Raw genomic sequence first — 112,023 nt, forward strand, 5'->3', positions numbered from 1 at the left:
ATGACGCAAGAGGCCTGGGGCAAGGTACGCGAGACGCTGGCAAAGCGGATCGGCAAGAACAATTTCACCAGTTGGATCGAGCCCTTGCGCTGGGCTGGTCTGACCAATGGCGTCGCACGTTTCGAAGTGCCGACAACGTTTTTCGGCGACTGGGTGTCGCGCAACTATTCCGACCATATCCTTGGCCTGTTGAACGCCGAAGGCCATGCGGCGGGCCGCACCGAGTTTTTCGTGCCGATGACGCAGGCCGCCAACGCGCCGGTGGCCCCGCTCGCCGCCGACAAGCCCGCACGCGCAGCCAAGCCCAGCCGTCACCGCGCCGATGATGAACTGCCGGGGGCGACCTTGGACGCCCGCTTTACCTTCGACAGCTTCGTTGTCGGCAAACCCAACGAACTCGCCCACGCCGCTGCCCGCCGCGTTGCCGAAGGTGGCCCGGTCACCTTCAACCCGTTGTTCCTCTATGGTGGCGTCGGCTTGGGCAAAACCCACCTGATGCATGCCATTGCCCACGAACTTCAGGCCCGCCAGCCGCAGCTGCGCGTGCTGTATCTCTCGGCTGAGCAATTCATGTACCGCTTCGTGCAAGCCCTGCGCGACAAACAGATCATGGATTTCAAGGAACTGTTCCGCTCGGTTGACGTGCTGATGGTCGATGATGTGCAATTCATCGCGGGCAAAGACTCCACCCAAGAAGAATTCTTCCACACCTTCAACGCTTTGATTGATCAGAACAAACAGATCGTGATTTCTGCCGACCGCGCGCCGGGTGAGATCAAAGATCTGGAAGACCGCATCAAATCCCGCCTGCAATGCGGCTTGGTCGTCGATCTTCACCCCACCGACTACGAACTCCGCCTCGGCATCCTGCAACAAAAGGCCGAGTATTACCGCCAGCAATACAAAGGCTTGGCGATCTCGACCGGGGTTCTGGAATTCCTCGCGCATCGCATAACCACCAATGTCCGCGTGCTGGAAGGCGCCTTGACGCGCCTGTTCGCTTTTGCCTCGCTGGTTGGCCGCGAAATCACGCTGGAACTGGTGCAAGATTGCCTGGCCGACATCCTGCGCGCATCCGATCGCAAGCTGACCATCGAAGAGATTCAGCGCAAAGTCGCCGAGCATTACAACATCCGCCTGTCGGATATGATCGGCCCGAAACGCCTGCGCAACATCGCGCGGCCGCGTCAGGTGGCGATGTATTTCGCCAAGCAGTTGACCTCGCGCAGCCTGCCCGAGATTGGCCGTCGCTTTGGCGGGCGTGATCACACCACGATCATGCACGGCGTGCGCAAAATCGAAGAGTTGATGAGCACCGATTCGCAGCTTTCCGACGATCTGCAACTGTTGCGGCGCCAGTTGCAGGCTTAAGGCGGTCCCGGCGGGCTTGACCTGCCCCAGAATCGCCCTCAAAGTCCCGAAAATGCTTGTGAACCGGCCAAAACCGGATAGTTTCGACGTCCCTGCATGGGGGCGCCACCAAGGGGAACGACATGAAGATCAGCATCGAACGCGCAACTCTGCTTAAGGCGCTGGCGCAGGCGCAATCGGTGGTGGAACGCCGCAACACCATTCCGATCCTCGCCAATGTGCTGATCGAGGCCGAGGGTGATACGGTGTCGTTCCGCGCCACCGATCTGGATATCGAAGTGGTCGACCGCGCCCCTGCCATGGTAGAACGCGCCGGGGCCACCACGGTATCGGCGGTGATGCTGCACGAAATCATCCGCAAACTGCCCGATGGCGCGCTGGTGGCTTTGACCGAAGACGCCGCTACAGGCCGTCTGACCATTGCCGCAGGCCGCTCCACCTTCAGCCTCGCCACCCTGCCGCGCGAGGATTTCCCAGTGATGGCGACCTCGGAATATTCCTCGAACTTCGCAGCCCCCGCCCCGGTGCTGCGCCGCCTGTTCGACAAAGCCAAATTCGCGATCTCGACCGAGGAAACCCGCTATTACCTGAACGGCGTCTACATGCACGTCTCAACCGGCGATGTCGGTGCCGTGCTGCGCTGCGTGGCCACCGACGGCCACCGTCTGGCCCGCATCGACGCCCCGCTGCCGGAAGGCGCGCAGGGCATGCCCGGCGTGATCGTGCCGCGCAAGACCGTGAATGAATTGAAGAAACTGCTCGATGATGATTCCGCGATCATCGCCGTTTCGGTGTCGGAAACCAAAGTCCGCTTTGCGACACCCTTGATCACCCTGACCTCGAAAGTCATCGACGGCACCTTCCCCGACTACACCCGCGTCATCCCCACTGGCAACACCCGGCGGCTGGAAGTGGACGCGAGCGAATTCGCCAAAGCCGTCGATCGTGTCGCTACGGTGTCGTCGGAACGTTCGCGCGCCGTGAAACTGTCGCTTGATGAAGACCGCCTGATCCTCTCGGTGAACGCGCCCGATTCCGGGGCCGCCGAAGAAGAACTTGCCGTAGCTTATTCCGATGAACGGCTGGAAATCGGCTTCAACGCCAAATACCTGCTGGAAATCGCCAGCCAAGTGGATCGCGAAAACGCCGTGTTCCTGTTCAACTCCTCCGGTGATCCGACCCTGATGCGCGAAGGCAATGACATGTCGGCGGTCTATGTCGTCATGCCGATGCGCGTGTAAAAGGCGCTTGGGGGCTAGCCCCCAAACCCCCAGGATATTTGAGCACAGAGGATGATCAAAGCGTGAGTGGTCTGGCTATTACCGCGCTGACCCTGTCGCATTTCCGCAGCCATAAAACCGTGCGGCTGGTGTTTGATGGCCGTCCGGTGGCGATTGTCGGCCCCAATGGCGCGGGCAAAACCAATATCCTAGAGGCGGTGTCACTGCTGTCGCCCGGTCGCGGCTTGCGGCGGGCAACGGCCGATGAAATCGCCCGTAAGCCCGAAGCCTTGGGCTGGAAAGTCACCGCCGATCTGCATGGTTTTGGCGCCGATCATCAGGTCGAAACTTGGGCCGAAGGTGGCGACACGCGATCTGTCCGCATCGACGGCAAGGCCGCCACCCAAACCGCCTTAGGCCGCATCGCCCGTGTGCTTTGGCTGGTGCCCGCAATGGATCGCTTGTGGATAGAGGCCGCCGAGGGACGCCGCCGCTTCCTTGACCGCATGACGCTGTCTTTCGCCCCCGATCATGCCGAGGCGGTGCTCGCCTATGAAAAAGCCATGCGCGACCGCAATCGCTTGCTGAAGGATCAGATCACCGACCCGCATTGGTACGGCGCGCTGGAATCCCAGATGGCAACCGCAGGCGCGCAGATCACCGCCAACCGCCAAGCCGCCCTGACCCGCCTGAGGCAAGCCCAACGAAACGCCGAAACCGCCTTCCCCCGCGCCGATCTGACCCTGACGGGCGAAGATGCCGACGATCTGGCCGCAGCCCTGTCGGAAAACCGCCGCCGCGATATGGCCGCGGGCCGCAGCCTGATCGGGCCCCACCGCGCCGATATGTCAGCGATCTTCGCCGCCAAATCTGTGCCCGCCGAACAATGCTCGACCGGAGAGCAAAAGGCGCTGCTGATCAGCCTGATCCTCGCCAATGCCCGCGCGCTGGCGGCCGACCTTGGCGCAGCCCCCATCCTGCTACTGGACGAAGTCGCCGCGCATCTCGACACCGCCCGCCGCGCCGCCCTCTATGACGAACTCTGCGCCTTGGGCGCGCAAGCCTTGATGACCGGCACCGAAGCCGCGCTGTTCGACAGCCTCGGCCCCCGCGCGCAGTGCTTTACCGTGACCGAGACGGGTGGCATATCGCAGGTCCTAAGCGCGCCACCCGCCGCCCCGCATTAACCACCAGAAAGCCAGCGCCATGACCGTGACATTCTACGAACTCCTCCTTTACGCGGGCGGCATGGCGCTGCTTTGGGTGATCCCAGGCCCGGTATGGGTGGCGCTGACCGCCCGCGCGTTGTCGGGCGGCTTTGCCAGCGCCTGGCCGCTCGCCATCGGCGTCGCCTTGGGTGATCTGATCTGGCCAATGGCCGCGATCTTCGGCCTGACATGGATCGTCTCGGTCTATGCCGATTCCCTGCACGCCCTGCGCTGGGTCGCCGCTGTGGTGTTCGTCGTCATGGGCATCCTGCTGATCCGCAAACCCGCCGTCGCCCCCACAACTGACGGGCGCATGACCAAACCCGGCATGTGGGCGGGCTTTGCGGTGGGGGTGGCGGCGGTGATCGGCAACCCGAAAGCCATCCTGTTCTACATGGGCGTGCTGCCGGGGTTCTTCGATCTCTCGCGCGTCAAAGCCCCCGACATCGCCGCCATTCTGCTGATTTCCGCAGCCGTCCCAATGCTCGGCAACCTCGGCCTTGCACTGTTTCTCGACCGCGCCCGCAAGCTGCTCTCCAGCCCTGAAAGCATCCGCAAACTCAACCTGATCTCGGGCATTTTGCTGATCGGCGTCGGCGTCGTGATTGCGGCGTCAAACCGCTAAATCTTGTGCCCAAGGCGTGACATCCCCCCCCCAAGCCGCTATAAGTCGGGCACAATTCAAGGGGTGAAAACCACATGGCCATTGAGCCCAAGAAGCCTGAATCCTATGGCGCAGATTCTATCAAAGTTCTCAAAGGCTTAGAGGCTGTTCGCAAGCGTCCGGGCATGTATATTGGCGACACCGACGATGGCTCGGGCCTGCACCATATGGTCTATGAAGTCGTCGACAATGGCATTGACGAAGCCTTGGCCGGACATGCCACGGCAGTGACGGTAAAAATCCACGCCGACAGCTCGGTTTCGGTGCGCGACAATGGCCGTGGCATCCCGGTCGATATCCACAAGGAAGAGGGCGTTTCGGCAGCCGAGGTCATCATGACCCAGTTGCACGCCGGTGGCAAATTCAACAACACCGACGATAGCGGCAATGCCTATAAGGTTTCCGGCGGCTTGCACGGCGTTGGCGTCTCTGTGGTCAATGCGCTGTCGGAATGGCTGGAACTGACCGTCTGGCGCAACGACATCGAATACCGTGCCCGCTTTGAACACGGCGAATGTGTGGTGCATGTCTACGAGGTCGGTCCCGCGCCGGGGATGCGCGGCACCGAGGTCCGCTTTTTGGCCGCTGCCAAAACCAACATCCCGGACGGCACGTTTTCCAATCTGGAATACAGCTTCAAAACGCTGGAACACCGCCTGCGCGAACTGGCCTTCCTGAACTCGGGCGTGCGCATCATCATCGAAGATGACCGCCCCGCCGAGCCTTTGCACACCGAGCTTTACTATGACGGCGGCGTCAAAGAATTCGTCAAATACCTCGACCGCTCCAAAACCTCGATCATGGCCGAGCCGATCTATATGATTGGCGAACGCAACGGCATCGTCATTGAAGTCGCGATGTGGTGGAACGACAGCTACAATGAAATGGTGCTGCCGTTCACCAACAACATCCCGCAGCGCGATGGCGGCACCCATATGGCGGGCTTCCGGGGCGCTCTGACCCGCACCATCAACGCCTATGCGCAATCGTCTGGCATCGCCAAGCGCGAGAAGATCGACTTCACCGGCGATGATGCGCGCGAAGGTCTGACCTGCGTGCTGTCGGTCAAGGTGCCCGATCCGAAATTCTCCAGCCAAACCAAAGACAAACTGGTCTCAAGCGAAGTGCGTCCAGCGGTCGAAAACATGGTCAACGAAAAGCTGTCCGAGTGGTTTGAAGAAAACCCACAGAACGCCAAGATCATCGTCGGCAAGATCATCGAAGCCGCAATGGCCCGCGAAGCCGCCCGCAAGGCCCGCGAACTCACCCGCCGCAAATCCGCGCTGGATATTTCCAACCTGCCCGGCAAACTCGCCGATTGTCAGGAAAAAGACGCCTCTAAGGCTGAGATTTTTCTGGTCGAAGGTGACTCCGCAGGTGGTTCCGCCAAGCAGGGACGCTCCCGTGCCAATCAGGCCGTCCTGCCGCTGAAAGGCAAAATCCTGAACGTCGAGCGCGCCCGCTTTGACCGGATGCTCGCCAGCCAAGAAATCGGCACGCTGATCACAGCACTCGGCACCGGCATTGGCCGGGATGAGTTTGATATCAAGAAGTTACGCTACCACAAGGTCGTGATCATGACCGACGCCGATGTCGATGGCGCACATATCCGCACCCTGATCCTGACCTTCTTCTTCCGGCAAATGCCGCAGCTGATCGAGGGTGGTTTCCTCTACATCGCCCAACCGCCGCTCTATAAAGTCGCGCGTGGCAAGTCCGAAGTTTACATCAAAGACCAAGCCGCCCTTGAAGATTACCTGATCGACATGGGCGTCGAAGGGGCGGTTCTGGCCCTGCCGACGGGTGAAGAAATCGCTGGCGCCGACCTGCGCCGCGTTATCGACGGCGCGCGCCAGTTCCGCCGCGTGCTCGACAGCTTCCCCACCAACTACCCGCGCGGTATTCTCGAACAAGCCGCCCTCGCAGGCGCGTTCGACCAAGGCCAGGCCGACGCCGATCTGCAAGCCGTCGCCACCACCGTCGCCAACCGTCTGAACCTGATCGCGCCGGAATATGAAAAAGGCTGGAGCGGTCGGATCACCCAAGACCACGGCATCCGCCTGTCCCGTGTGCTGCGCGGCGTCGAAGAACTGCGCACTCTGGACGGGGCCGTGCTGCGCTCCGGCGAAGCCCGCCGCCTCGCCGCAATCTCGCGCGAAACTCGCGACCACTACCGCGACCCGGCCCGCCTGACCCGCAAAGATCGCGAGCAACTGGTGCATGGCCCGATTGACCTGCTGAAGTCGATCTTGGCGGAAGGTGAAAAAGGCCTGACCCTGCAACGCTATAAGGGTCTGGGAGAGATGAACCCAGAACAACTCTGGGAAACCACGCTGGACCCCGAAGCCCGCACCCTGCTGCAAGTCAAGATCGATGATCTCGCCGAAGCCGACGACATTTTCACCAAACTGATGGGCGATGTGGTCGAACCCCGGCGTGAGTTCATCCAAGCCAACGCGCTGAACGTGGAACACCTCGACGCCTAGAATCAGGGGCCCGCGCCGCAGCGGGCCCTCACCAACGCCAGGTCAGATCGGTAAAAACCACAGTGCCAGAAACGGCACCTGCCCCGCCCGCATCGCGTGCAAAATCCCTGGCGGGTTATAGATAAACCCCTGCGGCCCCGGATCGGTCCACGCCATCCCAGCGTTCCACCACTCCCCCGCGCTCAGCGGCAGATACACCTCGGCGGGCGGATGGCTATGGTCGGGATAAAGCGTGCCCGGTGCCATCACCGTCACCCCCAGCCAGACATCATCGCGCTCTTCCATCCCCCCCGGCCCAAGGATCAGCGCATTGGCGTGCCCGTTCCAGAACGCCGTATCACTTGGATCAGCCGACGCCCGCCGCTGCCAGCGCAACTCGGGCGCAAGGTTGGCAAAACTCTGCCCCAAAGCCCCCGGATTATCCGCCACAGCCGGGGCGATCCAATCGCAAACCGGCAGCCGCTCTGCCCCAACACGCGGCACCCCGCACGACCCACGCCAGCGCGTCACCACCACGGCAGCAAGCTCTGCAGCAGCCCCCGTGGTCACGGCAAGCCCCGCCTCGGCAGCCTGCAGAAAATCGCTGAGAACCCTGTCGCGCATCGCCACGCCCCTGTGCTGATTAGGAATGGTGACCCCGGCGTGATTCGAACACGCGGCCTACGGTTTAGGAAACCGTCGCTCTATCCGGCTGAGCTACGGAGTCACGCGACCCTACATGCGAAAAATCCTGCGCAGATGCAACAGGCTTGGCGCAGCACAGGAAGGGGAAATTAAGGGGGAGTGACTTTTGGCCCACCACTCCCCCTCGGGTCCGTCGCGTCTGGGTTGAGAGCTTGCAGGACGCGCCGAATATCGCCAGCACGAATGCTGTTACCGCTAACATATCGCAGCCCCGCCCACAGAACAAGCATTATCTTGGGAGATCTGCCGCGCAGTCCCGCCCATCGGCGGAGAGTTCTGCCAATGATTTGGACGGGGGCTTGGACATATGCGGAATAGACGATAACAAGGAAGAAACCATTTCACAGGCCATTCCCCTTGAGCAAACCCCCGATCCCCGAGCCGCGCCGCACTCTGACCCTTCGCGATGTGTCCGAGGCGTCAGGCGTCAGCGAAATGACCGTCAGCCGCGTGCTGCGCAATCGTGGGGATGTCTCGGACAGCACCCGTGAGCGGGTACAGGAAGCCGCCCGCCGCTTGGGCTATGTGCCGAACAAAATCGCCGGGGCTTTGGCCAGCCAGCGCGTCAATCTGGTGGCGGTGATCATCCCTTCGCTGTCCAACATGGTCTTCCCCGAAGTGATGACGGGCATCTCCGACACGCTGGAAGACACTGGCCTGCAACCCGTTGTTGGCGTTACCAATTATTCGCCAGACCGCGAAGAATCCGTGCTGTATGAAATGCTGTCGTGGCGGCCCTCAGGCGTGATCATCGCTGGGTTAGAGCATACCGATGCCGCCCAAGCCATGCTAGCGCAAGCCGGGATTCCGATTGTCGAGATCATGGATATCGACGGCACTCCAGTCGATTCTGCCGTCGGCATCTCGCACCGCCGCGCCGGACGACAAATGGCCGAAGCGATCATCGCCGCTGGCTATCGCAACATCGCCTTCCTTGGCACGATGATGCCGCACGATCACCGTGCCCGCAAACGGCTGGAAGGCTTTGAAGAAGCCCTTGCGAAGGCGGGCCTAAGCCTCGTGGACCGTGAGTTTTACTCCGGCGGATCGGCCCTGCTCAAGGGCCGCGAGATGACCGAGGCCGTTCTAACCCGTAGCCCGCAGGTCGATTTCCTATATTATTCCAATGACATGATCGGCGCGGGCGGCTTGCTCTATTGCCTGCACAAGGGCCTCGACGTGCCGGGGCAGATCGGTTTGGCGGGCTTCAATGGTGTCGAACTGCTCGATGGTCTGCCGCGCAAACTGGCAACAATGGACGCCTGCCGTCTGGAAATCGGCCGCGTTGCCGCCGAAATCATCGCGGGCAAACACTCCTCCGGCACCATCGGCGGCGAGGTGATCGAGTTGTTCCCGACCCTGCAAAAAGGCGACACGATTCGCGGCTAAGGCGTCTTCGGGTCAGACTTTTCACACTTAAGTTTGTGGGATAACGCCCCCTGCCTTAGTTTGTGATGCGGCAGCTAATCCAGTTGTTGGATGCGAAACGGGACTCTTGCCATTTCAGAATAGCGCCAGTTTTGAATGTTACCAAAGGATCGGATGTCGGAATTTGCTGCCAGTAAGTCTAATGCCGAGTTAACGATGCCGCAGGCGGCGGAGTTGTCTAGGTTTTCTAGATCAGGAAGATCGCGTGTTGCTAGACTGACGATCATCGCGATCTTTCTTCGCGAGCCCACCGGCAGGCTCTGCAACATCCTTTTGGCGAGTTCCGTATCGGATATCATAACCATGAAATCCTCTCAATCGGTCATGCTTTTACAGAGTGCGACATAGCGTGAGAGTCTGCAATGGGATCGGCTCAATGTTCCTAATCCGCTGCCTTGGAGCATGGTGTGCCACGGCTCAAGTCAGTTCCCTTGAACCCATCCCGCCAGCAATTGATCCAAACCGCCGCCCAATGCGTATCCAGCTAAACCCGCACCGGAGGCCCGCATGATCCAGCAACGCCCACTTGCATTCGGCACGCTCTTGGCAGCATTCTTGCTGGTGATCCAACCTGGAGCGACTCCCATGGCCGAAGCCGCCGATCCCGCCCCCAGTTTCCAGTTCACCGCGATTGATGGCGGCACATACGACACCGCGAAATGGCGCGGCAAGCCGGTGCTGGTGGTCAACACTGCCTCGCTCTGCGGCTACACTCCGCAATTTGCCGATCTGCAAGCCTTGTCAGACCACTACGGCGACAAGGCCGTGGTGCTGGCGGTGCCCTCGGATGATTTCAACCAAGAACTTGCCTCCGAGGCCGAGGTGAAAGACTTCTGCGAGTTGAACTACAGCCTGACCCTGCCGATGACCACCATCGCCCATGTCGCGGCGGGCGAGGTGCATCCGTTCTACGCTTGGATCAGCGACACAATCGGCTTTGTTCCCGGCTGGAATTTCAACAAAGTGCTGATCGGCCCGGATGGCAATTTCGTGCAGGCTTGGGGGTCCAACGCGCAGCCGATGGAGGCTGTGAAAGACGCAATCGACGCTATTCTGCCGGCGGGAAAGTCTTAACAAGCCGTTAACAGCCCCCCGCTAAGCCATTGAAATCATATGACACCTGTAGGTGTCCACGCGTGGACACCTACAGCCGCGCCGCCAACCGCGCGCCCTGATCAATCGCCCGCTTGGCATCCAATTCCGCCGCCACATCCGCCCCCCCGATCACATGGGCGGCAATGCCGACCTCTGCGAGCCGATCCGCCAGCCCCCGCTCGGGCACCTGCCCGGCACAAAGAACCACCTGATCCACCGCCAAGATTTCCTCCACGCCATCCCTCGAAATCCGCAAGCCCCCCGCCTCGATCCCCAAATAACTCACCCCACCCCACATCTTCACCCCCTTCATCTGCAAAGCGGCGCGATGAATCCAGCCGGTGGTCTTCCCCAACCCCCGCCCCGGCTTCTCCGCCTTCCTCTGCAACAACCAAACTTCCCGAGCGGGTGACTCCGGCTGCGGCTCCGCCAGCCCGCCCGCAGTCACCCCCGGATCCCCCACCCCCCACTCGCGCCGCCATTCCTCGGGATGCTCCGTCACTGAATACCCCCCCGCCACCAGAAATTCCGCGACATCAAAGCCAATCCCCCCCGCCCCGATCACCGCAACCCGGCGCCCAACCGGGGCACCCCGCAGCACCTCACTATAACTCAACCCCCGCCCCTGCCCCGCAATCCCCGGATCACGCGGGCTAACCCCCGTGGCCACCACCACCTCATCAAAGCCGCGCAGATCATCAACCCCAACAGTCTGCCCCAACCTCACCTCAATCCCGGCCTCAGCCACGCTCGCCGCGAACCAGTCCACCAATCCGTTGAACTCCTCTTTCCCCGGCACCAAGCGCGCGAGGTTCAACTGCCCGCCCAACCGATCAGCCCGGTCAAACAACGTTACCCGATGCCCCCGCTTGGCCGCGACCAGTGCCGTCATCAGCCCCGCAGGCCCCGCCCCGACCACCGCGACCCGCTTCGAAATATCGGCGAGATCATAGCTCAGCACGGTTTCATGGCAGGCACGCGGGTTGACCAGACAAGAGGTCAGCTTGCCCGAAAAGGTATGATCTAGACACGCCTGATTACAGGCAATACAGGGCGCGATCTGATCCGCCCGCCCCGCCGCCGCTTTGGCAACGAAATCCGGGTCGGCCAGAAACGGCCGCGCCATCGAAACCATATCTGCCGCCCCCGAAGCCAGCAAAGCCTCGGCCACTTCCGGCGTGTTGATCCGGTTTGAGGTGATCACCGGGATCGACACCTCTGGTCGTAACCGGGCGGTCAGGGGCGCGAAAGCGGCGCGGGGGACCGAGGTGGCGATGGTCGGCACGCGAGCCTCATGCCAGCCGATGCCGGTGTTCAGGATACTGGCCCCGGCCGACTCAATCGCGCGGGCGAGAGTGACGACTTCGTCCCAAGTGGAACCATTGGGGATCAGGTCGATCAGGCTGATGCGGTAGATCAGGATGAAATCTGGCCCCACAGCTTCGCGGACCCTACGAACCACCTCGACAGGCAGCCGCATCCGATTCTCAAAGCTGCCGCCCCAGCGATCCTCGCGGTGGTTGGTATGGGTGACGAGGAACTGATTGAGGAAATAGCCTTCCGACCCCATCACCTCGACCCCGTCATAGCCCGCCTCACGGGCGCGGTTGGCGGCGGTAACGATGTCGACGATTTGTTTTTCGATGCCTGCTTCATCAAGCTCTCGCGGCGGGAAGGGAGAGATCGGGGATTTGATGGACGAGGCGGAGACGCAGTCTTTCGAATAGGCATACCTTCCCGCGTGCAGGATTTGCATGGCGATCAGTCCGCCGGATTGGTGAACTCGGTCCGTCACGATGCGGTGGTTCTGAATATCTTGCAGGGTGAACAGGCCCGCCGCCCCAGGGAAAACGCCGCCTTCGCGGTTGGGGGCCATGCCGCCCGTCACCATCAATCCGACCCCGCCCCGCGCCCGCGTCGCATAAAATTCCGCGACGCGGTTCCAGTCGCCGGTCTCTTCCAGCCCGGTGTGCATCGAGCCCATCAGCACCCGATTTTTTAGGGTGATATGGCCCAGATCAAGCGGGGCGAGCAGGTGGGGATAGGGCATCTTGGTCCTCCGAGTTCGGCGCAGGATGGCGGTGATTTGGCGGTTTGTCATTGAAAACGCGGCGTCACGCTTGGCACTGTCCACGCGTGGACAGATTTTCCGCTAAGCAAAATCAACACGTTAGCGAGGGCGCATTTACACTTTCTTCACGTCTGGCCACTACGCCGCACAATCACATTGCAACCTCGCATCCTCGGCTGCAATCCTTAGGCATGCAACCCGGAGGATATGATGACCCAGATCGCGCGCATCACCAATCTTGTCGATGCCATGACGCTGGCCGAGCAGGTCAGCCTGCTGTCGGGCGCGGATTTCTGGAGCCTTCCCGCCATCGAACGGCTGAACGTCCCGAAACTGCGCGTCACTGATGGGCCGAATGGCGCGCGGGGGGGCGGCAGCCTGATTGGCGGGGTGAAATCGGCGGCGTTTCCGGTTGGGATCGCGCTGGGGGCGACGTGGAACCCGGATTTGCTGCGTGAAATCGGCGGCGCTTTGGCCGAGGAGGTAAAGTCGAAAGGCGCACATGTGCTGCTGGCGCCAACGGTGAACATCCAGCGCAGCCAGACCAATGGCCGGAATTTTGAGTGTTATTCGGAAGACCCGATCCTGACGGCAGAGCTTGCGATCAGCTATATCACCGGGCTGCAAGCGCAGGGCGTGGCGGCAACGATCAAGCATTTTGTCGGCAATGAATCTGAGATTGAGCGCACCTCGATCTCATCTGAAATTGACGAACGCAGCTTACGCGAGGTCTATCTGGTGCCGTTTGAGGCAGCGGTGAAGCGGGCGAACACTTGGGCGGCGATGAGCAGCTACAACCGCTTGGGCGGGATTTTCACCAGCGAACATGCGTGGCTGCTCAACACCGTGCTGCGCGGCGATTGGGGCTTTGACGGGGTGGTGATGTCGGATTGGTTTGGCAGCCATTCCACAATTGAAACCGTCAATGCGGGTTTGGATTTGGAGATGCCGGGGCCGTCGCGCGACCGGGGGGCAAAGCTGATTGCAGCGGTTGAGGCGGGCGAGGTTTCGGCAGAGCTGGTGCGCGAACGTGCTTTGAACGTGCTGCGGTTAATGGCGCGGACGGGTGCGCTAGAGGATCATTCCGAATGGGCGGAGCGCGCCGATGATCGCCCCGAACACCGGGCATTGATCCGGCGTGCCGGGGCGGAAGCGGCGGTTTTGTTGAAGAATGACGGTGTGTTACCGCTTGATGGTGGCAAGCTGGCGGTGATTGGGCCGAATGCCAAGGTGGCGCAGATTATGGGCGGCGGATCGGCGCAGTTGAACGCGCATTACCGGGTCACGCCCTATGATGGCTTGGTCGCGGCAGGGGTGGACGTGGACTATGCCTATGGCTGCGACAATGGCAAATTCCAACCTGTCTTGCCGGGCCCATTGAAAATGGAAATGTTTTTCAATCGTGAACTTGCGGGTCAGCCTGCGGCGGTCGATGAACTGCCCGAGGCGACTGGATTCTGGTTTGGTCAGTTGAAGGGCGGCGTCGATGCGGCGCATTTCTCGGCACGGATTTCGACGCGATTTGAGGCGACGGCGACAGGGGTGTGGCGGCTGGGCCTGCGCGCAGCGGGGCTGGCGCGGGTGTTTGTTGATGGGGTTGAAGTGGTAGAGGCTTGGCAAAGCTGGACCCGTGGCACGACATTTTTCGAGAAAGGCTGCGACGAGGTTTTGGCTTATCTGCCGATGCTGACGGGGCAAAGCTATGACATCGTGATCGAATTTGCCTCGAAAGCCTCGGACACTCTGGCATTTTCGGCCTTGGCGGTGGGTCTGGGTCTGCCCTCTGGCGATGCCGAGATTGCCGAGGCGGTGGCGGTGGCGGCGCGTGCAGATGTGGCGGTGCTGTTCGTCGGGCGCGATGCGTCATGGGATACCGAGGGCGCCGATCTGCCGGGGATCGCTTTGCCGGGGCGGCAGGCGGAACTTATCGCGGCGGTGGCGGCGGTGAACCCGAACACCGTGGTGGTGTTGCAGACCGGAGGGCCAGTCGAGATGCCTTGGCTGGGCGAAGTCGCCGCCGTTTTGCAGGCGTGGTATCCCGGACAAGAGGCGGGCAATGCGATTGCCGATGTGCTGTTGGGCGCGGAACCCGGCGGGCGGTTGCCGCAGACATTCCCCGCCCGTTGGTCGGATGGCGTGACGCAGACACAGGACCCCGAGATCTATCCGGGGCTGGAGGGCCGGGTGCGCTATGAGGAGGGCGTGTTTATTGGCTATCGCCATGCCGACTTGATCGGGGTGCCGCCGCTGTTCCCGTTTGGCTTCGGGCTGTCCTACACGCGGTTTGATCTGGCGGATTTGACGGTGGACGGGACAGAGGTTTCAGTGACCCTGCGCAATGTCGGGGCGCAGCCAGGCAGTACGGTGGTGCAGCTTTATGTGACCCCGGTGGCCAGTGCTGTGGCGCGGCCTGCGCGCGAGTTGAAAGCATTTGTCAAGGTTGCACTGGCGGCTGGCGCCGAACGGCGGCTGGTGCTGGGATTGACGGCGCGCGACTTTGCGTGGTTCTGCGTCGAGCGGAGGGCTTGGGTGGTCGAGGCCGGGCGCTATGGCGTCGAGGTTGGACAATCGGCGTTGGATTTGCCGTTGAAAGGTGCTGTGACGGTTGCGGCGGCGGTGCTGGCGGTGTGATTTGCTGCGCAGCGAAGCGGTGAAAATGCTGCGGTTTCGCTGCGCAGCAATCTTTCACAATCAGATGGTTAGCTTACATCGTGGTTTCAAGGCAGTGACGGCGAAACGCCCGTTTCAACATGTCCAGCTCAGCGCGCAGCAGGTCTAACTCGGCGCGCACATCGTCTTCCATCGCCACCCCGGTGATGATGGTGAAATGTGCAAGGGTTTGCCCGGTGCCGCGATTGCGGATCAGGAAGGTTTGCACGCCTTCGCTGAGCAGTTCCGCCGGGATCGGCACCTGCACGGCGAATTCGCCGGGACGGTCGGGGATTGCGGCAACGGTGACACCCGCGATGGGTTGCTCAAGGTGCAACACCTCCAACGCCGGGATGCCAGCAGTGCCCGTCAGCACGCCTTCCCAGATGCCAGCGCGGATGCGGGTTTTGGTGAGTGTGGTGTCGGGCATCAAAACCTCAGAGTTCGGCGCGCGGGCGGCGCGAGAAGGTCACATCGCGCAGAATGATCTGGTTCATTTCCGGACCTTCAAAGATCAGATCGACCCAGAGTTTTTCCACTCGCTTTTCGTTGATCTTGGAATAGGCGAGGTCAAATTCGACCATCACCTCCTCCTCGTTCAGCGGCAATTCGCGGACGATCTGTTCGATGTTCGGACCGTGTTTGATGTTCAGCCGGGCGAAGATTTCCAGCGGCTTTTCCATCTCAACGATCACATCCATGCGGATGACGTGGTTTTGCTTCAGGCCCCGCGCGGCATCTTCGGGCAGATCAACCACCAGCGACAGGAACGAGCCATCAAAGCGGAACACGTCCATGCGAAAGCCGAACGGCGCAATGTCGGCCTCACGCGTGTTGCGGATCTGGCGCACGGTCAGTTCCGAGCGGCGGCAATCGTGGAAAATCGTAGCACCATCGTAGATCGGGGCTTTGCCGGGCACGCTCGCAAACCCCGGCACCGGGATCGAGCCTTTCCACAATTGCGGCCGCCATGCCCAATCGGTACCCAGCGGCTTGCGGATGATGTTAGAGCCGATCACCGGCAAAGCAAGGCGATGATCAGCCTCGTGGATCACCCGATCCAGATTGCGGCGCAAAGCGCGGGCGCGGCTGCGCAAGGAACGCAAGCCGTCAAGATCAGTAGCGGGCGCCCCATCCGCGGCATCGCCCCAGCGGCGCAACGCCCGTTTGTGCAACACCCGATCGACAAAACCTGACATTCGCCCCGCCATGAAACCTTCCCGCATTTTCCCTTGAGGGTGCATTGTTGAATATATGGAAACTATGCTGTTATCGCTGCAAAAATCTTAATACTCCACCCAAAAGCACGGTGCGCTACCAAGAACTGTCACGATCTGCGGCGGTCGCAGCTTTACACGGGCGCTTTGTTGGCTGCGCGCAGGGCGTCTAGGGCTTTTTCCAGGATTTTGCGGCCCTCAGCCGGGTCCAGCCGCACTTCATCGGTGCCCGTCGCTGACAGCGTGACAAGACGCGCCTTCACCCCGATCACCGCGCGCCAATATTCGCCGACATTGCGATCTTGCAGATGCAACAGAAACGCATCGCCCGAGCCCAAAGCCGCAATAACTTTGACATCCCCCGCGCGGCCCGACCGCGACAAGGTGGCGCGGCCCTGTTTTGAGGCGAAGAACGAAGCCAGCGCCGGACCACCCGCCGTCATCACCCCCGCCGAGCCGCCCTGCCCGATCGACACCGTGATCAGCGCCGGGATAGCCTTCATCGCATCCGAGCAGCGCCCCATCAGAATAACGGCGGTATCGCGGCTTTCCCGGCTGGCTTTACCGTCGATGCAATAGCCGGGCGGCACACCGATTTGCAGCGCGCCTCCCAGCACCGGGGCGGCGCGCGATGAGGTAAAGCCAGAGCCGACCTGACAGCTCGCCAGCGTCAAGGCGATGGCCAGCAGAGCGGAAAGACGGGTCAGGGTCTGCATCGGGTCAGGCTCCGGTCTGGTAGCAGGGGGATTCTGGCAGGAATGAGAGGGCGTTGCGCAAAGCGATAGAGCCGCGATAGCTTTGACACAAGCCGGATATGTGGCTAGCACAGATCGACATATTCGACAGCGGGGCACCCACGGCCTATGACCAGTATTCGCGACATCGCCAAACTGGCCGGGGCCTCGGTGACCACGGTGTCGCGGGTGATCAACAACAGCGGCTATGTCAGTGCAGCAACGCGGGCGCGGGTCGAGCAGGCGATTGCGGCGTTGGCCTTCACCCCCAACGCCAACGCCCGGCGGATGCGCAGCGGCAACAGCCTGATGGTGGGGGTGGTTTTGCCCGCGCTGGATGTGCCGTTCTTTGGCATCCTAGCGCATGTGATCGAGCAGGAATTGTTCCGGCGCGGGCTGCAAGCGCTAATCTGCTGCACCAATGAAAGCCCGGATCAAGAAGCGCGCTACATCTCGATGCTGCTGTCGCAGCAGGTCGATGGCGTGCTGGCCGCCAGTGTGCTGGAAGACAGCACGCAGTATCAGCGCTTGGTCGATGCCGGGATTCCGATTGTGGCAATTGACCGGGCTTTGCCGGGGCTGGCTGCGGTCAGTGTGGCCGCAGATCATCTCACCGGGGGCCGGATGATGGCCGAGCATTTGCTGGGTCTGGGGCATCGCCGCTTTGCGGTGATCGGCGCGCCGCAGCACAGCCCGCCGGTGCAAGCGCGGGTGCAGGGCGCGACAGAGCGGCTGGCCGAGGCTGGCTTGGCGGCGCAGGTGGTGTTGGGGTCCGCGCATGATTTCGATGCCTGCCGGGAATTGGCGCTGGGAATCTTGGGCAGCAGCGTGGATCATCGGCCGACAGCAGTGATTGGCACCACCGATATTGCGGCGATTGGCGCGATTCATGCGGCGATTGGCTTGGGGCTGGTGGTGCCGGATGATGTCTCGGTAATCGGGTTCGATGACCTGCCAGAAGCGCGCTATGTCCTGCCGGCTTTGACCACGGAGGCGCAACCGTTTCGGCAGATTGGCGTGCAGGCGGTGGCGCAGTTGGCGGCGCGGATCGCGGGGGATGCGGTCGCGCTGGCGACTTTGCCGCTGCGGTTGGTGGTGCGCGACACGACGGCACCGCCGCGGTAGGGCGGCCTTGCATGGGGCAGAAGGCCTTGGCAAACCGCCCAGTATTTGCGCTTCATGGTTATATTTTAGGCAATCCGGGGTGTAGATGCGCGGCGTTGCCGCACATCTACGGCCAGCACATTTTCGCGGCCCTGACGCGGTGCTGTAGTCGGGATCGAGGAGACTCCGATGCTCGCGACCCCGGCCACCCCAATGCAGCGCAGCCATGGCTCGGCTTTCGCCAGCTTTCGCTGTCTGGATGGCCGCGCGCGGCTGCTGGATCTGGCGCAAAGCGGCTCGGCCAAGGCGATGCTGCCGCGGGTGTCGGGCGTGCCGGAGGTGGTGTTTCTGAACACTTCGGGCGGGCTGACCGATGGCGATGTGTTGTCGTATCGGCTGGATTTGGCGGCGGGCTGTCGGGTGACAGGCACGACGCAGACCGCCGAGCGGGTCTATGCCAGCCGGGGCGCTGCGGCGCGGGCTGTGGTGAGTGCGACGGTGGGCACGGGCGGGCATCTCGACTGGCTGCCGCAAGAGACGATCTTGTTTGAGGCCAGTCACTTGGCGCGGGATACGCAGGTCGATCTGGCGGCGGACGCCAGTTGTTTGCTGAGCGAAACCGTGATCCTCGGGCGTCATGCGATGGGGGAAACCTTGGCAGATGCGCGGCTGACGGATGCGAGGATGGTGCGGCGGATGGGCCGTCCGGTTTGGGCCGAGACGGTGCGGATTGAGCCTGCGGTTTTGGCTGACGCCAGTGCGGCCCTATTGGGCCAAGCGCGCGGTTTTGCGGTGATCGCGCTGATCGCGCAGGGGGCCGAGGATGCGTTGCCGCGTCTGCGCGCCGCTTTGACCCATCCGGGCTGTGAGGCTGCGGCTTCGGCTTGGGATGGCAAATGTATCGCCCGAATTGTGGCCCGCGATGGCTGGCCTCTGAGACAACAAATAGCCCAAGCGCTGGCGGCTTTGCGGATCGGTCCGCTGCCGCGTGTTTGGCAGATCTAGGAGTATGCGATGAACCTGACCCCGCGAGAGCGTGAGAAACTGCTGATCTCGGTCGCCGCCATGGTGGCTAGGGGCCGTCTGGCGCGCGGTGTGAAGCTGAACCACCCCGAGGCGGTGGCGCTGATCACCGATTTCGTCGTCGAAGGCGCGCGCGATGGCCGCACGGTGGCCGATCTGATGCAGGCCGGTGCGCATGTGATTTCCGCCGATCAGTGCATGGATGGCATCCCGACGATGATCCATTCCGTGCAGGTCGAAGCAACCTTTCCCGATGGCACCAAGCTGGTGACCGTCCACCACCCCATTCGATAAGAGGCTGATATGAAACGTATTCTGACCGCTCTTCCGCTATTGCTTGCCCCCTCTGTCGCCCTCGCGCATCCCGGCCATGGCTTTGGGCTTCACGCCGGTTTCCTGCACCCGTTCACCGGAACCGATCACCTGCTGGCGATGGTGGGCGTTGGCCTTTGGGCAGCGATCCTGGGCGGTCGGGCGCGTTGGGCGCTGCCTGCGGGGTTTCTTGGCATGATGACGCTAGGCGGCGCTTTGGCGATGAACCTTGGGCTCGGGCCAGCTGCGGCGGCGGTGGAGCCTGCAATTCTCGCCTCGGTGATCCTGCTCGGCGCAGTCGTCGCACTGGCGTTGCGCGCGCCGTTGGCCTTGGCTTTGCCGCTGGTCGGCCTGTTCGGTCTGGCGCATGGCGCGGCGCATGGGGCTGAGATGGTCGGCAACGGGCTGGCCTTTAGTGCAGCCATGCTGACGGCAACCGCGCTTTTGCACGGCGCAGGTCTAGGCCTTGGATTGGCGCTGAACGGGCGGATTGCCCGCGCTTTGGGTGCCGCAACTGCACTGGCGGGCCTCGCGCTCGCCTTCGCGTAAGGGGGTCGCGATGATCCCCGGAGAAATCTTCCCCGCCGCAGGCACGATTGAACTCAACGCAGGCCAGCCCAGCATCACCCTGATGGTCGCCAACACCGGGGATCGTCCGGTGCAGGTAGGCTCCCACTACCACTTCGCCGAAACCAACCCCGGCCTGAGTTTCGACCGCACCGCCGCACGCGGCATGCGCCTCGACATCGCCGCAGGCACCGCTGTGCGGTTTGAACCGGGGCAATCGCGCGAAGTCCGCCTGACCCCCTACGGCGGCCTGCGCCGCGTCTATGGCTTTAACTCCGCCGTGATGGGAGACCTCTAATGGCCACACGCATCGCCCGCGCCGATTATGCCGCCATGTATGGCCCGACCACCGGAGACCGTATCCGGCTGGGTGACACCGATCTGATCATCGAGGTGGAGCGTGATCTGACCACCTATGGTGAGGAGGTCAAGTTCGGCGGCGGCAAGGTGATCCGCGATGGCATGGGGCAATCGCAAATTCCAAGGGCGGGCGGCGCGGTGGATACCGTGATCACCAACGCGCTGATCCTGGATCACTCCGGCATCTACAAAGCCGACGTTGGCCTGCGCGATGGGTTGATCCACAAGATCGGCAAGGCAGGCAACCCGGATACCCAATCGGGCGTCGATATCATCATCGGCCCGTCGACCGAGATCATCGCCGGAGAGGGCCGTATCCTGACACCCGGCGGCATGGATGCGCATATCCATTTCATCTGCCCGCAGCAGGCCGAGGATGCGCTACATTCCGGCGTCACCACCCTGTTCGGCGGCGGCACTGGCCCCGCGCATGGCACTTTGGCCACCACCTGCACCCCCGGCCCGTGGCATATCGGGCGGATGCTGATGGCGCTGGACTCTATCCCGATGAACTTTGGGATTTCCGGCAAGGGCAATGCGAGCCAGCCTGCAGGTCTGGTGGAAATGGTCAAGGCCGGGGCAAGCGCGCTGAAGCTGCATGAAGATTGGGGCACCACCCCCGCCGCCATCGACTGCTGCCTGTCGGTGGCCGACGATATGGACGTGCAGGTGATGATCCACACCGACACGCTGAACGAATCCGGCTTTGTTGAGAACACTTTAGCGGCGATCAAAGGTCGCACCATTCACGCCTTTCATACCGAGGGAGCGGGCGGCGGCCATGCCCCCGATATCCTGCGGGTGGTGGGCCATGCCAACATCATCCCGTCCTCGACCAACCCAACGATGCCCTACACCCGCAACACGGTGGAGGAGCATCTGGATATGCTGATGGTCTGCCATCACCTTGATAAATCCATCCCCGAGGATGTCGCCTTCGCCGAATCCCGCATCCGGCGCGAAACGATTGCCGCCGAGGATATCCTGCACGACATGGGGGCGCTGTCGATCCTGTCGTCGGACAGCCAAGCAATGGGCCGGATTGGCGAGGTGATCATCCGCACCTGGCAGACCGCGCATAAGATGAAGCTGCAACGCGGTCGGCTCTCGGATGAAACCGGAGCCAACGACAACCTCCGCGCCCGCCGCTATGTCGCGAAATACACCATCAACCCGGCGATTGCGCACGGGATTTCCGCCCATATCGGCAGCATTTCCGAGGGCAAACGCGCCGATCTGGTGCTGTGGAACCCGGCGTTTTTCGGGGCCAAGCCCGAGATGGTGCTGATGGGCGGCATGATCGCGGTGGCGCAGATGGGCGACCCGAACGGCTCGATCCCGGTGCAGCCGATGTATTCGCGACCGATGTTCGGCGCTTTGGGCCGTGCGATGCAGGCCAGCACCGCGACATTCGTCAGCCAAGCCGCCTTGGCCGATGATGTCGGCGGCAAACTTGGCCTCGGCAAGACCATCCTTGCGGTGAAAAACACCCGCACGATTGGCAAAGCCGACATGATCCTGAACCACGCCCGCCCCGAAATCACCGTCAACCCCGAAACCTACGAAGTCCGCGCCGATGGCGAGTTGCTGATCTGTGAACCCGCTAGCGAACTGCCGCTGGCGCAGCGCTATTTCCTGTTTTAACGGTTTTGGGATGAGGCATCTTCGCCCAACGCAGTATAACAGCCTCAGATCAATAGTGAGGTTGCCATGCTGACCCTGACCCGCGCGCTTGCGCTTTGCCTTTGCCTGTCCAGCCCCGCGCTGGCCGAATGTGTGACGCCCGCCAGCCTTGCCAATGGCGTCAGCTTCACGCGTCAGGATGGCCGCCAAGGCCTTATCCACACCGAAGGCAAACGCTTTGCCATTGATTATGCGGTGAATTCCAACACCGCTTGGCAGGATAAGCGCGAGTCGTGGCTGGGGATTTACGATGCCGAATGGACATGGGTGCCGACTGACACCTATCAAGCCGAGGGCGGGCCCGGCGGGACGTTCAGCTATAGGTTTGCCACCCAACCGCCAATGCCGCAGGCTGGCACGACATGGGACACCACCGTAACCGAGCGTGGCGCGCAGGCAGTGCGCTTCAAACTTGGTCCCGTCGCGATTTCGCAACGCGACCGCATCAGCTACACCGTCAACTATCGCTTCATGGCGGAAACCACCGCCAAGCTGTCGGGTTGCACCTACCGCGTGCAAACCGTCGAGGCGGTGTTTCTCAACAAGACCACAGACCTCACCCGCCGTTGGGTTTACTTTCCCGACCTCGGTTTTGGGCTTGAGACTCAGGTGGTTGATCGTATCGGCGATGCCAGCCGCGACCTTGGCCTGACCTCCCTGACCCCGAAAGGCTAACCCATGCTCCCCGCCCGATCTTTGCTGCGAAATGCCTCTGCGGACGCGATTGATCGGGTGATCCTGTCCTATGATGAACGCTTCCTGCGCCGCAAACGGCTGACTTGCGAAAGTGGTGCCAGTTTCATGGTAGATCTGGCCGAGACGATTTCGGTAGAAGATGGCGATGCCTTCCTGCTCGACGATGGCCGCAAGGTCGCGGTGGTGGCGGCAGAGGAACCCGTGGTGCAGGTGACAGGTAATCTGGCGCGGCTGGCTTGGCATATCGGCAACCGCCACACGCCTTGCCAAGTGGCGAGCGATCATCTGGTGATCCGCCGCGACCCGGTAATTGAGGCGATGTTGAAGGGCCTTGGCGCGACGCTCACCCTGCACATCGCCGCCTTCCGCCCCGAAGGCGGCGCTTATGGCCATGGCCGCACCATGGGCCATGATCACGGCCCCGCAGGCCATTTCGCACTGAACTTTGGTGGTGCACATGGCTGACGCAACCGACCACCTCCGCCTTGTGCAATGGCTCTCGCCCGCCTTCCCGATCGGCGCTTTCGCCTATTCGCAAGGGCTTGAGGTGGCGATCAGCGACGGCGACATCACAACCGCCGCCGATCTGGAATCATGGATCGCCGCCATCCTGCGCCACGGATCCGGTCGCATTGACGCGATCTTATTGGCCCATGCCCGCAAACCCGGTGCCGATCTGGCGAGCCTGACCGATCTGATCCTCGCCCTCGCCCCCAGTGCGGAACGCGTCACCGAATTGCGCGAGCAAGGCCAAGCCTTTGCCCTTGCCATCAGCGCCATCACCGGAGCCGATCACCCCGCCCGCCCCTATCCGATTGCCGTGGGGGCCGCCACCGCCGACCTAAACGTCACCACCACAGAAACCCTCACCCTCTGGCTGCAGGGCTTGGCCGCCCAACTGACCTCTGCCGCCGTGCGCTTCGTGCCTCTGGGCCAGACCGATGGGCAAAAGGTGCTGGCAAAACTCGCCCCCCGCATCACGGCGCTGGCCGCCGAATACGCCGAAGCGCCGCTCTCGGCGCTGCACTCCAGCGCGATCCGCGCCGACATCGCAGCCATGCGCCACGAAACCCTTCCGGTGCGGATTTTCCGCACATGACCCTAATATCTCTGGATTTTCCGCAGATGAGCAACCCAAACGGCCCTCTCCGCGTCGGCATCGGCGGCCCCGTCGGTGCGGGCAAGACCACCCTCACCGAACATCTCTGCCGCGCCCTCGCCAAGCGCTGCTCGATGGCCGCGATCACCAATGACATCTACACCCGCGAGGATGCCGATTACCTGACCCGCGCCCAAGTCCTCCCCGCCAGCCGCATAAGGGGCGTCGAAACCGGCGGCTGCCCGCACACCGCGATCCGTGAGGATGCCAGCATCAACCTTGCCGCCATTGCCGACTTGCGCCAGAATTTCCCCGACCTCGATCTGATCCTGATCGAATCGGGCGGGGACAACCTCGCCGCCACCTTCAGCCCAGAACTCGCCGATATCACCATTTACGTCATCGACACCGCCGCTGGGCAGGATATTCCCCGCAAACGTGGCCCCGGCGTGACAAGGTCCGATCTGCTGGTAGTCAACAAAACCGACCTCGCCCCCTATGTCGGCGTAGACCTTGCCCTGCTGGAATCCGACACAAAAACCGCCCGCGCCCACCGCCCCTATGTCCTCGCACAACTGCGCAACGGCAAAGGCATCACAGACGTGGTGGCCTTTTTAGAACGCGAAGGTGGCCTCATCCTAACCTAACGTGCCCCGCGTTGCTCTTTTTCAAATACGCATCTTTCGGCGCTTCACCCTAACCCCGACCCGGCACCATCCGCGAAAGCACACCGTCCATCGCCTCATCCCAAGCCGCAAAAGCCCCGCGCGCCTCTAGCACGCCCACCAACTGTTCGGTAATTCCCCCCGGAGTCGTCACCCCCACCGCAATCTCATCCAAGTCCGCCTCGGCCTGCAACAACACCTCGGCATTGCCGCGGAACGTCTCGGCCACCAGCCGCCGCGCGGTCACGGCGTCCAACCCCTGCCGTTCATACCAACGCACCAGATGGCGCAGCAAGAAGATCGACGCGCCCGACATCGCGCCAAACACTGCCGCTGTTTCAAATGCTTGCGGGTCGGCAAAGCGGTGCACCGGACCAAGCAGCGCCAGAAATGCCTCCCAGTCATCATCACCCGGATGGATCAACGATAGCCCAGCCGAAAACGCATTGGCAAACCCCGGCATCATCGCACAAAACGCACTCGCCGGGGCCACCGCTGCCTGCAAAGCCGAAATCGACGCCCCCGCCATCGCCGAGCATACCGACTGCCCGTCACGAAACTGTAAGCCCTCCAGCACCGACAGCCCCGTCGCCGCAGGCAGGCAGACCAGTACCATATCGCACTGATCGACCACCGCCTGATTGCTTTCCGCCACGCCACAGCGATAGGTTTCCGCCAGCCGCGCCGCCTTGTCTCCGGATCGGGGGCTGAGCACAAACTCCACTCCCCCAGACTCCGCCCTCCTTGCCCCCTGCACCAGATATTCCGCCAGATGCCCGACGCCAAGAATACCGATCTTCATGGCATTTCTTCCAACACCTGCGCGATCGCCGCACTGGTCGCGGAAATATCCGCCTCGGTATGCACCACCGAGGACAGCGAGTGCAAAGTGGCCGAGGGGTTCATATAGATGCCCTTATCCATCAGCCGCAGCGCGAAATCCCGGAACTTCGCCCGGTCGACATGGCCGCAGAAGTCGCGGTAATCGGTGACCTCCTCCAGATCAGTGAAAAAGATCTGGAACATCGAATTCACCCCCTGCACCACGATCTTGTGGCGGTTCGAGTGCTTAGCGACCTTGCGCACCTCATCCGCCATCGCCTTGCCAAGGTTCTTGATGCGCCGAAAGCCCGACTGATCATCGGCCAGCATGGTCTGCAACATCACCTTGGTCACATGCAGCGCCAAACGCCCGGCGTTATGGGTGCCAAAGTGCAAGACCTTGCCCCATTCCAGCCCCGCCATCACATCGGCCCGCCCGCCGATCATCGCCATCGGCAAACCGCCCCCCAAAGCCTTGCCGTAGGTGACAATATCCGGCGTCAGGCCATACAACTCCGCACAGCCGCCCGCCGCCAGACGAAACCCCGTCACCGTCTCATCGAGATAAAACAGCGCGCCATGCTGCTGGCACAGCTCTTGCATCCGCATCAGATAGCCGGGCTTCGGTGGGATCACCCCCATGTTCGACATCACCCCTTCGGTGACAACACAAGCCGTCTGCGCCCCATGCAACGCCATCACCCGCTCCAGCGCCTCAATATCATTCCAGCGGCAGACAATCGTATCTGCCTGCGCCTCGGGCGGTATTCCCGAGCTGTCACAAATCCGGATCGGATCATTCGGATGCCCCAAAGCCGCCAGTGGCATCGGGTTGGTGTTCAGCAGAATATTATCCGCCCAGCCGTGATAATGCCCTTCAAACTTGATGATCTTGCGCCGCCCGGTATGGCCGCGCGCCAACCGAAACGCCGCCATACAGGCTTCCGTCCCGGTATTGGCAAAGCGCACCTTATCGACATGCGGCAACAGGCCGACAAGGATCTCGGCCACCTCAACCTCGACCTCCAAAGCGGTGGCAAAATGACTGCCGCGCGCGATCTCGCGGGAAACAACCTCAACAATCGCCGGATGCGCATGGCCCAAGGGCAACGCCCCAAACGCCATCATCCAATCAATATATTCCCGCCCATCCACATCATACAGCCGCGCCCCCGCGCCGTGGCTCATATAGCGCGGTGCCCCGCCAAAGGTCGCAGGCCCGCGTGAGGCCGAAGACACCCCCTCGACCAGCACCTTCATGCCGCGTTCAAACAGTGTTTGCGATGTATTGGTCATCTGAAATCCCTCCCAAGTTGCCAAACTATCGCGCGCAGCTTTGATGCAAAGCAACACCTAGACCGACATGCAGAGGCGTATTCCAGCCATTGCTCTTTTTGAAATACTCCCGCCGGAGGCTCCGGCCCTTGCACAATCTCGACGCCACAGCTTCAAGCCCCTAAAAAGCCCGGCGGTGGAAAAACTGCAAAATCATTAAAAATCCGTTAAAACGTCCACCCCAAGCGTCTGTAATTCCACAACAATAAAAGGTCCCGAGTTGGGACCTCTCACGGCATCACCTCAAACCGATCCACATCGACCATGCCATGATCGGTGATCTTCAGGTGCGGGATCACCGGCAGGCACAGGAAAGCCAGCTGCAAGAATGGCTCCTCCAGCGTCACCCCCAACGAGGCCGCCGCCGCCCTGAGGGCCACCAGATCCGCCCGCACCTCTTCAAACGAATTCAAACTCATCAACCCCGCCACAGGCAGCGCCAGTTCGGCCAGCACGCGACCCGCCTCGACCACCACAATCCCGCCCTCAATCTCGCCCAGCCGTTGCACCGCCAGCGCCATATCATCATAATCCGCCCCCACCACCGCGATGTTGTGGTGGTCGTGGCAGACCGTCGAGCCAATCGCCCCGCGTGCCAGCCCGAACCCCTTCACAAACCCGGTCGCCCTGTTCCCATTCACCCCATGCCTCTCGATCACCGCGATCTTCACCAGATCCCGGGCAATGTCGGGCCGCTTGTCGCCATCCTCGGGGGCGATATCAAAGGTCAGATGCTCGGTGATGATTTTGCCCGGCAGGATGCCAATCACCGGCGTTTCGACCCGGTTGCCGCCAGTGCGGAAGTGATGCGCCTCGATCTTGGGGGCTTTGACGGAATGGCGTGCAACCTCGGGGATCAACTGCCGCGCCGCAAAAGCCGCGTCGGTAATCTCAACCCCGCCGGTAAACACCCGCGCCACCTGACAGCTTTCCAGACTGTCGATCACCGCAATATCCGCCCGCTTGCCCGGTGCGATCAGACCACGATCTTTCAAGCCGAACGCCTCTGCCGCCGACAACGAAGCCGCGCGATAGACCGCCAAAGGTGGCGCACCCAAAGCAATCGCAGTGCGGATCAGGTAATCGAGATGGCCGTACTCACCAATGTCGAGGGGGTTGCGATCATCGGTGCAGAAACACAAATACGACGCGTGGCGCTCGGTCAAAAGGCCCACCAGCGCGTGCAAATCCTTCGACACCGAACCTTCGCGGATCAGCACCCGCATCCCCTTGCGCAGTTTCTCCAAACCCTCGTCATACGAAGTTGCCTCGTGCTCCGTCCTGATCCCCGCCGCGATATAGCCGTTCAGATCGTTTCCCCGCAGCAGGGGGGCGTGGCCGTCGATATGCCGCCCTTTGAACGCCTCCAGCTTCGCCATACAGCCGGGGTCTTTGAACAGCACACCTGGATAGTTCATAAGTTCCGCCAACCCGATCACCCGGGGATGGTGCATCAGCGGCACCAGATCGGCCGCCTCCAGCCGCGCGCCTGTCGTCTCCATATGGGTCGAGGGCACGCAGGACGACAGGTTGACGCGGATGTCCATCAGGGTGCGGGTGGAGGCTTCGAGGAAATAGTTGATCCCGGTCAGACCGCAGACATTGGCGATTTCGTGCGGGTCACAGATGGCAGTGGTGACGCCATGCGGCGATACGCAACGGTCGAATTCAAACGGCGTCACCAATGAGGATTCGATGTGCAGATGGGTGTCGATGAACCCCGGCACCAATACCTTGCCCGACACGTCAATCTCGACCTTGCCTGTGTAGTCGCCAAACACCCCGACGATGCAATCGCCGCAGATCGCCACGTCGGATGGCACCAACTCGCCACTGATCAGATCATAGACGAGGCCGCCTTTCAGCACGATGTCGGCGGGCACAATCCCGCGGCCCTGATCAATTCGCGCAGATAGAGGTGCTTTCGGCATGGTAATCTCCTTTTGAATAGGGAAGCTTATGCCACAGGCTTCGTCCAGTGCGGAATTGCTGGAAAGTCCTTCATGCCGAGGTTGTCATGCAAGAGCCCACCCATGCCACAGGTCATCCGCCTGCCCGCCCTCTGCGCGGTATTTCCCTGAAGCTGGCCTCGGTCGTGGTGTTCATCCTGATGTCGTCGCTGATCAAGGTGACAGCGCAGCATGTGCCGCCGGGGCAGACGGTGTTCTTCCGGTCATTCTTTGCGATTCCGGTGATCGTGGGCTGGCTGGCGATGCGCGGCGAGTTGGCGACCGGGTTTCGCGCGCATAATCTGTTTGGCCATTTCTGGCGCGGGTTGATGGGGACGATGGCGATGGGGTTGGGGTTTGCGGGCCTTGCCTATCTGCCGCTGCCAGAAGTGACGGCGATTGGCTATGCCTCGCCGTTGCTGGTGGTGGTGTTCGCCGCGATGTTTCTGGGCGAGGATGTGCGGTTGTTCCGCATTGCCTCGGTCGCCTTGGGGCTGGCCGGGGTGATGGTGGTTTTGTCGCCGCGCTTGACGATCGTGTCGGGTGATGCGGCGTCCACGCGCGAGGCGTTTGGGGCGATGCTGGTGCTGTGCGGCGCGTTTTGCGCGGCTTTGGCGCAGGTGTTTGTGCGCAAGCTGGTGCATAATGAGAAGACCGCCGTGATTGTGTTTTACTTTTCGCTGACGTCAACCTTGCTGTCGCTGACCACGCTGCCGTTTGGCTGGGTGGTGCCGACGCCGTTGGAGACCGCGCTGCTGGTGTCTTGCGGGCTGTTGGGCGGGGTCGGGCAGATTTTGCTGACCTCAAGCTACCGCGAGGCCGATGCGTCTTTGGTCGCACCCTTCGATTATGCCTCAATGCTGTTCGCGCTGCTGATCGGCTATTTTGCCTTTGACGAGGTGCCGACGCGGACCATGCTGATCGGGGCGGGGCTGGTGATCACCGCCGGAATCCTGATCATCTGGCGCGAGCGGAAATTGGGGCTGGAACGCGCCAAGGGCCGTAAAGCGATGACGCCGCAGGGGTGAGGCCCTCGCTTCGAACCGAAAGAAAACTCTGAGGGGCAGAGTTTTCCGGTTCGTTGCATGTAAGGCTGAAAGCCGTCGCGCAAGGGAATTGATCCAGCAAACCGTCGCTTGGTAATCTGGCCTTAAACTCCGTTGATCACCAAATCCGCAGCCCGGCTGTTCTGCGTCACGCGGCGGATGTTGGGCAGATCGTTGCTGTCGATCCATGCGCGGGCTTCCGCAGGAGTTTTGCCATAATGCGCCCAGCGGGCTTGCAGGCGGCGGTCGAGTTCAGCCTCGGGCACGTCGATCCACACCGTCAGATCGAACAGCGGGGCGGCCTCGGGCCAAGGGGTCTCGTTCAGCAAAAGGTAGTTGCCTTCGACCACCAGCAGGCGATCTGTGGCGGTGACAATGTCGGCCCCAGCGCGGGAGATTTCGAGGTCACGGTCAAAGAGCGGGATCGCCACTTCCTCCTCGACCCGCAGGCGTTTCAGCAGATGGAAGAAGCCCTGCGCATCGAATGTATCGGGCGCGCCTTTGCGATCTCGCGCACCTCGGGCCAGCAACACAGCGTCATCGTAGTGAAAGCCATCCATCGGTACGGCTTTTGCACCCTGCCCCAAGGCGGCCACCAATTCCGCCGCCAAGGTGGATTTGCCCGCGCCCGGCGGGCCAGCAAGGGCGGTCAGAAACCGCCCTTTGCCTTGGGCCTTAGCCCGGATGATTTCGGCAAGCTCAACCGGAGTCATGCCTGTTCCGTCACGCCTTCGGGCAATTTCGCGCCGGTCATGAAAGCCACCGCGTCGGACATCGAATAATCCTTCGGGTTGATCTCGCACAGCCGCCGCCCAAGGCGATGGATGTGGATGCGGTCGGCGACCTCGAACACATGCGGCATGTTGTGGCTGATCAGGATGATCGGAATGCCGCGCGCACGCACGTCGCGGATCAGTTCCAACACCCGGCGGCTTTCCTTGACGCCCAAGGCTGCCGTGGGTTCGTCCAAGATCACCACTTTCGAGCCAAACGCCGCAGCCCGCGCCACCGCCACGCCCTGACGCTGACCACCGGACAGCGTTTCCACCGCTTGATGGATGTTCTGAATGGTCATCAGGCCAAGTTCAGACAGCTTGTCGCGGGCGAATTGCTCCATCCGCGGACGGTCCATCTGGCGCAAAACGCTGCCCATGAAACCGGGCTTGCGCCATTCGCGGCCCAGAAACATGTTGTCGGCAATCGACAGTGCTGGGGACATCGCAAGGTTCTGATACACCGTCTCGATGCCCTCGGCCCGCGCATCCTCGGGGCCACGGAAGTTCACCGGGCGGCCATCAAGCTCGATCGTGCCGTGGTCAGGGGTCACAGCCCCCGACAACGCCTTGATCAAGGTCGATTTGCCCGCACCGTTGTCGCCGATCACCGCGACGATTTCGCCCGCGTTCAGGTCGAAATCCGCGCCGTTCATGGCGACAACCGTGCCATAGCGTTTCATCAACCCGCGTGCGCGCAGGATAGGAGTACCCGTGGTCATTGCGAAGCCCTCCGCAGCCATTGATCCAAAGCAACGGCGATGATCACAAGGCAACCTGCCGCGAACATCTGCCAGTAATCGTCCACCCCGGCCAACGAGAGGCCAGTGTTGAACACGCCCACAATGAACGCCCCCAGCACCGATCCGATGATCGAGCCGCGCCCGCCGAACAGCGAGGTGCCACCGATCACCACAGCGGTGATGGAGCCAAGGTTCACCGTGTCAAACGCGATAGGCGATACCGAGCCCACCCGGCCAATCGCGATCCACGCCGCGAAGCCGCAAATCAGACCCGCCACCGCATAAACCGAAATCAGCGTGTTGCTGACCTTGATCCCCGACAGCATCGCTGCATCCGGGTCGTCGCCAATCGCATGAACGTGACGGCCCCAAGAGGTCTGGTTCAGCACATACCACAGCACTGCCGCCAGCAAAATCAAGGTGATACCACCGTAAGAGATCGAGGCCCCGCCCATGTTAAAGCCCTTGCCGAACCACAGCAAAGCCGGGGCTTTGGCATCAATATCGACGTTACGGATCGATTCCGACTGCGAATACCACAGCTTCAACGCGTTGAAGATCGACAACGTGCCCAAGGTGACGATGAACGGCGGCAGTTTGACCTTGGCCACCAGCACGCCATTGATAAAGCCCATCAGACCGCCAAAGAACAACCCGATCAGGATCGCCAGCCCCACCGGCAAGCCGGTGACCACCGCGAGGTTGCCCATGATCAGCGAGCAGACCACAAGGATCGCGCCGACCGACAGATCAATCCCCGCCGTCAGGATCACCAGCGTCTGCGCCAATGCGACAAAGCCCGTGACCGTGACCTGTTTCAACACGGTCGACAAAGCGCCGATGCCCAAGAAGCGCGGCGCGATGATGCCAAAGCAGATCACCGAGATCAGCAGCACAAGCGCCGGGATCATCGTCGGGTAGTTGCGCAGATAGCCGCGCAACACGGGTATGAAAGATTTATCGTCCCGCTCAAAGGCCGCGACCGCCATATCGGCTTTGGTCAGCGTCGCCTCAAAGTCGGAAATGGTTTTGGTTGGTGCTGCATCTGTGCTCATCGCTTCGGCTTCCCCTCCGGTGATGATCCTCGAAACCTTAGACACAGGTTTCGCTTATGAAGAAGGGCGACTGTAAAGCCGCCCTTCTGTTAATCAAGCCACTTGATCAAGCGGCCTTGGGCTTAGCCCCAGCAGAGCTCGGTGCCTTTGGTGCTGTCGATCGACTCGACACCAGCGGCGGGCTTGTCAGTGACAAGGTTCACCCCGGTGTTGAAGAAGGTCAGCCCCTCGGTTGCCGTCGGCTTGGTGCCGTCTTTGGAGAAAGCCGCGATGGCTTCCACACCCTTGGCCGCCATCAGCAGCGGGTATTGCTGCGAGGTTGCACCGATGGTGCCGCCTTTGACGCTTGCGATGCCGGGGCAACCGCCGTCAACCGAAACGATGATCGCTTGGGCTTCTTTGCCTGCGTTTTTCAGGGCTTGGTAAGCGCCTTCAGCGGCAGGCTCGTTGATGGTGTAAACCACGTTGATATCCGGGTCTTTCGCCAGCAGAGTTTCCATCGCGCGCAGACCGCCTTCTGGGTTCGCGTCCGAGTTTTCATGGCCGATGACGCGCGGATCGGTTTCCGAACCCATCACGGCCAGATCCGGCACTTCAATACCGAAGCCTTTCAGGAAACCGGTGTCGCGCTGCACGTCAACCGAGATGTTGTCTTTGTTGATGTCCAGCATCGCGATCTTGGCGGTGGCAGCACCGTCGCCCATCGTGGCTTTTGCCCATTGACCGATCAGCAGACCGGCTTGGAAGTTGTCGGTGGCGAAGGTCATGTCCTGCGCGTCTTTGTCTGCCAAGGGCGTGTCGAGCGCGATCACCAGAATGCCAGCGGCGCGGGCATCTTTCAGGGCCGGACCAACCGAGTCGTTCGACGGCGTGATCAGGATACCCTTGGCACCAGCGGCGACACAGTTTTCAATCGCGGTGATCTGCGGGGCCGCGTCGCCGTCTTTCTCGCCAGCATAGGCTTGGAAATCCATGCCCGCATCAGCGGCGGCTTTCTCAGCGCCCTTTTTCATCATCACAAAGAAGGGGTTGGTGTTGTTTTTGGTGATCAGGCAAGCCAGATCGGCCGCCGAAGCAGAGCCTGCCATCAGCGCAATAGCAGCAGCACCCAGCAGGGCTTTGGTGGTGAATTTCATTGGTCGTCCTCCCAAGGATTTCGGGGTTTATTCCCCTGTCGAAAGCGTTTCGCCACAGCCTCTCCTGCCCGGCGATGGCGTTACATCGCCTGATTCCACCCCCTGCGTCAAGATAAATAAATCAGAGTGATTTATTATTGACAGTACCGCCGCCAAGCCGCAGTCTGCGATCAAATGCGGGCGAAAATGCCCGTGGAATCGTCGATTTTCCTCGGGGGGAGGCTGTCATTCATGCTGATCGGAATCTCTCCTTTGCTGGGGCCAGAGTTGCTGCACACGCTACGGGCAATGGGCCATGGCGATGAAATCGCCTTGGTCGATGGGAATTATCCCGCCGCAGAACACGCCCGCCGCCTGATCCGCGCCGATGGCATCTTGCTGATGCCAATGCTGCGCGCGGTGCTGAAAATCCTGCCGGTAGAAGCCGCGTTTCGCTCCAGCCTGCACAATGATCCCGCCCAGCGCGGGGTGATCCATCATGGTTTAGATGATCTCTGCCACACCTGCGGTCAGCACTTCACCCTAACCTCACTCAGCGGCGATCAGCTTTACCCGCGCATCAAAGCGGCTTATGCCATTGTTGCCACGTCTGAATCCGAACTTTTCGCCAATGTCATCTTGCGCAAGGCAGCCCTGCCTGCCTCTGCCACAGTATAGGTCCAAATATGCCCTCGGGCGCTGATATCCTTCCAGATCGACCAAGCGACGACCTCGGGTTGCGCGGCTCGAACCAATCGGGGATGCGCGACCATAACGAGCGGCTGGTGCTGTCCTTGGTGCGCCAGCAGGGCGGGCTTGCGAAATCCGATATCGCACGCAAAACCGGGCTTTCGGCGCAGACCGTTTCAGTGATCATGCGGGCCCTAGAGCAAGACGGGCTGCTCTTGCGCGGGGCGCCGGTGCGGGGGCGGATCGGCCAACCTTCGGTGCCAATGTTCCTCAACCCCGAGGGCGCGTTCTTTCTGGGGCTGAAGATCGGGCGGCGCTCGGTCGATCTGACGCTGGTGGATTTCATGGGCCGGGTGCGCGCCACCAAACGGCAGATTTACCGCTACCCTTCGCCCAGCGCCGTGGTGGCCTTTGTCGCCCGCAGCTTGCCCGAGGTGGTCGCCACCCTGACAGCACCTGAGCGTGCGCGGGTCAGCGGTATGGGCGTGGCAATGCCGTTTCAACTGTGGTCATGGGTCGAACTGATCGGCGCCCCGAAAGCGGATATGGAAGCATGGCGCCACGCTGACATTCAGGCCGAACTCGCCGCCGTGACGCAGTTGCCGGTTTATGTGCAAAATGATGCGACTTCGGCATGTGGTGCGGAATTGGTGTTCGGCACGGGCGAGCGGCCAAAGGATTTCCTGTATTTCTACTTCGGCTATTTTGTAGGCGGCGGTCTGGTGCTGAACGGCCAGCTGTTCTTAGGCCGCTCTGGCAATGCCGCAGGCGTCGGGCCGATGCCGGTGCCGGGGCGCGATGGCAAGATGGACCGTTTGATTTCCGCCGCCTCTATGTCAACCCTCGCCGCCGCGATGGAAGCCGCCGGGGAGCCCTCGGATCATCTGTTTGAACAGCACGAGCATTGGAATGTCTCGCCGCAGATTCTGTCCGATTGGATGGACCAAGCCGCCTATGGTCTGGCTTGGGCAGCGCTGACCGCTGCCTCGCTGCTGGAGATCGAGGCGGTGATGATTGACGGCTGGATGCCGACCGAGATTCGCGCCGAAATCACCCGCCGCACCCATGCAGCCCTCCACGCGCTGGACCTTGACGGCATCGACCCGCCAGTGATCCGCGAAGGCAGCCTCGGCGCACAGGCGCGTGCCTTGGGGGCCGCCGCGATCCCGCTGTCGCAGCGCTATCTGATCGACCAGAACGCGGCAGGGCGTGAGGGCTAGAGCGTGTTGCGTTCGATCCGCTGAACTCACGCCATTATCTAAAACTTGTCTAAAATTGTCATCCTCTGCGCACAAATATCCCACGGGGGAAGGCCGGATTTGCCACTTTGCAAATCAGGCCGTGGGGGTGTGAAACCCCCATTGCGCCGCCAATCTGCGGCGATCCGTCGGCAAAGCCTACTGCTTTCATCTTGATCCCTTGGCCAAAGTCCTTATCTTTGAACCAGATAGGCGGGCTCAAAGGTCATCCTCTCTGCTCAAATATCCCACGGGGGGAAGGTCGGATGTGCCCTGAGCACATCAGGCCGTGGGGGTGTGAACCCCCATCGCCCGCAGTCCAGCAAACCTCGGTTTGCAATCCAGCGCCAGAAGGGCAAACCGATGTCTCTTGCCTTGATTGCCGCCCTGCCCTTCCTCGGAGCCCTCACCCCAGCCCTCACCCAACGGTTCGGCCGCAGTATCGCCACCCTCACCGTCGCGCTATTCACCGCCGCAGCGCTGGCGCTGATCCTGTACCACCTGCCCGCGATCATGGTGGGCGATACGGTCACGACCCAGATCAACTGGCTGCCCGCGCTTGGTCTGAACGCCAATTTCCGACTGGATGGCCTTGCCCTGCTGTTCGCCCTGCTGATCCTCGGCATCGGATTGTTGATCCAGGCCTATGCCTGTTTCTACCTCGACAAAACCGAGCCCTACGCCCGCTTCCTGACCTATCTGATGCTGTTCCAAGGCGCGATGCTGGGGATTGTTCTGTCCGACAACATCCTGCTTTTGCTGGTGTTCTGGGAACTCACCTCGCTGTCCTCGTTCCTGCTGATCGGGTTCTGGAGCCACCTGCCGCAAGCCCGCCAAGGTGCCCGCATGGCGCTTGCCACCACAGGCGCAGGCGGGTTAGCGATGATCGCAGGCCTGATGATCTTGGGGCATATCGTCGGTAGCTATGACCTTTCGACGATCCTAACCCAGAAAACCGCGATCCAAACCAGCCCACTTTACCTGCCCGCGCTGATCCTGATCCTGCTCGGAGCCTTCACCAAATCCGCGCAATTCCCGTTCCATTTCTGGCTGCCGCATGCGATGGCAGCCCCCACCCCAGTGTCAGCCTACCTCCACTCGGCGACCATGGTGAAAGCCGGGCTGTTTCTGCTCGCCCGCCTGTGGCCGGTGCTATCGGGCACGCCGGAATGGTTCTGGATCGTCACCTCTGCGGGCCTGATCACCATGGCCTTTGCCGCCAAAGTGGCGCTGTTCAAGGATGATCTGAAGGCCATCCTCGCCTATTCCACCGTCAGCCATCTCGGCCTGATCACCTTCCTACTTGGCCTTGGCACCAAAGCCGCCGCAACGGCCGCGATCTTTCACATCCTCTGCCACGCCACCTTCAAAGCCGCTTTGTTCATGCTGGCGGGCATCGTCGATCACGCCACCCACACCCGCGACATTCGCGCTTTGGGCGGCCTGCGCCGTGCCATGCCGATCACCTTCGGCCTTGCGACCATCGCAACGCTCTCAATGGCAGGTATCCCGCCACTGAACGGCTTCCTGTCGAAGGAGATGATGCTGGAGGAAGCCGCTCACACCGCCCCATGGGTCATCCCGGTGCTGGCCACCCTCGCCGCTCTGCTCTCGGTGGCGTATTCCCTACGCTTTCTCACCTACACCTTCCTCGGTCCCATCCCCGCCTACAGCCACAGCCCGCACGATCCCACCCCAGGCCTCTGGCTCCCCCCCACGATTCTTGCTGCCCTTGTCGTAGCCATCGGCGCGGCCCCGATGCCACTTGCCGGATGGCTGGTTGATGCGGCCACCTCTGCCACCACGGGCGAGCCGATCCACGCCCATATCGCGCTCTGGCATGGGCTTGAAACCCCAGCTCTCTGGATGTCGCTTGCGGCGATCGGCGGAGCGCTCGTCACCCTCGGCCTCTACCCCGCCCTACGTCGTGTCTGGGATGCCACCCCCAAGCCGCAAGCCAAAGTGATCTTCGACGCGAGCCTCACCGCCCTGACCCAAGCCGCCCATACCCTCACCGCGAAATTGCACAACGGCAGCCTGTCGCGTGCCTTCGCCGCAGCCGTGCTGACCATCCTCACCCTCGGCCTCTACGCCTACCAATCCGCCGAAAGCCTGCCCGGCAGCCGCGCGCTCGCCGCCATCGCCGCAGCCCCCGCCGTGGGCTTTGCCCTGATGATCACCGCCGCCCTCGCCGCCACCGCCCTGCACCGCAAACGCCTGCTGGCGCTGTTGCTGGTTGGCATCGTAGGGCTGATCCTGTCGGCGAGTTTCGCTTATCTTTCCGCCCCTGACCTTGCCCTGACGCAGATCACGGTCGAGGTTGTCACCGTAGCCCTGATGCTGCTGGCGCTGAACTTCCTGCCCAAAACCACCCCACACGAGACGCCGCGCCTGCGCAAATTGCGCGACGCATCCCTCGCCATCGGGACAGGCATAGCCACCGCCGCCCTCGCCTATGCCCTGATGATGCGCGAAGCGATCTTCCCGCCCATATCAGCCTTCCACCTCGCGCAATCGCTGCCGGGGGCCGGAGGCCACAACGCCGTCAACACCATCATCGTCGACTTCCGCGGCTACGACACCTATGGCGAGATCATCGTCCTCGGCATCGCCGCCTTGTTGATCTTCGCGTTGACAGAAAGCTTGCTTGGCACGAAATGGACCACCCGCCCCGATCAAAGCGCTGGCGATGCGGGCGACCCACACCCGATCATGCTGCAAACCGCCACAAGGCTGATCTTGCCGATGGCGATGCTGGTCGGTTGCTATCTGTTCCTGCGCGGCCATAACCAACCCGGCGGCGGCTTTGTCGCAGGGCTGGTCTTCGCCATCGGATTTGTCCTGCAATATATCGCGAGCGGCCAAGACTGGGCCGCCGCCCGCCGCCGCATCCCCTATCACGCGATGATCGGCGCAGGCGTGCTGGTGGCCAGCTTCACCGGAGTCGGCTCGTTCCTTGCCGGTCGCCCGTTCCTGACCTCAAACTACACCCACATCCACCTGCCACCCTTGCAGGATTTCGAACTCGCCACCGCCGCCCTGTTCGACCTTGGCGTCTTCCTCTGCGTTCTCGGAGCCGTGATGCTGGCGCTGGATGCGCTCGCCCGTCTGGCAAAGCCCCAAACGGCAAAGGATGCATGCTGATGGAGATCCTGATCGCCATCGCTATCGGCACTCTGACCGCCTGCGGCCTCTACCTGATGCTGCGCGCCCGCACGTTCCCGGTGATCCTTGGCCTGTCGCTGCTGTCCTATGCCGTCAACCTGTTCATCTTCATCTCAGGCCGGATCAAACTGAACGCAGCCCCGATCATCGGCGAGGGCAGCCAATACACCGACCCCCTCCCGCAAGCCTTAGTGCTGACCGCCATCGTGATTTCCTTCGGCATGACCGCGGTGCTGGTGATCATGGCACTGGGGGCTTACCTGACCGCAGGCCACGACCGCGTTGATACCGATGCAGACCCAGAGGATCAGGCATGAGCCAGTTGCTGATCCTGCCCGTGATTCTGCCCGCCATCTTGGCCGGTGCGATCATCCTAATTGCCCGCAACACCCTGAACGCCCAACGCGCAATCTCGATCCTTGGCACAATCGCCCTGTTGGCGCTGGCCATCACGCTCATCCAAGCCCCAACCCAAAGCTACTTCCTCGGCAACTGGCCCGCCCCTTTCGGTATCGCTCTGGTGCTGGACCGGCTTTCGGCCCTGATGCTGCTGTTGACCGCAACGCTTGCGCTGATCGTCCTGATCCACACGATCAGAACCGGATGGGACACAAAGGGCCGCCACTTCCATGCGCTTTATCTGTTCCAACTGATGGGCCTGAACGGCGCTTTCCTGACCGGCGACGCCTTCAACCTGTTCGTGTTCTTCGAGGTGCTGCTGATCGCCTCGTATGGCCTGATGGTGCATGGCGGCGGTGAGGCCCGCATCCGCGCGGGCGTGCAATATGTCGCGTTCAACCTGCTCGGCTCGACGCTGTTTTTGTTCGCGCTGGCGACGATCTACAGCACGACAGGCACGCTCAACATGGCCGATCTCGCGCAGAAACTGCCGCAAATCCCCGCCAATGATACCGCCCTGATCCGCGTGGCCGCCGTGTTGCTGATGCTGGTCTTCGCGGTCAAAGCCGCATTGGTCCCGCTGCAATTCTGGCTGCCCGGCACCTATGCCAACGCCCCCGGCCCCATCGCTGCCCTGTTCGCGGTGATGACCAAAGTCGGGGCCTATGCGCTGATCCGCTTTGGCACCTTGGTGTTCCCCACCGACCTGCCCGCCACCAACACCCTGCTGGCGAGCCTGCTTTACGCCGCAGCTCTCGCCACCATCGCCGTCGGAGCCTTGGGCACCTTCGGCACCCGCAGCTTACCGCGTCAGATCGCCTTCGCCGCCATTGGTTCCATGGGCACCCTCCTGTTGGCAGTGTCAGCCTTCACCCCGCAAGCCACCGCCGCCGCGCTTTACTACACACTCCACTCCACCCTCGCGACTGCCGCGCTGTTCCTGATCGCCGACCTCACCCGCTGCCGCCGCGACGGGATGACCGCAGCACTCTACATGGCCGCCGCCGTCGCCATGGCCGGGATGCCGCCGCTGTCCGGCTTTGTCGGGAAACTGCTGATCCTCGACGCCCTGCGCGGCGACGCAATCGCATGGGCCGCCATCCTCATCGCCTCCCTCCTGACCATGATCGGCCTCGCCCGCACCGGCTCCGACCTATTCTGGAAATCCCCCAGCACCGAAGCCCCCGCCGAAAGCAAAACCGCCATACTGCTTTGCCTCGCAGCGCTCGCCACCCTGACAATCGCCGCGGGTCCGATCACCAGTTGGCTGACCCTGACCGCCGAAGCCCTCCATGCCCCCACCGCTTATATCGCCGCCAACCACCTCGGGGGGACCAAATGAACCGCCTGTTCCCCCACCCGATGCTCTCCGCCACCCTGTTCCTCGCATGGCTTCTCCTTGCCGGCAGCACCGCAATAAACTCCCTGCTGATGGCCGCCCTCCTTGCCACACTCATCCCGCTTGCCACCCAAGCCTACTGGCCCAGCCGCCCGAAAATCCGCCACCCTTTGCGGTTGATCAGCTACATCGCCCTCGTACTTTACGACGTGATCATCGCCAATATCCAAGTCGCCCGCATCATCCTGTTCATGCCCGCCGACCAGATCAAATCGGCATGGATCACCGTGCCCGTCGATCTGCCCTGCCCCGAGGCCATCGCCTTGCTGGCAGGCACCATCACCCTGACCCCCGGCACGCTGACCGCTGAATTTTCCGCCGATAACAAGGCGCTGCTGATCCATGCCCTGCACGCGCCCGACCCCGACGCCACCCGCGCCGAGATCAAATCCCGCTATGAGACCCGGTTGCAAAGGATTTTCCGCTGATGCTGACCTATGCCCTCACCTTCGCCATCGCCTGCTTTGCGCTCGCGCTGATCCTGAACCTGTGGCGGCTTGCCACCGCGCCGACGATGCCCGACCGCATCCTGACCGTCGATACCATGGTGATCAACGTCATCGCCCTGATCGTGCTTTACGGCGTGCAAACCCATTCCACCGTTGTCTTCGACGCCGCCCTGCTGCTGGCGATGACCGGCTTCATCTCGACCATCGCCTTTTGCAAATTCCTGCTGCGCGGAGGCATCATCGAATGAACCTGACCGCCGAATTCCTGATCTCGGCGCTGCTGATCATCGGCGGCAGCTTCGGCCTGATCGGCAGCTTTGGCCTGCTGAAACTGCGCGAGCCGATGCAACGCCTGCACGCCCCCACCAAGGCCACAACGGTCGGCGTCGGAGCCTCGCTGATCGCCGCCGCCCTCACCCTGCTGTGGCAAACCGGCACCGCCAGTTGGCAAGGCGTGATGGTCGCGGCTTTCCTGTTTCTCACCGCCCCGCTGTCGGGCCTGATGTTGGCCAAGGCGCACCGCCACCTCAGCCGCCCTGACCTGCCCCCCACCGGCACCAAAGCCCCATGGGCGGGCGAGACCCCGCCCAAGCCCTGAACCGCCACGAATTTAACCCCTCGGTCAAATCCCGCCGAAACCGTGCAACAGCCCCCTTGCCACCCCGGCCTTCCCCGCGCACTCTGCCGTCAACCCTTTAGGTGAGGCCCCGATGCAAACCCTGACCGAGAATAAAAGCCAACTGCCGACGCTGACCCACACCCGCAACCCCGGCATGGCCCTGGATCTGGATTGGGTGGCATCGGTGCAAGCCAACACCTCGGCCATTGAGCGGCGCGCCAATACCTTGGGCGGCAGACGTTCTGTTAAAAAAGAGTTTCAAGCGGCGTGGCTGCTTAAAGCCATCAGCCTGATCGACCTCACCACCCTGTCGGGCGACGACACCGAAGGCCGCGTCAAACGCCTCTGCGCCAAGGCGCGCCAGCCCGTCGCCCCCTGGATGCTCGACAAACTCGGGCTGCAAGGCCTGACCACCGGGGCGGTCTGCGTCTATCACGAGATGGTGGAAACCGCCGTCCGCGCGCTGGAAGGCACCAACATTCCCGTCGCCGCTGTCTCGACTGGCTTCCCGGCTGGCCTCTCGCCCTACCGCCTGCGCATCGCCGAAATTGGAGAGTCCGTCCGCGCCGGGGCGAAAGAAATCGACATCGTGATCTCGCGCCGCCATGTCCTCACCGGAAACTGGCCGGCGCTGTATGACGAAATGCGCGAGATGCGCGCCGAATGTGGCGAAGCCCATGTCAAAGCCATCCTCGCCACCGGAGAACTCTCCACCCTGCGCAACGTCGCCCGCGCGAGCCTCGTCTGCATGATGGCCGGGGCCGATTTCATCAAAACCTCGACCGGGAAAGAACCCGTCAACGCCACCCTGCCTGTCACCTTGACGATGATCCGCTGCATCCGCGATTATCAGGATCGCACCGGCATCAAAGTCGGCTACAAACCCGCAGGCGGCATCGCCAAGGCCAAAGACGCGCTGCTGTATCTGGCGCTGATGAAAGACGAACTCGGCCACCCTTGGCTGCAGCCCGATCTGTTCCGCTTCGGCGCCTCGTCCTTGCTGGGAGACATCGAACGCCAGTTGGAACACCACCTGACAGGCCAATACTCGGCGTCCAACCGCCACGCGATGGGATAAGCCCATGCCGATTTCATCTTGGCAAATATATCCCCGCCGGTGGCGCACGCCCGCCCCAACCGCTCCCGCCCAAAGCCTGCCGCCCCGCCAAAGGACAAAGCCATGACCCAACCCACCGTCCGCGAGATCTTCGACAGCATGGCATATGGCCCCGCCCCTGAAAGCAATGCCGAGGTCATGGCTTGGCTGCATAAACACCAAAGCTTCGGCCACTGGATCGACGGCGCCTTCACCAAACCCGGCGAGACGTTTGAGACGAAAAACCCTGCCACCGCCAAGCCGCTCGCCCTGATCACCCAAGGCAGCGCGTCTGATGTCGATGCTGCGGTGAAAGCCGCCCGCCGTGCCCAGCCCAAATGGGCGAAACTCCCCGGCTATGCCCGCGCCAAATATCTATACGCCCTCGCCCGGCTGGTGCAGAAACATTCCCGCCTGCTCGCCGTGCTGGAAACCATGGACAACGGCAAGCCGATCCGCGAATCGCGCGACATCGACATCCCCCTCGTCGCCCGCCACTTCTATTACCACGCCGGCCTTGCGCAACTGATCGACTCCGAACTCCCCGGCCAAGCCCCGCTTGGCGTCTGCGGCGCGGTGATCCCGTGGAACTTCCCGCTGCTGATGCTGGCATGGAAAGTTGCCCCCGCCCTCGCCGCAGGCAATACGGTGGTGCTGAAACCCGCCGAATACACCCCGCTCACCGCTTTGCTGTTCGCCGAACTGACCCGTGAAGCGGGCCTGCCGAAAGGTGTGCTGAACATAGTCACCGGCGACGGCGACACCGGGGCGGCCCTCGTCAACCATCCCGATGTGAACAAAATCGCCTTCACTGGCTCCACCGCCGTGGGCCGCAAAATTCGCGAGGCCACCGCAGGCTCCGGCAAAGCCCTGACGCTCGAATTGGGCGGAAAATCCCCCTACATCGTCTTCGACGACGCCGATATTGACAGCGCCATTGAAGGCCTCGTCGATGCGATCTGGTTCAACCAAGGCCAGGTCTGCTGCGCAGGTTCACGCCTGCTGATTCAAGAAGGCATCGCCGACCGCTTCTACCAAAAACTAAAACGCCGGATGGACGGCCTCCGTCTTGGTGACCCCTTGGACAAATGCATCGACGTCGGCGCCATCGTCGACCCGGTGCAACTCGCCACGATCAAAGGCCTCGTGGAAACCAACAAAGACGGCGAAACCTACCATGCCGCTTGCGCCGTGCCCGAAGGCTGCTTTTACCCGCCGACCCTGATCACCGGGCTCTCCGCCGCCTCCACCCTGATGCAGGAAGAAATCTTCGGCCCGGTGCTGGTCGCCATGACCTTCCGCACCCCCTCTGAGGCCGTCGATCTTGCCAACAACACCAAATACGGCCTCGCCGCGACGATCTGGTCGGAAAACATCAACCTCGCCCTCGACGTCGCCCCCAAAATCAAAGCCGGCGTGGTCTGGGTCAACGCCACCAACCTGTTCGACGCCGCCGCTGGTTTCGGCGGCGTGCGCGAAAGCGGTTTTGGCCGTGAGGGCGGCTGGGAGGGGCTGATGGCCTATCTCAAACCCACCCGCGCAACCAAACCGCTGAGCCCGATCAAAGCCATCGACGCCCCCGCCATCATCGAAGCCTCCAGCATCGACCGCACCGCCAAGCTCTACATCGCAGGCAAGCAAGCCCGCCCCGACGGCGGCTATTCGCAACCGATCTGGTCGCCGAAAGGCAAGCTGCTCGGCCACGCGGGCCTTGGCAACCGCAAAGACATCCGCAACGCAGTGGAAGCCGCCCATGCCGCCAAAGCGTGGGCCAAAACCACCGCCCACGCCCGCGCGCAAATTCTATATTACATCGCCGAAAACCTCTCCGCCCGCGCCACTGAATTCGCGGGCCGCTTGCGCGATCTCACCGGTCGCTCCGGCGAGGCCGAGGTCGAAGCCTCCATCGCCCGCCTGTTCACCTATGCGGCTTGGGCCGATAAATTCGACGGCGCGGTGAAATCCGTCCCCCTGCGCGGCGTGGCGCTGGCGATGAATGAACCCTGTGGCGTGATCGGCGCGCTCTGCCCCGACGATGCCCCGCTGCTCGGTCTGATTTCCCTGATGGCCCCCGCCATCGCGATGGGCAACACCTGCATCCTCGTCCCGTCCGAGCCGTTCCCCCTCGCCGCGACCGATTTCTACCAAGTGCTCGACACCTCAGATTTGCCCGCAGGCGTCGTCAACATCGTCACCGGGCCACATGCCGAACTCGCCAAACCCCTCGCAGGCCACCGCGATATTGACGCAATGTGGAGCTTTTCCTCCACCCCGCTCTCCGCGCTGATCGAGAAAGAATCCGCCGGAAACATCAAGCGCACATGGGTCAACAACGGCCAATCCCGCGACTGGATCACCGAGGGCGAAGGCCGCACCTTCCTGCGCGCTGCGACCGAGGTGAAAACCATTTGGGTGCCCTACGGCGAGTGATTACAGCAGAATCCGGGCCTAACCCCCCGGATTTCCCCCAAATTGTTCACGCTTCGCAAAAAATTCCCCCTGATCAGGTGCTAAAACCTGTGGCATACTCCCGGTGTCATGCGTAGGCACGCAGGCATCCAAGCACGCCAAAATGGCGGAACCAAATACGGGACATTAGAATGATCAACGAGTTCAAAGCCTTCATCATGAAGGGCAATGTGATGGACCTCGCCGTGGGTATCATCATCGGCGCCGCCTTCACCGCCATCGTCAACAGCCTTGTTGGCGACCTGATCAACCCGATCATCGGCCTGATCCTAGGCGGCGTGAACTTCTCGGACATGTTCATTGACCTTTCCGGCACCAACCCGGCCACCATGGCCGCCGCGAAAGAATCCGGCGCGGCCGTGTTTGCTTATGGCGCGTTCATCACCGCCATCATCAACTTCCTGATCATCGCTTTCGTGGTGTTCATGCTGGTGAAATCCATGAACAAGATCATGCCGAAAAAGGCCGAAGCCCCCGCTGCTCCAGCGGGTCCGACCGAGTTGGACGTTCTGAAAGAAATCCTCGTTGCTGTGAAAAAGTAACGCGCTCGGCAAACGCCCATGCAAAAGGCCCCCGCGCGCAGCGGGGGCCTTTTGCATCGCACCATAGCCCAAGCGAACCCGGCAGCGCGTTTGCGGCAGGCTCGATGCCCGCCGCAAACCCACCTGTTTTCAACCCAGAACTCAGATCGACAACGCGTCCAGCCCAGAGATCGTCGGCAACCCCAAAGCCACGCCCACCGCCGCATAGGTCAGCTTGCCCGCGTGAACATTCAGCCCGGCCAGCAAATGTTTGTCCTCGGCACAGGCCCGCTTCCAGCCCTTGTTGGCCAAAGCCAGCATGAACGGCATCGTCGCATTGCCCAACGCCAGCGTTGAGGTCCGCGCCACCGCCCCCGGCATGTTCGCCACACAATAATGCATGATGCCATCAACCTCATAGATCGGGTCTTGATGTGTCGTCGCGCGCGAGGTTTCAAAACAACCGCCCTGATCAATCGCCACATCGACCAAAGCCGCGCCCGGCTTCAACTCGGCCAGTTGCGCGCGCGAAATCAGTTTCGGAGCCGCCGCCCCCGGAATAAGCACCGCCCCGATGATCAGATCAGCCTGCCGCGCCAACTCAATCGTCGTCGCCGCATCGGCATAGCCGCACTTGAATTGCCCGCCAAACACATCATCCAGATAGCGCAACCGGTTCACCGACCGATCCAGCACCGTCACATCCGCGCCCATGCCCGCCGAGATCTTCGCCGCATGAGTGCCAACCACCCCGCCGCCGATCACCAGAACCTTCGCAGGCAAAACCCCCGGCACGCCGCCCATCAACACGCCGCGCCCGCCATTGGCCTTCTGCAAGGTCCACGCCCCGACCTGAGGCGCCAACCGCCCCGCCACCTCCGACATCGGCGCCAACAGCGGCAGCCCACCGCGATCATCCGTCACCGTCTCATAAGCAATCGCGGTGACGCCTGAGGCCAGCAAATCTCGCGTCTGATCCGGGTCGGGGGCCAGATGCAGATAGGTGAACAACACCTGCCCCGCCCGCAACCGCGCCCGCTCGATGGGCTGCGGCTCTTTGACCTTCACGATCATATCGGCGGCGGAAAAGACCTCCTCTGCCGTGCCCACAATCGCAGCCCCCGCCACGATGTAATCCGCATCGGTGAAGCCCGCGCCATTGCCGGCCCCGGTTTCAATCATCACGGCATGACCCGCGAGCACCGCTTCGCGCGCGGCGTTCGGGGTCATGCCGACACGAAATTCTTGCGGTTTGATTTCCTTCGGACATCCGATTTTCATAAGCTCTCTCCCTGATGGACTCTGCGTCCCTGTGCCTCAGCTTGAACCCGAACCGTTGCAAATGTTTTGAAATTTTACTGACACTCTGCGCGGTTCGTGGTAGATTCTGCGAATAAATGCCGATCTGAGAAAGATTTTCACCATGGCCGCCGATTTAGACGCCACCGACCGCCGCATCCTCGGGGTCTTGCAAAAAGACGGCCGCATCACCAATGCCGATCTGTCGGAACGGGTAAACCTGTCGCCCTCGGCCTGTCACCGCCGCGTGCAACTGCTGGAGGAAGCCGGCTATATCGACGGCTATGTCGCTTTGCTGAACACCCGCCGCATGGGCAAGCCGACCACGGTATTTGTCGAGATCACCCTGCAGAGCCAAGCCGAAGACCTGCTCGACGCCTTTGAGCGCGAAGTCGCCAAGGTGCCAGACATCTTGGAGTGTCACCTGATGGCAGGCACCGCCGATTACCTGATCAAGATCATGGCCGAAGATACCGAGGATTTCGCCCGCATCCACCGCCAACACCTGTCGCGCCTGCCCGGTGTGCGCCAGATGCAATCCAGTTTTGCGCTGCGTACCGTGGTCAAAACCACCGCCCTCGCGGTCTGACCCCAAACGCCCCTTCCGCGCGAACCTTCCCCAGACCCTGCGCGCCGCGGCGCATCACCCACGCGTTACACTGCTCCGCTAGCCTCAGGCTGCACAGCCAGAGGAATCTCCAGTCATGACCAAAACCCCTGAAAATCTGCACAGCCGCGCCAGCAACACACCGATGCGCGACATCATTGCCGACCGTTCCCGCCGCAGCTTTCTGAAAAGCGCCGGGGCCACCCTTGGCGCTGTGGCCGCGCAAGGTTTTGTCGGCTCGCTGTTTTCCACCCAAGCCTATGCGCAGGCCGCGCAATCCAGCCTGCAATTCACCGAACTGACCCGCATCTATGACAAGATGCACCATGTCGCCGAGGGCTATAAGGCCGATGTTGTGGTCGCTTGGGGCGATGCGATGAAGGCCGGGCAAGACGCCTTCGACCCGGCCAAAATCGACGCCGCAGCGCAGGCCGGCCGATTCGGCTATAACTGCGATTACATCGCCTTCATGCCGCTGCCGCGCGGCTCGCAGACCTCGGATCACGGACTGCTGTGTGTGAACAACGAATATGTCTCGCCGAACGTGATGTTCGCCGACATGACCGAAGATGACGCTGGCGCGAAGATGACCGAAGCGCAGGTTGCGCTGTGCAACATGGCGATTGGCCATTCCATCGTGGAAATCATCCGCAAGGACGGTGTGTGGTCGGTTGTGCAAGACAGCCCGCTGAACCGTCGCATCACGCTGGACACGCCGATGACGATTTCCGGCCCTGCGGCTGGCAACGCGCATCTGAAAACCTCTTATGACCCAACCGGCACGATGGCCAAGGGCACCACATACAACTGCTCGGGCGGCGTGACGCCGTGGGGCACCGTGCTGACCTGTGAAGAAGGCGCGTCGGATACCTTTGGCGGCTCGATCGAGGGCAACCCCGAGGCGGCTGCGTTGGAACGCTACGGCTATGACGGCTCGGATTATTACGGCCGCGCGCGGTTTGATGCCCGTTTTGATATGGGCAAAGAACCGAACGAGCCGAACCGTTTTGACTGGGTTGTTGAAATCGACCCCTACGACCCCAACTCCACCCCCGTCAAGCGCACCGCTTTGGGCCGGATGTCGCATGAGGCCTCCACCGTTGTGCTGAACAAAGACGGTCGTGTGGTGGTTTACATGGGCGATGACGATTACTTTGAATACGTCTACCGCTTTGTCACGGAAGCGAAATATGATCCGGCCAACCCGGCCTCGGGCAAGGATTTGCTGGATGCGGGCACGCTTTCGGTCGCGCGCTATGATGCCGATGGCAGCATGACATGGTTGCCGCTGACCCACGGCACCGCAGGGCTGACCGCAGAGGCAGGTTTTGCCGATCAAGCCGATGTGGTGCGCAAGGCGCGGCTGGCGGCGGACGTTCTGGGGGCCACGCCGATGGACCGCCCGGAAGATATCGAAACCAACCCGGTGACGGGCCGTGTTTACGCTGTGATGACCAAGAACAAGAAAATCACCCAAGACAAGCTGAACCCCGCCAACACCCGCCCGGAAAACCTGTGGGGCCATATCGTCGAGATGATCCCACCGGGTGGTGTTGGCGTTGATGCCGACCATACCGCCGAGAAATATGGCTGGGATCTCTTCGTTCTGGCGGGCAACCCGAAAGACCCGGCGACCAGTTCCACCTTTAGCCCGGATACCTCTGAGAACGGCTGGTTCGTGAACCCCGACAACCTGACCTTCGACCCCAAAGGCCGGATGTTCGTCTCCACCGATGGCGCCAATGACTTTGACATCGCCGACGGGGTGTATGGTGTCGATACCGAGGGCCCGGCGCGCGGTCTGCCCAAGCTGCTGTTCGCCTGCCCGATTGGCGCAGAGGCCTCCGGCCCGTGCTTTACGCCTGATGGCACCACCTTGTTCATCTCGGTCCAGCATCCGGCGGGAAATGCAGAGACGCTCGACAAAGCCGAAACGCTCTGGCCCGATTTCAAGGAAGGCGGTTTGCCGCGTCCAGCTGTTGTTGCGATCCAGCGCAACGACGGTGCCGAAGTCGCCAGCTGACAACGCTTCCCGCCCACCTGCAATGCGGGTGGGCGGGGACTCTCCTTCAACGCCTAAGCTTTCACTTCTTCCGCCCAAACCGTAAACTTCTGCAACACATGCGGCCCGAACGAGTGGATCAGCGGAACATCCGCCGCATCCCGCCCGTAAGCCACCTCAACCCGGCCAATCCGCGGCACATTGTTGCGCGGATCAAAGGTGTGCCAGCCGCCATCCAAGTAAACCTGCATCCAGGCCGCAAAATCCATCGGCCCGGTCACCGGCACGCCAATATCTGGGATATAGCCGTTCACATAACGCGTCGGAATATTCATGCAGCGGCACAAGGTGATCGCCAGATGCGCGAAATCGCGGCAGACCCCGGTGCCCTCTTGCCAGCCCTCATAGGCCGTCCGCGTCACCCGCGCGTTCATGTAATCAAACCGGATGTGGCGATGCACATAGTCACAAATCGCTTGCACCTGCGTATAACCGGGGGCGATATGACCAAACATATCCCACGCGATCTGGCTCAGCTTATCGGTCTCACAATACCGACTACCGACCAGATAGATCAAAACCTCATCTGGCAGTGCCGCCAGCGGCGTCGGCTGCAACCATGGCATCACCGGATCGGGCAACCCGCTAAGCTCAATCGTGCAATCGCTGCGCAAGCTGAACAGCCCCGGCTGCGCCACCATCCGCCGACAGGTATTGCCGAACAGATCGCGATAAACGGTCGTCGGCACCGCTGGCGTCGTCACCATCGCCGATTGCACGCGCAAAGCCTCGCGCAACTCATCGCGCACCGACATCATGCAGATCATCGGCGTTTCTTGCCCACAAGACACGGAGATGTCGTAGCCAAACCTCAAAAGCATAGACAGCCCTTTCGCTGTGATCGTTTCCAGCTAAACGCCGCTGCCCGCTTTCGGTTGCCAGATTGCTGCGAATGGCCGGGCCTCTGGGTGAATAGGCCGAAGATGCCCGCAAAATAGACGATATGCTCTAAATATAATCGAAATGAAAAACCCCCGTCCTTGCGGGCGGGGGTCAATCGGGGTGAGGATCGCTCCTCCAGTGTCGCTAACGTTTGGCAATCTTCGGAAACCCGAAAATTACATCCCGCCTTCGCGCTGAAGCTTCTTCCGGGCGAGCTTGCGCGCACGGCGCACGGCTTCGGCGGATTCGCGAGCTTTCTTGACGGAGGGTTTCTCGAAATGTTGCTTGAGCTTCATTTCGCGGAACACGCCTTCGCGCTGGAGCTTTTTCTTGAGGGCGCGAAGCGCTTGCTCAACGTTATTATCGCGGACGCTGACCTGCATGTGGTTGTCACCACCTTCCTAAGTTAGAGTTGCACTGAATGTGCAGGCTTGGCGCGCATAGCAAAGCCCCGCAGCTTTGTCTACCGTGTGCAGGGAAGGGGACCGAAATGGACAATAAAAATACCTCGGAACACAGCATGGACGCCGCCAAAAGCCTTATTCTGCAAGCCGCCCTGCCCCACGCCGCCTTTGACGGCTGGTCTGAAACCACGCTGCAAGCCGCCCTGACCGATTCGGGCATAGCCCTCGGTCTGGGCCGGGCTTTATTCCCGCGCGGCGGCATCGACCTTGCCGTCGCCTACCATCAGGCAGGCGATAGCGCGATGACCGAAGCCCTCGCCACCACCGACCTCACCCCTCTGCGCTACACCAATCGCGTGGCGCTGGCGATCAAACAGCGCCTCAGCCATGCCGACAAAGAACTCGTCCGCCGGGGCACCACCTTGTTCAGCCTGCCACACCACGCCCCCGAAGGGGCCAAGCTGATCTGGTCCACCGCCGACGCGATCTGGCGCGCGCTTGGCGATACCTCGAACGACCTGAACTGGTATTCCAAACGCGCCACGCTCTCCGCCGTCTACACCGCCACCGTGCTGTTCTGGCTGGGCGATCACTCCGAAAACAATGCAGACACTTGGGCCTTCCTTGACCGCCGCCTTGCCAATGTCACCGCGTTTGAGAAAACCAAGACCGCGATCGGCAATAACCCCGTCGCCAAAGCCCTGCTGGCGGGTCCGCTGAAACTGCTGGAAAAAATCCGAGCGCCGCAACCACATGACCTGCCCGGCCATCACAAACCATAAGAGGCTCTCTGAATGACGCTCCCCTCAATTTTGGCCTCCTCGATGCTGGCGATGGAAATCTCTGCCCCCGGCGGCCCGGATGTGCTGACCCCGGTATCGCTTCCGGTCCCGGTCCCCGGTCACGGCCAGATCATCATCCACCTCGCCTATGCAGGCGTAAACCGCCCCGACGCGCTACAACGCGCAGGCGCTTATGCACCGCCCGCCTCTGCCTCGCCCCTACCCGGCCTAGAAGGCGCGGGCACCGTCGTTGCCATGGGCCCCGGCGTCAGCCGCTGGCAAATCGGCGACAAGGTTTGCGCCCTGTTGCCCGGTGGCGGCTATGCCGAATACGTCGCCTGCGCCGAGTCCCATGCCTTGCCGATCCCCCATGGCCTGACCCTGCGCGAAGCCGCCTGCCTGCCCGAAACCTGCTTCACCGTCTGGTCGAACATGGTGACGCGCGGCAAACTCAAAGCAGGCGAGCGCTTCCTCGTCCACGGCGGCTCCTCCGGCATCGGCACCACGGCAGTTCAAATCGCCGCCGCCTTGGGTGCGCGGGTGTTTGCCACCGCAGGCAGTGATGAGAAATGCCTTGCAGTCAAGACTTTGGGCGCAGAGACCTGCTTCAACTACAAAACGACCGACTTTTCCGAAGAAGCCAAAAAACTCGGCGGATTCGACCTCATCCTCGATATGGTCGGCGGTCCCTACCTGCCGCGCAATGTCCGCGCTTTGGCCGATGATGGCCGTCTAGTGCAGATTGCTTTCTTGCAAGGCGCCAAGGTCGAGTTGAATTTCGCCGAGATGATGATGCGCCGCCTGACCCTGACCGGATCGACCCTGCGCCCGCAATCCGATGCCGCCAAAGCCATGATCGCGCAGCAAGTCGAAACCCACATCTGGCCGCTGATCGCGCAGGGTAAATTCCGTGTGGTGATCGACAGCGAATACGCCCTGACAGAAGCGCCCGCAGCACACTGGCGGATGGAAAGCTCGGGTCACATCGGCAAAATCGTGATGAAAATACCGGATTAAACCGCAGAAAATCCAAACAATTTATCTAAAATTGTCATCCTCTGCGTGCAAATATCCCACAGGGGTCTGGGGGTGTGAAACCCCCAGCCTTAGGTCAACCTCAATCGCCCAGCTTGGCATGCACCTCATCCAGATCCACCTCGGCCAGCGGCATCTTATTACCCGGATTGTCGAAATCATACTTGAACAGCTGGAAATCCCGCTTGTAGATCTCCCAAATCAGATGCCGCGACAGATCGTCGAAGTAGTCTTCAACCGGGTGCAACCGCTTGGGCCCATGACCTTCGCTCTCATTGAACTTCGGGATCTTCTTCAGATCAACCTTATGTTTTACCTTGATTTTCTTTAGAACCGCGCCCATGCCCTCATCGAATTTCTCGGTGAAGAAAATCTTGTCGTAGCGCCCGCCGTTGACGATATAGGTCGAGACATGCCCCGCCATAGCTGACCAGTGAATGTCCGGCTCCATCGGTTTCTTGAACCGGATGGTGTCGCGCGCAAACAGCAGAAACCGGCGAAAGCTTTCGATCTGGTCAAACTCGCCCTGCCCATCATCCCCGCCGACCTGCACGCCGTATTTCTGCACCAGCAAAGGCACCAGATTGCCGCGATAGCGCTTGCCGTTGCGCTGAATCCCGCAAATCTTATCGAAAAACGAAGATAGAATTCGCGTGTAGGGGTTGCGCACGCAGGTAAAGGCGTAAGACTTATGCGTCTTCACATTGCGCTCAATCAGCGGCTGGCTCGCCTCAATCGCCCATTTGTGCATGCCCCCGGTCGCATCATGGATATCACCATCGAAAAACTTGCCATGATCGGAATAAAACATGATCTGCCCGATGGTCGAGCAAGCGCATTTCGGCACCACCCGGTAGACCACCGATTCCGACTCTGTCATCCAAGTTCCGGGGAAACCCATCCGCACCCTCCCAAACGCCCGCGCCTTATGCGGCACAAACTCAATCCAGCACAAAAAAGCAAACAAACTCTGTCTTCGTTCCCGCGAGTATGTAACCACTAAACATAGCAATACTTACCGTCTGAAATCAGCATCTTAGCTAAATATGCCTCAACCAGACTGTCACTCACAAGATGTGGTGTTCGGGGAGTTCTGCACAAAAATGGCACATGGGTCAAGGCAAGTCCTACCGTTGTTGCTTGTTGCTATGACTGTCTCAGAAGTGTGAATTTTCAACGGGGTATGGAAACGGCGAAAGAAAGGAGCGACATGCCCAACATCATCCGGTCGCTTTGTCAAAAGTCATGGTGATGGTAGCCATGATGCGGTCAGTCTCGAACAGGATTTTTAGGATGCGTTGGTAGTGACGTACATCATCGAAGGAGAGCATTCTGCCCTTGCGGTCTTTCAGCCATTTCTGGGCAGGTTGGTAGCCACCGATGTCGAAGCCCCATGAGACTTCGGGGGCGTTGTCGAAATACTGGGTGGCGTTGATCCAGACCTTGCCGTTGCGGAACTCGGTCTTTTCCACAATGCCATTGCCCTCCCCTTTGAATGGGTATGGGGCGGGGCCGATGGTTGTTGGGTCCATCAGGTGGAGTTTGCGTAGGGTACTGCCCTTGGCGGAAGTATCCCAGAATTCATCCGGGGTCGCTGGCCACGGGATGCGGGGGAAGTCTACCTTGAGAAACTCGGCATAGGTGCTGCGATAGGCGGGACAGTGCAGCACGCCATAGATATAATCAAAGACCACCACCTCATCCGGGGTACCGTGGGTGGGGTGTTTGGCAAGGCTTTGCAGGTGTTTGTACAGTTTGGGGTCAAAGTTAATGCGACGGGTTTGATCGAGGTCTTGTTCGGAGGGATAGAGGTAAAGGGGGAATGAGTAGCTTTGATCGTATCGTGAGGCGAATTTGTTTGAAATCATGCAGTTGGAAACAAACGCGCCGAAATCATCCGCTGTCATTCGCGTTGTAGTCAGGCCGATATTTGCACCTCTAGGGTCCAGACTCATTGATCGTCAAAGCCAGAACAAGACGGTTGCGGCGAGAGCGACGGCGGAGAGGAAGACTTTTGGGCATCTGTCGTAACGTGTTGCCACCCGCCGCCAGTCTTTGAGACGGCCAAACATGATCTCAATCCGATTGCGGCGTTTGTATCGGCGTTTATCGTATTTGACAGGCTTCGCGCGTGACTTCCGGCCGGGGATGCAAGGCGTGATCCCCTTGTTTTTCAGGGCGTCTCGGAACCAGTCGGCGTCATAACCCCGGTCAGCCAGCAGCCACGTCGCTTTGGGTAAGCTGCCCAGTAAGGCCGCAGCGCCGGTGTAATCGCTGACCTGACCTGCGGTCATGAAGAAGCGGATCGGTCGGCCGTTTTCGTCAGTGACGGCATGCAGTTTGGTATTCATGCCACCTTTGGTCCGGCCAATCAGACGACCGCGCCCCCCTTTTTCACCCCAAGGCTTGAAGCCGTGCGGTGCGCCTTGAGATAGGTCGCGTCGATCATCACCGTCTTCGGGACCGCCGCCTCGGAGGCCAACCCTTCCATCATCCGGGCAAAGACGCCCATGTCGCCCCATCGCTTCCAACGGTTGTAAAGCGTCTTCGCCGGGCCGTATTCCTTCGGCGCGTCAGACCAACGCAAGCCATTGCGATTGATGAAGATAATGCCGCTCAAGACCCGACGATCATCGACACGCGGCACCCCGTGGCTCTTGGGAAAGAAGGGTTTAAGTCGAGCCATCTGCTCGTCCGTCAGCCAGTAAAGGTTGCTCATTGCTCAGTCTCCTTGCGGAGCCTGAATCACGGCTGCGTTGCAAAATCAATAGGTCCTGACCCTAAGGAAGTTTCCGAACACTTCGCGCCGCGCCCGGAAAACAAGGTTATCTTGATAGTAAATATGCCTTTGATCGAATAGGCGATAGTCGATCCGCTGCATTAGGTCTGCATCGAAGGGTGGTGATAAGCGGCGCTGTTCTGAAATCTTCCACTGGTAGTTCTCACCAAGCACATACTTAGCTTGAAATATTGCATCTGATATTGTCGAGTCAGAAAATTCAGAAACCCGTCGGGCAATTTTTTCCCGATCTTCGGCTATAATAAAATCATCGCGCGAGGTGACAACACCAGTCGATTGAACCCTAGGGTCAGGACCTATTGATTTTGCAACGCAGCCGTGATTCAGGCTCCGCAAGGAGACTGAGCAATGAGCAACCTTTACTGGCTGACGGACGAGCAGATGGCTCGACTTAAACCCTTCTTTCCCAAGAGCCACGGGGTGCCGCGTGTCGATGATCGTCGGGTCTTGAGCGGCATTATCTTCATCAATCGCAATGGCTTGCGTTGGTCTGACGCGCCGAAGGAATACGGCCCGGCGAAGACGCTTTACAACCGTTGGAAGCGATGGGGCGACATGGGCGTCTTTGCCCGGATGATGGAAGGGTTGGCCTCCGAGGCGGCGGTCCCGAAGACGGTGATGATCGACGCGACCTATCTCAAGGCGCACCGCACGGCTTCAAGCCTTGGGGTGAAAAAGGGGGGCGCGGTCGTCTGATTGGCCGGACCAAAGGTGGCATGAATACCAAACTGCATGCCGTCACTGACGAAAACGGCCGACCGATCCGCTTCTTCATGACCGCAGGTCAGGTCAGCGATTACACCGGCGCTGCGGCCTTACTGGGCAGCTTACCCAAAGCGACGTGGCTGCTGGCTGACCGGGGTTATGACGCCGACTGGTTCCGAGACGCCCTGAAAAACAAGGGGATCACGCCTTGCATCCCCGGCCGGAAGTCACGCGCGAAGCCTGTCAAATACGATAAACGCCGATACAAACGCCGCAATCGGATTGAGATCATGTTTGGCCGTCTCAAAGACTGGCGGCGGGTGGCAACACGTTACGACAGATGCCCAAAAGTCTTCCTCTCCGCCGTCGCTCTCGCCGCAACCGTCTTGTTCTGGCTTTGACGATCAATGAGTCTGGACCCTAGGTGTAGGTACATACATTTAGAACTCATTGAGTAAACACAATGAGTAAATACATTGAGTTATCACTGATACGTCCGTTTACTGTCCGCATTGCGGAATTTTGCTCATTTTTGCGCTCAACATCGGCAGATCAGCCTGCATTCCAACCGCGCTATTGGATTTTCTGGCAAGGTCTTGTGCCCACTGAGAAGAGCATATGTACCCCCTAGACAGGACAAACCATCATCGGTAGAGCGGATTTCAAGGGTATTGACGCACAAAGGAGCGTGAAGCCCAAGGCACCGACAAACACATCGCAAGACGAACCCTAACCTCTGATATTGTTAGTATTTTCTCAAGCCTCAAAGGAGGGTGTTACAGTGCTGTCACCGGAACGACGCCAAAAGAACCACGAAGGCTTGGGAACACGGCTCAAGGATGCAAGGGTTGCGGCAGGCTACACGCAAAAGGCTTTGGCGGACGCGCTGGGCATTGAATACTACACGATGATTAGCCAAATGGAATTGGGATATATTTCGATTCCCCCCGCACTTTGGTCACCCATTGCGGACAAATTGAAGCTCGACAGACCAAGCTGGGTTTTGGCCTGTCTTAGATCAATCCAACCAGAAGTCTTCACCGCAATCTTCGGCAACAAGAGCGTTGCAGAGGTCAAGGCTACACTCACGAAATTGGATAAAGGAATCCAAGACTAAGGGCCAAGCGGCTCCATTGGATCAGTCCAACGGAGAAATACCTTTGCCATCAAGTATGTATCCATGAAACTAGCATCTGTGACACTAGACGGACGATATATATATACAGGGGAAAACTCCAATGAAACTTCTGACCAGAACGGGAAGCAATTTCCTACACTATGACTTCTCAATCGGAACGGAACGCTTCCGTGGTTCGACTAAAAGAACGATCACCGAGAGGAAGGAAGCTGAAGCCTTTCTGGTCAAACAATACCAAGAAAAGCTCAATCAAATTCAGTTCGGGATTAAACCTGAAATCACCATCGCTGACGCCTTCGCTCTCGCATTGAAACGCTACAACGGTTCCACCCTGAGGGTCTACGACCTCGCCCGCCGCAAAATGATCGGTATGCCGCTGACAGGTCCGAGGAAGCCTGCTACTCAGCCTTGGCACTTCAAAGCCACGATGCCCATGTCAAGTCTCAGGCAGGCTCATATCGAGTCCCTATTGATCGCACGCAAGATTGAGGGGATTTCTGCTGCCGGGATTGGGATAGAGTTGAGTGTCCTGAGCCTGACTTACAACTACATTCGCAGGGACTACTCGGCAACGCCCGATCTGACTTTCGCTGCACCGAGGGCTTTCGTGAAGACCCGCTACCTTACAGAAAGTGAAGAGCAAAAAGTCCAAGCCTACCTTGGAAGTCTGACCTGCAAGGCAGCAAAAGACGCCTCTGAATTCATGACCTTTCTCATTGATACTGGGGTCCGGCTGAACGAGGGGGCGGAAGCTCAATGGGGCGATCTGGACCTTACAACAGGCACCTTCGAAGTCTATCGGACCAAAACCAAAACTATCTCGGTTGTACCCTTGTCGCAAAGGGTGCTGACTCTTTTACAGAAGCGGCACAATCAGCCTCAACCATTTGGTAAACTTGTAGGTGCACAGAAACACATCCGAGACGGTTTGAATCTGGTGTGCAACCAAAACCAAAGGATCAACGAGCAACGTGGCAGGGCAACCATCCATAGCCTCAGAGACACATACGCAACACGCTTACTCAAGAACGGATTAAGTCTCTATGAACTCACCAAACTTCTTGGCCACACGCAGGCTTCAATGTCGGAAAAGTACGCCCATCTTGAGACAGGCGACGTTGTTGGCAAAGCCCGACGACTGATGTCTGCGCAAAACTGACCCACTACAGTGGGCACTATACAAACGATAAGAGTTAAGTCGTTGATTTAATAGTATAAAGACAGAGTTTGTGAAATCTCAAAACAAACTCTGTCTTTTCAATGTGTCTTCAAGGTATTTAGAGAAACAATGATACGTTCAAGGATTTAATGTCCACCAAATGGCCAGAATCGCCTACATCCTGCTTTGCCACAAAGATCCCGAGGGGATCATCGCTCAGGCCCAACGCCTGACAGCGGTGGGGGATTATGTCGCCATCCATTTCGACGGCCGCGCCAAGCCATCCGATTTCGACAAAATTCGCTCTGTGCTCACCGCCAACCCCAACGTCACCTTCACCAAACGCCGCGCCAAATGTGGCTGGGGCGAATGGTCGCTGGTCGAAGCCACCCTGATGGCCGTCGAGGCTGCCGTAGAAGCCTTCCCGCGCGCCACCCATTTTTATATGCTGTCCGGCGATTGCATGCCGATCAAATCCGCCGAATTCGCCCATAGGTTCCTCGACCGCGAGGAAGTCGATTACATCGAAAGCTTCGATTTCTTCAGTTCCGACTGGATCAAAACCGGCATCAAGGAAGAACGCCTGATCTACCGCCATTATTTCAACGAGCGCACCCACAAGGCGCTGTTTTACGCCTCGATGAAATGGCAGGATAAACTCGGCCTGACCCGCAACGTCCCCGCCGACATCGCCATGCAGATCGGCAGCCAATGGTGGTGCCTGCGCCGCCGCACCGTCGAATCCGTGCTGGATTTCACCAAGAAACGCCGCGACGTGATGCGGTTCTTCCGCACCACCTGGATTCCCGACGAGACGTTTTTTCAAACCATCGTCCGCCATTTGATCCCCGAGGCGGAACTACGCACCCGCACCCTGACCTTTCTGATGTTCACCGATTACGGCATGCCGGTCACCTTCTATAACGACAATTACGATCTGTTGATCAGTCAAGACTACCTGTTCGCCCGCAAAATCAGTCCCGACGCCACCGATCTGAAAGACCGCCTCGGCAAGCTTTACGCCGCCAAAGGCGTACGCTTTGCGATCTCAAACGAAGGCCGCAGCCTGTTCAAATTCATCTCGGGTCGCGGTCGTGTGGGCCGCCGTTTCGCCCCCCGATTCTGGGAAACCGAAAGCTCGCTTGGCCGCCACCGCACCCTGATGATGGTCACCTGCAAGAAATGGCACGTCGCCAAGCGCTTGGTGGAACGCGTGCGCCAAGTCACCAACCTACCCGCGCTGGACTATCTGTTTAATGAGGCTTCCACCCCGCTGCCCGATCTTGGCGGCATCCAATCGACCTTGGAAAAACGCACCCGCCACCGCCGCGCCCTGATGCGGGTGTTGTTCGATTACTGGCAAACCGATCAGTTGGTGATCTGCATCGATCCCGCCAACGTCGATCTGATGCAGGATTTCTACAACGACAAGGCCAAGGTCCGGCTGTTAGAAATCGAATGTGATTTCACCGATGAATATCTGATCGGCCACGCCAAGCGCGTCGGTCTGGCCAGCGATTCCACCCCCAAAGACACCATCGGCCGTCTGCTGCCCACCATCCGCTATGATGTGAAGTTTGAAGGCGACCGCATCCGCGACGCAGGTTTCCCCAATCTGCTGCGCGTGCGGCAAAGCGCCAGTATCGATGAAAACACCGTGCCTCTGGCCGAATTTCTTGACATAAGCTCCGAGAAGGCGCGCGAAATCGCCGCCACCGCTTATCTGTTTGTGGATTGACCGATGCCCTACACCTATGATCCGCAAAACATCTTCGCCCGCATCCTGCGCGGGGAAATCCCCAACAAAACCGTGCTGGACGCCGAGCATTCGCTCGCCTTCCACGACATCGCCCCGCATGCCCCGGTGCATGTGCTGGTGATCCCGAAAGGCCCCTACGCCACCTTCGATCACTTCGCCGCCAAGGCATCGGCCGAGGAAATCCTCGATTTCCACCGCGCCTGTGCCAAGGTCTGTGAGATTGTCGGCGTTGCCCCCGGCATGGGCTACCGCGCCATCACCAACGCAGGCCCGCATGGCATGCAAGAGGTGCCGCATTACCACCTGCATATCTTGGGCGGCAAAGTCATGGGGCCGCTGATCCAGCGTTAAGGCGGTTTGCGTTTCAGAACGACCCTCAAAATACGCCCTCTCTGGGCAGAACTCTGATCAAGCATAAAGCCAATGCGTTAACAGCAGGTTTCGGGTCGCTTGACTCCTCCTCGCTGCGCTATCTGGGCCAATCCTAACCCAGAGGTTGCCATGATCCGCTTCGCGCCCATCTCCACCGAAACCGCCCGCGCCTACCAAGCCGGCGGCCTCGACGCCAACGGCCAAAAACCCGAGCACCACATCTCCGATGGCGCAGGCAACCCCTGCCGCCATTGTCTGCAGATGATCCCTAAGGGCGCAGGCATGCTGATCCTCGCCCACCGCCCGTTCCCCTCGGCGCAACCCTATGCCGAACTCGGTCCGATCTTTCTTTGCGCCAACGCTTGCGCAGCAGGCGGCAGCGCAGAAATCCCCGAAATCCTCGCCTCCCCCGAGTACATCATCCGGGGCTATTCCGCCGAGAACCGCATCGTCTACGGCACCGGGGCCGTCGTCCCCACCACGACGATCCCCGCCGAGGCGGAAAGCCGTCTGACCGACCCGCGCATCGCCTATGTCCACATCAGATCCGCCCGCAACAACTGCTACCAACTCCGGGTTGAGCGCGCCTGATCGCTTCTCGGCCCTCACAGGCCTCTGCGCTGCCACCAGCGCAGAGCGCCCGTCAGGACGCGATAAGCGGCCCCTCGCCCTGCGTCAGTTTTGCGATGAACTCCGCCAGCCGCTTGGCGCGGGTTTCCGGGCGCTTCGCTGTGGTCAGCCGATAGTAAATCGCATAGCGGTTCTTCGCATCCAAACTGGCAAAGTGATCCCGCGCCACCTGTGTAGCCGCCGCCAGCGCCTCCAGAAAATCCGCAGGCAAATCTGCCCCCTTGCCGCCCGAATAGGTCGCCGCCCACCGCCCATTGGCGCGCGCAACCTCCACCGCCGCCAACCCCGCCGCCTGCATCCGGCCGTCGGCAATCAAGCGCTCGGCATGGGCACGGTTGATCTGACTCCATGCAGAACCAGCCTTGCGCGGCGTAAAGCGCTGTATCCATTGCGTTTCAGATTGCGTCTTACGCACCCCGTCAATCCAGCCCCAAACCAGCGCCTCCAGCACCGCCTGTTGCCAATCGACCGAGGCCACCCCCGAGCCCTTCTTGTGATACAACACCCAAACCTCGCTGGCGCGATCATGGTTCGCCGCCAACCAGTCATGCCATTCGGCGGGCGTGGCAAAAGCCAGCAGCGTCATCGCGCGTCCCAGCCCTTCAAAAACCGCTTCGGTGCCGCATCCCGCCACTGCTGCAAAAGCCGAGCCCTTGCCCAGCCCGGATCAATCCGCCCAGCCCGCACCAGAACCAGATTATGTGGCGCATAATGCGGATGCAGAAAGAATGTCGCAGGCTCCGCGGCCATCAACATCTCGCGCTCATCGCGGCTGGCCTTGAACACCGCCGCATCCTCATAATACGACCAATAGCACCACATCTTGCCAAAAGCCTTCAGCGCCTCATGCCCCCAAGGCGTGGCCAAGGTGATCTCGGGCAGATCCATGCCCAAAGCAAAAGCCTTCAACTCCCCCCAGTTCTGGATCACTTAGGTCATCCTCTGTGCTCAAATATCCTCGGGGGTCTGGGGGTGGAAAACCCCCAGCCTTCACCCTCAATGCGCCGCCGCCCAAGTCGCGCCCACGCCCGCCTCTACCGTCAACGGGACCTTCAACTGCACGGCCGGATGCGAGGCCCCCTCCATCACATCCTTCGCCACCTTGATCAGCGCCTGCGCCGAGCCTTCCTCAACCTCGAACAGCAATTCGTCATGCACCTGCAGCAGCATGGTCGCCGGAATATCCGCAATCGCCGCAGGCATCCGGATCATCGCCCGCCGGATCACATCGGCGGCGGTGCCCTGAATAGGCGCATTGATCGCCGCCCGCTTGGCAAAGCCCGCCCCCGGCCCCTTGGCGTTGATCTCGGGCGTGTGAATCTTCCGCCCGAACAAGGTCTGCACAAAGCCGTTCTTCTGCGCAAACGCCACAGTATCCGACATATACTCCTTGATCCCCGGAAACCGCTCAAAATACCGATCAATAAACCCCTGCGCTTCCGCCCGCGGTATCCGCAAGTTCCGCGCCAGACCAAAGCCGGAAATCCCGTAGATCACCCCAAAGTTGATCGCCTTCGCCCGCCGCCGAATATCCGAAGTCATCTCCGCAAGCGGCACGTTGAACATCTCACTCGCCGTCAACGCGTGAATATCAATGCCATCCTTGAACGCCTGCTGCAGCGAGGCAATATCCGCCACATGCGCCAGAATCCGCAGCTCGATCTGGCTATAGTCCAACGACACCAACACTTTGCCCTTCGGTGCCACAAACGCCTCGCGAATCCGCCGCCCCTCCTCGGACCGAATAGGAATGTTCTGCAAATTCGGATCGGTCGAAGCCAACCGCCCCGTCACCGCCCCAGTGATCGAATACGAGGTATGCACCCGACCCGTCTCGGCATTGATATGATCCTGCAACGCGTCGGTATAGGTCGATTTCAGCTTGGCCAACTGCCGCCAATCCAGCACCAGCCCCGGCAGCTTATGCTCGGTCGCCAGATCCTCCAACACATCCGCCCCGGTCGCATAGGCCCCGGTCTTGCCCTTCTCGCCCCCCGGCAGCCCCAGCTTGTCAAACAGGATCTCGCCCAACTGCTTCGGGCTGCCCACATTGAATGGCTGTCCCGCCACCTCTTGAATCTCCGCCTCCAACCCCGCCATCTTCTGCGCAAAGGCGTTTGACATCCGGCTTAAAGTATCCCGGTCCACCTGCACCCCGGCCATCTCCATCCGCGCCAGCACGGGCACCAAGGGCCGCTCCAACGTCTCATACACCGTCGTCACATGCGCCCGATGCAACTGCGGCTTAAACAGCGCCCACAGCCGCAGCGTCACATCCGCATCCTCCGCCGCATACTTCACGGCATCATCGACCCCAACCCGATCAAACGTCACCGCCGACTTGCCCGAGCCGATCAACTGCTTGATCGGAATACAAACATGCCCCAGATACTTCTCGGACAGAGCATCCATGCCATGCCCATTCAGCCCCGCCTGCATCGCGGAACTCATCAGCATCGTGTCGTCAAACGGCGCAATCTCCACCCCATAGCGCTTGAAAATCTTCCAGTCATATTTCATGTTCTGGCCGATTTTCAGCACCGAAGCATCCTCCAGCACCGGCTTCAACGCCGCCAACACCTCATCAAGCCCAAGCTGCCCCGCCACCAATTCCGACGACCCAAACAGATCACCACCGCCCTGCTTATGCCCCAGCGGAATATAGGCGGCCTTGCCAGCATCGACGCACAAAGAAATCCCCACCAGTTCCGCCTGCATTTCATCGAGCGAGGTCGTCTCGGTATCCACCGCCACATGCCCAACCTCAACAATCCGCGCGATCCAAGCGTCAAGCGCCGCCATCGTGTTGATCTTCTCATAGCCCGCCACATCAAACGCCACCTGCACGGTTTCCACCGCATCATGCGCGCCCTCAACATGCAACGCGCGTGCAGGGTCCGCCGCTGGAGCCGCAACCTTCAACCGCTCGGCCACCCGCTTGGTCAGGGTGGAAAACTCCATCTCTTGCAGAAACCCCATCACCACATCGGCTTCAACCGCCCGCAGTTCCAACCCCTCCAACGGCCAGTCCAACGGCATATCCCCATCCAACTGCACCAGACGTTTGGAGATGCGGATCAGATCGGCGTTATCCACCAAAGCCTCGCGCCGCTTCGGTTGCTTGATCTCGCCCGCCCGCGCCAAAAGCGCTTCCAGATCGCCATATTCCTGAATAAGCAAAGCCGCCGTCTTGATGCCGATTCCCGGCGCGCCCGGCACGTTATCCACCGAATCCCCGGCCAAAGCCTGCACATCGACCACTCGGTTCGGCGCGACGCCAAACTTCTCAAACACCTCATCCAGCCCCAGCCGCTTGTTCTTCATCGGGTCCAGCATATCGACGCCATCGCCGATCAACTGCATCAGGTCTTTGTCCGACGAGATGATCGTCACCGTCCCGCCAGCTTCCCGCGCCCGCCGCGCCAGCGTCGCGATAATATCGTCCGCCTCATAGCCCTCAACCTCGATGCAAGGCACGTTAAACGCCTGTGTCGCCTTGCGGGTGTAGGCGAACTGCGGGCGTAAATCCTCGGGCAACTCCGGGCGGTTCGCCTTATACGCGCTATAAATTTCATTGCGGAAAGTCTTCGATCCGGCGTCGAAAATCACCGCAAGATGCGTCGGCGCGGTCTCTTTCCGGGTCGAGGTCAACTCCCCCCAAAGCAGGTTACAAAACCCCGCCACCGCCCCCACAGGCAGGCCATCCGACTTCCGCGTCAGCGGTGGCAAAGCATGATAGGCCCGGAATATAAACGCCGAGCCGTCGATCAGATGCAGGTGATTGCCCTTGCCGAATGCCATGATCTGCCCGCCCTTTTTCCCGCTTCAGGGCGCAGTATTGCCACGAAGCGGCGTGGCGTTCTAGCCTTGATGCCAGCGCAAAGACAGTTCCACCGCTTGCGGCGTCGGCGTCCAAATTCCAAACGGCACCCCTGCCGCGCGCAAAGTCTCACCCAACCAAGCATTGCAGGGATGCAGAATGCTGAAATCACCCTTGGCGGCAAAAAACCCATCGTGATCATTGAAATGCGCGGTCAAAGCCAACGGCGCCCCGGTCTGATCCCTTTGAAAATTCGCGTCCAGACTGGCCAGCAGCGCCTGATATTGCGCATCCGACAGGGTGAAATAATCAATCCCCTCAACCGAGGCGACATCCCCCGCCACATCCAAATGCAACACCGCTTTATCGCCAGTGACCGCGGTAAACACCGCCCCCGGCTGAATATCGGCGTAACTGCCAGCACTGGTGTAAAATGCCTCTGACCCCCAACCGACCAGCAACCATTCGGCTTGCGGCGCATCTACAGACACCCCCGCGCCTTTGGCAAAGCCATAGCGGGCGCGCAACTCGGGCGACAGCGGCAGCAGAAAATCATAATGAATTGGCGCGCGGGCAAGGCCAATCAGCACATCGGTACCGGGGGCCAGATCAGCATGTTTGCCGGGGATCACCGCTCCGACAAACCCCGCGCCAAAATACAGCAATGGCAAACAAATGAGCCCCGTCGCCGCCCGGATCAAAAACCGCGCGCGCAAGCCCTCAGGCCTTAGTGATCATCATGGGCATGGGCGCGGTCGATCTCAAAACGCTTGTCGCAATAGCCGCATTCGACAAAGCCGGTATCTTCCGGGATGGTCAGCCACACGCGCGGATGGCCCAAAGCCGCCTCACCGCCATCGCAAGCGATTTTCCAATGGGTGACAATCTGGGTTTCCGGGGCGTTGATCGACATGGATGCGTCCTTGGCTGGGGTTGCCGCATTGTATCCGCTATCGCCCCACGGGCAAGGGGCGCTGCGGCTGAAAACGCGGAACGCTCCGCGGGGGATATTTAAGCCAAGATGAAACTGCACAGATTTCATCTTGGCTTAAATATCCCCGCCGGAGGCTTCAACAGCGCAGCACGCGCGCGTTAACAAAGCATGAAGATCAGGGCTTTTGCCACAATTTAATCCATAGAAAACAATGGTCCCGAGTTGGGACCCATCACGAAACCCGCTTCGGCACCTCTCCGCCAAGTGAACGCGAGGGGGGTGCAGGTGCGGCTCGGATGCCCTATATATACCCCATGAAACCGCTTCGCCCCCTCCTCGCCCCGCTCGCGCTGATCCTTCTGGCTGTCCCTGCTTGGGCCGATAAAATCACGTTGAAGGATCTCTCGGCCTACCTGAACAGCCTGACCTCGGTGGAAACCCCGTTCACCCAAGTCAACGCCGACGGCTCGATTGCCACTGGCAAGCTGATCATCAAACGCCCCGGCCGGGTGCGCTTTGAATACGCCCCGCCAGACAAATCCTTAGTGCTGGCCTCCAGCGGCAATGTCGCGATCTTTGATGCGAAATCAAACCAAGCTCCGGAACAATACCCGCTGAAGCGCACGCCGCTGAACCTGATCCTCGCCGCCAACGTCGATCTCGGCAGCGCCAAAACCGTGGTCGCCCATACCGAGGACAAGAACGCCACCCAAGTCGTCGCGCAAGATCCGCAGCACCCCGAATACGGCCAGATCGCGCTGGTGTTCACCGCCAACCCAATCACCCTGCGGCAATGGGTGATCACCGATGATCTCGGCCAGCAAACCACGGTGATCCTGGGCGATTTGAAGACCGGCGGCAACTACAGCGCCAGCTTGTTCAACATCACCGATGAGATTGAGCGCCGCCACCGTTAACGGCGGCAGTAGCTCAGCTGTTCAGCATACATGGTCGAGCGCCGCCCAATCGCGGCGGCGACATCCACCAGCCAAGGCTTGTTAAGATAGGATTGGTTGGCGTAACCCGTCCGACCCTCATGATAGGCCAGATACTGCGCCTCGGCATCGCCGCGTGAAATCCCCAGCTTGTCGCTGCTTTCGCTCATGTACCAGCCCATGAAATCCGTCGCATCGCCGATCCGGTCACGTTTGGCACCATGGCGGCGCTGTTCCTTTTGGTATTCTTCCCAAGTGCCGTCCAGCGCCTGACTGTAGCCATAGGCCGAGGATTGCCGCCCCATCGGGATCACCCCCAGCGCAAACTGGTGTGGGGTGCGCGCATTGCCGATAAATTTCGATTCCTGATAAATCGCCGCCATCTGCACATGCACCGGCACGCCCCATTTCCGCTCGGTCGCCCGCATCGCGCTGAAATACGCCGGACGCTGCCGCACAATCGCGCAGGCGTCATCCATATTTTTCGGCGCCGATGAGTTTCCACCCCCGCAAGATGCAAGGGCCAACAACAGGATCGACGCACGGAGAGTTCTGCTCATTTGCCCCTCGCGTTCTTATTTTGTCGCAAGGATACGAGAAAATCGGTGCCGTGGAAATGGGCATGTCTGCGTTTTCACATGACAATCCCGTGCGAAACCCGGTTTCGGCGGAATTTCGGATCGGCAAGATGTAGCCAGACTAGGCCGCAGCCCAACACAGACTGTTTCCCTCGCGGCGCGCCTGTGGAATAGACACCGCCTGCGCAACGGATTACTAACCCTTATGGGGGCACATATGCTATGCTGAAGACTGCGGCCAAATATCACATCGGTCAGGTGCTTCGTCATCGCAAGCACCCGTTTCGCGGTGTGGTGTTCGATGTGGACGCGATGTTTTCCAACACCGAGGAATGGTATTACGCCATTCCCGAAGACGCCCGTCCCTCGCGCAATCAGCCGTTTTATCACCTGCTGGCTGAGAATGACCAAAGCTACTATGTCGCCTATGTCTCCGAGCAGAACCTTGTGCCGGATGAGACAGGCGAGCCGATAACCCATCCCGATCTGCCCGATCTGTTCGGCGATTTTGAGAATGGCCGCTATCCGCTGCAATTCCAGCTGAATTAATTCCCCACATATCCGCCGCCGCTTACGGATCAGTAACCTCTTGCGCCTAATCTAACCCCAGTTTTCCAACAAAGGGGCCAAGCAGATGGAGCTTGTGGCAGAACACCGTGGCGAAATGATTGTGGTCAGCGCCTTGGGCGACCGTATCGACGCCGCAGGCGCGATTCAGTTCAAAGACCGGATGCGCGAACTTACCCAAACACCGTCACTGCGGGTGGTTTTGGATATGTCGCGGGTGGCATTTCTGGACAGCAGCGGTCTGGGCGCGGTGGTTGCGGTGATGAAGGCTTTGGGGCCCGATCGGAAACTGGAACTTTCCGGCCTGACTACCACGGTGCAAAAGGTGTTTCGGCTGACGCGCATGGACAGTATTTTCACCATCCATGATCACCTCCCCGACGATTTGCGGCAGGTGGGGTAGGCCGATGAATGCCGAAGCTGTCGACTTCTCCTCCAGCACGCGGCTGACAATTCCGGGGCGACAGACTGCCGTGCGCGATGGCCTGCGCGCGCTGCTGGACACGCTTTTACTGCGCAGCCTACCTGAAGACGGTCGTGGCACCGCCGAAATTGTGCTTGCAGAGGCGTTGAACAACATCGTCGAACATGCTTATGCCCATCATGATGGCGAGATCGAAATCTCGCTGCAACTGCGGCGGAACGGATTGCTGTGCATGATCTCGGACACCGGCGAGCCGATGCCCGGCGGTCAGTTGCCCGCAGGCGTACTCGCCCCGCTGGCGGATTTTGCCGATCTGCCCGAAGGTGGATTCGGCTGGCATTTGATTCGAAGCCTGTCGAAAGACCTCGCCTATCGTCGGGAATGCGGGCGCAACCTGCTCAGCTTCCGGTTAGACACGCAACAATCGCCCGCTTGATCTGCGATTGTTCTAACTTCGTGAGAACCGCCACCTATTTGCCGAAATTCCCCCCTAATACAGCCGCCGATAATGCAGATATTGAATCTGTAGCTGCATAAAGCTTCCCTCGGCGCTGCGGATATTGCCCCCACCCAGTTCGTGACGTCGAGGTTCATCTCTCTCTTGGAAGTCCTGCAACAACTCCCTAGGCTTGCCGCCAACAGGAGGGTTTTTCATGCGCGATTTTCAGGCTCCAGGCCGCTCGGCGATCTATGCCAGCAATGGCATCTGCGCCACCTCGCACCCCTTGGCCGCCAAAGTCGCGGTTGAGGTGCTGGAGGCGGGCGGCAATGCGGTGGATGCCGCCATCGCAGGTGCGGTGTTGCTCGGGATTTGCGAGCCGCAGATGACCGGAATCGGCGGCGACTGTTTTACGCTGATCAAGCCCGCTGGCGAAGAGCGCATTGTCGCGCTGAACGGCTCGGGCCGCGCGCCGAAAGCCTATGCGGCGCAGGCGATGCGGGATCGTGGGTTGGATGCCGTCCCCCTCCGTGGCGTTGATCCGGTGACAGTGCCCGGCGCGATGGATGCCTTCTGCCGCCTGTCCACCGATTGGGGCAAGTTGGGTCTAGACCGCGTATTGGCCCCCGCGATCCGCTATGCGGATGAGGGCGTCCCGGTTGCGCCGCGTGTCGCCCTCGACTGGGCAGTGGACGGCCCGGAACTCAGCGGCGATGCCCGCAAATTTTACCTGCTGGATGGTCAGGCTCCAAAAATCGGCCAAGTTTTCCGCGCCCCCGGCCAAGCCGAAGTGCTGCGCCGCGTTGCCCGCGAAGGCCGCGCCGGATTTTATGAGGGCGAGGTGGCCGAAGACATGGTCACCTCACTGCAAGCCATGGGTGGTCTGCACACGCTGGAAGATTTCGCAGCCACCGCTTGCACTTACACCGACCCTATCGCGGGCGATTATAAGGGCGTCGAACTGGTTGAGCATCCGCCAAACGGCCAAGGGGCCACGGCAATCCTGATGCTGAACATCCTCAAACACTTCGACCTTGCCGCGATGGACCCGTTCGGCACCCAGCGCGCGCATATCGAGGCCGAGGCCGCCAAACTCGCCTATGACGCCCGCAACCGCTTTATTGCCGAAGCCACGCCGCGCCTTGATCACATGCTCTCATTGGAAACCGCAGCGAAACTTGCCGCCCTGATCGACCCTAAGCGCGCAATGGCAGCGGCGGCCCCCCTGACCGAGGCCGTCCACAAAGACACCATCTACATCACGGTTGTCGATCGCGACCGCATGGCGGTGTCGCTGATTTACTCGATTTTCTGGGGCTTTGGCGCGGGCATCGCCTCGCAGAAATTCGGTATCAACTTCCAGAATCGCGGCGCGGGTTTCAGCCTGCAGCCCGGCCATCCGAACGAGGCTGGCGGCGGCAAGCGCCCGATGCACACGATCATTCCCGGCATGTTGCGCAAAAATAGCAAGGTTATCATGCCCTTCGGCGTGATGGGCGGCGCCTATCAGCCCTGCGGCCATGCCCGCTTTGTCACCAACATGGTTGATTACGGTTTGCAGGCCCAAGCCGCCATCGACGCGCCGCGCTGTTTCTCGGGGGCAGAGGGTATGTTGGCGGAAAGCGGCTACGCGCCGCAAGTGCGCGCCGAACTGGCGCAGATGGGGCATCAGGTGTCGCTGTCGCCCGAGCCGATTGGCGGCGCGCAAAGCATCCTGATTGATGATTCTGGCATTCTGATTGGCGCGTCTGACCCGCGCAAAGACGGCTGCGCTTTGGGATATTGATATGCAGCACATCACCGAATCCATCCGCGCGCTAACCCATGGCGAAACCGACACCGTGGCGCTGATGGCCACCGTGGCGTGCGAGTTGCACCATGCCCACCCCTTCGCCGATTGGACGGGATTCTACCGCGTGACTGAACCTAACCTTTTGAAAATAGGCCCCTATCAGGGTGGTCACGGTTGCCTTGTGATCCCGTTTTCGCGTGGCGTCTGTGGTGCTTGCGCCCGCACCGGCCAAGTGCAGAACGTGCCGGATGTCGATGCCTTCCCCGGCCATATCGCCTGCGCCAACTCGACCAAATCCGAACTGGTGCTTCCGGTCTGGAACGGCGCGGGCAAGCTGCTCGGCGTCTTGGACATCGACAGCAACACCCCCGCCGCCTTCACGAAGGCCGATGAGGATTGGCTGGTACCGCTCTTGGCCGAAGTGTTCAGGAGCGCGCAATGAAAGGTGGTTGTCTCTGCGGCCAAGTCCGGGTTGAGGCCGACGCGCCGTTGCGCGACGTATTTGCCTGCCACTGTTCACAATGCCGCAAAACCTCGGGGCATTTCTGGGCGGCCACTTCCGTGCCACTGGACCGTTTCCGCCTGACCGAAACCACTGGCCTGCGCTGGTTCCAATCCTCGCCCCAAGCGCGGCGCGGGTTTTGCGGAACTTGTGGCTCCAGCCTATTTTGGGAGCCGGTGGGGGAGGCCCGCATCAGCATCGCCGCAGGCGCGCTGGAGGGGGCGACGGGGCTGCAAATCACCCAGCATTGGTGCGTCGAAGACAAGGGCGATTATTACGACATTCCAACGCCTTAACCCGGAGACACCATGTGGGATATCATCAATGGCATCGGCCTGCATAATCTGCTCGCCTTTATCGGTGGAGGCTTGGTGGTGAATCTGACACCGGGGCAGGATGTTTTCTTTGCCACCGCTTCGGGCATTCAAGGTGGCCCGCGTGCAGGGGTTATGGCGGGGCTTGGCGTCGGCCTTGGGGCTTTGTGGCATGTGGCGCTATCCGCGCTTGGCCTCTCGGCCCTGATCGCCGCCAACCCCGCGGCATTAAGCGCCATCAAATACACCGGCGCCGCCTATCTGCTTTATATCGCTTGGAAATCTTGGCGTGACAGCGGCGAAATTGCCCCCGGCAAGGGCCAACGCACGGGCTGGGCCGCCTTCCGCAAAGGTGCCTTAACCAACATTCTGAACCCTAAGCCGATCCTGTTCATGCTGGCCTTCCTGCCGCAATTCGTGAACCCCGGCCTCGGCCCGGTCTGGTTGCAGATTCTGCTGCTCGGCGCGATCTTTGGCATCACCGGCACGATTATCACCGTCGGCTATGGCTATTTGGCAGGGCGCGCGGGTCGTGCTATTGGCGCACGCATGGGCCTGTTGAACAAGCTCGCAGCGGTACTTTTCGCGGGTCTGGCGGCCCGGTTGATCACGGAGTGAATGATGCAAATTACCCTTCTCGACGGTGGCATGGGCCAGGAATTGGTCGCGCGCTCGGGCGACGAACCCACCCCGCTGTGGGCGACCCGCGTGATGATCGACCATCCCGGTTTGGTGAAGGCCATCCACGACGACTACTTTGCGGCGGGCGCTTCGGTGGCCACCACCAACACCTATAACATCCTGCATGATCGGCTTCAGGGTGTGGGTCTGGATTCGCTCTATCACGCTTTGCACCTACGCGCGTTGATGGAAGCGCATGAGGCGAAAGCCCAAGCTGGCCGTGGGATGATCGCTGGTTCGATGGGGCCCTTGGGCGAATCTTATCGCCCCGACCTAACCCCTCCTGTTGAGGTCTCAGCACCGCTTTACGCCGAAAAAGCTCGCATTCTGGCCCCGCATGTCGATGTGATCCTGCTGGAAACCATGTCCTCTCTGGACCTTGCACGGGGTGCTTTGCAGGGCGCACAGGCGGCGGGTCTGCCCGTGTGGCTGTCGGTTTCGGTGCATGACCGCGACGGCAGCCGCCTGCGTTCGGGCGAACCGATTGACGGATTGCGCGATCTAATCGCCGAACACCCCACTGCCGCCGTGCTGGCAAATTGCTCGATGCCCGAGGCGATGCTGGCCGCGCTGCGCGAACTTTCCACCATGGGCCTGCCTTTCGGCGCCTATGCCAACGGTTTCAGCGAAATCTCGAGCCTGCCACTGCCCGATACCGTCGCCGCCCCCGATTATACCCACCGCCATGATCTCTCGCCCGAGAAATACACCGCTTTCGTGATGGAATGGATCGCCCTTGGTGCCACCATCGTCGGCGGCTGCTGCGAGGTTGGCCCCGCCCATATCCGCCACCTTGCCGCCAGTCTGAAAGCCGCAGGCCACAGCATCGTATGATCCCGGATTTTATCTACACTCCCCCACATGTGCCGCTGGATATCCTGCACCAAGATGCGCAAATCATCGTGGTGAACAAGCCTGCGGGCCTGCTGTCAGTACCGGGCAAGCTGGAAGGGCGCGAGGATTGCCTCGTCAGCCGCCTGCAAGCGGCGCATTGGGATACTCTGCTGGTGCATCGTCTGGATTGTGACACCTCTGGCGTGATGATTTTTGCCCGCACCAAACAAGCACAGGGCTTTCTGGGACAGGAATTCGAAAAACGGCGCGCCAAGAAAACCTACATCGCAGAAGTTTACGGCACGTTAACGCCCGATCACGGCCATATCGACCTGCCCCTCTGCGCCGATTGGCCAAACCGTCCGCGCCAGATGGTCGATTACGTCCACGGTCGCCCCGCGCAGACCGATTGGCAAGTGATCAGCCGTACCCCCGAGTCCACGCGCGTCCGCCTGTTCCCCTTGACCGGGCGCAGTCATCAGTTGCGCGTGCATATGCTGGCGCAGGGCTGCCCGATCCTCGGCGATCCGATCTATGCCACGGGAAAGGCGCGCGATTTTCCGCGCCTGATGCTCCATGCCGAAAGCCTGTCGTTGCATCATCCCGAAACGAAAGACTGGATCACCTTCAGCGCCCCGATCCCGTTTTAATGTGACAAGACTTTGTGACATTCCAGCGTTAACCTGACAGAAATTTATGCGGCGTTAGATGGCAGTCAATGTGCTGCCCAAGGGATCATAATGCAATTTCTGCGCTATCCGTTCGAGCCTCGCTATTCTGCAATGACGCTGTGTGTCGTGCTTGCCGTAGTTTTTGCCGCCCTCAGCCAACGCTGGCTGGCCTATGCCGATGTGCTGGAACTGCTGACCGTGGTGATGCTAGGGCTGGTGGCTTTGGGGGTCTATGATCTGCGGCAAACCCGCCACGCCATCCTGCGCAATTACCCGATCGTGGCGCATATGCGCTTCATTCTGGAAGATATTCGCCCCGAACTGCGGCAGTATTTCTTTGAAGGCGAGAAGGATGGTGCGCCCTTCCCGCGCGACAAGCGCGCCATCGTCTATCAACGCGCCAAGCGCGAGTTGGATAAGCGCCCGTTCGGCACGATGTATGACGTGTATCAGGAACAATACGAATGGTTGCACCACTCGATTGCGCCGCGGCCTGCCGCCGCGATTGAGGCGATGCGGGTCGACATCGGCCTTGGCCCGCGCGCCTATTCCGCCTCGCTTCTGAACATTTCCGCGATGAGTTATGGCGCGCTTTCCGCCAATGCGATCCGCTCGCTGAACAAAGGCGCGCAATCTGGCGGCTTCTTTCATGATACCGGCGAAGGCGGGGTTTCGCCCTATCATCGCGAATTCGGCGGCGATCTGGTTTGGGAATTGGGCTCGGGCTATTTCGGCGCGCGCAATCTGGCGGGTGGATTTGATGCCACGCTGTTTGCCGAGGCTGCCGCCGATCCTCAGATCAAAATGGTCGAGTTGAAACTGTCGCAGGGGGCCAAACCCGGCCACGGTGGCGTGTTGCCAGCGGCGAAAGTCAGCGCGGAAATCTCGCAGATCAGGGGCGTGCCGATGGGGCAGGATTGCGTCTCGCCCGCCAGCCATTCCGAGTTTTCAACGCCCGCGGGCCTGTTGGAATTTGTCGCCCGGATGCGGGAATTGTCGGGTGGGAAGCCCGCAGGATTCAAGCTTTGTATCGGCCATCCATGGGAGTTTATGGCGATCTGCAAGGCGATGCTGGAAACCGGCATCACCCCGGATTTCATCGTCATTGACGGCAAAGAAGGTGGCACCGGGGCCGCTCCGCTGGAGTTTATGGATCATGTCGGGATGCCGCTGCGCGATGGATTGTCCTTTGCGCACAATGCGTTGATCGGCGTCGGCCTGCGCGACAAAATCAAGATCGGCGCGTCGGGCAAGATCACCTCGGCCTTCGATATGGCCAAGGTGATGGCTTTGGGGGCCGATTGGTGCAACGCCGCGCGCGGCTTCATGTTCGCGGTCGGCTGTATTCAGGCGCAATCCTGTCACACCGGGCTGTGCCCCACTGGCGTCACCTCGCAAGACCCTGCTCGCCAGCGCGCCATCGTGGTGCCCGACAAGGCCGAAAGGGTGACGAATTTCCATCACAACACCCTGCATGCACTGGCCGAACTGGTCGCCGCCGCAGGACTGTCGCATCCGCAAGAGCTGCGCCCGCATCATTTCCAGCGCCGAGCCTCGTCCGATAAGGTGATCTCCTTTGCCGAGCAATATGAGCAACTTAAACCCGGTCAACTGCTCGCCGACCCCGCGTCCTCACCGCATTTCCGCGACGCGTGGGCGCTGTCCTCTGCCAGCAGTTTCGCGCGGGTGGGTTAGAGGTCAAGCGCCAGCTTGCGGCCCTCGTGAAACGCATAGGCTGCAAGCCGGGGTGCGACACAATCGCCGATCCGCAGCACCTTTTTACCCGCGAAATCTTCGGGGAACGGATCAAACGCCCGGTTCGTCGTGGCCATCACCAGGCCCGAGGCAGCGATAACCTCTTCCTCGCCGGTCAGCAGGTTCAACACCGAAGCACCATTGCCATGCCAGTGCGCGATGCAAGCTTCAGTTTTGAACACCACCCCCAATTTCGCCATCCTGCGCCGCGCCGCACCATCCGCCGCCGTTCGCGCGATTTCTTTGCCGACAAAAGCCTCGGGCGTTACAATCGTCACCTGCTTGCCCGCCTCGGCCAAAGCCCAAGCCGTGCCAACGCCGCGCCAGTTTGACCCCTCATCATAGACGATCACCGCATCGCCCAACCGGGCCTCACGCCGCATCACGTCTTCGGGCGACCAAACCCCGCCCAGCTCCAACCCCGGCAGGCTTTCCAGATGCGGCAACCAGCGTTGAAACGCTTTTTCATCTGGCAAAGAGCCCGTCGCCAGTACCACCACATCCGCAGGATTCGCGGCGATCTCATCAGCGTCGAGATAGGTGTTCAACCGCAACGTCACGCCCAGCTTTACAAACTGCCGCTCATACCAATCCATCAACTCCAAAATCTGCGCCCGCCGCGGCTGCATGCCCGCAAGGCGGAATTGCCCTCCAATCACCGGCAAAGCCTCCACGATCTCCACGCGATAACCGCGCTCTGCCGCCCCACGCGCTGCCTCCAGACCAGCCGGGCCAGCGCCCACCACCAGCACCGATTTCGGCACAGCCGTGGCTTGAAACCGATCACCGCCCCATTCAAACTCGCGCCCCACCGAGGGGTTCACCAAGCAGGAAATCCAATAATCCCGGCTGCGCCGCCCCCAGCACATTTGATTGCACGAGATACAGCCGCGAATATCTTCCGCCCGACCTTCCGTAGCTTTGCGCGCTAGGTGTGGGTCGGCAATCTGCCCGCGCACGATGGACACCAGATCAGCCTCACCCGAGGCAATGATCTGCTCGCCATTCTCTGGCGTCCGTACCCCGGCCTCGGAGGTAATTTTAATGTTCTTCGCCAAAGCTTTAAGCTGCGCTGTCAGGGGCGTTGTCAGCTTTTCGCCATGGGTGAACGGGGGGATGATCGCGTCAAATTCCAGATAGCTGCCCGCGCCGACCGTCACATAATCCAGATGCCCGGTCGCATCATGTAACGCGATGATTTCACACATACTCTCAGCCGAGAGCGTCGCGGAATAGGCGGTGGAATAGCTAACCGCCATCCCGACGATAAAATCCTCCCCACAGACGCGACGGATATTTTCGACCAACGTTCGCGAAAACCGCGTGCGGTTCTCCAGCGAGCCGCCCCATTTGTCATCCCTCTGGTTCGACCACGGCGTCCAGAATTGATCCAGCAGCGAGTGGTAGGCCGCCCAAACCTCGACCCCTTGAAAGCCCGATTTCTGCGCCCGCACCGCCGCCGCCAGATGCGCCGCCAGCAGTTCCTCAATCTCAGCTTCGGTCATTTTATGCGAACCGTCGCTGTCGTGATACGACGGCCCACCCGAGGGCGACCAATGCGGTGCAAAGCTGAGGTCCGAATCGCCATGCGCCCCGACATGGTAAATCTGCTGGCAGATCACCGCGCCTGCGTCTTTCACCTTCTCAGTAATCCGCTGAAAATGCGGAATAACCTTGTCTGACTCATGCAGCATATTGCCCCGGGTCAGCACGCCGGTGCGATGTGCAGGCACCGGCTCTGTCACGATCATGCCCGCGCCGCCTAAAGCGCGCTCCAGAAAATAGCCCTCCATCCGCGCGCCCGGCAGGCCCTGATCCGCCATATTGTTGGTATGCGCGCCGAACACGATGCGATTGCGCAGGGTCTGGCCGCGCATCTGCAACGGCGAAAGAAGGCGGAGATGCGAGGTCATATTGGCTCCTGCAGTGGCTGCCCGCAGCAAAACTCGAATCGACATATGTGTCAAGTTTTCGTTTCGAGCCCAGAAACGCAAAACACCGCCAACAAGCGGCGGCGTTTCAGCGCTTAACCAAACTTAGCCCAGATCAGAATCCCAACCCGAGATCGCCTTGACCTCCAGGAATTCCTCCAGCCCCCAATGGCCGCCCTCACGCGCCCGGCCCGACGCTTTCACCCCGCCAAAAGGCGATCCCGCGCCACGCGAATTGCCATTCATCTCAACCATCCCCGACCGCAGCCACCGCGACAGCCGATTGCGCCGCGCGCCATCGCTGGATTGGACATAATTGGTGAGGCCATAGGGCGTGTCATTGGCGATGCGCACCGCGTCTTCTTCGCTATCGAAAGGAATGATTGACAGTACAGGCCCAAAAATCTCCTCCCGCTCAATCGTCATCCCCGGCACCACGTCGGCGAACACCGTCGGCTTGACGTAATAGCCACGGTTGAAGCCTTCGGGCAGACCTGGACCGCCCGCCACCAGACGCGCGCCCTCGTCGATGCCCTTCTGGATAAAGCCCTGAATCTGATCCCATTGACGCTTATTCACCACCGGGCCAATGTGCTTTCCCGCGTCATGCGCCGAGCCGACCTTGATCGAATTCGCTACCTGCGCCGCAATCTCCACCGCGCGGTCATAGGCGGGACGTTCCACCAGCATCCGGCTCGGTGCGTTGCAGCTTTGTCCCGAGTTGTTCATCAAATGCCGCACGCCACGCTCCACCGCTTTGTCATCGGCATCGGCGAAAATTAGGTTGGCGCCTTTGCCGCCCAGTTCCAGCGTCACCCGTTTAAGGGTTTGCGCCGCAGCGGCAGAAATCGCCCGCCCCGCACGGGTCGATCCGGTGAACGAAATCATTTCAACATCTGGATGCGACGACAAAACGGCCCCAACCCCCGGACCATCCCCATTCACTAAGTTGAACACGCCAGCAGGCACGCCCGCATCATGGCAGAACTCGGCGAACAACAGCGCGTTCAGCGGGCTTTCCTCCGACGGTTTCAGCACGCAGGTGCAGCCCGCCAGTATCGCCGGGATCACTTTCAAAGCAATCTGGTTCATCGGCCAGTTCCACGGCGTGATCAGGCCCACCACGCCAATCGGCTCCAGCGCAATGCGGTCGTTCGGTGCATGCGGCCCCAGCGGGCGCACCCATTCCAGCGCGTCAAACGCCGTCAAAAAGTTGGTCGCGTGCCACGGCAAGCAGGGCGCTTGGCTGCTGCGCGCCATGTCAATCGGCGCGCCCATTTCAATCGCTATGGCATGGGCGAGCTCTTCCAGACGCAGCTCATATTGCTGCAGAATCTTCACCACAACCTCGCGCCGCACCGCCGGATCGGTCGCCGCCCAAGCCGGAAACGCCGCCTTCGCCGCCGCCACTGCTGCATTGGTATCCGCCTCGGATCCCAGCGAAATCACGGCACAGGGTTCTTCGGTGGAAGGATCAATAACCTCGCAATCGCGTGGGGTGACGGGGGCGACCCATGTGCCGTTGATATAGAAATCGCGTTTGATGATCATGCCAGCCTCCTGAATTTGATCATAATATGGCAGCGGAAACCCGTCTGCACAACCATAAGCCCGACAGGAAATGTCGCGAAACTTGTCTCCCAAAGCAGGGCCGCTTTCCTTCCCTGCGGACCTAGACAGAATTTCCTTCCCTTCTGACGGCAAAGTCACACAGGATAGTGAAATTCCGTTCCAAATCGCTTACATAAGCCGCATCAGACAGCCGCAGGAGAACTCATGTCTATCCGCATCAACGATGTAGCCCCCGATTTTACCGCCGAATCCACCGCTGGCACCATCCATTTCCACGATTGGCTGGCGGGCGGTTATGCAATCATCTTCAGCCATCCGCGCGATTTCACCCCGGTCTGCACCACCGAATTCGGCGCAGTCGCGCAACTTGCCCCCGAATGGGCAAAGCGCAACACCAAGGTGATCGGCGTTTCGGTCGATTCGGTGGCCGATCATGGCAAATGGAAACGCGATATTGAGGCGTTTGGGGGTGCCCCCGCCGATTTCCCGATCATCGACGACACCAGCCTGACCGTCGCCAAAGCTTTCGACATGCTGCCCGCCGATTACTACCTGCCGACCGAAGGCCGCACTCCCGCCAACACCGCCACCGTGCGCACGGTTTATATCATCGGGCCGGATAAAAAGGTCCGCTTGTCGATGACCTATCCGATGTCGGTGGGCCGCAACTTCGCCGAAATCCTGCGCGCCTTGGATGCCGTGCAGGCCACCGATGGCGTGCCGATTGCCACCCCGGCTAACTGGCAGCCCGGTCAGGACGTGATTGTCGCGCTGAGCCTGAACAACGAACAGGCCACCGAGAAGTTCGGCGCGCTGGATATCAAACTGCCCTATCTGCGGTTCGCGAAGCAGCCGAAGTAAGATCAGTACGGCGGCGTCTCTCGGGTGCCGCCCTATGCCCTCAATCCCAATCTGACAACTCTTTCAAAGTCGTCGGCTGGCATTTATCAGCCAGCCACTTAGCATAAAGTGGCCTGAGTACACTGTAAAAAGGCTCTCGCGATTTCTTCATGAAGGGGAAGTTCATCTGAGACAAAGCGGCTGGATGCAGCAGCATGATTTGCTTACGAAACTTGCGCGAGTCGACAAACTCGGTCACTTTAGATCGCCAAGTTTCACTGCCATAAGTTGCGATCAGCGCGTTGATCGTAGGTGCGCGCTTGCGTTCCAACTCAGCCTCCAGCCGCAGCAAATCTTTCAACTCCGCATCAGAAAGCTGATCGAGCACCGCGCCCAAACTCTCGAATCCCCAGCGTGCGCCAAGCGAATACCCCAGTTTGCGGAAATGCACGGTCAGTTGCACTTCACAGTTGCGAATGGTCCATTCACGGTTGCTGCTCAGCAGTAACTTGCGCCAAAACTGTGCAAAGTCTGGGCTTGCCAACAGCTTCTTTCCAAATGACACCGCATAGGATTGCAAATGACGCTGCTCCAAATGCTGCTTTCGTTGCGACAGCACCGCACCATATAGATCGGTCTTTGCCGTCAGAACATGATCAAGAAAGTCCTCCCCCGCAAAGGTCGGGAACCACACCGAATCATTCATGATCAATAGCTTATTCATCTGCGAGCCTGTATCGAGCAGATGCAAAATGCCGTCCCTGTAGCCACCGAAATCATAGCCGAAATTCTCGCGCTCTAGCACGCCAAAGCTAAGCCCGCAGAGCGTCTTGCGATCAGCGTCGGAAAGCGGCGCGTTTGAGACGATAAATACCGAAAAACCCTTTGTTGCGAAATAACGGCAGGTCTCAACCGAAGATGCTAAAAGCCCCTTGGGTTGATACAGTAGGTAAAGCACTACATTTGGCCCCACCGCCAACTGCCCAGTTGTGTATCGCGAAGTCTGACTTTTGTGCAGATCATGCCAATCACGGCGCATCGGCCCAGACAATGCGATAAAAGGAAATCGCACATGGTCTTTGGCACGCAGAACTTCACGTTTAACTTTCCACATCGGCAGCATTGCAAAACCCACTCATACCCACATTGCAGTTCGCCACCTCATATCCCAGCGCAGCACGTAGGCCAAGGGCAGGACCACAAATCAAGCCAAGTGTTGCCAATGCAAAACGGCGCCAGAATTGCTGGCGCCGTTCGCAGATTTAGAAAAGCTTACGCTTCTGCAGCTTCGTCTTTGGTCTCGGTGATTTCCAGACCAGTTTCCTGATCGACCATCTTCATGCCTAGACGGACCTTGCCGCGATCATCAAAGCCCAAAAGCTTGACCTTCACTTCTTGGCCTTCTTTCAGGATCTCATTCGGGTGGTTCAGGCGCTTGTTGGCGATTTGGCTGACATGCACCAGACCGTCACGTTTGCCGAAGAAGTTCACGAATGCGCCGAAATCGACCAGTTTCACCACTTTGCCGGTGTAAACTTGACCTTCTTCCGGCTCTGCCACGATCGACCAGATCATGTCATAGGCCTTCTTGATCGACGCCGCATCCGACGAAGCGATCTTGATGATACCGTCGTCGTTGATATCAACCTTGGCACCCGACAGCTCGACGATCTCACGGATCACTTTGCCGCCCGAGCCGATCACTTCGCGGATTTTGTCGGTCGGGATCTGCAGGGTTTCGATCTTCGGAGCGTATTCCGAGAAGCCTTGCGGAGCCGACAGCGCCTTGTTCATCTCACCCAAGATATGCAGACGCCCGTCTTTGGCCTGAGCCAAAGCCTGCGCCATGATCTCCGGCGTGATGCCAGCCACCTTGATATCCATCTGCATCGTGGTGATGCCGTTGGCGGTGCCTGCAACCTTGAAGTCCATATCGCCCAAGTGATCTTCATCACCCAAGATATCGGTCAGAACAGCAAAGCGGCCGTCGTCTTCCAGGATAAGACCCATAGCGACGCCAGCCACCGGCGACTTCAGCGGAACGCCCGCGTCCATCATCGACAAAGAGCCACCGCAGACCGAAGCCATCGAGGACGAGCCGTTCGATTCCGTGATCTCCGACACCAAACGGATGGTGTAGGGGAAATCGGTCGAAGCCGGCAGAACCGCCTGCAAAGCGCGCCATGCCAGTTTGCCATGACCAATCTCACGACGGCCCGGCGAGCCCACACGACCCACTTCACCCACCGAATAGGGAGGGAAGTTATAGTGCAGCAGGAAGTTCGAGCGGCTGTTGCCGTGCAAAGCGTCGATGATCTGCTCATCTTCGCCAGTGCCCAAAGTGGTCACAACCAGACCTTGCGTCTCGCCACGGGTGAACAAGGCCGAACCATGGGTGCGCGGCAGAATCCCGGTTTCCGACACGATCGGACGCACGGTTTTGTTGTCACGTCCGTCAATACGCGCGCCACCATTGATGATGTCGCCACGCAGGATCGAGGCTTCCAGCTTTTTGATCGCCGAGCCAAGGTTCGCATCGGCCTTGTCCTCGTCAGACAACACACCTTTGATCGCCGAAACCGCTGCCGAAATCGCCGAAGTGCGTTCTTGCTTATCGCGAATAGCGAAAGCCGCGCGCATCTGCACTTCTCCAGCCGCTTTCACCCGACCAAAAAGCTCGGAATAATCAGGCGCATGGAAGTCGAACGGCTCTTTGGCGCAATCTTCGGCAAAGTCGATGATCAGATCAATCACCGGCTGCATCGCAGCATGGCCGAATTTCACAGCACCCAGCATTTCTTCTTCGGTCAGCTCGTAAGCTTCTGATTCCACCATCATCACGGCGTCTTTCGTGCCGGCGATGACCAGATCCAAGCGCTGATCCGGGTTGTTGCGCAGCTGATGCATGTCATCAACCGACGGATTCAGCTTGTATTCGCCACCCGAGAAACCAACCCGCGCGGCGCCAATCGGCCCCATGAACGGCACGCCAGAAATCGTCAGAGCCGCCGAAACGGCGATCATCGCGACGATATCCGGGTCATTCTCAAGATCATGGCTTAGCACGGTCGCCATCACCAGAACTTCGTTTTTGAAGCCTTCGACAAACAGCGGGCGGCACGGACGGTCGATCAGACGCGAGGTCAACGTCTCTTTCTCGCTGGGCCGGGCTTCGCGTTTGAAAAAGCCGCCCGGAATTTTCCCAGCGGCGTAGTATTTCTCTTGATAATGCACGGTCAGCGGGAAGAAATCCTGCCCCGGTTTCGGCGCGCGCGCATAAGTCACGTTAGCCATGACGCTGGTTTCGCCCAGAGTGGCGATGACCGAGCCGTCAGCCTGACGGGCAACCTTGCCCGATTCCAGCGTCAGCGTTTCTTCGCCCCACTGGATTGATTTTTTAGTCACGTTGAACATCTATCGTTCCCTGTATGAGAGCACCCACGACCCCTGTCGTGTCTCCCGTTTGCATAGCGGCCCCATTGCCGCCGCCCCCTATCCTGATGCATGCGGCCGGGGGCAGGCCTCATATCGCAGATTGCGCGCGTCTACAGGAAAAGCAGGGGTTTGGGAAGTATGGTCTTGCAACTCCCACCATCCATCACCGAACGACAAAGCGCGCGTCCTTGCAGACGCGCGCCGTACAGCCGAACTGTAGATCTTAAAACGTGACCACGCCCTGCTCACCTGCATCTGGCTTGTCACCGGTGAATTTGGCTTTTGCAATCTCATACAAAAACTTCACGCCGCTGGTTGGCGTGACCGAAATCTCGCCCCCCTTTGGCGTAAACCGCAGCAAGCACACGTCAGGGTCGTTCTTGCCGCCCTCAAACCAAGCGTCCGCCGCAAAGCTCCACACGTCGTCCAACACTTGCTGATCGGTCGATTGCGCCAGACTGCCGTCAATATCGCCGTAAAGCCCGGCGCCGCCATCCGAGACAACCATTTGCGCATCTTGCGTGCCGCTCTGCACCGCCTTGGCCAAATCGGTGCTCTTGGCCGTGATGAACCAGATCGTCTGCGGGAATTTATCATCCAGTTGCGGCGACATCGCCACCAGCTTGCCCTGGCCTTTGACGCCAAGCATCGCCGCTCTCACATCGCCCATCCGGGTCCAGAATTCTTGCTTCAGGTCGGTCATGAAAATCGCCTTTCATTCATTGCTGTTCTACAAGGACAACCCCTTCGCAGCACTCGCGTTCCAAATGAAAAGACAAATTTCGCCGCCGCCCAACGCAAAACGCCCGCAGTTCTCACCACGGGCGTTCCGACAAAACTAGGCGTAAAGCTTAGCGACGCAGGCCGAGGCGTGCGATCAGCGAAGCGTAACGGGCTTCGTCTTTGGCCTTCAGATAGTCCAACAGCTTACGACGCTGAGCAACCTGCATCAGCAGACCGCGGCGCGAGTGGTTGTCTTTCTTGTGGGTTTTGAAGTGCTCGGTCAGCGTAGCGATACGCGACGACAGGATAGCAACCTGAACTTCCGGCGAGCCGGTGTCATGTTCTTTGGTCGCGTATTCTTTGATAAGGCGGGCTTTTTCTTCGACGGTGATCGACATCGGGATCTCCTGTTAAGAGGGTTGCGGCGCAAGCCGGGATGTCGTCCAGCAGGGCCAATGACACCGCCATCGCTGACGGATGCGCGCGTATAGGTGGGTTCTGGCGCAAAGGGAAGCTGATTCGTGGTCTGTAACACCACCCAACACGTCGGCAACTTTTATTTACCAATGCCTGAATTAGCTGCTCCGCCCCCCAAACAGCTTTTGAAGCCAAACCGATTCTGTGATAGCTTCATACAATAAATATCCCATATAACCAAATGGTTAACGGGAAAATATGGTTAACAAAATGTTAACATCACCTATTCCCCGTGCCCGGAGGTCTTTGTCATGCTTGGTTTGCTTGGTCTGCTCGGGGCGGTATTCGCTGGCGTCATGGCCGATTCATTCAGTACGCCGGATGATGGCCCAGAGGTGGCGGATGATCACCCAGACGCAACCCAAGACGACAGTGGCGATGCAAGCAACATCTTCCACCTGCTGTCGTCGCGCGATGCCAGCGTAGCGGCTTCAGACGAAGGCCCGATTGAAGGCGATAACCCCGAACAAGACGGCGTAATCTCTTCCAATGACGTGATGGTGCCAACCTCCGAAGACCTTTGGCTGAACGGCGATGACCTTGCCAATATGCTGCGCGGTGATGCGGGGGATGATCACATGGCGGGCCAAAACGGCAACGACGCCTTGGCCGGATATGACGGAAATGACAGCCTGAATGGCGATGACGGCGACGATGCACTCAGCGGTGGTAGCGGCGATGACAGCCTGACGGGCGGTGCGGGGGCCGATCTGTTCCACGCCGACGCCGGCAATGATACCTTGGAGGGCGGCACTGACGCCGACACCCTGCACGGTTGCGACGGCGATGATAGTCTGTCGGGCGGCGGTGGCGCTGATAACCTCATCGGCGGCGAAGGCGAAGATAGCCTGCACGGCGACGCGGACGATGACGCACTCGACGGCGGCGCGGGCAATGATATTTTAACAGGCGGCACTGGCAGCGACACCCTTGACGGCGGCGCAGGCAATGACACGATCTGGGGCCAGACCGAAGACGACCCTGATCACACGCCCGATTTCCTCAATGGCCAAGCGGGCGATGACACGCTGATGCTTGGCGCGGGCGATTCTGGCAATGGCGGTGAGGGTGAAGATCGCTTCCATCTGCTCGATATTGGCGCGGGTGACCCGCCAATGCAGATCACCGATTTCAACCCACATGAAGATTCACTGGTGGTAATGTATGATGTCGCGATACACCCAGATCCGCAGCTTACGCTGGAAACTTCTGACTCTGGCACCACCACCCTGCTGCTGGATGGCGTCCCACTCGCAACTCTGCAATCCGTCGCAAACCTCGATCTCAGCAGCATCAGCCTACAAGCCGCCTAACGCCACAACTCCGGCTGCACCTGATAGCCAATATACAGCGGATGTTTCGGTGCACCCGCCAAGGTCAGCCCCAAATGATACAGCGGCACCCCCGTGCCACGCAGCAATTCTGCCACCGCCGAACCCCGCCCCAAATGCGCGCCATGGCTGCCCCAGCCGCAAATCACCTGATCCGCCCAAGCCGCCCCTTCGGCAATCGCCTGATCGTTGAACGGCCCAACCGGATCAACCTGCGCCCGCATCACCTTCGGATCGGTGGCGCGGTAAGCAAAGATATTTGCCACGCGAAACGCGCCAAACCCCAGGGCCCGCGCGCGGCGCTCACAACGCTCCACCGTCGGATCATTCTGCACCTCGGTTGCGGTAGACGGGTTCAGCATCACAAAAAACGCCTTCCGCCCCCCCGGTTGCCATTCCCGCGTCAAAGCATAGCGATAGGCCTCACAGGGCGAATACACCGCCACGCTTTCCGCATCGCCCTTCAGAAACCGCCGCGTGATCATAACCCGCCCCTAAACCCAACGCTGCAAACCTTGCGCCAAACCGCCCGAAACACAACACGCCCCCGCATTGTTCTTTTCAAAATACTCCCGCCAGAGACTTCAACTCGCAAGCCAGCGTGCCGTTCCAAAGCTTAACACTTTCTGAACGCGAAAAGTCAACATATTGATATTGCTGTACAATCATGTCTGTCCACGCGTGGACAGAGCAGATCAGTTAAACACCCGGCTCGGATGCAACTCGCCCGATTTGTATATCCCCACCGCAACCGCGCGGCCCTGATAGCTCGCCCAAGCCTCATCGCCATAGCCAACCGACGAGGCCAGAACCATCCCGGGATTGCCATTCTTCAACCGCGCCGCCCCTTCCGGCGTGCAGGGCAATTCCGGCAAATCGGCCAGCCCCAGTTCCAACGGCTTCAAAAACGCATCCAACTCCGCCGTCTTCGCCAAAGCATCAATCTGCTCCAGCGAAATCCCCTCAACCGCCGTGAACGGCCCCGACCATTCCCGCCGCAACCAAGCCACATGCCCCAGACAGCCCAAAGCTTCCCCCAGATCGCGGGCAATCGAGCGGACATAGCCGCCCTTCCCACACACCATCTCCAACTCAACCTGATCCGCCGAGGGCCGCGAGAGAACCTCCAGCCGCTCCACCCACAACGGCCGCGCCGCCAAATCCATCGCCTCGCCCTGCCGCGCCAGATCATAGGCGCGCTCGCCATCGACCTTCACAGCGGAAAACTGCGGCGGCACCTGCTGAATATCGCCGCGAAACGCCGCCAAGGCCGCTTCAATCTCAGCATCCGAAGGCCGCAACGCAGATTCCGCGATCACCGCTCCCTCGGCATCGTCTGTCGTCGTCGCAGCACCCAAATTCACCATAAACCGATAGCATTTCAGCGCATCGGTCACATAAGGCACCGTCTTGGTGGCCTCGCCCAAAGCTATCGCCAGCACGCCCGTCGCCGCAGGGTCCAGCGTGCCCGCATGGCCCGCCTTCTGCGCGTCCATCGCCCATTTCACCTTGTTGACCACGGCGGTCGAGGTGATCCCGGCAGGCTTGTCCACCACCAGCCAGCCCGAAACCACTCTACCTTTTTTGCCGCGCGCCATGACGATCTCCTGTTGCAAACCGCCCGATAGCCCCCGACCAGCCCCCCGTCAACGCGGAACCACCGCGCCCACCATCGGCCCCATCGGAAACCCGGCATCATGCCGCCCGCTGTCATGGTCATAGAGCCGCGAGATTGAGCCATCAAAATACAGCGCATCCGGCAGCCCAAGCCCATCGCGGAACAACCGCGCGAAGGTATAGAAATTGACCTGATCATTCGAAATCGCGAACACGGCCCGGCTGCCATCCGCCGAAACCCCCACGCCATTGCGGATATTCAACGAATCCGAATCGGCCAAAAACTTCGGATGCAGCTTACCGCCAATCACCAGCATCGGCCCCGATTGCGTCGCATAGCGACAGCTCGGCTTTTCAGCCGCAAACGCCAAAGTCTCGATCACCCGCAGAGTCGCGCCGATACAAAACACCCCATTCGGCACCAGCCCAAAATTCCCCGGCCCCGCCCGTGTGATCAACGGCGTCGCCTGCGCGCCGTCCTCGATGTAAAGCCCAACCGGGCTTAGATCGCGGTGGTACATCCCGGCGTTCATCGCGAAATCAAGCCGCAAGCCCTGCGGTTCCAGCATTTTGTCCAGTGCCGAAAAACTGCCCAACGCCCCATCCGGCCCCGAATGAAACAGCCGCAGATCAGCCCCCGCGCTCACCTCGCAAATGGAATAAGACGCGCCCTCGAACGCCATGTCCCGGCAGCCCGCAAAGGCCCCCATGCCCCAAACAGCCAGCATAAATGCCAGCCGCCACATGATTATTCCTGCGCCTTGTCGTCCGCAGCCGCATCATCCGGCTTGGCAATATCCGCCTGCACCTTCGGGTCGGCAAACAGCCGCCGTGCCTCTTCCAGCCGATCAAACGTATCATCCGGACGGAACCGCAACTCAGGCGAATGCCGCAGGGTCATTTCCGCCGAGACCCGCTTGCGCAGCTCCCAAGCGTTCTTCGCCAGCGCCGCAATCGCCTGCTCCACCGTGGCCCCGCCCATCAGCGGCATCACATACACCGTCGCCACCTTCAGATCGACCGAGACCGAAACCTCGCCCACCGTGATCGACATGTCGTTTAAGCTCGGATCATGCACCTCGCCGCGTGCCAAAATCTCCGACAGCGTGCGCCGGATCAATTCGCCAACCCGAAGTTGACGCTGCGAAGGCCCCTTGGCCGAATAGGAACGTGTGTTTGCCATGCCGCCGTTTACGCCAAACCGCCCCGGCCCGCAACGGCAGGCTTTCACGCCCCTTACAAAACCGCTAAACCCCACAAAACTTCGGAGCATCCCATGACCAACACCCCCGGCATCACCGTCACCGGCGCCTCAGGCCGCATGGGTCAAATGCTGGTCAAAGGCATCACCGCCCATCCTAACGCGCGGCTCGTCGGATGCATTGAGCGCCCCGGTCATGCGTGGATCGGCCAAGACATCGGCCTCTGCATGGGCGGCCCCGCCTTGGGCGTCAAAGTCACCGACGACCCGCTGGAAGCCTTCGCGATCTCGCAAGCCGTGATCGACTTCACCGCCCCAAGCGCATCAGTCGCATTCGCCGGCCTCGCCGCCCAAGCCCGCGCCGTTCATGTCGTCGGCACCACCGGGCTGGAACTGCAGCACCATGCCAAACTCGATCTGGCCGCCCATCACGCGGTGATCATCCAAGCCGGCAACATGAGCCTTGGGGTCAACCTTCTCACCCGCCTGACGCAAAAAGTCGCCGCCGCCCTCGATGAAGATTGGGATATCGAGATCATCGAATCCCATCACCGCATGAAGGTCGATGCCCCATCGGGCACCGCTTTGATGCTCGGCCATGCCGCTGCGACGGGCCGTGGCATCGATTTCGACACTGCAAAAGTCTCAGGCCGCGATGGCATCACTGGCGCGCGCAAACGTGGCGATATCGGCTTCTCCGCGATCAGAGGCGGCGATATCGTCGGCGAGCATGACGTGCTGTTCGCCGCCGACGGCGAGCGCATTATCCTGCGCCACCTCGCCACCGATCGCTCGATCTTCGTGCGCGGCGCGCTGAAAGCTGCCCTTTGGGGGCAATCCCAAAAACCGGGCCGCTATGACATGATGGACGTGCTGGGGATCTGACCTGCTGCTCATCGGTCCCTGACGGTGCCTCTTCGCGCGCCAGAAGCGAACGCAAGGAAGCGCCGAGCTCACCTCAATCCGCTTAGAAATCGACCGCCAGCCCCTTCTTCTCCCAATCGCCATAGCGCACAGGCTCCGGCCCCTTGCGCCCGCCTAACTCCACCGGACGCTCGACAGCATCGGCCAACGGGCGACGCTCCTCAGCCTCGGCCAAGGCACGCAGCGCAGCAGCCGGAAGAGTGGCGGCGGGCAGTTCGGGGTGATCATTCATCGCGGTTTCCTTGCGGCTTCATCTTTGTTGATATACGGCCAATCGACACATTCTCAAGAGGCAGCACATGGCAGAGGCAAACGCAGGCTTGGCAGCACGGGCCGCCACCTTGGCAATTCTGTCGGCGATTATGGAAGAAGGCCAGACCATGGCGGTCGTGCTGGCCAACAAGGCGGGGGCGCTGAAAGGCGTTGGCCCGCAAGACCGCGCCCGCGCCCAACGCCTTGCCCTGCAAGTCATCCGGCTGCTGGAACCGATTGATCGCCTGCTGGAACCGCACCTGCGCAAGGCCCCACCCTTGGCGGTGATGAACATCCTGCGGCTGGCCGTGACCGAGTTGCACGAGGGCACCGCCGCGCATGGCGTGGTCAACGCCGCTGTTGAACTGGCCCGCAAAGGCCAGAAAACCACCCATATGGCAGGGCTGATCAATGCGGTTTTGCGCAAAATCCCCGAAGGCGCCCCCCTAACTGGCCCCGCGCAGATGATGCCGCGCTGGCTGCGACAACCCCTCGTTCATGCCTACGGGCGCGAGGTCGTCACCGCGATTGAGGCCGTGCAAGCCAAAGCCCCGCCGCTGGACATCACCCCGCGCGGCCAAACCCTGCCGGAAGGCAACGCCCTGCCCACCGGGTCAATCCGCCTGACTGAGCCCGGCCAAGTCTCCACCCTCCCCGGTTTCGCTACTGGCGATTGGTGGGTGCAAGACGCCGCTGCCGCATTGGCGGCACCGCTGCTGGCCGCGAAGCCCGGCGAGAAGGTGCTTGATCTCTGCGCAGCGCCCGGCGGCAAAACCCTGCAACTTGCTGCCGCTGGTGCGCATGTCACCGCGTTGGATATTTCCGCGCCTCGGATGGAAAAGCTGCGCGAGAACCTCACGCGCACCCGCCTGCAAGCCAAACTGGTGGTCGCAGATGCCCTGCATTGGCAGCCTGAGCATCTGTTTGATGCGGTGCTCTTGGATGCCCCCTGTTCGGCCACCGGCACCATTCGCCGCCACCCCGAACTGCCGTTCCTGAAAGACGGCTCAGAACTCGCAGAACTCACCACCCTGCAAGCGGCGTTGATCGACCGCGCTTTGATGTTTCTCAAACCCGGCGGGCGGCTGGTGTTTTGCACCTGCTCGCTTTTGCCCGACGAGGGTGAGGTGCAACTGACCGCCGCCCTTTCCCGCCATCCCGGCCTCACTGTGCAAATCCCAGCGCTGCCCGGCCTTGATCCAGCTTGGATCACCCCGGAAGGTGGCCTGCGGCTGCGCCCCGATTATTGGGCCGAAATCGGCGGCATGGATGGATTTTTCATGGCTGTTTTGACGCGCAGCTAGCACGTGTCCACGCGTGGACAAGGAGTGTACTATATATATTTCAATGGGTTAAGGTAACCACATTCATCTTTCCTTAACCCTTGCCTCCGGCGGCTTGCGTGATTTTATCGAGGCAAAGACGCGGTAATACAGCCAATCCGGCAAAAACTGACTGCCCCGGAACAGCAATGAAAACACAGTCGGAAAACTGGCTTTGAACCGCCGCGATTTCATCAACGCCAGCATCTCTGCCGCTGCCTGTTCCGGCTCCATCAAAAACGGCATAGAAAACTCATTCTTCGCGGTCAACCTTGTGCGGATAAAGCCGGGATTGGCCAGCTGCACCCTTACCCCAGTGCCGCGCAAGTCTGCATAAAGGCTTTCGGCCAAAGCCATCACCCCGGCCTTGCTGGCTGCATATCCGAGCGCCCCCGGCAGCCCCCGAAACCCCGACAAAGACCCCGTGATCACCAGATGCCCGGCTCCGCGCGCCACCATGGCGGGCAGAACCGCGCCGACAACCCGCGCGCAGCCGGTGAAATTCACATCACACATCGCCTCCAACTGCGCCGCATCCACTCCATGTGCAGTCATCGGCCAATACACCCCGGCGAGAAACACCACGCCATCCAGCACGCCAATCTGCGCCACCGCCGCCGATATAGAAGCCGCATCCGCAACATCCACCACCACGGCAGAAGCCCGGGGCACCTTGCCGCAAGCCTCGGCCAGCCGTGCAGGATCGCGCGCCGACAAGATCACCTTCGCGCCTTCCGCCGCCAAAGCCTGCGCCAGTGCTAGGCCGAGACCCTCACTCGCCCCGACCAGCCAATAGCGTTTGCCCGCGAAATGCACCGCCATCCCCTAGCGTGAAATTTCGTCGTGCGGCGGCACAGGCGGGCTGCGGTATAGCGCGCCTTTCCACCACAGCTTCAACGCTTGCCAATGGATCAAGGCGAGCACCCGGCGCGATCCAAACGGGCGGCGCAGACAGGCTCGCAGAATCGCGGCATTGGTCAGCGGCACGCGCGGGCCGGTCAGGGTAGCGATCAGACCAGCCTCACCGACGCTGTAGTCAATCCAGATACCGATCTTGTCGGCGCTGATATCAAAGCGAAAACGATAGCTGCCCTCCACCGGCTGAAACGGCGAGACGTGGAAGATTTTCTGCGCCGTGACGGTATCATCGCGGGTCAAGGGGGCGAGATCTTCGCGGTGGCACAGATAACAATGGCGCTGACCGAAGGTGTTGGAGACCTCGGCAATCACCACCCGCAAGCCTTTCGCATCGCTGCATAACCAAAAGGAGACCGGGTTGAAAACATGACCCAACACACGCGGCTGGGCGAACAGCAGAATCTCAGACGCCATTGGCAGGCCTTGCTCGGCCAGCACTTGCCGCACCCATGCCACCCCGCGCCCTTGTTTGGGCGGCCCGCCGTGATCGGTATCATGTAACGCGGTCAAATTGCCGCGATTGCGCGAGAACAAGGCAGGCCCGCGCGCAGTTTCCGGGTTCAGCAGCAGATAATCGACGCGGTAATTGAAGCGGTTTCCAACGCCGCCGCGCCGCCCGTGAAAAGTGGTGCCTGCGATGTAATCGACATCGTTCATTCGGTCCGCACCTGTACGCGCATCGCCTCGACCACATCGACGGCGCTGGCAAAGCCGTCTTCGTGGAAGCCGTGGCGCATCCACGCGCCACAATACCATGTATTTAGTTGGCCATTCATCGCTTTGATCTGCTTTTGCGCGTTTAGGGCAGCGTGATCATAGACCGGATGGCGGAAAGTGACCTGATCATAGATCAATTCCTGCCGTATCGGTTGGTTGGCATTCAGCGTCACAAACAGCGGATCGTCCTGCGGGATCGGTTGCAGTGAGTTCATCCAATAGGTCAGGTCGATCTTGTCCGAACGGGGGCCTTTGGGTTCGGTATAGACCCAACTGGACCAGCATTTGCGCAAAGCTGGCATCAGGCTGGCATCGGCGTGCAAAGTGGCTTGATTGGGCTGGTAGCGCACGGCGGAAAGCGCTGCGGTTTCGGTTGGGGTTGGATCGGAGAGCAGGCGCAGCGAATCGTCGGAATGGGTGGCGAGGATCAAATCGTCAAACAGCTCCCACTCACCGCCCTGCGCGCGTACCAGCACGCCGTCGGGCAGGCGTTTGATCCCCGCGATCGGGGTGGACAGGCGGAGTTCGACGCCATGGCGTTGCAGATGGTCCGAGAGGCGGCTGACGTATTGGACAGAGCCACCCTGCACGGTAAACCATTGGTGTTGGTTAGAGATTTGCATCAATGCGTGGTTTTGGAAGAACGAGATTAGGGCTTGGGCTGGGAAGTCGAGAATGTCTTGCGGCGGGGTGGACCAGATCGCACCTGACAGCGGCAGGATGTAGTAATCGCGGAAATAGGGGCCGGTGCGCAGGGTTTGCAGCAGCTCGGCGATGGTCAGATCGGGGTTTTGGGCAAGAGCGCCTGCGTGTTTGTTGAAATGGGTGATGTCACGGCACATGCGCAGGAAGGCAGGGCGCAGCAGGTTTCGACGCTGCGCAAACAGGCTGTCGAGATCGCGCAGGGCGTATTGCAGCCGACCGCCGTTGATCGAGGCGCCGAAGCTCATGTTGCTGGGGGCTATCGGGACGTTGAGGCTTTCGAAAAGCTTCACAAGATGCGGATAGTTCACCTTGTTGAACACGATAAAGCCAGTATCAACCGCTTGATCGCCGCGCCTTCCAGCAAGAACGGTGCGGGCATGGCCGCCCAAACGCGGCGCGGCCTCAAACAGCACCACGGCATTGTCAGGGGCAAGCTGATGCGCCGCGGCCATGCCAGAGATGCCGCCGCCGACAATGGCAATCCGGCGAGGGGCTTGGGCAAAGGTCTCGAAGGGCATGTGCAGTCCTGTCGTGGTGTCTAAACTGATACGCAGATGAGCGGGGGGTGGATCATCTTTTATTGTGATCCAGATGCACGGGGCTTGCGTAAACGTTTCATGTTGCTTGACCTTGCCCTCCACGCGCCCATCTATGGGCCTATACTGCCGCCGATGCGGGTGGGGCGGCGTGGAGTGGGCAAAAGCGTGACGGAAGCGAAGGGCGAGGTCGACTTTACGGCGCTGATGCTGGCCGTGCGGGATCGTCAGGACCGGGCGGCCTTTGCGGCGCTGTTTCAGCATTTCGCGCCAAGGGTGAAGGGGTTCTTGATGAAATCCGGCACCGATGCGGCTTTGGCGGAAGATTGCGCGCAGGATGTGATGGCGGTGCTGTGGCAGAAGGCTGTGCAATATGATCCGGCGCGGGCAAGCGTGGCGACATGGGTGTTCACCATCGCACGCAACCGCCGCATTGATGTCGCCCGCAAGGCGCGCAGGCCGGAGCCTGAGGCGTTGGATTGGGGGCCAGAGACGGAGCCCGATCAGGCAGATATCTATGAAGCCGGGCAAGAAACCGCGCGACTGGTGGCGGCGATGGCCGATCTGCCGGAAAAGCAGCGCGCACTGATCCAGCGGGCGTATTTCGGTGAGTTATCCCATTCGGAAATCGCAGCCGAGACCGGTCTGCCGTTGGGCACGATCAAATCCCGGATCCGGCTGGCGCTGGACCGTCTGCGCCAGAGCATGAGTTGAGGCATTGACATGAGTATCCGGCATCATCTGTCTGACCCGTTATTGATCGCCTATGCGGCTGGGAATTTGCCCGAAGCGTTTGGGCTGGTTGTGGCCACGCATGTCTCGATGTGTGACGCCTGCCGCGCACAGTTGGCGGTGTTTGAGGCTGTGGGCGGGGCGGTGATGTATGGTGAAGTGGTGGCGATGGCGGATAGGGCGCTAGAGGCTGCGATGGCGCGGCTGGGTGCGCCCGAGGCTGCTAAGCCATTGGCGCGGCCCAAGTTAAAACAGAACGAACTTCCGGCTCCGTTGCAGGACTACGTCGGCGGCGGTCTTGCCGCGGTGAAATGGCGCAGTTTGGGGATGGGGGTGCGGCAAGCGATTTTGCCGACCGCCAAGGGCGCGACGGCGCGACTTTTGTACATCCCGGCAGGGCAAGCGGTGCCGGATCACGGCCATCGCGGTACCGAGTTAACGTTGGTTTTGCGCGGCGCGTTTCGCGATGCCACAGATCGCTTCGGGCCGGGGGATGTTGAGATTGCGACCGAAGAGTTGGAGCATACCCCGGTGGCTGAGGCCGGGGAGGCCTGCATATGTCTGGCTGCAACCGATGCGCCGCTGCGGTTCAGCGCGTTGATCCCAAGGTTGTTGCAGCCGTTGTTTCGGATTTAAGCGCAGCCAGCGGTGGGCTGCACCCACCCTACCGATACAGCCTGACCGTGATCATCTGGCCGCTGAGCGTTACAGGTTCGTCTGTCAGGATCAATTCATCACAGTTCAGAGCGATGCCATTCACCCTACTGGGCACGAGGGCAAAAATCGCCAACATATCACCGCCGCGCAACTGCACAGCACCTGTGATCACGGCCACGTCGGGGCGTGGCAGGCTGCGAGCAGTCATCACGTTGAAATCGTCGCTAGCGGCGCTGACGGCTTCGGCCCGAATGGGAGTGTCGCCTGCGAAGGCCACGGGCGCAAGCGGTTTGGCGTTCAGGTGCAGGCCGTCGCCGATGAGGTCGAAACCGGGGCCGGTGATCACGGTCAGGTTGCGTTCGATGCCGGGGAAGATTGAAAAATCACCGTTCTCCACCACCGAGGCGCGCGACAAACGCCAGAGCAGATGGCCGTTATCGTCAAGCTTCAGCATTTCAACCGTCACACCTTTGCCGTTGGCCCAAGGCATCTTGCGGTAATCGGCGGGGGTCAGGTGGCGGATCATTCTGCGGCTCGCGTCGGTGTTGTGGGGGCTGCCCGGATCGGCGTCGGCTCGTTACGCTCTAATTCTTCGAAATCGAAATTATCCAACCGCGCCGCACGTTTGCCCGCACGTTCTGCGGCGGTGGTGATGCCATCCAGATCGGCGCGGGCTTGGTGAAAATGCGTGGAAAGCTTGTCAACGCGCTCGACCACGATCTCCACATCTCGGTGCAACTGGCGCAACGTGGTGCGGATCGCGCCTGCCTGTTCGCGCATCCGGGCATCTTTCAGCACAGCGCGCATGGTGTTCAGCGTGGCCATGCAGGTGGTGGGCGAGACGATCCAGACCCTTGCGGTGAAGCCATCGCGCACGACTTCGGGGAAGTTGGCATGCAACTCGGCATAAACAGCTTCCGAGGGCAGGAACATCAGCGCGCCGTCGGCGGTTTCGCCGTCGAGGATGTATTTTTCCGAGATCGCCTTAATATGGACACGCACGGCGCTGCGCAGTTGCGCTTGGGCTTCCACGACCGCGCGAGGGTTGTCGGCGCGGCGCAGAGCCTCGTAGGCCTCCAAGGGAAACTTGGCGTCGATCACGATGGGACCGGGCGGATTGGGCAAGTGGATCAGGCAATCGGCGCGCTTGCCGTTCGAAAGCGTCGCCTGCATCGTATAGGCGTCCGAGGGCAGCGCCTTTTGCACGATGTCATTCAGCTGGATTTCACCGAACGCGCCGCGCGCTTGCTTGTTGGCAAGAATGTCTTGCAGGTTCAGCACGTTACCCGACAGCTTTTCGATATTGGCTTGGGCTTTGTCGATGGTCAGCAGGCGTTGTTGCAACTCACCCAAGCTGTGCGCGGTGCGGGTGGCGGTGCCGTGCAGGCTTTCCCCCATCGCGCGCTGCACCTCGGCGAGACGCTTTTCCATCAGTTGCAGCATCGCGGTTTGCGCGTTGGTTTGGTTCTCGCTGACATGATGCAGCCCACCTGCGAGGCGTTCTTGGCCATCGCCTAGGGCTTGCACACGTTGACCCAGCCAGCCCATTTCGCGCATCAAAGGGGCGGCCATGGTGGCGGAACGACCAGCCGCGCGCAGGATCAGGATGAGGAGGAGGGCAAGCGCCAGAACAGCCCCGCCGATCAGCAGGACTTCGGGGGCGTTCCACGCGTAGGTTTGGCCGAAAAGGGTGATCATCTGCGCCCGAAAAGCCTTTCGATATCGTGGAGTTTCAACTCCACATAGGTGGGGCGGCCATGGTTGCATTGGCCGGAATGCGGCGTCGCCTCCATCTCGCGCAGCAGGGCGTTCATCTCTTCGGCGCGCATTTGACGGCCAGATCGGATCGAGCCGTGGCAGGCCATGCGGGACAGGATCGCCTCCATCTTGGTTTGCAGGCTCTGGCTTTGGCCGAGGTCGGTGAGTTCATCGAGCACGTCGCGGAGCAGGGCGGCGGCGGAGGTATTGCCGAGGATGGCGGGGGTTTCCCGCACCGCGATGGCAGAGCCGCCAAAGGGTTCGATGGTGAGGCCGAGGGCGGTCAGGTCTTGGGCTATGTCGAGCAAGCGGGTGGCATCGGAGGGGGAAAGTTCAACAATTTCAGGGATCAGCAGGGCTTGCGCCTTTATGCCAGTCTCGACCATCTGGCGTTTCAGGCGCTCATAAACAAGGCGTTCATGGGCGGCGTGTTGGTCTACGATCACCATCCCCGTGGCGGTTTGGGCGATGATGTAGTTCTCATGCACCTGCGCGCGGGCGGCACCCAGCGGAGTGTTGATGGGGTCTTGCAGAACGGGTTCGATGCGGGCGGAGGGGGTTTCGGCGAAGCCTTGCGGATCAAAGCTTTGCGGTTCTGGGGCTTGATAGGCGTAAGCACGGCCTAGGCTCGCGGTGCTGGGGCGGTCCATTTGATAGATGCGCGGGTATTGCGACTGGGTTTCGGGGCGCATTGCGGCCAAGGTGGCGTCGGCGACGGTGGAGCTGGCGCGGTGGCCTGCGGTGGACAGGGCGGTGCGCAACCCGGTGATGATCAGACCGCGGGCGGCTTCGGGTTCGCGGAAACGCACTTCGGATTTGGCGGGGTGGACGTTGACGTCCACCCGCTCGGGGTCGCAGATCAGGTTGAGCACGGCGGCGGGATGGCGATCCCGGCTGAGAAAATCGTAATAGGCGACGCGGAGGGCACCAAGCAGGTTGCGGTCCAGCACCGGGCGGCCATTGACGCAGACGAACTGCTGCACCGAAGACCCGCGTGAATAGGTGGGCAGCGCGGCGTAACCGGTCAGGCGCAGGCCGTCGCGCTCGACATCGATTTTCAGGGCGTTGTCGATGAAATCTCGGCCCAATACATGGGCGAGGCGGCTGTGCAGGGCGTCGAAGAAATCGCCTGAGAGCGGGTCGGCGCGGAAGATCGTGCGGGGGGCATCGCCTTCGGCGATTTCCGTCAGGGTGAAGCCGACTTGCGGTTCTGCCATCGCAAGCCGTTTGATCACTTCAGCGATGGCTTGCGCCTCGGCGCGGTCGGTGCGCAGGAATTTCAGGCGAGCCGGGGTGGCGTAGAAAAGGTCGCGCAGCTCAACAGCGGTGCCACGGGAGGCTGCGGCGGGGCGGACTTCGGCTTGGCGACCGCCTGAGACGGTGAGGCTGGCACCGTCGTATCCCTCAGCGCGGGAGGTGAGGGTGAGGCGGCCTACGGAACCTAGGCTTGCAAGCGCCTCGCCCCGGAAGCCGAAGGAGCGGATGTTCAGCAAGTCAGAGCCGTCGATTTTCGAGGTGGCATGGCGGGCTATGGCAAGGGGAAGGTCGTCGGGCGTCATGCCGCAACCGTCATCGGTGACGCGGATCAGGACTTTGCCACCTGCGGAATATTCGACCGCGATGCGCTTAGCGCCTGCGTCTAAAGCGTTTTCGACCAGTTCTTTGACGGCAGAGGCCGGGCGTTCCACCACTTCTCCCGCGGCAATGCGGTTGATGGCGGCTTCATCCAAAGCGCGAATGATGGGGCGTATGTTGGGGGCATGCAGCGTCATGCCCCCAGTTCTAGCATCCTGTGGCGCAAACCTCCACAGATTCGCTATTCGTTCGCAACACCTGTCGGTTGGCCGACCGCGATGAAATGCAGATCATCGGGTTTGATCAGGCGGGCAGCGACGCGTTTGACATCTTCCAGCGTGACGGCTTCAACGCGGGTGTTGCGGGTTTTCGGATAATCGGGCGGCAGGCCGAGATCCTGCATCCCGACGAGGATGGAGGCAATCGTGTCGTTGCCGTCAAACCGCAAAGGATAGGCCCCGGTCATATAGGTTTTGGCGTTGGCCAATTCGTCTGCGGTGACGCCATCCTTGGCGACTTTCGCCCATTCTGCACGGATCACCTTGATCGCTTCGGCCACCTTTTCATTGCTGGCTTGGAACTGGCCCACCAGCACTTCGGCATGGTCATAGGCCGCCAAACTGGTGCCGATGCCATAGGTGAGGCCACGTTTTTCACGCACCTCGGTCATCAGGCGGGCAGAAAACCGACCGCCGCCGAGGATTTCGTTCAGCAGGCTGGCGGCGAAATAGTCGGGGTCGGAGAACTTCAAACCGCCTTGGCCGAAGATCACCATCGACTGTGGGCCGGGAAAGTCTTGCACGGTGATGCCGCCCTTGGTCTGCAACGTCGCCGGGCCGGGTTGCGGCGCACCTGTGGCGGGCAGGTCGGCAAGGAGTTTATCCAACAGAACACCCAGATCGGCGGCGGAAATATCGCCCGCTGCGGCGACGGTGATGCGGTCGCGGGCGATGGCATCTTTGAAGGCTTGCAGGATGTCATCCCGGGTCAGGGCGGTGACGGTTGCGATGGTGCCGGACCCGTCGGAGCCATAGGGATGGGTGCCAAAGCTGCGAGCGCGTTCCAGATTTCCAGCAATCGCACCGGGGTCTTTGGCATCCGACCGCAGGCCGGACAGCACCTGTTCACGCACCCGGTCCACCGCGTCTTGGTCAAAGCGCGGCTTGGTCAGGGCGTCATGCAGCAGGGCCGTCGCCTGATCTCGGTTCTCGGTCAGGAAATGGCTGGAGACGGAAACGCCATCTTGATCGCTGCTGAAATGAAAGCTGGCGGCAAGACCATCGCGGGCGGCGGCGAAACCTTGGCTGTCGAGATCACCCGCACCTTCTTCGATCAGCGCGGTCATCAGATTGACCGCGCCACGCTTGCCTGGTGCATCCAGGGAGGTGCCACCTTTGAAGCGAATCTCCAGCGCGGTAAACGGGATGCCGTGATCTTCCACCAACCAGGCCTTGATGCCACCCGGAGAGGTGACGGGCTGGATGTTGATTTCAGCGTGCAAGGGCGAGGCCAAAGCGAACAACACGGCCGCGGCACGCCAGATCATACGCGGGTTCATTGTGCAGCCTCCTTGGTGGTCAACCAGCCGGTCACGGCTTGGTCGCGGTTGAAGACCAGCTTGGCTGCGGCCATCACATCTTCGGGCGTCACAGCTTGCAGCACATCCGGCCAGTCCTGCACATCTTTGACCGAAAGCCCGACGGCGAGGGCCTCGCCATAGGTGCGGGCCAAGCCGCCTGCGTCGTCACGGGCATAGATCTGACCGGCGCGGATTTGGGTTTTGATGCGGGCGAAATCGTCGGAGTTGACGCCGTCTTTCATGAATTTCGCGATCACTCTGTCCATCGCGGCTTCGGCATCGGCGAGGCTGACACCCTCGGCAGGCACCACGACGAGGCCGAAGGTTTGCGGATCAACCGAAACACCATCGTAATAGGCCGAGGAATAGACGGCAGTTTGGGTGTCAAACTGCAAGGCCTTGGTCAGCACCGAGGTGGTGCCAGATCCGCCCAGAAGATCGGCCAGCACGGCCAAGGCAGCGGCTTGTTTCTGATCGCCGGGATTGCGCTCGGGGGCGAGATAGCTGCGCGCGACATAAGGTTGGGCGACACGCTCATCCGCCAGCACCAAACGACGCTCGGCCAGTTGCGGCGGTTCTTCGGGCCGGTGGCGCGGCTTTATTTTATCCGAAGGCGGCAGCGGACCGTAGTATTTCTTGGCCAAAGCCAACACGTCAGTTGGCTTCACATCGCCCGCGACGATCAGGATGGCGTTGTTGGGGGCATAGTAAGCGCGATAGAAGTTGATGGCGTCGTCGCGGGTCAGGCCGGCGATTTCAGCGCGCCAGCCGATCACCGGGATGCCATAGGGATGATTCAGATATTGTGCTGCGGACATTTGTTCTTGCAGCAGGCTGCCGGGATCAGAGTCGGTGCGCTGGCCGCGCTCTTCTAAAATGACCTGACGCTCGGTGGTCACGTCTTCTTCCGACATGTTCAGATTGACCATGCGATCGGATTCCATCTGCATCATCAGATCAAGCCGATCAGCGGCAACCCTCTGGAAGAAGGCGGTATAATCTTCTGTGGTGAAGGCATTGTCATCGCCGCCTTGCTTTTCGACCGTGGCCGAAAACTCACCCGTGGGAACCTTCGCGGTGCCTTTGAACATCAGATGTTCAAAGAAATGCGCGATGCCGGAATGACCTGCGACCTCATCAGCGCGGCCAATTTTATACCAGACCATCTGGGTGACAACCGGGGCACGGTGATCTTCAATCACCACCACCTGTAGGCCGTTATCTAGGGTGAAGCTGCTGACCGTGTCGGCACTTGCGGCCAGGGGCAGGTTGGGCAGCGACAGGGCGAAAAGGCCGAGCATAGCGCGGCCAAGGGGGCGAAACATCGCGGTCCTCCGTGGATTACAGGGCGCACGCTAACCGCAATGCCCGTCCGCCGAAAGCCGGGGCAACGGGGTTGTGATCACTCGCCTTTTTTCGGCGGCGGCGCGGAGGGCGTGCGCGCGCCTGCGGCCCGCCAGCGTGCCAGTTCGGCGTGCTGATCCAGCGACTGCTTGGCATAGGCCTTGTAATAGACGTTCAGGTTGAACAGGCGCTCCAGCGGGCGGCCATTGTTCTTTTTGCGGAACTCCAGATCTTCGGAGGCCAAAACCTGGCGGATACCGGGGGTCACGCCCTGCCGGGTGGCATAGTTGTACAGCCCCGCATCGCTGACGCCGCTGGTGGCCGGGGGTTTGCCACCCAAAGCTGTGATCGCATCATCTTGCGGATGTGGATCAGTCAGGTTGGCACCGCCCGGCGTGGGGGCGGGCAGATCGGCGAGCGAGGTCGGCAGTTCCAAGGCTTTCGGCGGCAGGATTGCAAATTCATCCGGGCCGTTGCTGTCAGACCGCAGGTTCATCAGATCAGGCGCTTTGTCGCTGCAGGCCGCAAGCGTCAACAACGCTGCGCCCGCGAACGCGAGAACCACCTTTGCTGATCGCATATTGCTGCCTCCACCAAGCCTTACCATCGTCGTCTTAGCCTATGATCCCGCCCGCGTCACGGGGTCTTTCGCCGCTTCGCGCGGGTTGGCTTGGCGGATTTGCCACCAAACACCACCAAACCCAAGGCGCCTGCGAAGATTGCGATGTCGGCGATGTTGAACGAATAGGGGTTTTCAAAGCCGCAGCAGGACATGGTCAGGAAATCGGCGACATAGCCATAGGCAATCCGGTCCACCACATTGCCCAAAGCGCCGCCGATCAGCAAGCCGCCCGCGATCATCGACCACCGCCCCGGACGTTCGCGCCGCAGCCAGATCAGTACCCAAGCTGAAATCGCAACCGCCACCGCAATCAGCACCCAGCGCATGAACTCGGCACTATTGGCGAACAAACCGAAATTTACGCCACGATTCTCGGCCCAGCGGAAATTCAGCAGCGGATCGAGCACCTCGATCTCCCCACGCTCGCGCAGGGAAAGCAGGCGGATCACGCCGATTTTGCTCAGCTGGTCCAGCAGAAAGACGATGATCGCGGTGAGGGAAAGCGCGCGCATCTTAGTGCCGGAAGTGCCGCTGATCGGTGAAGACCATCGCAAGACCCGCCGCATCGGCCGCCGCAATCACCTCATCGTCGCGCATGGAGCCGCCGGGTTGGATGATTGCCGTCGCCCCCGCCTCTGCCGCAGCCAGCAGGCCATCGGCAAACGGAAAGAACGCATCCGAGGCCACAACCGACCCCACGGTGGGGCTTTGTGGCAGGCTCAAAACATCGGCCATATCGCCCGCCTTGCGCGCGGCGATGCGGGTCGAATCAATCCGGCTCATCTGCCCTGCCCCCACACCCACGGTCGCGCCATCTTTCACATAGACGATGGCGTTCGACTTCACATGCTTGGCAACTTTCCATGCAAACATCAGATCGGCAAGCTCGGCCTCAGTTGGTGCGCGCTTTGTCACCACTTTCAGATCAGCGGCGGTGATGCTGTCGGTGTCGCGGTCTTGCACAAGGAAGCCCCCCGCGACTTGCTTGAACGCCAACGATTTCTCGGTGGGGTCCGGCAGGCCCTTGGTGGTCAGCAGGCGCAGGTTTTTCTTGCTGGCGAAGATCGCTTTCGCCTCATCAGACGCTCCCGGCGCAATCACCACCTCGGTGAAAATCTTGACGATCTCCTCAGCGGTTTCAGCATCCAAAGGCTGGTTCAGCGCCACGATACCGCCAAAGGCCGAGGTCTGATCGCAGGCATAAGCGCGCAAATAAGCCTCTTTCAGCGATGCCGCCTTGCCCACCCCACACGGATTGGCGTGCTTGATGATCGCACAGGCCGGACCCGCGCCCGCAAACTCGGCCACCAGTTCAAACGCCGCATCGGTGTCATTGATGTTGTTGTAGGACAGCTCTTTGCCCTGCCATTGCTTCGCCGTCGCCACGCCTTCGCGCTTCGAGCCATCAGTGTAAAACGCCGCCGCCTGATGCGGGTTCTCGCCATACCGCAAGCCCTGCGCCAGCACCCCGCCGAAGGATTTCGAGCGTGTGAACGGCTGGCCCAACTGCCCGGCAAGCCAGCCCGACACAGCGGTATCATAGACAGCAGTGCGAGAATAAGCCGCCAGTGCCAGCTTCTGCCGGAACGCCAAAGTTGTCGCCCCGTCATGTGCCTTCATCTGATCAATCAGGCCGGCATAATCGGCAGGATCGGTCACAACCGTCACAAAGCGGTGGTTCTTTGAGGCCGCGCGAATCATCGCAGGCCCGCCAATGTCGATATTCTCGATGCAGGTGTCGTAGTCAGCACCTTTGGCGACGGTTTCCTCAAACGGGTAAAGATTGACGATCAGCAGATCAATCGGCTCGATGCCATGCGCCGCCATCGCCAGCAGATGCTCGTCATCATCGCGCAGCGCCAACAGCGCGCCATGCACATTCGGGTGCAGGGTTTTGACGCGGCCATCCATCATCTCGGGAAACCCCGTGACATCAGAAACATCCCGCACCTTCAGCCCTGCGGTGCGCAACATGCCAGAGGTGCCACCTGTGGAAATCAACTCCACCCCCTGCGCGGCCAAAGCGCGGGCAAGGTCCAAAAGGCCAGATTTATCGGATACGGAAATCAGCGCGCGGCCGATGGGAACAAGATTGGTCATGGCAGCCCTTTCAGGTCAGATCGGAACCGGCATCTCGTCGCGGTCCAAATCCCGGATGGCCAGCGGAGTATCCTGTGCTTTCGCCAAGGTCCAGCCGATCTGCGTCTCTAGCTCGGTCGCGCGGGCCGAAAGGACGATCTGCCGCGTCGGACGCGGTTTCAGACGACCTTTTTCTAGAAAAACCGATGGCTCCAGCGTCAAAGTCGCGAAACCATCATGACGGAACACCCAGATTTCGCCGCTTTTTAAGGCAAGCGACACCGCCGCCCCGCCCATATCCAGCGCCGCATCGACATCTGGGTGCAGATGGAATCGCACGGCAAAGCCTGCGCCCTGCAAATGCAACTCATTCATCAGCCGCTCAAACCGGGCGCGCTCGGCTTGGCTGCGGGCGGTCAGCGCATCCAAGCCCACCAATTTTCGGCCATCCTTGGACAGCAGAAGTTCGCGCGAATGCGTCAGCCCATGCGTCGCCGACCAGCCGGAATGCGCCATGTAAAGGTGCAGCCCATCGGGCAAGTGGCCCTGTCGCAGCGAGGTCACCTGTGCGCGATCAACCAAGGCATCTTGCGCGAGGGCAAGCCTTGACCCGGATTTCAAACGGCTGGACGAATACCCCTCTACCGCCAAGGTCGAATGCGAGGCCGTCGCCCGCCCGGCCTGCCGCCACTCCGCCCCAAACGGCGCGCCCGAGCCGCAGTTGACGATCACCGGACGCCGCCCCGAGGTCAGCTCAAACGCCGAGGTCGAGGCATGCGCCCACATCCCCGCAGCCCCCCCCGGCGGGCGGGCCGCATCAACGATCACCGTGGTGCGGGCCTCTGCCAGCCGCGCAAACCCCATCGCCAAACCTAGCCCCACGCTTGACCCCGGCTTCACCCCCGTCGCCGCCAGCGCCAGATCCAACCGCCCCTCCATGCCGCGCCCACCGCCATGAAACCGCGCCAGCCCGCCATCGGCATGACGCAAAGCGCGTAAGCTGGGCGCAATCCGCTCCAACGCCGCAACCAACGCGGGCGGAGGCGTATGCCCCGCCTCGGACAAAGCCTGCTCGGCCCAAGTCAGCAGTGTGAAAACCTCCAGCAATTCCTCAGGGTTGCGGGTGGGTATCCCCCCCATCGCGTCGATCTCACGGCCACATTCCACCGCAAGGGCAGCTACAGCAGGGGCGACGCGCGCCTGCATCCCGATCAGCGCAAGGCCCGCGTAGATCAAGCCTGTCAGTGCCTCAAACCGCGGCAGTCCAGGGGCGGCATGTGGCCAGCGCCGCGACAAAAACACCACCTGCGCTGACAGGCTGCGGTAATAGGCAACCGATTGCATCCGGTCACGGCCCTGCAACAGCAGCAAAGCATGGTTGATCCAGCGGATCAGCCGCCGCCCGGTCAGATCCGGCGTCCAGCCCGGCCCTTGGCCGCGACCAAACCGGGTGATCCAACCCCAAGTCCACTCCTGCGCGCGGGTGCGGGCGGCGAAATCACCCAAAGCCGCCAGATCATCCAGCCACAAAAACCCCTGCGTCTCGGCAGGCGCGCCCGGATCATCCAGCGCCACATCCCAGATCGAGGCCCCCGGTGCCTCAACCAACTGCCCGGCGAACTGAAAGTTCCCCGCCACCAACTGCCGCCCGCGCGCATAAAGCCCGACCGAGCGCGGCTCTGGCTGCGAGACAAACCCGGTCGCAGCGGGGCTGCGCAAAGCGCGCCACATTGCCAGCCGATTGCCAAGGCTTGCCTTGCCGGGTTTGCGTTTCATCCTGTTCCTGTAACCTGCCAGCCCGCTTGTGCGCGGATCGTTGGCGCACAGCATAGCGCCAAGGCCCTGCCCTGTCACCCGCCCCGGCGATTGCTCTTTCTGAAATACTCCCCGCGGAGCGTTCAACCGCCGATGCAAAGCCAAAGGCCGGGCATCACACCCGGCCTATCCGCCCGCGCCAAAGCCGCCGCGTGCCCCCTCGATGGGGGCCAAGGTGGCAGCCCGGTTTGGGTCAGTGCTGCACCCGCTCCATATACTGCGCCAATCCGCGCACTTGCCCCAGCCAGCTTTCCAGCAGCTTCGGATCATGCGGTGCGCCATGCACACCCACCGCAATCTCGCGCTTCATCACCGATTCCACCGCGAAAGACACCGGCGTCGACACCAGCCGCGCCATCGCCGATCCACGTGCATCGCCCCAGGCGTCCATCGCCCAAGTCTCGTGGAACACCGAGCGGCCATCGCGCTCGGCCTTCAGCGATACGAACAAGATCACCCGGTCCGGCTCGCCCGGCGCGTAGGAATTTTCCGCGACAAACTGCGTCGCCATCTCGGCCAACCGCGCATCGCCGGATGGGCCTTCCAGTGTTTCAATCTCACGGAACACCGGAGTCCACGCCTCTTGCCAGCCATTCAAGCGGATGGTGCCACGCACGAAATCTTTGACCTTCCAGTCGGGATCAAAGCGGTAATCCTCCATGAACGGATAAGAATCGCGGTTGGGATAAACCTCAAAGCTTTCCGGCACCGGCAGCGGCGCGTCATATTTGGTGATCGCGTCCCAAGGCCGATTGACCCGCAATTCGGAAAAATTCCGCAACGACCGCGACGGCGAGCGCAGGGCTTTCAGCACCCCCAGCGGAGCCCAAGAAAACTTGTAGCGGAACGGGTTCGGGATTTTCGGCACGCCGCCGCAATAGCTGGTGAAAGATATCACGTTATCAATGTGATAGGCCTTCGATGCACGATAGCGCGCCACCAGATCATGCGCCATCAGATGGTCAATGCCCGGGTCTAAGCCCACCTCATTGACCGAGACCAGACCCGCCGCACGGAAGGCTTCGTCCAACGCCTTCATCTCGGGTGCAATGTAGGACGACGACACAAAATGCGCGCCCTTATCCAGACAGGTCTTGGCAATCGCCACATGCTGATCGGCCGGCAGCATCGAGATCGCGATGTCATCGGGCTGCAAGGCGTCGGCCAAAGCCTCTAGTGAGTAGGCGCGAATATCCGCGCCAAGATCGCCCACCGCTTCCTGCGCCTTCTCGACCGTGCGGTTCCACACCACCACCTGATGGCCGTTCTCAATCAGCCGCCGCAAACCCGGAGCCGAGGACAACCCCGTGCCGCACCAATGAATCGTCATAGTTTCTCTCCCCTTACAGGCTGGCCGTGTGGCGGGCGTATTCTGCCGCAGCACGTCCCCAAACCCCAGAATTCAGATCGCCCAACATCGCCAAAGAGGCCAACAGTTGCGCCGCATAATCTTCGCTGCTTTCCACCGGCAGCAGGGACGGCAAGTTGTCAATAGCCGTCACGTCCAGCACCGGATGTTCCGCCACCCGCAAAGCCGGCGCATCCCATTCCGTCACCCGGTCATAAACCTTGATCGGTGAGAAATCCGAGGTCGGGTCGCAAGCAATGTCACCAATCACCGTGAGTTTCCGCGCAGTATCTTCCTTGGCCGAAGCCGCCACGAACACCGGGCAACCGGGGCGGGCGAGGATGCAGTTCAGGAAAATCTCGTGCTGCAAGATTTGCGGGAACGGCCCGCCGCTGGCGGTTTCGGCCTGATCCCATTGCGTCACCGCAACCCCCAGCGCCGCGCACAGGTCCGACGCCCCGGTGCCAACCCGGCCCAAAGCGCCGATCACGATGGCGCGGGGGCGTGGGAAGCCTGCCAGTTCCGCCTCTAAATCCGCCAGCAACGCCGCCTTACCCGGATATTTCGTCACGGGTCCGGCAATGCCGCCCCGTTGCTGCGCCGCCCAGCATTTCAAGCTGACAGCCGCCCCGGCATATCCCGCCCAATAGCCGAACGCCGCCACCCGGCGACCATCCGCACCCACCAGATATTCCAGATCAAACAGCGTACCGCCGCCCGCCTTGAAGCGCTTGAGCAACACCTGCCCCGCAGGTTGACCCTTATAAGCATGGCCGAACATGATGTGGCGATGGGTCAGGGCCGTGCCGTCTTCGGGCAATTCTTTCAGCCCAAAGATAATCGCATCCGCCGGGGCCTGCGGCCAAAGATTCTCCGCCGCAATCTCACACCCAGCCGCCCGATAACCCTCGATCCCAATCGCGCGGACCGAGCTTTCCTCGACAGTCACCCGGATGCCTGCCTTGATCAGCGCCGCAGCTCCGTCCGGCGTCAGGCCGACGCGCTCCTCATTCGGGCGCTGCTCTGCCCGGACCCAAAGATGCGTCATGCCAATCCCTCGCGCTGTGCCATTTTCCCGGCTGAATACCAGATCAGGGGGCAAGGAACAGGGGGGGCGTGACCGCATGGCCCGAATTTCGCCCAAACTGCGGCGTAGTCAACGTGGCAAGGCCGCGGCGTTCCGGCTATCGTCACCGCAATCTGTTTCAAAGAGGCGCGTCATGTCCCTGTTGTCCCTGCTGACCGATGTGCTGTTCATTGGGCATTCGCTGGTTGGCCCCACCCTGCCGACCGTGCTGGACGCGACATTGCGCGAGATGGGTCAGCCGTCTGTGGTGCAGGCACAGATCATCAATGGCTCATCTCTGGCCTATAACTGGGATAATTCCGCCAATGCCGAAGGCGTCGACGCCAAAGCGCGGTTGAAGCGGCAGCCCACCGATGTGCTGGTCATGACCGAAGCGCAGCCTTTGGCGGGACAGATCAAATATAACGACACCTCGGGCTATGTGGCGAAGTTCTCAGGCCTCGCGCTGGAGGCCAATCCCCACACCCGGCTTTATGTCTATGAGACTTGGCCCAGCCTGAACTCCGGTCCCGGCAATATCACCAAAGACGACCCCGACGCGGGCATCCCGTGGCGCGAACGCATCGCGCTGGATTTGCCATTGTGGGAGAGTGTTGTGGCCGATGCCTCAGCCAAGGCGGGCCATGAGGTCAAGCTGCTGCCCGTCGGTCAGGCGATGGGGCATCTGGCGGATGAGATCAAGGCAGGCCGGGTGCCGGGGCTCAGCGATATCAAACAGATGTTCGTCGATGACATCCATCCCAATGGCAAAGGTTTGTATTTTGTCGCCATGGTGCAGGCGGCGGCGATTGTCGGCAAAAGCCCGGAGGGTGTGCCTGCCAAAGTCACCCGCGCTTGGACGTCGCGCGATGCGGTGATCACGCAGGAACAGGCGCAAGTGTTTCAGCGCATCGCTTGGGAGGCGTTGGAGGCTTATGTTCCCGGCCAAATCGCGGCACAGATTGCACCTGTGGTGGTGCCTGTTGCGCCGGAGCCTGCTTTGGGGACCATTCCAGACGCGCAAGACCCGCCGTTCCCCGCCTTCAAACAGATCACCAACACCCATCTCGCCTTGGGTCTGGCTGGGGTCAACGATTGGTCGGTACAACAGCCGTTCCTGAACCTGATGAAAACCGCGCGGCCTTGGATCGGCCATCTGCCCGACCAGTTCGGCGGCTGGACCGAGGCTGATCTGGCCAAAGCGGGGGCATTGGGGCCGCATGGTTGGCCGGTGAAAATCCCGCCCGAACTCGCGAAAATCTCCACCCTGATCCTGACGGATCTTCCGGAAGATGCCGCAGGCGTCGCGGGCCGCTACATTTTGACCTACCAAGGCAAAGGCACGCTGAAAGTCGAAGGCCGCGTGAAGATTGTGACCGAGGCTCCGGGCCAAGTGCAGTTCGATTACACACCCGGCGAAGGCTTGGTGTCGATCACCCTGCTGGCCTTGGACGCTGCCGATCCGATCCATGACATCGTGGTGGTGCGGGCATCGCGCGCGCAAATGCTGGCCGATGGCGCGATCTTCAACCCCGATTGGCTGGCCCGGATTCGTGGCGTGAAAGGCATCCGCTTTATGGATTGGATGATGACCAACGACTCCACCCTGTCAGAGGTCAAAGACCGCCCGCAGCCCACAGACTACTCCTATGCCCGCAATGGGGTGCCTATTGAGGCGATGGTGGCACTGGCAAATGAGTTGAAAGCCGACCCGTGGTTCACCCTGCCGCATCTGGCCACCGATGAGCTGATCCGCACCTACGCCAAGATCACCCACGACCAACTCGACCCCAGCCTTCATGCACAAGTCGAATACTCCAACGAGGTCTGGAACTGGCAATTCGCCCAAGCCCGCTGGGCCGAAGAACAGGGCATTGCACGTTGGGGCCAGGATAAAACCTGGGTGCAATTCTACGGGTTGCGCGCCGCACAAGTGATGGCGATCTGGTCAGAGGTGTTCAAAGATGCCCCCACCCGCCTGACCCGGATTGTCTCGGTGCAAACCGGCTGGCTGGGGCTGGAGGAACAGATTTTGGACGCACCCTTGGTGGTGGCTGAGGGGCTGCCCGCGCCCGTCGCAAGTTTCGACGCCTATGCGGTGACGGGCTATTTCAGCGCTGAACTGGGTGGAGATCAGAAATTCACCACCGTGAAAGACTGGCTGAAGCAATCAGCGGAGGCGGCGCGCAAGGATGCCGCAGCACAGAGCCTGACCGGAGCCGCAGCCAACGCTTACCTAGCCACGCACCGCTATGATCTGGCCGATAAACTGGCGGGCCAAGAGCTGCGCGACGGCTCGGTCACAGGCAATCCAGCCAATAGCCTGACGCAAATGTTGGCCGAAACCCTGCCCTACCATGCCGCCATCGCTGCAGACCGGGGGCTGAAGCTGATGATGTACGAGGGCGGCAGTCATGTGGTGGGCTATGGCGCAGAGGTCGATGATGAGGAATTGACCGCGTTTTTCACCCATCTCAACTTCACGCCAGAAATGGGTGCGCTTTATGCCGAATTGCTGGCGGGGTGGCAGATGATCTCGGATCAGCCGTTCAACGCCTTTGTCGATGTGTATCGGCCCGGAAAATGGGGGAGCTGGGGCGCGTTGCGGCATTTGGGCGATAGCAATCCGCGCTGGGACGCTTTGGCGAAGGGCTGCATCACATGCTGACCCCACGGCTGAGCGTGATCATTCCGGCCAGCAATGAGGCGGCGTATATCGGCGCGTGTTTGACGGCGCTGTTTGCGTCCGGTCCGATCAATGCGGAATGTATCGTCGTTGCCAACGGCTGCCGCGATGCCACCGCAGCGGTGGCGCGGGGATTTACGGCGCAGGCGGAGGCGGCGGGTTGGGCGCTGACGGTGCTGGACTTACCGCAAGGCGGCAAACCCAATGCGCTGAACGCAGGGGACCGGATCGCCAAGGCTGCGATGCGGGCCTATCTGGATGCGGATGTGGTCGTCTCGCCCGATCTGATGGCGCAACTGTTCGCAGCACTTGACGGCGTTACCCCGCTCTATGCAACCGGAACCGCCCATATCCCCCGCGCCAAAAGCGCCGTCACCCGCGCCTATGCAAGGTTCTGGCAACGCCTGCCCTTCGCGCAAAGCCCGGCCCCCGGCCATGGCCTGTTCGCCACCAATGCCGCTGGTCGCGCGCGCTGGGCGGAGTTTCCCGGCATCATCTCGGACGACACCTTCGTGCGGCTGCAATTTGAGTCTGACGAGCGGGTGCAGTTCTCCGCGACCTACGAATGGCCGATGATCGAGGGCTTCGCGGCCCTGACCAAAGTGCGACGGAGACAGGATGCCGGGGTGGCTGAGATTAATCGGCTTTATCCCGGACTTTTGGCGCGGGAAGCGAAAGCGCCGCTGACCAAAGCTCGCCTGCTAGACCTCGCGCTGCGTGATCCCATCGGCTTCACCACCTATGCCGCCGTTTCCGTAGCGGTGCGCCTCAAGCGTGGCAAAGGCTGGAGCCGTGGCCGGTAAAGCGGAATTCGCGCGAATTCCGTGCACGATTTCCGCGCGGAAATCGTCTTACAGATCAAACGTCGCGAAAACTGGGGCGTGGTCGGAGGGTTGTTCCCATCCGCGCACCGGGCGCAGGATGCGGCTGCCATGCGCGGATTTGGCAATATCAGGTGTTGCCCAGATGTGATCCAGCCGACGCCCCTTATCGGCGGCGTCCCAGTCGGGCGAGCGATAGCTCCACCAGCTGTAAAGATTGCCCGTCGGAATGTCGGCGCGGGTGACATCGACCCAAGCGCCCGACTCCATCGCCGCGCCAAAATGCTCCACCTCAATCGGCGTATGGCTGACGATCTTCAACAACGCCTTGTGGTTCCACA

The 112,023-nt window shown here is 60.8% G+C and carries 111 protein-coding genes and 1 tRNA gene (1 of these 112 only partly in view); 59 read left to right on the forward strand and 53 right to left on the reverse strand.

Annotated elements, in window-relative coordinates; translation table 11 throughout:
* The 5 genes from dnaA (at window position 1) to gyrB (ending at window position 6,949) form a co-directional block, all read left to right on the forward strand.
* Window positions 1-1,371: a chromosomal replication initiator protein DnaA gene (gene dnaA / locus ACS5RD_RS00005; RefSeq protein ID WP_489929449.1), complete on the forward strand. Its 1,371-nt coding sequence runs from the start codon at window positions 1-3 to the stop codon at window positions 1,369-1,371.
* 122 nt (window positions 1,372-1,493) lie between these two features.
* A complete protein-coding gene (gene dnaN / locus ACS5RD_RS00010; protein ID WP_054008241.1) occupies window positions 1,494-2,612 on the forward strand; it encodes a DNA polymerase III subunit beta in 1,119 nt (372 codons plus the stop codon).
* A 62-nt stretch (window positions 2,613-2,674) separates the two neighbouring features.
* Window positions 2,675-3,778, forward strand: a complete 1,104-nt coding sequence (gene recF / locus ACS5RD_RS00015; RefSeq protein ID WP_489929450.1) for a DNA replication/repair protein RecF — start codon at window positions 2,675-2,677, stop codon at window positions 3,776-3,778.
* A gap of 19 nt (window positions 3,779-3,797) precedes the next feature.
* A complete protein-coding gene (locus ACS5RD_RS00020; RefSeq protein WP_489929451.1) occupies window positions 3,798-4,424 on the forward strand; it encodes a LysE family translocator in 627 nt (208 codons plus the stop codon).
* Between the two features lie 74 nt (window positions 4,425-4,498).
* Window positions 4,499-6,949 (forward strand): DNA topoisomerase (ATP-hydrolyzing) subunit B, encoded by a 2,451-nt coding sequence (gene gyrB / locus ACS5RD_RS00025; RefSeq protein WP_489929452.1) that lies wholly within the window; start codon window positions 4,499-4,501, stop codon window positions 6,947-6,949.
* 42 nt (window positions 6,950-6,991) lie between these two features.
* Here the strand turns inward: gyrB and ACS5RD_RS00030 are convergent, their stop codons facing one another.
* Together ACS5RD_RS00030 and ACS5RD_RS00035 are read right to left on the reverse strand one after the other, a co-directional pair.
* Window positions 6,992-7,552, reverse strand: a complete 561-nt coding sequence (locus ACS5RD_RS00030) for a dimethylsulfonioproprionate lyase family protein (RefSeq protein ID WP_489929453.1) — start codon at window positions 7,550-7,552, stop codon at window positions 6,992-6,994.
* Window positions 7,553-7,578: 26 nt separating this feature from the next.
* Window positions 7,579-7,655, reverse strand: a tRNA-Arg gene (locus ACS5RD_RS00035).
* Window positions 7,656-7,990: 335 nt separating this feature from the next.
* Between ACS5RD_RS00035 and ACS5RD_RS00040 the strand changes: the two genes are divergently transcribed.
* On the forward strand, window positions 7,991-9,022 hold the full coding sequence (locus tag ACS5RD_RS00040; protein ID WP_489929454.1) for a LacI family DNA-binding transcriptional regulator: 1,032 nt from the start codon (window positions 7,991-7,993) through the stop codon (window positions 9,020-9,022).
* 74 nt (window positions 9,023-9,096) lie between these two features.
* On the opposite strand, the gene ACS5RD_RS00045 is transcribed toward ACS5RD_RS00040, so the two are convergent.
* Entirely contained in the window at window positions 9,097-9,366 is a 270-nt protein-coding gene (locus tag ACS5RD_RS00045) for a hypothetical protein (RefSeq protein WP_489929455.1), read from the reverse strand.
* A gap of 202 nt (window positions 9,367-9,568) precedes the next feature.
* Between ACS5RD_RS00045 and ACS5RD_RS00050 the strand changes: the two genes are divergently transcribed.
* Entirely contained in the window at window positions 9,569-10,135 is a 567-nt protein-coding gene (locus ACS5RD_RS00050; RefSeq protein WP_489929456.1) for a glutathione peroxidase, read from the forward strand.
* A 70-nt stretch (window positions 10,136-10,205) separates the two neighbouring features.
* Here ACS5RD_RS00050 and ACS5RD_RS00055 read toward each other — a convergent pair whose 3' ends face one another.
* Complete coding sequence (locus tag ACS5RD_RS00055) at window positions 10,206-12,206, reverse strand: 2,4-dienoyl-CoA reductase FMN-binding domain-containing protein (protein WP_489929457.1); 2,001 nt, start codon at window positions 12,204-12,206, stop codon at window positions 10,206-10,208.
* Between the two features lie 231 nt (window positions 12,207-12,437).
* Between ACS5RD_RS00055 and ACS5RD_RS00060 the strand changes: the two genes are divergently transcribed.
* On the forward strand, window positions 12,438-14,858 hold the full coding sequence (locus ACS5RD_RS00060; RefSeq protein WP_489929458.1) for a beta-glucosidase H: 2,421 nt from the start codon (window positions 12,438-12,440) through the stop codon (window positions 14,856-14,858).
* A 73-nt stretch (window positions 14,859-14,931) separates the two neighbouring features.
* Here ACS5RD_RS00060 and ACS5RD_RS00065 read toward each other — a convergent pair whose 3' ends face one another.
* The 3 genes from ACS5RD_RS00065 to ACS5RD_RS00075 all read right to left on the reverse strand — a co-directional run bounded on the left by ACS5RD_RS00065 (window position 14,932) and on the right by ACS5RD_RS00075 (window position 16,809).
* Complete coding sequence (locus ACS5RD_RS00065) at window positions 14,932-15,306, reverse strand: hypothetical protein (protein ID WP_489929459.1); 375 nt, start codon at window positions 15,304-15,306, stop codon at window positions 14,932-14,934.
* A 7-nt stretch (window positions 15,307-15,313) separates the two neighbouring features.
* Window positions 15,314-16,075, reverse strand: a complete 762-nt coding sequence (locus ACS5RD_RS00070) for a DUF6478 family protein (RefSeq protein ID WP_489929460.1) — start codon at window positions 16,073-16,075, stop codon at window positions 15,314-15,316.
* A 152-nt stretch (window positions 16,076-16,227) separates the two neighbouring features.
* Entirely contained in the window at window positions 16,228-16,809 is a 582-nt protein-coding gene (locus tag ACS5RD_RS00075; protein WP_054008249.1) for a hypothetical protein, read from the reverse strand.
* A gap of 147 nt (window positions 16,810-16,956) precedes the next feature.
* On the opposite strand from ACS5RD_RS00075, the gene ACS5RD_RS00080 reads away from it, so the two are divergent.
* From ACS5RD_RS00080 to ureG, 10 genes are all read left to right on the forward strand, one after another.
* Window positions 16,957-17,952, forward strand: coding sequence for a LacI family DNA-binding transcriptional regulator (locus tag ACS5RD_RS00080; RefSeq protein WP_489929461.1), 996 nt, complete (start codon window positions 16,957-16,959; stop codon window positions 17,950-17,952).
* A 168-nt stretch (window positions 17,953-18,120) separates the two neighbouring features.
* The gene (locus ACS5RD_RS00085; RefSeq protein ID WP_489929462.1) at window positions 18,121-18,936 is read left to right on the forward strand and encodes an urease accessory protein UreD; all 816 of its coding nucleotides are present in this window, start codon (window positions 18,121-18,123) and stop codon (window positions 18,934-18,936) included.
* A gap of 9 nt (window positions 18,937-18,945) precedes the next feature.
* Window positions 18,946-19,248 (forward strand): urease subunit gamma, encoded by a 303-nt coding sequence (locus ACS5RD_RS00090; protein ID WP_322320818.1) that lies wholly within the window; start codon window positions 18,946-18,948, stop codon window positions 19,246-19,248.
* 9 nt (window positions 19,249-19,257) lie between these two features.
* Window positions 19,258-19,815: a HupE/UreJ family protein gene (locus ACS5RD_RS00095; RefSeq protein ID WP_489929463.1), complete on the forward strand. Its 558-nt coding sequence runs from the start codon at window positions 19,258-19,260 to the stop codon at window positions 19,813-19,815.
* Between the two features lie 10 nt (window positions 19,816-19,825).
* Window positions 19,826-20,131: an urease subunit beta gene (locus ACS5RD_RS00100; protein WP_489929464.1), complete on the forward strand. Its 306-nt coding sequence runs from the start codon at window positions 19,826-19,828 to the stop codon at window positions 20,129-20,131.
* The gene (gene ureC / locus ACS5RD_RS00105; protein WP_489929465.1) at window positions 20,131-21,837 is read left to right on the forward strand and encodes an urease subunit alpha; all 1,707 of its coding nucleotides are present in this window, start codon (window positions 20,131-20,133) and stop codon (window positions 21,835-21,837) included. Before ACS5RD_RS00100 ends, ureC begins: the two co-directional genes overlap by 1 nt.
* A 66-nt stretch (window positions 21,838-21,903) precedes the next feature.
* The gene (locus tag ACS5RD_RS00110) at window positions 21,904-22,551 is read left to right on the forward strand and encodes a hypothetical protein (RefSeq protein ID WP_489929466.1); all 648 of its coding nucleotides are present in this window, start codon (window positions 21,904-21,906) and stop codon (window positions 22,549-22,551) included.
* A gap of 3 nt (window positions 22,552-22,554) precedes the next feature.
* Window positions 22,555-23,037, forward strand: coding sequence for an urease accessory protein UreE (locus tag ACS5RD_RS00115; RefSeq protein ID WP_489929467.1), 483 nt, complete (start codon window positions 22,555-22,557; stop codon window positions 23,035-23,037).
* Complete coding sequence (locus tag ACS5RD_RS00120) at window positions 23,030-23,671, forward strand: urease accessory protein UreF (protein WP_489929468.1); 642 nt, start codon at window positions 23,030-23,032, stop codon at window positions 23,669-23,671. The genes ACS5RD_RS00115 and ACS5RD_RS00120 overlap by 8 nt, the downstream gene beginning before the upstream one ends.
* Window positions 23,672-23,697: 26 nt before the next feature.
* The gene (ureG, locus tag ACS5RD_RS00125) at window positions 23,698-24,318 is read left to right on the forward strand and encodes an urease accessory protein UreG (protein ID WP_489931427.1); all 621 of its coding nucleotides are present in this window, start codon (window positions 23,698-23,700) and stop codon (window positions 24,316-24,318) included.
* A 49-nt stretch (window positions 24,319-24,367) separates the two neighbouring features.
* Here ureG and ACS5RD_RS00130 read toward each other — a convergent pair whose 3' ends face one another.
* From ACS5RD_RS00130 to ade, 3 genes are all read right to left on the reverse strand, one after another.
* On the reverse strand, window positions 24,368-25,138 hold the full coding sequence (locus ACS5RD_RS00130; protein ID WP_489929469.1) for a pyrroline-5-carboxylate reductase dimerization domain-containing protein: 771 nt from the start codon (window positions 25,136-25,138) through the stop codon (window positions 24,368-24,370).
* A complete protein-coding gene (locus ACS5RD_RS00135; protein ID WP_489929470.1) occupies window positions 25,135-26,454 on the reverse strand; it encodes an aspartate aminotransferase family protein in 1,320 nt (439 codons plus the stop codon). The genes ACS5RD_RS00130 and ACS5RD_RS00135 overlap by 4 nt, the downstream gene beginning before the upstream one ends.
* A gap of 269 nt (window positions 26,455-26,723) precedes the next feature.
* Window positions 26,724-28,424 carry an adenine deaminase gene (gene ade, locus ACS5RD_RS00140; RefSeq protein WP_489929471.1) on the reverse strand — a complete coding sequence of 567 codons (1,701 nt, stop codon included), beginning with the start codon at window positions 28,422-28,424 and terminating at the stop codon, window positions 26,724-26,726.
* Between the two features lie 86 nt (window positions 28,425-28,510).
* Between ade and ACS5RD_RS00145 the strand changes: the two genes are divergently transcribed.
* A complete protein-coding gene (locus ACS5RD_RS00145) occupies window positions 28,511-29,470 on the forward strand; it encodes a DMT family transporter (RefSeq protein WP_489929472.1) in 960 nt (319 codons plus the stop codon).
* Window positions 29,471-29,592: 122 nt separating this feature from the next.
* Here the strand turns inward: ACS5RD_RS00145 and ACS5RD_RS00150 are convergent, their stop codons facing one another.
* The 4 genes from ACS5RD_RS00150 to ACS5RD_RS00165 all read right to left on the reverse strand — a co-directional run bounded on the left by ACS5RD_RS00150 (window position 29,593) and on the right by ACS5RD_RS00165 (window position 33,195).
* Window positions 29,593-30,201: a nucleoside triphosphate hydrolase gene (locus ACS5RD_RS00150; protein ID WP_489929473.1), complete on the reverse strand. Its 609-nt coding sequence runs from the start codon at window positions 30,199-30,201 to the stop codon at window positions 29,593-29,595.
* On the reverse strand, window positions 30,198-30,983 hold the full coding sequence (locus tag ACS5RD_RS00155) for an ATP-binding cassette domain-containing protein (RefSeq protein ID WP_426033854.1): 786 nt from the start codon (window positions 30,981-30,983) through the stop codon (window positions 30,198-30,200). Before ACS5RD_RS00155 ends, ACS5RD_RS00150 begins: the two co-directional genes overlap by 4 nt.
* Window positions 30,980-32,059, reverse strand: a complete 1,080-nt coding sequence (locus ACS5RD_RS00160) for an ABC transporter permease (RefSeq protein WP_489929474.1) — start codon at window positions 32,057-32,059, stop codon at window positions 30,980-30,982. The genes ACS5RD_RS00155 and ACS5RD_RS00160 overlap by 4 nt, the downstream gene beginning before the upstream one ends.
* Before the next feature lie 122 nt (window positions 32,060-32,181).
* The gene (locus ACS5RD_RS00165; RefSeq protein WP_054008265.1) at window positions 32,182-33,195 is read right to left on the reverse strand and encodes a substrate-binding domain-containing protein; all 1,014 of its coding nucleotides are present in this window, start codon (window positions 33,193-33,195) and stop codon (window positions 32,182-32,184) included.
* Between the two features lie 231 nt (window positions 33,196-33,426).
* On the opposite strand from ACS5RD_RS00165, the gene ACS5RD_RS00170 reads away from it, so the two are divergent.
* The 11 genes from ACS5RD_RS00170 (at window position 33,427) to mscL (ending at window position 45,240) form a co-directional block, all read left to right on the forward strand.
* A complete protein-coding gene (locus ACS5RD_RS00170) occupies window positions 33,427-33,852 on the forward strand; it encodes an RbsD/FucU family protein (protein ID WP_489929475.1) in 426 nt (141 codons plus the stop codon).
* 8 nt (window positions 33,853-33,860) lie between these two features.
* The gene (locus ACS5RD_RS00175; RefSeq protein WP_054008266.1) at window positions 33,861-35,084 is read left to right on the forward strand and encodes an ROK family transcriptional regulator; all 1,224 of its coding nucleotides are present in this window, start codon (window positions 33,861-33,863) and stop codon (window positions 35,082-35,084) included.
* Between the two features lie 381 nt (window positions 35,085-35,465).
* Window positions 35,466-38,246, forward strand: a complete 2,781-nt coding sequence (locus tag ACS5RD_RS00180) for a monovalent cation/H+ antiporter subunit A (protein WP_489929476.1) — start codon at window positions 35,466-35,468, stop codon at window positions 38,244-38,246.
* Window positions 38,246-38,584 (forward strand): Na+/H+ antiporter subunit C, encoded by a 339-nt coding sequence (locus ACS5RD_RS00185; protein ID WP_489929477.1) that lies wholly within the window; start codon window positions 38,246-38,248, stop codon window positions 38,582-38,584. The genes ACS5RD_RS00180 and ACS5RD_RS00185 overlap by 1 nt, the downstream gene beginning before the upstream one ends.
* Entirely contained in the window at window positions 38,581-40,008 is a 1,428-nt protein-coding gene (locus tag ACS5RD_RS00190) for a monovalent cation/H+ antiporter subunit D (protein WP_489929478.1), read from the forward strand. Before ACS5RD_RS00185 ends, ACS5RD_RS00190 begins: the two co-directional genes overlap by 4 nt.
* Window positions 40,005-40,493 (forward strand): Na+/H+ antiporter subunit E, encoded by a 489-nt coding sequence (locus ACS5RD_RS00195; protein ID WP_489929479.1) that lies wholly within the window; start codon window positions 40,005-40,007, stop codon window positions 40,491-40,493. The genes ACS5RD_RS00190 and ACS5RD_RS00195 overlap by 4 nt, the downstream gene beginning before the upstream one ends.
* The gene (locus tag ACS5RD_RS00200; protein WP_489929480.1) at window positions 40,493-40,762 is read left to right on the forward strand and encodes a K+/H+ antiporter subunit F; all 270 of its coding nucleotides are present in this window, start codon (window positions 40,493-40,495) and stop codon (window positions 40,760-40,762) included. The genes ACS5RD_RS00195 and ACS5RD_RS00200 overlap by 1 nt, the downstream gene beginning before the upstream one ends.
* Window positions 40,759-41,112 (forward strand): cation:proton antiporter, encoded by a 354-nt coding sequence (locus tag ACS5RD_RS00205; RefSeq protein WP_489929481.1) that lies wholly within the window; start codon window positions 40,759-40,761, stop codon window positions 41,110-41,112. Before ACS5RD_RS00200 ends, ACS5RD_RS00205 begins: the two co-directional genes overlap by 4 nt.
* 112 nt (window positions 41,113-41,224) lie before the next feature.
* Window positions 41,225-42,211 (forward strand): deoxyribose-phosphate aldolase, encoded by a 987-nt coding sequence (deoC, locus tag ACS5RD_RS00210; protein WP_489929482.1) that lies wholly within the window; start codon window positions 41,225-41,227, stop codon window positions 42,209-42,211.
* 102 nt (window positions 42,212-42,313) lie between these two features.
* Window positions 42,314-44,659 carry an aldehyde dehydrogenase family protein gene (locus ACS5RD_RS00215; protein WP_489929483.1) on the forward strand — a complete coding sequence of 782 codons (2,346 nt, stop codon included), beginning with the start codon at window positions 42,314-42,316 and terminating at the stop codon, window positions 44,657-44,659.
* Window positions 44,660-44,829: 170 nt separating this feature from the next.
* Window positions 44,830-45,240 (forward strand): large conductance mechanosensitive channel protein MscL, encoded by a 411-nt coding sequence (gene mscL, locus ACS5RD_RS00220; protein ID WP_054008274.1) that lies wholly within the window; start codon window positions 44,830-44,832, stop codon window positions 45,238-45,240.
* Window positions 45,241-45,381: 141 nt separating this feature from the next.
* Here mscL and ald read toward each other — a convergent pair whose 3' ends face one another.
* Window positions 45,382-46,500, reverse strand: a complete 1,119-nt coding sequence (ald, locus tag ACS5RD_RS00225; protein WP_489929484.1) for an alanine dehydrogenase — start codon at window positions 46,498-46,500, stop codon at window positions 45,382-45,384.
* A 142-nt stretch (window positions 46,501-46,642) separates the two neighbouring features.
* Between ald and ACS5RD_RS00230 the strand changes: the two genes are divergently transcribed.
* Both ACS5RD_RS00230 and ACS5RD_RS00235 read left to right on the forward strand, forming a co-directional pair.
* Window positions 46,643-47,107 (forward strand): Lrp/AsnC family transcriptional regulator, encoded by a 465-nt coding sequence (locus tag ACS5RD_RS00230; RefSeq protein WP_054008276.1) that lies wholly within the window; start codon window positions 46,643-46,645, stop codon window positions 47,105-47,107.
* A gap of 115 nt (window positions 47,108-47,222) precedes the next feature.
* Entirely contained in the window at window positions 47,223-49,148 is a 1,926-nt protein-coding gene (locus tag ACS5RD_RS00235; protein ID WP_489929485.1) for a PhoX family protein, read from the forward strand.
* A 53-nt stretch (window positions 49,149-49,201) separates the two neighbouring features.
* Here the strand turns inward: ACS5RD_RS00235 and ACS5RD_RS00240 are convergent, their stop codons facing one another.
* Both ACS5RD_RS00240 and rpsU read right to left on the reverse strand, forming a co-directional pair.
* Window positions 49,202-50,008 carry a transglutaminase-like domain-containing protein gene (locus ACS5RD_RS00240; protein ID WP_489929486.1) on the reverse strand — a complete coding sequence of 269 codons (807 nt, stop codon included), beginning with the start codon at window positions 50,006-50,008 and terminating at the stop codon, window positions 49,202-49,204.
* 237 nt (window positions 50,009-50,245) lie between these two features.
* Window positions 50,246-50,452, reverse strand: coding sequence for a 30S ribosomal protein S21 (gene rpsU / locus ACS5RD_RS00245; RefSeq protein WP_054008279.1), 207 nt, complete (start codon window positions 50,450-50,452; stop codon window positions 50,246-50,248).
* 107 nt (window positions 50,453-50,559) lie between these two features.
* Between rpsU and ACS5RD_RS00250 the strand changes: the two genes are divergently transcribed.
* On the forward strand, window positions 50,560-51,255 hold the full coding sequence (locus ACS5RD_RS00250) for a COQ9 family protein (RefSeq protein ID WP_489929487.1): 696 nt from the start codon (window positions 50,560-50,562) through the stop codon (window positions 51,253-51,255).
* A gap of 12 nt (window positions 51,256-51,267) precedes the next feature.
* On the forward strand, window positions 51,268-52,272 hold the full coding sequence (locus ACS5RD_RS00255) for an NAD(P)H-quinone oxidoreductase (RefSeq protein ID WP_489929488.1): 1,005 nt from the start codon (window positions 51,268-51,270) through the stop codon (window positions 52,270-52,272).
* A gap of 100 nt (window positions 52,273-52,372) precedes the next feature.
* Here the strand turns inward: ACS5RD_RS00255 and ACS5RD_RS00260 are convergent, their stop codons facing one another.
* The 4 genes from ACS5RD_RS00260 to ACS5RD_RS00275 all read right to left on the reverse strand — a co-directional run bounded on the left by ACS5RD_RS00260 (window position 52,373) and on the right by ACS5RD_RS00275 (window position 55,507).
* Window positions 52,373-53,191, reverse strand: coding sequence for a sulfotransferase family protein (locus ACS5RD_RS00260; RefSeq protein ID WP_489929489.1), 819 nt, complete (start codon window positions 53,189-53,191; stop codon window positions 52,373-52,375).
* Window positions 53,192-53,510: 319 nt separating this feature from the next.
* Complete coding sequence (locus tag ACS5RD_RS00265) at window positions 53,511-54,245, reverse strand: type ISP restriction/modification enzyme (protein WP_489929490.1); 735 nt, start codon at window positions 54,243-54,245, stop codon at window positions 53,511-53,513.
* A gap of 6 nt (window positions 54,246-54,251) precedes the next feature.
* Window positions 54,252-55,009, reverse strand: a protein-coding gene (locus ACS5RD_RS00270) for an IS5 family transposase (protein ID WP_489927796.1) whose coding sequence is annotated in 2 segments (ribosomal slippage) — window positions 54,252-54,691 and window positions 54,691-55,009 — 759 coding nt in all. Because the reading frame shifts where the segments join, the coding sequence is not laid out codon by codon here.
* Window positions 55,010-55,054: 45 nt separating this feature from the next.
* Window positions 55,055-55,507, reverse strand: a complete 453-nt coding sequence (locus tag ACS5RD_RS00275) for a type ISP restriction/modification enzyme (RefSeq protein WP_489929491.1) — start codon at window positions 55,505-55,507, stop codon at window positions 55,055-55,057.
* Here ACS5RD_RS00275 and ACS5RD_RS00280 point away from each other — a divergent pair.
* From ACS5RD_RS00280 to ACS5RD_RS00305, 6 genes are all read left to right on the forward strand, one after another.
* A protein-coding gene (locus tag ACS5RD_RS00280; protein ID WP_489927796.1) for an IS5 family transposase occupies window positions 55,439-56,196 on the forward strand; the annotation gives its coding sequence in 2 pieces (ribosomal slippage) (window positions 55,439-55,757 and window positions 55,757-56,196; 759 coding nt in all). The genes ACS5RD_RS00275 and ACS5RD_RS00280 overlap by 69 nt on opposite strands.
* Window positions 56,197-56,576: 380 nt before the next feature.
* Complete coding sequence (locus tag ACS5RD_RS00285; RefSeq protein ID WP_489929492.1) at window positions 56,577-56,912, forward strand: helix-turn-helix domain-containing protein; 336 nt, start codon at window positions 56,577-56,579, stop codon at window positions 56,910-56,912.
* 121 nt (window positions 56,913-57,033) lie between these two features.
* Window positions 57,034-58,092 carry a tyrosine-type recombinase/integrase gene (locus ACS5RD_RS00290; protein ID WP_489929493.1) on the forward strand — a complete coding sequence of 353 codons (1,059 nt, stop codon included), beginning with the start codon at window positions 57,034-57,036 and terminating at the stop codon, window positions 58,090-58,092.
* A gap of 160 nt (window positions 58,093-58,252) precedes the next feature.
* A complete protein-coding gene (locus ACS5RD_RS00295) occupies window positions 58,253-59,830 on the forward strand; it encodes a DUF5928 domain-containing protein (RefSeq protein ID WP_054008283.1) in 1,578 nt (525 codons plus the stop codon).
* Between the two features lie 3 nt (window positions 59,831-59,833).
* Complete coding sequence (locus ACS5RD_RS00300) at window positions 59,834-60,202, forward strand: HIT domain-containing protein (protein WP_489929494.1); 369 nt, start codon at window positions 59,834-59,836, stop codon at window positions 60,200-60,202.
* A 150-nt stretch (window positions 60,203-60,352) separates the two neighbouring features.
* Window positions 60,353-60,814, forward strand: coding sequence for a DUF1203 domain-containing protein (locus ACS5RD_RS00305; RefSeq protein WP_489929495.1), 462 nt, complete (start codon window positions 60,353-60,355; stop codon window positions 60,812-60,814).
* A gap of 52 nt (window positions 60,815-60,866) precedes the next feature.
* On the opposite strand, the gene ACS5RD_RS00310 is transcribed toward ACS5RD_RS00305, so the two are convergent.
* The 5 genes from ACS5RD_RS00310 to ACS5RD_RS00330 form a co-directional block, all read right to left on the reverse strand.
* Window positions 60,867-61,439, reverse strand: coding sequence for a YdeI/OmpD-associated family protein (locus ACS5RD_RS00310; protein ID WP_489929496.1), 573 nt, complete (start codon window positions 61,437-61,439; stop codon window positions 60,867-60,869).
* Window positions 61,436-61,783, reverse strand: coding sequence for an MmcQ/YjbR family DNA-binding protein (locus ACS5RD_RS00315; protein ID WP_489929497.1), 348 nt, complete (start codon window positions 61,781-61,783; stop codon window positions 61,436-61,438). Before ACS5RD_RS00315 ends, ACS5RD_RS00310 begins: the two co-directional genes overlap by 4 nt.
* A 66-nt stretch (window positions 61,784-61,849) precedes the next feature.
* Window positions 61,850-64,654, reverse strand: a complete 2,805-nt coding sequence (gene polA / locus ACS5RD_RS00320) for a DNA polymerase I (RefSeq protein WP_489929498.1) — start codon at window positions 64,652-64,654, stop codon at window positions 61,850-61,852.
* A 60-nt stretch (window positions 64,655-64,714) separates the two neighbouring features.
* Window positions 64,715-65,389: a TIGR02117 family protein gene (locus tag ACS5RD_RS00325; RefSeq protein WP_489929499.1), complete on the reverse strand. Its 675-nt coding sequence runs from the start codon at window positions 65,387-65,389 to the stop codon at window positions 64,715-64,717.
* A gap of 11 nt (window positions 65,390-65,400) precedes the next feature.
* Window positions 65,401-65,586, reverse strand: a complete 186-nt coding sequence (locus tag ACS5RD_RS00330; RefSeq protein WP_054008290.1) for a zinc-finger domain-containing protein — start codon at window positions 65,584-65,586, stop codon at window positions 65,401-65,403.
* Between the two features lie 335 nt (window positions 65,587-65,921).
* On the opposite strand from ACS5RD_RS00330, the gene ACS5RD_RS00335 reads away from it, so the two are divergent.
* Window positions 65,922-66,524 carry a LolA family protein gene (locus tag ACS5RD_RS00335; protein ID WP_489929500.1) on the forward strand — a complete coding sequence of 201 codons (603 nt, stop codon included), beginning with the start codon at window positions 65,922-65,924 and terminating at the stop codon, window positions 66,522-66,524.
* Here the strand turns inward: ACS5RD_RS00335 and ACS5RD_RS00340 are convergent.
* Window positions 66,521-67,102: a transglycosylase SLT domain-containing protein gene (locus tag ACS5RD_RS00340; protein WP_489929501.1), complete on the reverse strand. Its 582-nt coding sequence runs from the start codon at window positions 67,100-67,102 to the stop codon at window positions 66,521-66,523. The two genes, ACS5RD_RS00335 and ACS5RD_RS00340, sit on opposite strands and share 4 nt — an antisense overlap.
* 240 nt (window positions 67,103-67,342) lie before the next feature.
* Between ACS5RD_RS00340 and hspQ the strand changes: the two genes are divergently transcribed.
* From hspQ to ACS5RD_RS00390, 10 genes are all read left to right on the forward strand, one after another.
* Entirely contained in the window at window positions 67,343-67,669 is a 327-nt protein-coding gene (gene hspQ, locus ACS5RD_RS00345; protein WP_426033824.1) for a heat shock protein HspQ, read from the forward strand.
* An 85-nt stretch (window positions 67,670-67,754) separates the two neighbouring features.
* Entirely contained in the window at window positions 67,755-68,090 is a 336-nt protein-coding gene (locus ACS5RD_RS00350; protein WP_054008294.1) for an STAS domain-containing protein, read from the forward strand.
* Window positions 68,091-68,094: 4 nt separating this feature from the next.
* On the forward strand, window positions 68,095-68,547 hold the full coding sequence (locus ACS5RD_RS00355; protein ID WP_054008295.1) for an ATP-binding protein: 453 nt from the start codon (window positions 68,095-68,097) through the stop codon (window positions 68,545-68,547).
* Between the two features lie 217 nt (window positions 68,548-68,764).
* A complete protein-coding gene (locus ACS5RD_RS00360; RefSeq protein ID WP_489929502.1) occupies window positions 68,765-70,336 on the forward strand; it encodes a gamma-glutamyltransferase family protein in 1,572 nt (523 codons plus the stop codon).
* Window position 70,337: 1 nt separating this feature from the next.
* Complete coding sequence (locus tag ACS5RD_RS00365; protein WP_489929503.1) at window positions 70,338-70,784, forward strand: GAF domain-containing protein; 447 nt, start codon at window positions 70,338-70,340, stop codon at window positions 70,782-70,784.
* Window positions 70,781-71,140 (forward strand): GFA family protein, encoded by a 360-nt coding sequence (locus tag ACS5RD_RS00370; RefSeq protein ID WP_489929504.1) that lies wholly within the window; start codon window positions 70,781-70,783, stop codon window positions 71,138-71,140. The genes ACS5RD_RS00365 and ACS5RD_RS00370 overlap by 4 nt, the downstream gene beginning before the upstream one ends.
* 12 nt (window positions 71,141-71,152) lie before the next feature.
* Entirely contained in the window at window positions 71,153-71,776 is a 624-nt protein-coding gene (locus tag ACS5RD_RS00375) for a LysE family translocator (RefSeq protein WP_489929505.1), read from the forward strand.
* A 3-nt stretch (window positions 71,777-71,779) separates the two neighbouring features.
* Window positions 71,780-72,673 (forward strand): homocysteine S-methyltransferase family protein, encoded by an 894-nt coding sequence (locus ACS5RD_RS00380; RefSeq protein ID WP_489929506.1) that lies wholly within the window; start codon window positions 71,780-71,782, stop codon window positions 72,671-72,673.
* Window positions 72,670-73,323 carry an RluA family pseudouridine synthase gene (locus tag ACS5RD_RS00385; protein ID WP_489929507.1) on the forward strand — a complete coding sequence of 218 codons (654 nt, stop codon included), beginning with the start codon at window positions 72,670-72,672 and terminating at the stop codon, window positions 73,321-73,323. The genes ACS5RD_RS00380 and ACS5RD_RS00385 overlap by 4 nt, the downstream gene beginning before the upstream one ends.
* A 90-nt stretch (window positions 73,324-73,413) precedes the next feature.
* Window positions 73,414-75,039 (forward strand): FMN-binding glutamate synthase family protein, encoded by a 1,626-nt coding sequence (locus ACS5RD_RS00390; RefSeq protein ID WP_489929508.1) that lies wholly within the window; start codon window positions 73,414-73,416, stop codon window positions 75,037-75,039.
* Here ACS5RD_RS00390 and ACS5RD_RS00395 read toward each other — a convergent pair.
* Window positions 75,036-77,012: an oxidoreductase gene (locus ACS5RD_RS00395; protein ID WP_489929509.1), complete on the reverse strand. Its 1,977-nt coding sequence runs from the start codon at window positions 77,010-77,012 to the stop codon at window positions 75,036-75,038. The two genes, ACS5RD_RS00390 and ACS5RD_RS00395, sit on opposite strands and share 4 nt — an antisense overlap.
* 123 nt (window positions 77,013-77,135) lie before the next feature.
* On the reverse strand, window positions 77,136-78,581 hold the full coding sequence (locus tag ACS5RD_RS00400; protein WP_489929510.1) for an aldehyde dehydrogenase family protein: 1,446 nt from the start codon (window positions 78,579-78,581) through the stop codon (window positions 77,136-77,138).
* Between the two features lie 225 nt (window positions 78,582-78,806).
* Between ACS5RD_RS00400 and ACS5RD_RS00405 the strand changes: the two genes are divergently transcribed.
* The gene (locus ACS5RD_RS00405) at window positions 78,807-79,463 is read left to right on the forward strand and encodes a peroxiredoxin (protein WP_489929511.1); all 657 of its coding nucleotides are present in this window, start codon (window positions 78,807-78,809) and stop codon (window positions 79,461-79,463) included.
* A gap of 40 nt (window positions 79,464-79,503) precedes the next feature.
* Here ACS5RD_RS00405 and ACS5RD_RS00410 read toward each other — a convergent pair whose 3' ends face one another.
* From ACS5RD_RS00410 to rpsO, 4 genes are all read right to left on the reverse strand, one after another.
* A complete protein-coding gene (locus ACS5RD_RS00410) occupies window positions 79,504-80,565 on the reverse strand; it encodes a rhamnan synthesis F family protein (protein ID WP_489929512.1) in 1,062 nt (353 codons plus the stop codon).
* A gap of 149 nt (window positions 80,566-80,714) precedes the next feature.
* On the reverse strand, window positions 80,715-82,856 hold the full coding sequence (pnp, locus tag ACS5RD_RS00415; RefSeq protein ID WP_489929513.1) for a polyribonucleotide nucleotidyltransferase: 2,142 nt from the start codon (window positions 82,854-82,856) through the stop codon (window positions 80,715-80,717).
* Window positions 82,857-83,100: 244 nt separating this feature from the next.
* A complete protein-coding gene (locus ACS5RD_RS00420) occupies window positions 83,101-83,580 on the reverse strand; it encodes a pyridoxamine 5'-phosphate oxidase family protein (RefSeq protein WP_489929514.1) in 480 nt (159 codons plus the stop codon).
* A gap of 148 nt (window positions 83,581-83,728) precedes the next feature.
* Entirely contained in the window at window positions 83,729-83,998 is a 270-nt protein-coding gene (gene rpsO / locus ACS5RD_RS00425) for a 30S ribosomal protein S15 (protein WP_054008307.1), read from the reverse strand.
* Window positions 83,999-84,328: 330 nt separating this feature from the next.
* On the opposite strand from rpsO, the gene ACS5RD_RS00430 reads away from it, so the two are divergent.
* Window positions 84,329-85,390, forward strand: a complete 1,062-nt coding sequence (locus ACS5RD_RS00430; RefSeq protein WP_489929515.1) for a calcium-binding protein — start codon at window positions 84,329-84,331, stop codon at window positions 85,388-85,390.
* Here the strand turns inward: ACS5RD_RS00430 and ACS5RD_RS00435 are convergent.
* The 4 genes from ACS5RD_RS00435 to rbfA form a co-directional block, all read right to left on the reverse strand.
* On the reverse strand, window positions 85,387-85,893 hold the full coding sequence (locus ACS5RD_RS00435; protein ID WP_489929516.1) for a DUF1643 domain-containing protein: 507 nt from the start codon (window positions 85,891-85,893) through the stop codon (window positions 85,387-85,389). The genes ACS5RD_RS00430 and ACS5RD_RS00435 overlap by 4 nt on opposite strands.
* Window positions 85,894-86,103: 210 nt before the next feature.
* Window positions 86,104-87,006 carry a tRNA pseudouridine(55) synthase TruB gene (gene truB, locus ACS5RD_RS00440; protein WP_489929517.1) on the reverse strand — a complete coding sequence of 301 codons (903 nt, stop codon included), beginning with the start codon at window positions 87,004-87,006 and terminating at the stop codon, window positions 86,104-86,106.
* Window positions 87,007-87,054: 48 nt separating this feature from the next.
* Complete coding sequence (locus ACS5RD_RS00445; protein ID WP_489929518.1) at window positions 87,055-87,771, reverse strand: phosphodiester glycosidase family protein; 717 nt, start codon at window positions 87,769-87,771, stop codon at window positions 87,055-87,057.
* Window positions 87,772-87,773: 2 nt separating this feature from the next.
* Window positions 87,774-88,208 (reverse strand): 30S ribosome-binding factor RbfA, encoded by a 435-nt coding sequence (gene rbfA, locus ACS5RD_RS00450; protein WP_054008312.1) that lies wholly within the window; start codon window positions 88,206-88,208, stop codon window positions 87,774-87,776.
* 93 nt (window positions 88,209-88,301) lie between these two features.
* Between rbfA and dapB the strand changes: the two genes are divergently transcribed.
* Window positions 88,302-89,111, forward strand: a complete 810-nt coding sequence (gene dapB / locus ACS5RD_RS00455) for a 4-hydroxy-tetrahydrodipicolinate reductase (protein WP_489929519.1) — start codon at window positions 88,302-88,304, stop codon at window positions 89,109-89,111.
* A gap of 82 nt (window positions 89,112-89,193) precedes the next feature.
* On the opposite strand, the gene ACS5RD_RS00460 is transcribed toward dapB, so the two are convergent.
* Window positions 89,194-89,382 carry a DUF1674 domain-containing protein gene (locus ACS5RD_RS00460; RefSeq protein WP_489929520.1) on the reverse strand — a complete coding sequence of 63 codons (189 nt, stop codon included), beginning with the start codon at window positions 89,380-89,382 and terminating at the stop codon, window positions 89,194-89,196.
* Between the two features lie 67 nt (window positions 89,383-89,449).
* Here ACS5RD_RS00460 and ACS5RD_RS00465 point away from each other — a divergent pair, with 67 nt between their 5' ends.
* Complete coding sequence (locus ACS5RD_RS00465; protein WP_489929521.1) at window positions 89,450-90,706, forward strand: RsmB/NOP family class I SAM-dependent RNA methyltransferase; 1,257 nt, start codon at window positions 89,450-89,452, stop codon at window positions 90,704-90,706.
* 63 nt (window positions 90,707-90,769) lie between these two features.
* On the opposite strand, the gene ACS5RD_RS00470 is transcribed toward ACS5RD_RS00465, so the two are convergent.
* From ACS5RD_RS00470 to ACS5RD_RS00480, 3 genes are read right to left on the reverse strand one after another with little or no spacing between them, the layout of a single operon-like run.
* Window positions 90,770-91,540 carry an SDR family NAD(P)-dependent oxidoreductase gene (locus ACS5RD_RS00470; RefSeq protein ID WP_489929522.1) on the reverse strand — a complete coding sequence of 257 codons (771 nt, stop codon included), beginning with the start codon at window positions 91,538-91,540 and terminating at the stop codon, window positions 90,770-90,772.
* A 9-nt stretch (window positions 91,541-91,549) separates the two neighbouring features.
* On the reverse strand, window positions 91,550-92,299 hold the full coding sequence (locus tag ACS5RD_RS00475; RefSeq protein ID WP_489929523.1) for a DUF1365 domain-containing protein: 750 nt from the start codon (window positions 92,297-92,299) through the stop codon (window positions 91,550-91,552).
* On the reverse strand, window positions 92,296-93,582 hold the full coding sequence (locus ACS5RD_RS00480) for an NAD(P)/FAD-dependent oxidoreductase (RefSeq protein WP_489929524.1): 1,287 nt from the start codon (window positions 93,580-93,582) through the stop codon (window positions 92,296-92,298). The genes ACS5RD_RS00475 and ACS5RD_RS00480 overlap by 4 nt, the downstream gene beginning before the upstream one ends.
* A 153-nt stretch (window positions 93,583-93,735) precedes the next feature.
* On the opposite strand from ACS5RD_RS00480, the gene ACS5RD_RS00485 reads away from it, so the two are divergent.
* Entirely contained in the window at window positions 93,736-94,314 is a 579-nt protein-coding gene (locus tag ACS5RD_RS00485) for a sigma-70 family RNA polymerase sigma factor (RefSeq protein WP_489931428.1), read from the forward strand.
* 9 nt (window positions 94,315-94,323) lie between these two features.
* On the forward strand, window positions 94,324-94,968 hold the full coding sequence (locus ACS5RD_RS00490; protein WP_489929525.1) for a ChrR family anti-sigma-E factor: 645 nt from the start codon (window positions 94,324-94,326) through the stop codon (window positions 94,966-94,968).
* 28 nt (window positions 94,969-94,996) lie between these two features.
* Here the strand turns inward: ACS5RD_RS00490 and ACS5RD_RS00495 are convergent, their stop codons facing one another.
* From ACS5RD_RS00495 to ACS5RD_RS00545, 11 genes are all read right to left on the reverse strand, one after another.
* Complete coding sequence (locus tag ACS5RD_RS00495) at window positions 94,997-95,515, reverse strand: HutD/Ves family protein (protein WP_489929526.1); 519 nt, start codon at window positions 95,513-95,515, stop codon at window positions 94,997-94,999.
* Window positions 95,512-96,687 (reverse strand): DNA recombination protein RmuC, encoded by a 1,176-nt coding sequence (locus ACS5RD_RS00500; RefSeq protein ID WP_489929527.1) that lies wholly within the window; start codon window positions 96,685-96,687, stop codon window positions 95,512-95,514. Before ACS5RD_RS00500 ends, ACS5RD_RS00495 begins: the two co-directional genes overlap by 4 nt.
* Window positions 96,684-98,519 (reverse strand): DNA mismatch repair endonuclease MutL, encoded by a 1,836-nt coding sequence (gene mutL, locus ACS5RD_RS00505; RefSeq protein ID WP_489929528.1) that lies wholly within the window; start codon window positions 98,517-98,519, stop codon window positions 96,684-96,686. The genes ACS5RD_RS00500 and mutL overlap by 4 nt, the downstream gene beginning before the upstream one ends.
* A 44-nt stretch (window positions 98,520-98,563) precedes the next feature.
* A complete protein-coding gene (locus ACS5RD_RS00510; RefSeq protein ID WP_489931429.1) occupies window positions 98,564-99,868 on the reverse strand; it encodes a M16 family metallopeptidase in 1,305 nt (434 codons plus the stop codon).
* An 8-nt stretch (window positions 99,869-99,876) separates the two neighbouring features.
* Entirely contained in the window at window positions 99,877-101,226 is a 1,350-nt protein-coding gene (locus ACS5RD_RS00515; protein WP_489929529.1) for a M16 family metallopeptidase, read from the reverse strand.
* A gap of 77 nt (window positions 101,227-101,303) precedes the next feature.
* Window positions 101,304-101,825, reverse strand: a complete 522-nt coding sequence (locus tag ACS5RD_RS00520; RefSeq protein ID WP_054008324.1) for a DUF3035 domain-containing protein — start codon at window positions 101,823-101,825, stop codon at window positions 101,304-101,306.
* A gap of 56 nt (window positions 101,826-101,881) precedes the next feature.
* Window positions 101,882-102,379 carry a signal peptidase II gene (gene lspA, locus ACS5RD_RS00525; RefSeq protein ID WP_054008325.1) on the reverse strand — a complete coding sequence of 166 codons (498 nt, stop codon included), beginning with the start codon at window positions 102,377-102,379 and terminating at the stop codon, window positions 101,882-101,884.
* Between the two features lies 1 nt (window position 102,380).
* On the reverse strand, window positions 102,381-103,967 hold the full coding sequence (gene purH, locus ACS5RD_RS00530) for a bifunctional phosphoribosylaminoimidazolecarboxamide formyltransferase/IMP cyclohydrolase (RefSeq protein WP_489929530.1): 1,587 nt from the start codon (window positions 103,965-103,967) through the stop codon (window positions 102,381-102,383).
* A 15-nt stretch (window positions 103,968-103,982) separates the two neighbouring features.
* Window positions 103,983-105,722: a heparinase II/III family protein gene (locus ACS5RD_RS00535; protein ID WP_489929531.1), complete on the reverse strand. Its 1,740-nt coding sequence runs from the start codon at window positions 105,720-105,722 to the stop codon at window positions 103,983-103,985.
* A gap of 232 nt (window positions 105,723-105,954) precedes the next feature.
* A complete protein-coding gene (locus ACS5RD_RS00540) occupies window positions 105,955-107,091 on the reverse strand; it encodes a saccharopine dehydrogenase family protein (RefSeq protein WP_489929532.1) in 1,137 nt (378 codons plus the stop codon).
* Between the two features lie 13 nt (window positions 107,092-107,104).
* Window positions 107,105-108,157: a saccharopine dehydrogenase gene (locus tag ACS5RD_RS00545; protein WP_489929533.1), complete on the reverse strand. Its 1,053-nt coding sequence runs from the start codon at window positions 108,155-108,157 to the stop codon at window positions 107,105-107,107.
* Between the two features lie 172 nt (window positions 108,158-108,329).
* Between ACS5RD_RS00545 and ACS5RD_RS00550 the strand changes: the two genes are divergently transcribed.
* Both ACS5RD_RS00550 and ACS5RD_RS00555 read left to right on the forward strand, forming a co-directional pair.
* Window positions 108,330-110,843 (forward strand): hypothetical protein, encoded by a 2,514-nt coding sequence (locus ACS5RD_RS00550; protein ID WP_489929534.1) that lies wholly within the window; start codon window positions 108,330-108,332, stop codon window positions 110,841-110,843.
* The gene (locus tag ACS5RD_RS00555; protein ID WP_489929535.1) at window positions 110,837-111,664 is read left to right on the forward strand and encodes a glycosyltransferase family 2 protein; all 828 of its coding nucleotides are present in this window, start codon (window positions 110,837-110,839) and stop codon (window positions 111,662-111,664) included. Before ACS5RD_RS00550 ends, ACS5RD_RS00555 begins: the two co-directional genes overlap by 7 nt.
* A gap of 48 nt (window positions 111,665-111,712) precedes the next feature.
* Here the strand turns inward: ACS5RD_RS00555 and ACS5RD_RS00560 are convergent, their stop codons facing one another.
* Window positions 111,713-112,023, reverse strand: the 3' portion of a protein-coding gene (locus tag ACS5RD_RS00560) for an exodeoxyribonuclease III (protein WP_489929536.1). The gene runs 478 nt beyond the window's last position; 311 of the gene's 789 nt are visible here — the last part of the coding sequence; its start codon lies off the right edge, out of view; its stop codon occupies window positions 111,713-111,715.

The organism is Cypionkella sp. PAMC25878 (assembly GCF_058135695.1).

Coding starts and splice junctions, on each gene's coding strand:
- ACS5RD_RS00520 (WP_054008324.1), bottom strand. CDS start 101,825: ATGCGATCAGCAAAGGTGGTTCTCGCGTTCGCGGGCGCAGCGTTGTTG.
- ACS5RD_RS00460 (WP_489929520.1), bottom strand. CDS start 89,382: ATGAATGATCACCCCGAACTGCCCGCCGCCACTCTTCCGGCTGCTGCG.
- ureC (WP_489929465.1), top strand. CDS start 20,131: ATGGCCACACGCATCGCCCGCGCCGATTATGCCGCCATGTATGGCCCG.
- pnp (WP_489929513.1), bottom strand. CDS start 82,856: ATGTTCAACGTGACTAAAAAATCAATCCAGTGGGGCGAAGAAACGCTG.
- ureG (WP_489931427.1), top strand. CDS start 23,698: ATGAGCAACCCAAACGGCCCTCTCCGCGTCGGCATCGGCGGCCCCGTC.
- ACS5RD_RS00195 (WP_489929479.1), top strand. CDS start 40,005: ATGAACCGCCTGTTCCCCCACCCGATGCTCTCCGCCACCCTGTTCCTC.
- ACS5RD_RS00330 (WP_054008290.1), bottom strand. CDS start 65,586: ATGTCGATCAACGCCCCGGAAACCCAGATTGTCACCCATTGGAAAATC.
- truB (WP_489929517.1), bottom strand. CDS start 87,006: ATGGCGCGCGGCAAAAAAGGTAGAGTGGTTTCGGGCTGGCTGGTGGTG.
- ACS5RD_RS00100 (WP_489929464.1), top strand. CDS start 19,826: ATGATCCCCGGAGAAATCTTCCCCGCCGCAGGCACGATTGAACTCAAC.
- ACS5RD_RS00150 (WP_489929473.1), bottom strand. CDS start 30,201: ATGACTCCGGTTGAGCTTGCCGAAATCATCCGGGCTAAGGCCCAAGGC.
- hspQ (WP_426033824.1), top strand. CDS start 67,343: ATGCTGAAGACTGCGGCCAAATATCACATCGGTCAGGTGCTTCGTCAT.
- ACS5RD_RS00160 (WP_489929474.1), bottom strand. CDS start 32,059: ATGAGCACAGATGCAGCACCAACCAAAACCATTTCCGACTTTGAGGCG.
- ACS5RD_RS00065 (WP_489929459.1), bottom strand. CDS start 15,306: ATGCCCGACACCACACTCACCAAAACCCGCATCCGCGCTGGCATCTGG.
- ACS5RD_RS00495 (WP_489929526.1), bottom strand. CDS start 95,515: ATGATCCGCCACCTGACCCCCGCCGATTACCGCAAGATGCCTTGGGCC.
- ACS5RD_RS00365 (WP_489929503.1), top strand. CDS start 70,338: ATGCAGCACATCACCGAATCCATCCGCGCGCTAACCCATGGCGAAACC.
- ACS5RD_RS00385 (WP_489929507.1), top strand. CDS start 72,670: ATGATCCCGGATTTTATCTACACTCCCCCACATGTGCCGCTGGATATC.
- dnaA (WP_489929449.1), top strand. CDS start 1: ATGACGCAAGAGGCCTGGGGCAAGGTACGCGAGACGCTGGCAAAGCGG.
- ACS5RD_RS00185 (WP_489929477.1), top strand. CDS start 38,246: ATGGAGATCCTGATCGCCATCGCTATCGGCACTCTGACCGCCTGCGGC.
- ACS5RD_RS00115 (WP_489929467.1), top strand. CDS start 22,555: ATGCTCCCCGCCCGATCTTTGCTGCGAAATGCCTCTGCGGACGCGATT.
- ACS5RD_RS00135 (WP_489929470.1), bottom strand. CDS start 26,454: ATGACCAATACATCGCAAACACTGTTTGAACGCGGCATGAAGGTGCTG.
- ACS5RD_RS00390 (WP_489929508.1), top strand. CDS start 73,414: ATGCAATTTCTGCGCTATCCGTTCGAGCCTCGCTATTCTGCAATGACG.
- ACS5RD_RS00090 (WP_322320818.1), top strand. CDS start 18,946: ATGAACCTGACCCCGCGAGAGCGTGAGAAACTGCTGATCTCGGTCGCC.
- ACS5RD_RS00075 (WP_054008249.1), bottom strand. CDS start 16,809: ATGCAGACCCTGACCCGTCTTTCCGCTCTGCTGGCCATCGCCTTGACG.
- ACS5RD_RS00420 (WP_489929514.1), bottom strand. CDS start 83,580: ATGACCGACCTGAAGCAAGAATTCTGGACCCGGATGGGCGATGTGAGA.
- ACS5RD_RS00070 (WP_489929460.1), bottom strand. CDS start 16,075: ATGTCAGGTTTTGTCGATCGGGTGTTGCACAAACGGGCGTTGCGCCGC.
- ACS5RD_RS00190 (WP_489929478.1), top strand. CDS start 38,581: ATGAGCCAGTTGCTGATCCTGCCCGTGATTCTGCCCGCCATCTTGGCC.
- ACS5RD_RS00175 (WP_054008266.1), top strand. CDS start 33,861: ATGCCCTCGGGCGCTGATATCCTTCCAGATCGACCAAGCGACGACCTC.
- ACS5RD_RS00305 (WP_489929495.1), top strand. CDS start 60,353: ATGATCCGCTTCGCGCCCATCTCCACCGAAACCGCCCGCGCCTACCAA.
- ACS5RD_RS00120 (WP_489929468.1), top strand. CDS start 23,030: ATGGCTGACGCAACCGACCACCTCCGCCTTGTGCAATGGCTCTCGCCC.
- ACS5RD_RS00170 (WP_489929475.1), top strand. CDS start 33,427: ATGCTGATCGGAATCTCTCCTTTGCTGGGGCCAGAGTTGCTGCACACG.
- ACS5RD_RS00165 (WP_054008265.1), bottom strand. CDS start 33,195: ATGAAATTCACCACCAAAGCCCTGCTGGGTGCTGCTGCTATTGCGCTG.
- ACS5RD_RS00290 (WP_489929493.1), top strand. CDS start 57,034: ATGAAACTTCTGACCAGAACGGGAAGCAATTTCCTACACTATGACTTC.
- ACS5RD_RS00490 (WP_489929525.1), top strand. CDS start 94,324: ATGAGTATCCGGCATCATCTGTCTGACCCGTTATTGATCGCCTATGCG.
- mutL (WP_489929528.1), bottom strand. CDS start 98,519: ATGACGCTGCATGCCCCCAACATACGCCCCATCATTCGCGCTTTGGAT.
- ACS5RD_RS00215 (WP_489929483.1), top strand. CDS start 42,314: ATGACCCAACCCACCGTCCGCGAGATCTTCGACAGCATGGCATATGGC.
- ACS5RD_RS00540 (WP_489929532.1), bottom strand. CDS start 107,091: ATGACGATTCATTGGTGCGGCACGGGGTTGTCCTCGGCTCCGGGTTTG.
- ACS5RD_RS00410 (WP_489929512.1), bottom strand. CDS start 80,565: ATGCTGCCGATGTGGAAAGTTAAACGTGAAGTTCTGCGTGCCAAAGAC.
- rpsU (WP_054008279.1), bottom strand. CDS start 50,452: ATGCAGGTCAGCGTCCGCGATAATAACGTTGAGCAAGCGCTTCGCGCC.
- ACS5RD_RS00355 (WP_054008295.1), top strand. CDS start 68,095: ATGAATGCCGAAGCTGTCGACTTCTCCTCCAGCACGCGGCTGACAATT.
- ACS5RD_RS00535 (WP_489929531.1), bottom strand. CDS start 105,722: ATGAAACGCAAACCCGGCAAGGCAAGCCTTGGCAATCGGCTGGCAATG.
- ACS5RD_RS00555 (WP_489929535.1), top strand. CDS start 110,837: ATGCTGACCCCACGGCTGAGCGTGATCATTCCGGCCAGCAATGAGGCG.
- ACS5RD_RS00110 (WP_489929466.1), top strand. CDS start 21,904: ATGCTGACCCTGACCCGCGCGCTTGCGCTTTGCCTTTGCCTGTCCAGC.
- ACS5RD_RS00310 (WP_489929496.1), bottom strand. CDS start 61,439: ATGACGCTGCTGGCTTTTGCCACGCCCGCCGAATGGCATGACTGGTTG.
- ACS5RD_RS00145 (WP_489929472.1), top strand. CDS start 28,511: ATGCAAGAGCCCACCCATGCCACAGGTCATCCGCCTGCCCGCCCTCTG.
- ACS5RD_RS00405 (WP_489929511.1), top strand. CDS start 78,807: ATGTCTATCCGCATCAACGATGTAGCCCCCGATTTTACCGCCGAATCC.
- ACS5RD_RS00375 (WP_489929505.1), top strand. CDS start 71,153: ATGTGGGATATCATCAATGGCATCGGCCTGCATAATCTGCTCGCCTTT.
- ACS5RD_RS00155 (WP_426033854.1), bottom strand. CDS start 30,983: ATGACCACGGGTACTCCTATCCTGCGCGCACGCGGGTTGATGAAACGC.
- ACS5RD_RS00020 (WP_489929451.1), top strand. CDS start 3,798: ATGACCGTGACATTCTACGAACTCCTCCTTTACGCGGGCGGCATGGCG.
- gyrB (WP_489929452.1), top strand. CDS start 4,499: ATGGCCATTGAGCCCAAGAAGCCTGAATCCTATGGCGCAGATTCTATC.
- ACS5RD_RS00295 (WP_054008283.1), top strand. CDS start 58,253: ATGGCCAGAATCGCCTACATCCTGCTTTGCCACAAAGATCCCGAGGGG.
- ACS5RD_RS00240 (WP_489929486.1), bottom strand. CDS start 50,008: ATGCTTTTGAGGTTTGGCTACGACATCTCCGTGTCTTGTGGGCAAGAA.
- ald (WP_489929484.1), bottom strand. CDS start 46,500: ATGAAAATCGGATGTCCGAAGGAAATCAAACCGCAAGAATTTCGTGTC.
- deoC (WP_489929482.1), top strand. CDS start 41,225: ATGCAAACCCTGACCGAGAATAAAAGCCAACTGCCGACGCTGACCCAC.
- ACS5RD_RS00360 (WP_489929502.1), top strand. CDS start 68,765: ATGCGCGATTTTCAGGCTCCAGGCCGCTCGGCGATCTATGCCAGCAAT.
- ACS5RD_RS00510 (WP_489931429.1), bottom strand. CDS start 99,868: ATGATCTGGCGTGCCGCGGCCGTGTTGTTCGCTTTGGCCTCGCCCTTG.
- ACS5RD_RS00435 (WP_489929516.1), bottom strand. CDS start 85,893: ATGATCACGCGGCGGTTTCTGAAGGGCGATGCGGAAAGCGTGGCGGTG.
- ACS5RD_RS00475 (WP_489929523.1), bottom strand. CDS start 92,299: ATGAACGATGTCGATTACATCGCAGGCACCACTTTTCACGGGCGGCGC.
- ACS5RD_RS00055 (WP_489929457.1), bottom strand. CDS start 12,206: ATGCCCTATCCCCACCTGCTCGCCCCGCTTGATCTGGGCCATATCACC.
- ACS5RD_RS00545 (WP_489929533.1), bottom strand. CDS start 108,157: ATGACGCATCTTTGGGTCCGGGCAGAGCAGCGCCCGAATGAGGAGCGC.
- ACS5RD_RS00500 (WP_489929527.1), bottom strand. CDS start 96,687: ATGATCACCCTTTTCGGCCAAACCTACGCGTGGAACGCCCCCGAAGTC.
- ACS5RD_RS00465 (WP_489929521.1), top strand. CDS start 89,450: ATGGCAGAGGCAAACGCAGGCTTGGCAGCACGGGCCGCCACCTTGGCA.
- dnaN (WP_054008241.1), top strand. CDS start 1,494: ATGAAGATCAGCATCGAACGCGCAACTCTGCTTAAGGCGCTGGCGCAG.
- ACS5RD_RS00260 (WP_489929489.1), bottom strand. CDS start 53,191: ATGGGTTTCCCCGGAACTTGGATGACAGAGTCGGAATCGGTGGTCTAC.
- ACS5RD_RS00265 (WP_489929490.1), bottom strand. CDS start 54,245: ATGAGTCTGGACCCTAGAGGTGCAAATATCGGCCTGACTACAACGCGA.
- ACS5RD_RS00095 (WP_489929463.1), top strand. CDS start 19,258: ATGAAACGTATTCTGACCGCTCTTCCGCTATTGCTTGCCCCCTCTGTC.
- lspA (WP_054008325.1), bottom strand. CDS start 102,379: ATGCGCGCGCTTTCCCTCACCGCGATCATCGTCTTTCTGCTGGACCAG.
- ACS5RD_RS00370 (WP_489929504.1), top strand. CDS start 70,781: ATGAAAGGTGGTTGTCTCTGCGGCCAAGTCCGGGTTGAGGCCGACGCG.
- ACS5RD_RS00230 (WP_054008276.1), top strand. CDS start 46,643: ATGGCCGCCGATTTAGACGCCACCGACCGCCGCATCCTCGGGGTCTTG.
- ACS5RD_RS00515 (WP_489929529.1), bottom strand. CDS start 101,226: ATGTTTCGCCCCCTTGGCCGCGCTATGCTCGGCCTTTTCGCCCTGTCG.
- rbfA (WP_054008312.1), bottom strand. CDS start 88,208: ATGGCAAACACACGTTCCTATTCGGCCAAGGGGCCTTCGCAGCGTCAA.
- ade (WP_489929471.1), bottom strand. CDS start 28,424: ATGCCGAAAGCACCTCTATCTGCGCGAATTGATCAGGGCCGCGGGATT.
- ACS5RD_RS00340 (WP_489929501.1), bottom strand. CDS start 67,102: ATGAGCAGAACTCTCCGTGCGTCGATCCTGTTGTTGGCCCTTGCATCT.
- mscL (WP_054008274.1), top strand. CDS start 44,830: ATGATCAACGAGTTCAAAGCCTTCATCATGAAGGGCAATGTGATGGAC.
- ACS5RD_RS00200 (WP_489929480.1), top strand. CDS start 40,493: ATGCTGACCTATGCCCTCACCTTCGCCATCGCCTGCTTTGCGCTCGCG.
- ACS5RD_RS00485 (WP_489931428.1), top strand. CDS start 93,736: ATGCGGGTGGGGCGGCGTGGAGTGGGCAAAAGCGTGACGGAAGCGAAG.
- ACS5RD_RS00350 (WP_054008294.1), top strand. CDS start 67,755: ATGGAGCTTGTGGCAGAACACCGTGGCGAAATGATTGTGGTCAGCGCC.
- dapB (WP_489929519.1), top strand. CDS start 88,302: ATGACCAACACCCCCGGCATCACCGTCACCGGCGCCTCAGGCCGCATG.
- ACS5RD_RS00255 (WP_489929488.1), top strand. CDS start 51,268: ATGACGCTCCCCTCAATTTTGGCCTCCTCGATGCTGGCGATGGAAATC.
- ACS5RD_RS00380 (WP_489929506.1), top strand. CDS start 71,780: ATGCAAATTACCCTTCTCGACGGTGGCATGGGCCAGGAATTGGTCGCG.
- rpsO (WP_054008307.1), bottom strand. CDS start 83,998: ATGTCGATCACCGTCGAAGAAAAAGCCCGCCTTATCAAAGAATACGCG.
- ACS5RD_RS00205 (WP_489929481.1), top strand. CDS start 40,759: ATGAACCTGACCGCCGAATTCCTGATCTCGGCGCTGCTGATCATCGGC.
- ACS5RD_RS00445 (WP_489929518.1), bottom strand. CDS start 87,771: ATGTGGCGGCTGGCATTTATGCTGGCTGTTTGGGGCATGGGGGCCTTT.
- ACS5RD_RS00235 (WP_489929485.1), top strand. CDS start 47,223: ATGACCAAAACCCCTGAAAATCTGCACAGCCGCGCCAGCAACACACCG.
- ACS5RD_RS00080 (WP_489929461.1), top strand. CDS start 16,957: ATGACCAGTATTCGCGACATCGCCAAACTGGCCGGGGCCTCGGTGACC.
- ACS5RD_RS00395 (WP_489929509.1), bottom strand. CDS start 77,012: ATGACCTCGCATCTCCGCCTTCTTTCGCCGTTGCAGATGCGCGGCCAG.
- purH (WP_489929530.1), bottom strand. CDS start 103,967: ATGACCAATCTTGTTCCCATCGGCCGCGCGCTGATTTCCGTATCCGAT.
- ACS5RD_RS00030 (WP_489929453.1), bottom strand. CDS start 7,552: ATGCGCGACAGGGTTCTCAGCGATTTTCTGCAGGCTGCCGAGGCGGGG.
- ACS5RD_RS00045 (WP_489929455.1), bottom strand. CDS start 9,366: ATGGTTATGATATCCGATACGGAACTCGCCAAAAGGATGTTGCAGAGC.
- ACS5RD_RS00430 (WP_489929515.1), top strand. CDS start 84,329: ATGCTTGGTTTGCTTGGTCTGCTCGGGGCGGTATTCGCTGGCGTCATG.
- polA (WP_489929498.1), bottom strand. CDS start 64,654: ATGGCATTCGGCAAGGGCAATCACCTGCATCTGATCGACGGCTCGGCG.
- ACS5RD_RS00050 (WP_489929456.1), top strand. CDS start 9,569: ATGATCCAGCAACGCCCACTTGCATTCGGCACGCTCTTGGCAGCATTC.
- ACS5RD_RS00060 (WP_489929458.1), top strand. CDS start 12,438: ATGACCCAGATCGCGCGCATCACCAATCTTGTCGATGCCATGACGCTG.
- ACS5RD_RS00180 (WP_489929476.1), top strand. CDS start 35,466: ATGTCTCTTGCCTTGATTGCCGCCCTGCCCTTCCTCGGAGCCCTCACC.
- ACS5RD_RS00250 (WP_489929487.1), top strand. CDS start 50,560: ATGGACAATAAAAATACCTCGGAACACAGCATGGACGCCGCCAAAAGC.
- ACS5RD_RS00480 (WP_489929524.1), bottom strand. CDS start 93,582: ATGCCCTTCGAGACCTTTGCCCAAGCCCCTCGCCGGATTGCCATTGTC.
- ACS5RD_RS00550 (WP_489929534.1), top strand. CDS start 108,330: ATGTCCCTGTTGTCCCTGCTGACCGATGTGCTGTTCATTGGGCATTCG.
- ACS5RD_RS00400 (WP_489929510.1), bottom strand. CDS start 78,581: ATGATCATCAAACGCGATTTCTATATCAACGGCACATGGGTCGCCCCC.
- ACS5RD_RS00300 (WP_489929494.1), top strand. CDS start 59,834: ATGCCCTACACCTATGATCCGCAAAACATCTTCGCCCGCATCCTGCGC.
- ACS5RD_RS00335 (WP_489929500.1), top strand. CDS start 65,922: ATGAAACCGCTTCGCCCCCTCCTCGCCCCGCTCGCGCTGATCCTTCTG.
- ACS5RD_RS00085 (WP_489929462.1), top strand. CDS start 18,121: ATGCTCGCGACCCCGGCCACCCCAATGCAGCGCAGCCATGGCTCGGCT.
- ACS5RD_RS00130 (WP_489929469.1), bottom strand. CDS start 25,138: ATGAAGATCGGTATTCTTGGCGTCGGGCATCTGGCGGAATATCTGGTG.